This window comes from Mesorhizobium sp. M0904 (genome assembly GCF_040319475.1).
In the GTDB taxonomy this organism is placed as follows: Bacteria; Pseudomonadota; Alphaproteobacteria; order Rhizobiales; family Rhizobiaceae; genus Mesorhizobium.
On the sequence record NZ_JAMYOC010000005.1, the window covers coordinates 113,802 to 229,144 of the forward strand.

103 protein-coding genes, 1 tRNA gene and 4 pseudogenes (2 of these 108 cut by a window edge) are annotated in these 115,343 nt (G+C 60.5%); 56 read left to right on the top strand and 52 right to left on the bottom strand.

Translation table 11 applies throughout. The features are described from left to right. The 4 genes from NKH80_RS07525 to NKH80_RS07540 form a co-directional block, all read right to left on the bottom strand. A protein-coding gene (locus tag NKH80_RS07525; protein ID WP_352990644.1) for a CHASE2 domain-containing protein crosses the window boundary here: on the bottom strand, positions 1 to 1,398 show its 5' portion. 627 nt of this gene lie to the left of the window's left edge; 1,398 of the gene's 2,025 nt are visible here — the first part of the coding sequence; it begins with the start codon at positions 1,396 to 1,398; the stop codon falls past the left edge of the window. A 15-nt stretch (positions 1,399 to 1,413) separates the two neighbouring features. Continuing rightward, the gene (locus NKH80_RS07530; protein WP_352990647.1) at positions 1,414 to 2,241 is read right to left on the bottom strand and encodes a FecR family protein; all 828 of its coding nucleotides are present in this window, start codon (positions 2,239 to 2,241) and stop codon (positions 1,414 to 1,416) included. Further along, positions 2,238 to 3,512: a tetratricopeptide repeat protein gene (locus tag NKH80_RS07535; RefSeq protein WP_352990650.1), complete on the bottom strand. Its 1,275-nt coding sequence runs from the start codon at positions 3,510 to 3,512 to the stop codon at positions 2,238 to 2,240. Before NKH80_RS07535 ends, NKH80_RS07530 begins: the two co-directional genes overlap by 4 nt. A gap of 471 nt (positions 3,513 to 3,983) precedes the next feature. Continuing rightward, on the bottom strand, positions 3,984 to 5,171 hold the full coding sequence (locus NKH80_RS07540; protein ID WP_352990652.1) for a magnesium transporter: 1,188 nt from the start codon (positions 5,169 to 5,171) through the stop codon (positions 3,984 to 3,986). 421 nt (positions 5,172 to 5,592) lie between these two features. Between NKH80_RS07540 and NKH80_RS07545 the strand changes: the two genes are divergently transcribed. Further along, the gene (locus tag NKH80_RS07545; RefSeq protein ID WP_352990655.1) at positions 5,593 to 5,967 is read left to right on the top strand and encodes a hypothetical protein; all 375 of its coding nucleotides are present in this window, start codon (positions 5,593 to 5,595) and stop codon (positions 5,965 to 5,967) included. A gap of 875 nt (positions 5,968 to 6,842) precedes the next feature. Here the strand turns inward: NKH80_RS07545 and NKH80_RS07550 are convergent. Then, positions 6,843 to 6,917, bottom strand: a tRNA-Gln gene (locus NKH80_RS07550). 122 nt (positions 6,918 to 7,039) lie between these two features. Beyond that, positions 7,040 to 7,384 carry a VOC family protein gene (locus tag NKH80_RS07555; RefSeq protein ID WP_352990657.1) on the bottom strand — a complete coding sequence of 115 codons (345 nt, stop codon included), beginning with the start codon at positions 7,382 to 7,384 and terminating at the stop codon, positions 7,040 to 7,042. Positions 7,385 to 7,571: 187 nt separating this feature from the next. Here NKH80_RS07555 and ppdK point away from each other — a divergent pair, with 187 nt between their 5' ends. The 3 genes from ppdK (at position 7,572) to NKH80_RS07570 (ending at position 12,366) form a co-directional block, all read left to right on the top strand. Beyond that, complete coding sequence (ppdK, locus tag NKH80_RS07560) at positions 7,572 to 10,250, top strand: pyruvate, phosphate dikinase (protein WP_352990660.1); 2,679 nt, start codon at positions 7,572 to 7,574, stop codon at positions 10,248 to 10,250. A 135-nt stretch (positions 10,251 to 10,385) separates the two neighbouring features. After that, positions 10,386 to 11,489, top strand: a complete 1,104-nt coding sequence (locus NKH80_RS07565; RefSeq protein WP_352990663.1) for a glycosyltransferase family 9 protein — start codon at positions 10,386 to 10,388, stop codon at positions 11,487 to 11,489. Positions 11,490 to 11,628: 139 nt separating this feature from the next. Then, positions 11,629 to 12,366, top strand: a complete 738-nt coding sequence (locus NKH80_RS07570) for a polysaccharide deacetylase family protein (protein ID WP_352990666.1) — start codon at positions 11,629 to 11,631, stop codon at positions 12,364 to 12,366. On the opposite strand, the gene NKH80_RS07575 is transcribed toward NKH80_RS07570, so the two are convergent. Then, positions 12,367 to 12,756, bottom strand: a complete 390-nt coding sequence (locus NKH80_RS07575; protein ID WP_352990669.1) for a DUF427 domain-containing protein — start codon at positions 12,754 to 12,756, stop codon at positions 12,367 to 12,369. Positions 12,757 to 12,883: 127 nt separating this feature from the next. Continuing rightward, a complete protein-coding gene (locus NKH80_RS07580) occupies positions 12,884 to 13,270 on the bottom strand; it encodes a hypothetical protein (RefSeq protein ID WP_352478457.1) in 387 nt (128 codons plus the stop codon). A gap of 178 nt (positions 13,271 to 13,448) precedes the next feature. Between NKH80_RS07580 and NKH80_RS07585 the strand changes: the two genes are divergently transcribed. Both NKH80_RS07585 and NKH80_RS07590 read left to right on the top strand, forming a co-directional pair. Further along, positions 13,449 to 15,077, top strand: a complete 1,629-nt coding sequence (locus NKH80_RS07585; protein ID WP_352990674.1) for a fatty-acid--CoA ligase — start codon at positions 13,449 to 13,451, stop codon at positions 15,075 to 15,077. Positions 15,078 to 15,160: 83 nt separating this feature from the next. After that, entirely contained in the window at positions 15,161 to 15,946 is a 786-nt protein-coding gene (locus tag NKH80_RS07590; protein ID WP_352990676.1) for a DUF1499 domain-containing protein, read from the top strand. Between the two features lie 13 nt (positions 15,947 to 15,959). Here the strand turns inward: NKH80_RS07590 and NKH80_RS07595 are convergent, their stop codons facing one another. Continuing rightward, positions 15,960 to 16,868, bottom strand: coding sequence for an MBL fold metallo-hydrolase (locus tag NKH80_RS07595; protein WP_352990679.1), 909 nt, complete (start codon positions 16,866 to 16,868; stop codon positions 15,960 to 15,962). A gap of 114 nt (positions 16,869 to 16,982) precedes the next feature. Here NKH80_RS07595 and NKH80_RS07600 point away from each other — a divergent pair, with 114 nt between their 5' ends. From NKH80_RS07600 to NKH80_RS07650, 11 genes are all read left to right on the top strand, one after another. Next, on the top strand, positions 16,983 to 17,573 hold the full coding sequence (locus NKH80_RS07600; protein WP_352990682.1) for a biotin transporter BioY: 591 nt from the start codon (positions 16,983 to 16,985) through the stop codon (positions 17,571 to 17,573). A gap of 476 nt (positions 17,574 to 18,049) precedes the next feature. Continuing rightward, positions 18,050 to 18,610 carry a transcription termination/antitermination protein NusG gene (gene nusG, locus NKH80_RS07605; protein WP_352990685.1) on the top strand — a complete coding sequence of 187 codons (561 nt, stop codon included), beginning with the start codon at positions 18,050 to 18,052 and terminating at the stop codon, positions 18,608 to 18,610. Positions 18,611 to 18,757: 147 nt separating this feature from the next. Next, entirely contained in the window at positions 18,758 to 20,077 is a 1,320-nt protein-coding gene (locus NKH80_RS07610; RefSeq protein WP_352990688.1) for a UDP-glucose dehydrogenase family protein, read from the top strand. A 188-nt stretch (positions 20,078 to 20,265) separates the two neighbouring features. Further along, positions 20,266 to 21,471, top strand: a complete 1,206-nt coding sequence (locus tag NKH80_RS07615; RefSeq protein ID WP_352990690.1) for a sugar transferase — start codon at positions 20,266 to 20,268, stop codon at positions 21,469 to 21,471. 100 nt (positions 21,472 to 21,571) lie between these two features. Next, positions 21,572 to 22,666: a GDP-mannose 4,6-dehydratase gene (gene gmd, locus NKH80_RS07620; protein ID WP_352990826.1), complete on the top strand. Its 1,095-nt coding sequence runs from the start codon at positions 21,572 to 21,574 to the stop codon at positions 22,664 to 22,666. A gap of 22 nt (positions 22,667 to 22,688) precedes the next feature. Further along, positions 22,689 to 23,444: a glycosyltransferase family 2 protein gene (locus NKH80_RS07625; protein WP_352990693.1), complete on the top strand. Its 756-nt coding sequence runs from the start codon at positions 22,689 to 22,691 to the stop codon at positions 23,442 to 23,444. A 130-nt stretch (positions 23,445 to 23,574) separates the two neighbouring features. Then, complete coding sequence (locus NKH80_RS07630; protein ID WP_352990696.1) at positions 23,575 to 24,831, top strand: lipopolysaccharide biosynthesis protein; 1,257 nt, start codon at positions 23,575 to 23,577, stop codon at positions 24,829 to 24,831. A 20-nt stretch (positions 24,832 to 24,851) separates the two neighbouring features. Beyond that, positions 24,852 to 25,634 carry a methyltransferase domain-containing protein gene (locus NKH80_RS07635; RefSeq protein WP_352777340.1) on the top strand — a complete coding sequence of 261 codons (783 nt, stop codon included), beginning with the start codon at positions 24,852 to 24,854 and terminating at the stop codon, positions 25,632 to 25,634. 20 nt (positions 25,635 to 25,654) lie between these two features. Next, on the top strand, positions 25,655 to 26,731 hold the full coding sequence (locus tag NKH80_RS07640; RefSeq protein WP_352990699.1) for a glycosyltransferase family protein: 1,077 nt from the start codon (positions 25,655 to 25,657) through the stop codon (positions 26,729 to 26,731). A gap of 185 nt (positions 26,732 to 26,916) precedes the next feature. Beyond that, on the top strand, positions 26,917 to 27,582 hold the full coding sequence (locus NKH80_RS07645) for a class I SAM-dependent methyltransferase (protein WP_352777344.1): 666 nt from the start codon (positions 26,917 to 26,919) through the stop codon (positions 27,580 to 27,582). A 134-nt stretch (positions 27,583 to 27,716) separates the two neighbouring features. Then, the gene (locus NKH80_RS07650) at positions 27,717 to 28,976 is read left to right on the top strand and encodes an O-antigen ligase family protein (protein WP_352777345.1); all 1,260 of its coding nucleotides are present in this window, start codon (positions 27,717 to 27,719) and stop codon (positions 28,974 to 28,976) included. A gap of 35 nt (positions 28,977 to 29,011) precedes the next feature. On the opposite strand, the gene NKH80_RS07655 is transcribed toward NKH80_RS07650, so the two are convergent. Continuing rightward, the gene (locus NKH80_RS07655) at positions 29,012 to 29,830 is read right to left on the bottom strand and encodes a hypothetical protein (protein WP_352777347.1); all 819 of its coding nucleotides are present in this window, start codon (positions 29,828 to 29,830) and stop codon (positions 29,012 to 29,014) included. A gap of 405 nt (positions 29,831 to 30,235) precedes the next feature. On the opposite strand from NKH80_RS07655, the gene NKH80_RS07660 reads away from it, so the two are divergent. From NKH80_RS07660 to cysQ, 13 genes are all read left to right on the top strand, one after another. Beyond that, positions 30,236 to 31,048 (top strand): class I SAM-dependent methyltransferase, encoded by an 813-nt coding sequence (locus tag NKH80_RS07660; protein ID WP_352990702.1) that lies wholly within the window; start codon positions 30,236 to 30,238, stop codon positions 31,046 to 31,048. 16 nt (positions 31,049 to 31,064) lie between these two features. Further along, positions 31,065 to 32,039: an NAD-dependent epimerase/dehydratase family protein gene (locus NKH80_RS07665; RefSeq protein ID WP_352990705.1), complete on the top strand. Its 975-nt coding sequence runs from the start codon at positions 31,065 to 31,067 to the stop codon at positions 32,037 to 32,039. Then, a complete protein-coding gene (locus NKH80_RS07670; RefSeq protein WP_352990708.1) occupies positions 32,036 to 33,211 on the top strand; it encodes a glycosyltransferase family 4 protein in 1,176 nt (391 codons plus the stop codon). Before NKH80_RS07665 ends, NKH80_RS07670 begins: the two co-directional genes overlap by 4 nt. A 22-nt stretch (positions 33,212 to 33,233) precedes the next feature. Then, positions 33,234 to 33,707, top strand: coding sequence for a hypothetical protein (locus tag NKH80_RS07675; protein WP_352820414.1), 474 nt, complete (start codon positions 33,234 to 33,236; stop codon positions 33,705 to 33,707). A gap of 272 nt (positions 33,708 to 33,979) precedes the next feature. After that, on the top strand, positions 33,980 to 34,471 hold the full coding sequence (locus NKH80_RS07680) for a hypothetical protein (RefSeq protein WP_352990829.1): 492 nt from the start codon (positions 33,980 to 33,982) through the stop codon (positions 34,469 to 34,471). A 513-nt stretch (positions 34,472 to 34,984) separates the two neighbouring features. Beyond that, on the top strand, positions 34,985 to 35,791 hold the full coding sequence (locus tag NKH80_RS07685) for a tyrosine-protein phosphatase (protein WP_352990711.1): 807 nt from the start codon (positions 34,985 to 34,987) through the stop codon (positions 35,789 to 35,791). Continuing rightward, positions 35,791 to 36,579: a polysaccharide biosynthesis/export family protein gene (locus tag NKH80_RS07690; protein ID WP_352990714.1), complete on the top strand. Its 789-nt coding sequence runs from the start codon at positions 35,791 to 35,793 to the stop codon at positions 36,577 to 36,579. The genes NKH80_RS07685 and NKH80_RS07690 overlap by 1 nt, the downstream gene beginning before the upstream one ends. Positions 36,580 to 36,616: 37 nt before the next feature. Beyond that, positions 36,617 to 39,001 (top strand): GumC family protein, encoded by a 2,385-nt coding sequence (locus NKH80_RS07695; RefSeq protein ID WP_352777360.1) that lies wholly within the window; start codon positions 36,617 to 36,619, stop codon positions 38,999 to 39,001. Next, positions 38,961 to 40,148 (top strand): tetratricopeptide repeat protein, encoded by a 1,188-nt coding sequence (locus tag NKH80_RS07700; RefSeq protein ID WP_352990717.1) that lies wholly within the window; start codon positions 38,961 to 38,963, stop codon positions 40,146 to 40,148. Before NKH80_RS07695 ends, NKH80_RS07700 begins: the two co-directional genes overlap by 41 nt. Further along, positions 40,145 to 41,461, top strand: coding sequence for an O-antigen ligase family protein (locus NKH80_RS07705; RefSeq protein ID WP_352701492.1), 1,317 nt, complete (start codon positions 40,145 to 40,147; stop codon positions 41,459 to 41,461). The genes NKH80_RS07700 and NKH80_RS07705 overlap by 4 nt, the downstream gene beginning before the upstream one ends. A 306-nt stretch (positions 41,462 to 41,767) precedes the next feature. Beyond that, on the top strand, positions 41,768 to 42,673 hold the full coding sequence (cysD, locus tag NKH80_RS07710; protein ID WP_352701491.1) for a sulfate adenylyltransferase subunit CysD: 906 nt from the start codon (positions 41,768 to 41,770) through the stop codon (positions 42,671 to 42,673). 2 nt (positions 42,674 to 42,675) lie between these two features. Beyond that, positions 42,676 to 44,613: a sulfate adenylyltransferase subunit CysN gene (cysN, locus tag NKH80_RS07715; protein ID WP_352701490.1), complete on the top strand. Its 1,938-nt coding sequence runs from the start codon at positions 42,676 to 42,678 to the stop codon at positions 44,611 to 44,613. Between the two features lie 10 nt (positions 44,614 to 44,623). After that, entirely contained in the window at positions 44,624 to 45,412 is a 789-nt protein-coding gene (cysQ, locus tag NKH80_RS07720) for a 3'(2'),5'-bisphosphate nucleotidase CysQ (RefSeq protein ID WP_352702058.1), read from the top strand. 380 nt (positions 45,413 to 45,792) lie between these two features. On the opposite strand, the gene NKH80_RS07725 is transcribed toward cysQ, so the two are convergent. Continuing rightward, a complete protein-coding gene (locus NKH80_RS07725) occupies positions 45,793 to 47,379 on the bottom strand; it encodes an adenylate/guanylate cyclase domain-containing protein (protein ID WP_352701489.1) in 1,587 nt (528 codons plus the stop codon). Between the two features lie 670 nt (positions 47,380 to 48,049). Here NKH80_RS07725 and NKH80_RS07730 point away from each other — a divergent pair. Both NKH80_RS07730 and NKH80_RS07735 read left to right on the top strand, forming a co-directional pair. Then, positions 48,050 to 48,283: a DUF6429 family protein gene (locus tag NKH80_RS07730; protein ID WP_352701488.1), complete on the top strand. Its 234-nt coding sequence runs from the start codon at positions 48,050 to 48,052 to the stop codon at positions 48,281 to 48,283. 96 nt (positions 48,284 to 48,379) lie between these two features. Beyond that, complete coding sequence (locus tag NKH80_RS07735) at positions 48,380 to 48,583, top strand: hypothetical protein (protein WP_352701487.1); 204 nt, start codon at positions 48,380 to 48,382, stop codon at positions 48,581 to 48,583. Positions 48,584 to 48,614: 31 nt separating this feature from the next. On the opposite strand, the gene NKH80_RS07740 is transcribed toward NKH80_RS07735, so the two are convergent. The 15 genes and pseudogenes from NKH80_RS07740 to NKH80_RS07810 form a co-directional block, all read right to left on the bottom strand. Continuing rightward, positions 48,615 to 49,163 carry a class I SAM-dependent methyltransferase gene (locus NKH80_RS07740; protein ID WP_156948240.1) on the bottom strand — a complete coding sequence of 183 codons (549 nt, stop codon included), beginning with the start codon at positions 49,161 to 49,163 and terminating at the stop codon, positions 48,615 to 48,617. 125 nt (positions 49,164 to 49,288) lie between these two features. Further along, positions 49,289 to 50,113, bottom strand: a complete 825-nt coding sequence (locus NKH80_RS07745; RefSeq protein WP_352701486.1) for a PA3715 family protein — start codon at positions 50,111 to 50,113, stop codon at positions 49,289 to 49,291. Between the two features lie 115 nt (positions 50,114 to 50,228). Beyond that, positions 50,229 to 50,344 (bottom strand): annotated as a pseudogene (locus tag NKH80_RS07750) (IS3 family transposase); the annotation flags it as partial. 331 nt (positions 50,345 to 50,675) lie between these two features. Next, entirely contained in the window at positions 50,676 to 51,677 is a 1,002-nt protein-coding gene (locus NKH80_RS07755) for a Tim44 domain-containing protein (RefSeq protein WP_352990722.1), read from the bottom strand. A 242-nt stretch (positions 51,678 to 51,919) separates the two neighbouring features. After that, positions 51,920 to 52,918, bottom strand: a complete 999-nt coding sequence (locus tag NKH80_RS07760) for a sugar-binding transcriptional regulator (protein ID WP_352990725.1) — start codon at positions 52,916 to 52,918, stop codon at positions 51,920 to 51,922. Positions 52,919 to 53,017: 99 nt separating this feature from the next. Beyond that, a complete protein-coding gene (locus NKH80_RS07765) occupies positions 53,018 to 54,073 on the bottom strand; it encodes a hypothetical protein (protein WP_352990728.1) in 1,056 nt (351 codons plus the stop codon). Next, positions 54,074 to 55,156: an ABC transporter ATP-binding protein gene (locus tag NKH80_RS07770; protein WP_352990731.1), complete on the bottom strand. Its 1,083-nt coding sequence runs from the start codon at positions 55,154 to 55,156 to the stop codon at positions 54,074 to 54,076. 77 nt (positions 55,157 to 55,233) lie between these two features. Further along, on the bottom strand, positions 55,234 to 56,559 hold the full coding sequence (locus tag NKH80_RS07775; protein WP_352820398.1) for an iron-containing alcohol dehydrogenase: 1,326 nt from the start codon (positions 56,557 to 56,559) through the stop codon (positions 55,234 to 55,236). Then, on the bottom strand, positions 56,552 to 58,078 hold the full coding sequence (locus NKH80_RS07780; RefSeq protein ID WP_352990734.1) for an FGGY-family carbohydrate kinase: 1,527 nt from the start codon (positions 58,076 to 58,078) through the stop codon (positions 56,552 to 56,554). The genes NKH80_RS07775 and NKH80_RS07780 overlap by 8 nt, the downstream gene beginning before the upstream one ends. A 65-nt stretch (positions 58,079 to 58,143) precedes the next feature. Next, positions 58,144 to 59,673, bottom strand: a complete 1,530-nt coding sequence (locus NKH80_RS07785) for an ABC transporter substrate-binding protein (protein ID WP_352990737.1) — start codon at positions 59,671 to 59,673, stop codon at positions 58,144 to 58,146. Positions 59,674 to 59,720: 47 nt separating this feature from the next. After that, the gene (locus NKH80_RS07790; protein WP_352990740.1) at positions 59,721 to 60,620 is read right to left on the bottom strand and encodes a carbohydrate ABC transporter permease; all 900 of its coding nucleotides are present in this window, start codon (positions 60,618 to 60,620) and stop codon (positions 59,721 to 59,723) included. After that, positions 60,620 to 61,531: a carbohydrate ABC transporter permease gene (locus NKH80_RS07795; RefSeq protein WP_352752807.1), complete on the bottom strand. Its 912-nt coding sequence runs from the start codon at positions 61,529 to 61,531 to the stop codon at positions 60,620 to 60,622. Before NKH80_RS07795 ends, NKH80_RS07790 begins: the two co-directional genes overlap by 1 nt. Positions 61,532 to 61,877: 346 nt before the next feature. Continuing rightward, complete coding sequence (locus tag NKH80_RS07800) at positions 61,878 to 62,924, bottom strand: NAD(P)-dependent alcohol dehydrogenase (RefSeq protein WP_352990743.1); 1,047 nt, start codon at positions 62,922 to 62,924, stop codon at positions 61,878 to 61,880. Between the two features lie 131 nt (positions 62,925 to 63,055). Next, positions 63,056 to 63,895, bottom strand: a complete 840-nt coding sequence (locus NKH80_RS07805) for a succinate dehydrogenase/fumarate reductase transmembrane subunit (protein WP_352990746.1) — start codon at positions 63,893 to 63,895, stop codon at positions 63,056 to 63,058. Positions 63,896 to 64,317: 422 nt separating this feature from the next. Further along, a complete protein-coding gene (locus NKH80_RS07810) occupies positions 64,318 to 65,109 on the bottom strand; it encodes a class I SAM-dependent methyltransferase (protein ID WP_352990749.1) in 792 nt (263 codons plus the stop codon). A 143-nt stretch (positions 65,110 to 65,252) separates the two neighbouring features. Between NKH80_RS07810 and NKH80_RS07815 the strand changes: the two are divergent. From NKH80_RS07815 to NKH80_RS07825, 3 genes and pseudogenes are all read left to right on the top strand, one after another. Further along, positions 65,253 to 66,362 (top strand): annotated as a pseudogene (locus NKH80_RS07815) (ABC transporter substrate-binding protein). Next, the gene (locus NKH80_RS07820) at positions 66,352 to 67,431 is read left to right on the top strand and encodes a FecCD family ABC transporter permease (RefSeq protein WP_352990752.1); all 1,080 of its coding nucleotides are present in this window, start codon (positions 66,352 to 66,354) and stop codon (positions 67,429 to 67,431) included. Before NKH80_RS07815 ends, NKH80_RS07820 begins: the two are co-directional and overlap by 11 nt. Then, positions 67,425 to 68,261: an ABC transporter ATP-binding protein gene (locus NKH80_RS07825; protein ID WP_352990755.1), complete on the top strand. Its 837-nt coding sequence runs from the start codon at positions 67,425 to 67,427 to the stop codon at positions 68,259 to 68,261. Before NKH80_RS07820 ends, NKH80_RS07825 begins: the two co-directional genes overlap by 7 nt. Before the next feature lie 88 nt (positions 68,262 to 68,349). Here NKH80_RS07825 and NKH80_RS07830 read toward each other — a convergent pair whose 3' ends face one another. Further along, positions 68,350 to 69,228: a GNAT family N-acetyltransferase gene (locus NKH80_RS07830; RefSeq protein ID WP_352990833.1), complete on the bottom strand. Its 879-nt coding sequence runs from the start codon at positions 69,226 to 69,228 to the stop codon at positions 68,350 to 68,352. 236 nt (positions 69,229 to 69,464) lie between these two features. Between NKH80_RS07830 and argE the strand changes: the two genes are divergently transcribed. From argE to NKH80_RS07855, 5 genes and pseudogenes are all read left to right on the top strand, one after another. Further along, a complete protein-coding gene (gene argE, locus NKH80_RS07835) occupies positions 69,465 to 70,589 on the top strand; it encodes an acetylornithine deacetylase (protein WP_352990758.1) in 1,125 nt (374 codons plus the stop codon). Positions 70,590 to 70,601: 12 nt separating this feature from the next. Beyond that, the gene (locus tag NKH80_RS07840) at positions 70,602 to 71,525 is read left to right on the top strand and encodes a 2-hydroxyacid dehydrogenase (RefSeq protein WP_352752794.1); all 924 of its coding nucleotides are present in this window, start codon (positions 70,602 to 70,604) and stop codon (positions 71,523 to 71,525) included. A 14-nt stretch (positions 71,526 to 71,539) separates the two neighbouring features. Further along, on the top strand, positions 71,540 to 71,896 hold the full coding sequence (locus tag NKH80_RS07845) for a cupin domain-containing protein (protein ID WP_023678793.1): 357 nt from the start codon (positions 71,540 to 71,542) through the stop codon (positions 71,894 to 71,896). Between the two features lie 171 nt (positions 71,897 to 72,067). Next, a pseudogene (locus NKH80_RS07850) lies at positions 72,068 to 73,112 on the top strand (tartrate dehydrogenase). Between the two features lie 19 nt (positions 73,113 to 73,131). Next, the gene (locus tag NKH80_RS07855) at positions 73,132 to 74,607 is read left to right on the top strand and encodes an NAD-dependent succinate-semialdehyde dehydrogenase (protein ID WP_352777390.1); all 1,476 of its coding nucleotides are present in this window, start codon (positions 73,132 to 73,134) and stop codon (positions 74,605 to 74,607) included. Between the two features lie 151 nt (positions 74,608 to 74,758). Here NKH80_RS07855 and NKH80_RS07860 read toward each other — a convergent pair whose 3' ends face one another. Beyond that, on the bottom strand, positions 74,759 to 75,448 hold the full coding sequence (locus tag NKH80_RS07860) for a haloacid dehalogenase type II (RefSeq protein WP_352752789.1): 690 nt from the start codon (positions 75,446 to 75,448) through the stop codon (positions 74,759 to 74,761). A 429-nt stretch (positions 75,449 to 75,877) separates the two neighbouring features. Between NKH80_RS07860 and NKH80_RS07865 the strand changes: the two genes are divergently transcribed. Beyond that, a complete protein-coding gene (locus NKH80_RS07865; protein WP_352990836.1) occupies positions 75,878 to 77,254 on the top strand; it encodes an aspartate aminotransferase family protein in 1,377 nt (458 codons plus the stop codon). 193 nt (positions 77,255 to 77,447) lie between these two features. On the opposite strand, the gene NKH80_RS07870 is transcribed toward NKH80_RS07865, so the two are convergent. The 6 genes from NKH80_RS07870 to NKH80_RS07895 form a co-directional block, all read right to left on the bottom strand. After that, entirely contained in the window at positions 77,448 to 77,825 is a 378-nt protein-coding gene (locus NKH80_RS07870; RefSeq protein ID WP_352990839.1) for an HVO_A0114 family putative DNA-binding protein, read from the bottom strand. After that, entirely contained in the window at positions 77,825 to 78,193 is a 369-nt protein-coding gene (locus NKH80_RS07875) for a ribonuclease toxin HepT-like protein (RefSeq protein ID WP_352990762.1), read from the bottom strand. Before NKH80_RS07875 ends, NKH80_RS07870 begins: the two co-directional genes overlap by 1 nt. Before the next feature lie 104 nt (positions 78,194 to 78,297). Continuing rightward, positions 78,298 to 78,618 carry a nucleotidyltransferase domain-containing protein gene (locus NKH80_RS07880; protein ID WP_352990765.1) on the bottom strand — a complete coding sequence of 107 codons (321 nt, stop codon included), beginning with the start codon at positions 78,616 to 78,618 and terminating at the stop codon, positions 78,298 to 78,300. A gap of 231 nt (positions 78,619 to 78,849) precedes the next feature. Next, a complete protein-coding gene (locus NKH80_RS07885; RefSeq protein ID WP_023718597.1) occupies positions 78,850 to 79,326 on the bottom strand; it encodes an Lrp/AsnC family transcriptional regulator in 477 nt (158 codons plus the stop codon). A 10-nt stretch (positions 79,327 to 79,336) separates the two neighbouring features. Then, positions 79,337 to 80,410 (bottom strand): tartrate dehydrogenase, encoded by a 1,074-nt coding sequence (locus NKH80_RS07890; RefSeq protein WP_352507721.1) that lies wholly within the window; start codon positions 80,408 to 80,410, stop codon positions 79,337 to 79,339. Positions 80,411 to 80,492: 82 nt separating this feature from the next. Next, positions 80,493 to 81,818: an NAD(P)/FAD-dependent oxidoreductase gene (locus NKH80_RS07895; protein ID WP_352507722.1), complete on the bottom strand. Its 1,326-nt coding sequence runs from the start codon at positions 81,816 to 81,818 to the stop codon at positions 80,493 to 80,495. A gap of 157 nt (positions 81,819 to 81,975) precedes the next feature. On the opposite strand from NKH80_RS07895, the gene NKH80_RS07900 reads away from it, so the two are divergent. From NKH80_RS07900 to NKH80_RS07925, 6 genes are all read left to right on the top strand, one after another. After that, positions 81,976 to 82,164 carry a hypothetical protein gene (locus NKH80_RS07900; protein WP_352507723.1) on the top strand — a complete coding sequence of 63 codons (189 nt, stop codon included), beginning with the start codon at positions 81,976 to 81,978 and terminating at the stop codon, positions 82,162 to 82,164. Between the two features lie 432 nt (positions 82,165 to 82,596). Further along, positions 82,597 to 84,261, top strand: coding sequence for an ABC transporter ATP-binding protein (locus tag NKH80_RS07905; protein WP_352990770.1), 1,665 nt, complete (start codon positions 82,597 to 82,599; stop codon positions 84,259 to 84,261). Positions 84,262 to 84,284: 23 nt separating this feature from the next. Beyond that, entirely contained in the window at positions 84,285 to 85,955 is a 1,671-nt protein-coding gene (locus tag NKH80_RS07910) for a peptide ABC transporter substrate-binding protein (RefSeq protein WP_352478671.1), read from the top strand. Positions 85,956 to 86,037: 82 nt separating this feature from the next. Beyond that, complete coding sequence (locus tag NKH80_RS07915; protein ID WP_352777392.1) at positions 86,038 to 86,988, top strand: ABC transporter permease; 951 nt, start codon at positions 86,038 to 86,040, stop codon at positions 86,986 to 86,988. A 31-nt stretch (positions 86,989 to 87,019) separates the two neighbouring features. After that, on the top strand, positions 87,020 to 87,898 hold the full coding sequence (locus tag NKH80_RS07920) for an ABC transporter permease (RefSeq protein ID WP_352777394.1): 879 nt from the start codon (positions 87,020 to 87,022) through the stop codon (positions 87,896 to 87,898). A gap of 102 nt (positions 87,899 to 88,000) precedes the next feature. Continuing rightward, on the top strand, positions 88,001 to 89,251 hold the full coding sequence (locus NKH80_RS07925; RefSeq protein ID WP_502900928.1) for an NAD(P)/FAD-dependent oxidoreductase: 1,251 nt from the start codon (positions 88,001 to 88,003) through the stop codon (positions 89,249 to 89,251). A gap of 145 nt (positions 89,252 to 89,396) precedes the next feature. Here NKH80_RS07925 and NKH80_RS07930 read toward each other — a convergent pair whose 3' ends face one another. Beyond that, complete coding sequence (locus NKH80_RS07930) at positions 89,397 to 90,335, bottom strand: ornithine cyclodeaminase family protein (RefSeq protein WP_352752778.1); 939 nt, start codon at positions 90,333 to 90,335, stop codon at positions 89,397 to 89,399. Positions 90,336 to 90,389: 54 nt separating this feature from the next. Between NKH80_RS07930 and NKH80_RS07935 the strand changes: the two genes are divergently transcribed. The 6 genes and pseudogenes from NKH80_RS07935 to NKH80_RS07960 form a co-directional block, all read left to right on the top strand. Next, positions 90,390 to 91,427, top strand: a complete 1,038-nt coding sequence (locus tag NKH80_RS07935) for a GNAT family N-acetyltransferase (RefSeq protein ID WP_352990778.1) — start codon at positions 90,390 to 90,392, stop codon at positions 91,425 to 91,427. 11 nt (positions 91,428 to 91,438) lie between these two features. Continuing rightward, positions 91,439 to 92,617, top strand: coding sequence for an alanine racemase (locus NKH80_RS07940; protein ID WP_352507730.1), 1,179 nt, complete (start codon positions 91,439 to 91,441; stop codon positions 92,615 to 92,617). A 56-nt stretch (positions 92,618 to 92,673) separates the two neighbouring features. Further along, positions 92,674 to 93,948, top strand: a complete 1,275-nt coding sequence (locus NKH80_RS07945; RefSeq protein WP_352507731.1) for an NAD(P)/FAD-dependent oxidoreductase — start codon at positions 92,674 to 92,676, stop codon at positions 93,946 to 93,948. After that, positions 93,945 to 95,399, top strand: a complete 1,455-nt coding sequence (locus NKH80_RS07950; protein WP_352990781.1) for an aldehyde dehydrogenase family protein — start codon at positions 93,945 to 93,947, stop codon at positions 95,397 to 95,399. Before NKH80_RS07945 ends, NKH80_RS07950 begins: the two co-directional genes overlap by 4 nt. Positions 95,400 to 95,678: 279 nt before the next feature. Beyond that, positions 95,679 to 95,897, top strand: coding sequence for a hypothetical protein (locus tag NKH80_RS07955; RefSeq protein ID WP_352507733.1), 219 nt, complete (start codon positions 95,679 to 95,681; stop codon positions 95,895 to 95,897). Positions 95,898 to 96,327: 430 nt separating this feature from the next. Beyond that, a pseudogene (locus tag NKH80_RS07960) lies at positions 96,328 to 96,636 on the top strand (alpha/beta hydrolase family protein); the annotation flags it as partial. A gap of 22 nt (positions 96,637 to 96,658) precedes the next feature. Here the strand turns inward: NKH80_RS07960 and pqqE are convergent. From pqqE to pqqB, 4 genes are read right to left on the bottom strand one after another with little or no spacing between them, the layout of a single operon-like run. Continuing rightward, entirely contained in the window at positions 96,659 to 97,780 is a 1,122-nt protein-coding gene (gene pqqE, locus NKH80_RS07965) for a pyrroloquinoline quinone biosynthesis protein PqqE (protein WP_352507735.1), read from the bottom strand. Beyond that, a complete protein-coding gene (pqqD, locus tag NKH80_RS07970; RefSeq protein ID WP_352990785.1) occupies positions 97,777 to 98,073 on the bottom strand; it encodes a pyrroloquinoline quinone biosynthesis peptide chaperone PqqD in 297 nt (98 codons plus the stop codon). Before pqqD ends, pqqE begins: the two co-directional genes overlap by 4 nt. Beyond that, entirely contained in the window at positions 98,070 to 98,825 is a 756-nt protein-coding gene (pqqC, locus tag NKH80_RS07975; protein ID WP_352990788.1) for a pyrroloquinoline-quinone synthase PqqC, read from the bottom strand. Before pqqC ends, pqqD begins: the two co-directional genes overlap by 4 nt. Beyond that, positions 98,822 to 99,760: a pyrroloquinoline quinone biosynthesis protein PqqB gene (pqqB, locus tag NKH80_RS07980; RefSeq protein WP_352990791.1), complete on the bottom strand. Its 939-nt coding sequence runs from the start codon at positions 99,758 to 99,760 to the stop codon at positions 98,822 to 98,824. The genes pqqC and pqqB overlap by 4 nt, the downstream gene beginning before the upstream one ends. Here pqqB and NKH80_RS07985 point away from each other — a divergent pair. Next, complete coding sequence (locus NKH80_RS07985; RefSeq protein WP_352990844.1) at positions 99,656 to 100,168, top strand: hypothetical protein; 513 nt, start codon at positions 99,656 to 99,658, stop codon at positions 100,166 to 100,168. The genes pqqB and NKH80_RS07985 overlap by 105 nt on opposite strands. Before the next feature lie 55 nt (positions 100,169 to 100,223). Here NKH80_RS07985 and NKH80_RS07990 read toward each other — a convergent pair whose 3' ends face one another. The 3 genes from NKH80_RS07990 to NKH80_RS08000 form a co-directional block, all read right to left on the bottom strand. Beyond that, the gene (locus NKH80_RS07990; RefSeq protein ID WP_352990794.1) at positions 100,224 to 101,084 is read right to left on the bottom strand and encodes a substrate-binding domain-containing protein; all 861 of its coding nucleotides are present in this window, start codon (positions 101,082 to 101,084) and stop codon (positions 100,224 to 100,226) included. Position 101,085: 1 nt separating this feature from the next. Next, positions 101,086 to 101,610, bottom strand: coding sequence for a c-type cytochrome, methanol metabolism-related (locus NKH80_RS07995; protein ID WP_352990797.1), 525 nt, complete (start codon positions 101,608 to 101,610; stop codon positions 101,086 to 101,088). A 154-nt stretch (positions 101,611 to 101,764) separates the two neighbouring features. Beyond that, on the bottom strand, positions 101,765 to 103,666 hold the full coding sequence (locus NKH80_RS08000; RefSeq protein WP_254819801.1) for a methanol/ethanol family PQQ-dependent dehydrogenase: 1,902 nt from the start codon (positions 103,664 to 103,666) through the stop codon (positions 101,765 to 101,767). 671 nt (positions 103,667 to 104,337) lie between these two features. On the opposite strand from NKH80_RS08000, the gene NKH80_RS08005 reads away from it, so the two are divergent. Both NKH80_RS08005 and NKH80_RS08010 read left to right on the top strand, forming a co-directional pair. Then, a complete protein-coding gene (locus NKH80_RS08005; RefSeq protein WP_352690117.1) occupies positions 104,338 to 104,691 on the top strand; it encodes a hypothetical protein in 354 nt (117 codons plus the stop codon). A gap of 842 nt (positions 104,692 to 105,533) precedes the next feature. Continuing rightward, on the top strand, positions 105,534 to 105,914 hold the full coding sequence (locus tag NKH80_RS08010) for a c-type cytochrome (protein WP_352690120.1): 381 nt from the start codon (positions 105,534 to 105,536) through the stop codon (positions 105,912 to 105,914). A gap of 64 nt (positions 105,915 to 105,978) precedes the next feature. On the opposite strand, the gene gph is transcribed toward NKH80_RS08010, so the two are convergent. From gph to NKH80_RS08060, 10 genes are all read right to left on the bottom strand, one after another. Then, a complete protein-coding gene (gene gph / locus NKH80_RS08015) occupies positions 105,979 to 106,680 on the bottom strand; it encodes a phosphoglycolate phosphatase (protein ID WP_352701446.1) in 702 nt (233 codons plus the stop codon). Next, entirely contained in the window at positions 106,677 to 107,234 is a 558-nt protein-coding gene (locus NKH80_RS08020) for a thioredoxin family protein (protein WP_352701445.1), read from the bottom strand. The genes gph and NKH80_RS08020 overlap by 4 nt, the downstream gene beginning before the upstream one ends. A gap of 22 nt (positions 107,235 to 107,256) precedes the next feature. Continuing rightward, complete coding sequence (gene rpe, locus NKH80_RS08025) at positions 107,257 to 107,943, bottom strand: ribulose-phosphate 3-epimerase (RefSeq protein WP_352701444.1); 687 nt, start codon at positions 107,941 to 107,943, stop codon at positions 107,257 to 107,259. A gap of 62 nt (positions 107,944 to 108,005) precedes the next feature. Then, positions 108,006 to 108,944 carry a CbbX protein gene (gene cbbX / locus NKH80_RS08030; RefSeq protein ID WP_352701443.1) on the bottom strand — a complete coding sequence of 313 codons (939 nt, stop codon included), beginning with the start codon at positions 108,942 to 108,944 and terminating at the stop codon, positions 108,006 to 108,008. Between the two features lie 8 nt (positions 108,945 to 108,952). Then, positions 108,953 to 109,387, bottom strand: a complete 435-nt coding sequence (locus tag NKH80_RS08035; RefSeq protein WP_023678835.1) for a ribulose bisphosphate carboxylase small subunit — start codon at positions 109,385 to 109,387, stop codon at positions 108,953 to 108,955. Positions 109,388 to 109,405: 18 nt separating this feature from the next. Continuing rightward, on the bottom strand, positions 109,406 to 110,899 hold the full coding sequence (locus NKH80_RS08040; protein ID WP_502900440.1) for a ribulose-bisphosphate carboxylase large subunit: 1,494 nt from the start codon (positions 110,897 to 110,899) through the stop codon (positions 109,406 to 109,408). 21 nt (positions 110,900 to 110,920) lie between these two features. After that, positions 110,921 to 112,000, bottom strand: coding sequence for a class II fructose-bisphosphate aldolase (gene fba, locus NKH80_RS08045; RefSeq protein ID WP_352701442.1), 1,080 nt, complete (start codon positions 111,998 to 112,000; stop codon positions 110,921 to 110,923). A gap of 11 nt (positions 112,001 to 112,011) precedes the next feature. After that, on the bottom strand, positions 112,012 to 114,018 hold the full coding sequence (gene tkt / locus NKH80_RS08050; protein WP_352701441.1) for a transketolase: 2,007 nt from the start codon (positions 114,016 to 114,018) through the stop codon (positions 112,012 to 112,014). Positions 114,019 to 114,028: 10 nt separating this feature from the next. After that, on the bottom strand, positions 114,029 to 114,901 hold the full coding sequence (locus tag NKH80_RS08055) for a phosphoribulokinase (RefSeq protein ID WP_254819812.1): 873 nt from the start codon (positions 114,899 to 114,901) through the stop codon (positions 114,029 to 114,031). Positions 114,902 to 114,906: 5 nt separating this feature from the next. After that, on the bottom strand, positions 114,907 to 115,343 hold the end of the coding sequence (locus tag NKH80_RS08060; protein WP_352701440.1) for a class 1 fructose-bisphosphatase. 610 nt of this gene lie beyond the right edge of the window; only the last 437 of its 1,047 coding nucleotides appear in the window; its start codon lies off the right edge, out of view — the gene reads right to left on this strand; it ends in the stop codon at positions 114,907 to 114,909.

Sequence of the window (115,343 nt, forward strand, 5' to 3'; positions counted from 1 at the left end):
CGTCGTGAAGCCGCGTATGTCGCTGAGCAGGATTGTGATCTCGCGCTTCTCGCCGGACAGGATGGCTTCGGTGTCCGAGCTTGCGAGGCGCTGCACCACGGAAGGCGACAGATACTGGGAGAACTGCCGTGCCAGGGTGGACCGGCGCTGCTCGCTGCGCCTGTAGAGGACATAGCCTTCGAAGCCGGCTACCAGGATCGTCGCAAGCGCCGGCTGCAGCGGGTCATAGAGTGTACCCTGCATATTATATTCGAGAGCACCGAACACGAACGGCGTGACGGCCAGCAGCGCGAGAGCCAGGGCACCAAGCACGACACGTTCGGCGAGCATTCCGGAAAGCCCGATGAACATGATGGCAGTGAGGACAAACCAGAGCCGCTCCACCGTGCGCGCGTGCATTGGCTCCGCCAGGTAGCGCCCGGCAAGCAACTGGCCGATTGCATCGGCGTGGATGTCCGCGCCTGGTCGCGCTGGACGTGTCGGGGTGGGCAGGTACTGCGTCAGTCCCACGGCCGACAGATCGACAATGACAATGGCATCCCGCAGCCGCTGATCACTGTCGCGCGAAAGGATAGTGCTAGCAGATATGCGTGGCGTATCGGTGCTGGTTTCCCAGAGGCGGATGCTCCCCTCCGGCTCGAGCGGCACGATGGCGCCGGCCATCCTGAGTGCATCGAACCCGGCGGCATTCAGGCGGGCTATGTAGCCGTCCTGCCCGGCATAAAGGCGCAGGAGCTCGAGTGCGAAGGACGGCCACAGCTGCACGCCTTGAGCGGTGTTGCGAAGCCACAGAAGCGGCACATGGCGCAGTACGCCGTCGGGATCGGGCAAGGTGCGAATGACGCCGAGGCCCGCGGCGGCGTTCGAGAATTGGGCAAGCGAGCCGGTCAGGCCGGTGAAGCCGGGAAGTGTGTCGGGTACCTGCCCGACGATCGACCAGCCGGCCTTGGGCTCTGCTTCTGAAACTGTCGCCTCGTTGCCCAGGCTGACGGCAAGCGCCGTTCGGTTTTTGGCCAGCGCCGCTGCCAGGCGCTTGTCTCCGGCGATGCCCTCAGGCGAGGTGTCGGCCTCGGGCAGCACCAGCGCAAGCCCGATCACCGAGGCGCCGGATGCGGTGATGCCATCGACCAGATCGGCCAGGAGGCCACGGTTCCAGGGCCATCGCCCATGTGCCTTGAGGCTGGCGTCGTCTATCGAGACGATCACGACAGGATTGCTGGTCGCCTGGCGCGGGGCGAGAAACTGGTAGAAGTCGTACGTGCGCTCACGCAGGCGCGACAGCGGCCCGTCGAAAGCCAAATGGCAAGCGAGCAGCAGGAGCACGACCACGAGACCGGATATTTTGCGCCTGCCAGCTTGCCGCCAATCAGCCCAGCGCCAACCGACCAAGAGGCTCATGTCGTGCGGCCAGGCCTAATTGCAGTAGTAGCAGCAACCTTCACCCTCACACTCGCCATCATCCTTCGCCCCGCCGCCCACAGGTGGCGTTAGGCTGTCGGGGAACTCCATGACCACTCCCGGCAATGCGCCGTCGGTGGACTCGCAGACTTTGAGCGAGCCGCCGAGTGCCGACGCACAAATCGCGCTTACATCCAATCCAGGACCCGGTGCGCCTGGCAGGCCGGTGCCGGCTATCCGGTCGATGCTGTCCAATATCGGGAAGGTGTCGATGCCGCCGTAGCCGGTCAGCAGCTTGCCATCGTCCGATGTGCACGCGTAGCCCGGGTTTGTGATGACCAGCCGTTTGCCATTGATCGTGCAGGTCATGCGGCCGGCGCGCAGTATGCCGACGGTCTGGCCGGCTGCCACCAGCACTTCGATGATGCCGCCTCTGGCCCCGAGCACCATATGCGGCGTCGCAACCTGCATGACGCCGCCTTTCGAAACCTGGCCGCCATAAAAACGGGCCAGGCCGCTGTTCATCCCGATGTCGATTTTTCCAGATCCGGAGCCCGGATTGTAGACGAATTCATCGATCGTCAGGCTGGTGTTCGGACCAATCTTGGCGCTCGATTCGTCCCGGAACACCAGCATTCCAAGACCAGTGGGATCGCTGCGCAACTGATCGCCGAGTTCGACGCCGGCACCGACGTTCATTGTCCCGCCGTTGTTGCGGACGATGTTGGTCTGGTAGGCCGTCATCGACCCGATCGTTTCAGCGGCGGATGGTGCCGCGAAGGCAAGGCAGGCGACAAAAATGGCGATCTGACGGTACGGGGTCCTCATCGCGGCCTCTTTCAATTGAGCGTCAACGTGTAGCTCATGAGCATTTCGAACGATTTCCGGTCGCGGTTGGCGATGTCGAAGTTGGTTTCGCGATAGGCGAGATCGACGCTGATCTTCTGCGCCTCCGTCAGCTGAAAATCGCTTTCCGAGGCAATGCGCCAGAAGTCGCTCTTGATATTTGTGCCGATGCCAACGGACAGATCGGGAGTGTTGCTGTGGCCGGCCGAGAACGCGACCTGGTGCGACCATGCGAAAAGATCCGGTACGGTCATCAACAGGCCGCCATAGCGGACCTCGCCCGTGTAGCTGTGGCCGATTTCGCCAGATCCGGAGGCGAAGTCATTCGACCCGACAAAGCGCAGTCCGAGCGCCTGGCCATTGCGGAAGCGGTAGCTGCCGCCTGCCTCATAGAAAACCCTGCTATCGGCGAAAATGCCTTGCGAGGCGCTTAGATCGATGTAGCCGCCGCCTGCAAAAAGCGTCGTCTCGACCGTCGGGCGCACAAGAAAGCGTCCACTGAGGCCGATGCCGGTTTCTTGGATATCGCTGTCGAAACGATCTGTAACGGTAAACGCCGAAAGCAGCAGGCGCAGCGAATCGATCCCACTATTGGGCAGCCCCTTGTCCCAGGTGATAGCGGCGTTGCCGTGGACGAAAGTCTCCTTGCTGCCCGGAACCGACAGGTCTTCCGTGAAAAAGCGCTGTGTCGCAGTCAACGACCCCGAAAGAACGAGAGCGTCGGCGCTTGGCGTGCCGAGGTCCCACCGGACAAAGCCTTCCGCCCGCCCATAGGGCGAGACGAAGCTGTCGTCGTCCTGCGCCCCGCCGGGCTCAAAATCGGTGAATGCGCTGAACACGCCGCCGGTCAGGGCGAGTTCCCAGGTGACGCCACGCAAGGCGCGCTCGATGCGGGCGAGCAGGCGAACAGCTTCCTGCTGCTCACTTGCGGTCAGGCCGCCGACTTCGATGCCGTACTGCACCTGCCGTCGGGCCAATTCATAGGAGCCGACATGATAGTACAACCGGCTGGCCGCCAGCCGGGCGCGCGCATCGCGGGGATATTTGATCAGATACTGCTCGATTGAGGAGATCGCCTGATCGTATTGTCCTGCATTGACGGCAACCGTGACGAACTGGGCGAGCGTTCCGTTGTCGGCCGGACTGGCGATGCGGGCTGAAAACGCATCGTCATAGGCCGAAAAAAGACCCTGCGCGCCAGCCGGCAATGCGCCGCTACAAAGCAGCGCCGCGGCGCAGCCGACGATTGTTCGAAACGAAGATTGCATGCCGAGAACCACCCCAAACCCGACCAGTGCGAAGGACTTAGCACGACCACAAGAAAAAAGGCGACTGAACTTTGGCGAAATCGTCCGAGTTTTCAACAGCTGTTGCAGCCGCGCAACAAACTATCGGGTCCATTCGTATTTCGGCTGCGCTGGTTGCAAAAACATCTTCTCGGCGTTGCTGTAACAGTGGAAGTATTCGTCACCAGCGGCAACTAATTCAATCATCACCAATCGTGGATCGCACACCCGACAAGATTAATATTCTCTGCGCGTATCTGGTCACCGCCTGACACATATAGCTCATCCAAAGGTCTTCCTTGGGCGTTGCGCAAGCGGTCGGAAGCTGCAGGGCCGATGCTTGTCGCAACGGCCTGTGCGATTGCGGGCTGGTCTTCGCAATTTCGTTCGCCGCCGACGAGGTCAGCTTATAGAACCCATCGCCCAGGGAACGCGTCACCGGACACGCCCTTGCTACAGCACGAGCATAGTGGCCAGCCCCAGCATCAGGCCCATGCCTACGATATCGGTGACGGTGGTAAGAAAGATCGCTGAAGCTACGGCCGGATCGGCGCCGACCCGGCGCAGGCCCAACGGGATCAGCACGCCGGAGATTCCGGACATGAGGCACGATCCGGACATGGCGAGCAGGATCACAAGTGCCAACATGGGCGCCTGGGCGGCCGACTCAGGTTGCCGCGATGCGTAGAACCACATCGCCGCAGCCGCAACAAGGCCGACGAGCACGCCGTTGGCAATCCCGAGCGCGCCCTCCCGCATCACCAGGTGCAGCTTCGGTCGTTTGTCCACATCGCCCAGGGCAAGGCCACGCAGCGTCATAGCCAATGCCTGGCAGCCGGTGTTTCCGCTCTGCCCGGCCAAGACCGGGAGGAATGCCGCCAGGGCGACGATCTTCTCGATCGTGCCTGTGAACGAGCTGACCACGAAAGCGGCCATGAAGGCCGTCAGCAGGTTGAGCTGCAGCCACGGATGCCGCTTCAAGAAGGCTGAAAACAGGGGCGTAAAAGAACGCTCCTCCTTCTGGACACCCACCATCTGGCCCGACTGGGCAGAAATCTCGATGATTTGCTGCTCGAACAGCCGCCAGCCGCGGACCTGCCCGAGCAGCCGGTTCTCCGCGTCCACCACCGGATAGACAGGGTAGTGACGGCGTACCGCCGCCTTGCATGCGTCGCTCAAAGAGAGATCGGCGGGGAGGGCGAACGGCTTCGGCAGCATGATCTGATCCACCGTGGCGTCCGCTTCGCTCAGCATCAGATCGCGCAGGACCACGAGGCCAACCAGTTTATCGCCCTGGTCGGTGATGTAGAGATAAGTGAGCTCGGTCGGCACCGGGGTGCGTCTGACGGCCTGCACTGCGGCGGCTACTGTCGTGCCGACGGGAACGCTGGCGGGAATCGGGTCCGTCAGTTCGATGAGCGACTCGGGGACCGCGACGTCCTTGCCATCGCCATGAGGCTTGACGGGCCGCATATGCGGCGGCAAATGCTCCGCCACCTTGCGGGCGTGCCGGTCTGGCAACAACTTTAGTGTGTCCCGGATGAACTCGGGAGACTCTCGGGCCAGCAATACCGCCGCGTCATCAGGTGCTCGAGCACACAGCGTGCGTACCAGCTTCTCAACGTCGTTCTCTTCCTTCATCTGTTCCCCCAATTGCGAGTGTCTTGCCTCTGACGGTATGACACGGATCGGATCGCTCTGTCCTGGCGCAGTGGCCCATGCGCCTCGATCCGGAAATTTCGCCTCTTTGGGCGCCGAGTGGACCGAACCGAGACAGATCTGAGCCATTGCGGGGTGCATACAGGCGGGCTGTAACGTCAGAGTGTCGCCGAGAATTTGACGTGTTGCGAACTTCACCGGTCTTCCGGGCTTTGCGATCACGCCGCAGCAATACGACTTAAACCTGGAAATTCTGCAGAGGCAGGATCTCGGGCGTTCGAACCTGATTGCCTCATCCGGCGCATCTTGCCAGGTTCACCAGCTATTGACGCCACGGCCGGTTGAGATCTGCGACTGCTTGCACAGAAGGATGTGGAGCACGAGTTCCTTCGAGGACGATTTCATGACGGTCTTGCACCAAGGCAAAAACTTCGGCAGGTTCGTTGCGTCTTGGGAGAGGGCAACAACAATGAAATTGTCTTGCGTACGCATGATGCCGGTCGCGGCAATGGTGATTTGCGCAAACTCGTTCGTTCCAACCGCCGCCCGCGCCAACTCGGTTGCCTTCGATCATGGATATCAGATGGCGGCTTATTTGTTTTGCTCTCAATCGATCTATAACGACAGACGTTTTGGCGACTTTCTTGTTGAGGATGGGAAGTATGACAAAACGAAAGAGTACAATCGTGGCGTTGCCGCTCTAAAAGCCGCGCTCAAAGGCGCCCAGCCTAGGAAAGTGTGCTTCGATGCCGCCAGCGGTTGGTGGACCGACCGCTGACGGCTTTACCATATAACTCCAGCCTCATCGAACTCGGCCTTGGTTGCTTATCTGCACGCTTGATTCTGCGTCTCCCAACGGCACGGGGAAATTACGGTGACAGCGCATTAGTTCTTCGCCGCCTACCTCATTTGTGGTTTGACGGGCTTTGCCGATCTGTCGGCGAAGCCTTCAGCCAGGAGGCATCGAAAGTCAGGACGTCGGTGACACGGCAATGCTCGACGAGGAACTGGGTCTTGGAAGAGTGCACTGTCACCTAATTCACGTAATTCACCGTATTTCTTGCGCGCCTGCACACGGTAAATCCAAGCGAAGGTTAGGCGCTCCTGGCCCTTTCTTGGCCCCAAGGCAGACATTTACCGGTAACTATCTGGGTCCTTGGCCTTCGCGGCCTGGCAAGCAACCTTACTCAGAGCAGCCTTACGGTAAGCGCCTTCAAACACGCGGATAGCCCTCTCGAATTTAGCCGGATTAGGCGCCAAGTGTTTATCTAGCCCGTCGTACAAAAGGATGGAGACGGCCATCATGGCTTTTCCACTTTCGCTCGGTCTCAGCACCGGGCACCTTTTCAATACGCCATAGATGTTACCTGAAATTGCTGCAGCCCGATGCAATTTGCTATCTGCCATACGGGCCAAGTAATTGATGTTTGCTGCTCTCCCTGCCCGGCTGAAGCAGTCGATATTGTGAAGCAGATTGCTGCGATGACCGTTACCAAAATGCGGCTCAAACGTTCCCCCTCTTCTTGCAGTCAACTCGCCCTACTAATCACCCCCTATCATAGCTTAGCCTGAGCCTCAAAAGCTCGCCAGCCGACGCCAGCGGGCGCAAACGCCATTTCTGCTCGATGTCTCCGGGTCGTACCTGCGTACGCTTGGCTGGGGCGCCAGGATTCGAACCTGGGAATGTCGGTACCAAAAACCGATGCCTTACCACTTGGCGACGCCCCAACAGCCGGAGCGTGCCCGCTGTGCGCGCGGCCTTATAGGACGAGCCGCGAGAAAGCTCAATGCCGACATATCGACTATGCGCGACCGACCCGCCAGTTTTGCAATCGTCACTTTGAACGGACCTATTCACCCCAAACCGCCATTTCATTGCCGGCCGGATCGACGAAATGGAACCGCCTGCCGCCGGGGAAGGAAAAGATCGTCTTGACGACGGTGCCGCCGGCATTCTCGACGGCGCTTAATGTTTCCTCCAGCCTTTCGGAATAGATCACGGGCAGCGGCTTGGCCGGCGCATCTTGGCCATCCGCCTGAAAACCGCCGTCCAGCCCTTCGGCAAAAGCTGAATAGGTTGGCCCGTAATCGGTGAACGACCATGAGAAGGCTGCACTGTAGAAGGCCTTCACGCTGTCCAGCGTTCCGCCTGTCGCTGGCATTTCCAGATAATCGAGCTTTCCGGCCATTCTCATCGTTCTGCCCTTTTGTTCTCGTTATGTTCTACAACAAAGCTTTCCAAAAAGCAAGTCTTTTCTGTGCCGCTTTTCCTTAATCGATTGTAGAGGCCGGCCGGCTTGGCCGATGCCTTGCCTTTCGCACTGCAGCATCATATCGCTCGATTTGCCAAACCTTCCAATCTCCTGCAACCGGGGAGCAAGCATGACCAAATGGGTATACACCTTTGGCGACGGCGCCGCGGAAGGCCGTGCCGGCGACCGCAATCTGCTCGGTGGCAAGGGCGCCAACCTTGCCGAAATGTGCAGCCTGGGTCTGCCGGTGCCGCCGGGCTTCACCATCACCACCGAGGTCTGCAACGCCTATTACGCCAACGGCCACACGTACCCGGCTTCGCTGGAGGCGGACGTTGCGGTCGCGCTCGACCATATCGGTCGGCTGACCGGACGCCGTTTCGGCGATCCCTCGAAACTGCTTTTGGTGTCGGTTCGCTCAGGGGCGCGCGCCTCGATGCCCGGCATGATGGACACCGTGCTCAATCTTGGCCTCAATGACGAGACGGTGGAAGCACTGGCCGCCGATTCAGGCGATGCGCGCTTCGCCTATGACAGTTACCGCCGTTTCATCCAGATGTATTCCGATGTCGTCATGGGCCTCGACCATGAAGTGTTCGAGGAAATCCTCGAAGACCAGAAGGGTGGCCTCGGCCATGAACTCGACACCGAGCTGACAGCCATCGAATGGCAAGGCGTGATCGCGCTCTACAAGGCCAAGGTCGAGGAGGAGCTTGGCAAGCCCTTTCCGCAGGATCCGCACGAGCAGCTCTGGGGCGCCATCGGCGCGGTGTTTTCCAGCTGGATGAACAACCGCGCGATCACCTACCGGCGCCTGCACGATATCCCCGAAAGCTGGGGCACGGCAGTCAACGTTCAGGCCATGGTCTTCGGCAATATGGGCGACACCTCGGCCACCGGCGTTGCCTTCACCCGCAATCCGTCGACCGGCGAAAAGCAGCTCTATGGCGAGTTCCTGGTCAATGCCCAGGGCGAGGATGTCGTCGCCGGTATCCGGACGCCGCAGAACATCACCGAGGCGGCACGCATCGCCGCCGGCTCCGACAAGCCGTCGCTGCAAAAGCTGATGCCGGAAGCCTTCCAGGCTTTCGTCAGCATCTCCGACCGTCTGGAAAAACATTACCGCGACATGCAGGATCTCGAATTCACCATCGAGCGCGGCAAATTGTGGATGCTGCAGACCAGGTCAGGCAAGCGCACCGCCAAGGCGGCACTGAAGATTGCCGTGGACATGGCCAGGGACGGACTGATTTCGAAGGAGGAGGCCGTCGCCCGCATCGACCCGGCCTCGCTCGACCAGTTGCTGCATCCGACGATCGATCCGAAGGCGGCGCGCGATGTGATCGGCGTCGGCCTGCCGGCCTCCCCGGGCGCTGCGACCGGCGAGATCGTGTTTTCCTCGAACGACGCCGAGGAGGCCAAGACGCAAGGCCGCAAGGCGATCCTGGTCCGCATCGAGACCAGCCCCGAAGACATCCACGGCATGCATGCGGCCGAAGGCATCCTGACGACGCGCGGCGGCATGACCAGCCACGCCGCCGTGGTGGCGCGCGGCATGGGCAAGCCTTGCGTTTCGGGCGCCGGCTCGCTGCGCGTCGACTACAAGGCCGGCACGCTGATGGCGATGGGCGCAACCTTCCGCAAGGGCGACATCATCACAATCGACGGCGGCAACGGCCAGGTGCTGAAGGGCGCCGTGCCGATGCTGCAGCCGGAACTCTCGGGCGATTTCGCCGCCATCATGGAATGGGCCGACGGCGCGCGCCGCATGAAGGTGCGCACCAATGCCGAGACGCCGCTGGATGCGCGCATGGCGCGGTCCTTCGGCGCCGAAGGCATCGGGCTTTGCCGCACCGAACACATGTTCTTCGACGGCGACCGCATCGTTGCCATGCGCGAGATGATCCTGGCCGATACGGAAAAGGACCGGCGGACGGCGCTGGCCAAGCTGTTGCCGATGCAACGCTCGGATTTCCTCGAACTGTTCGAGATTATGGCCGGCCTGCCGGTGACGATCCGCCTGCTCGATCCGCCGTTGCACGAATTCCTGCCGAAGACCGAGGAGGAGGTGGCCGAGGTCGCCGCTGCCATGAACGTATCGCCGGACAAGCTCAGGCGGCGCACCGAAGCGCTGCACGAGTTCAATCCGATGCTCGGCCATCGCGGCTGCCGGCTTGCGGTCTCTTATCCCGAAATCGCCGAGATGCAGGCGCGCGCCATTTTCGAGGCAGCCGTCGAGGCCGGCAGGAAGGCCGGCGCGTTGGTGGTCCCGGAGATCATGGTGCCGCTGGTCGGGCTGGCGAAGGAGCTCGAATTCGTCAAGGCGCGCATCGATGCCGTCGCCAAGAGCGTGATGGAGGAAACCGGCGTCAAGATCACCTATCTTACCGGCACGATGATCGAACTGCCGCGCGCCGCGATCCGCGCTCATGTCATTGCCGAGGCGGCCGAATTCTTCTCCTTCGGCACCAACGATCTGACCCAGACCACCTTCGGCATCTCGCGCGACGACGCGGCCTCGTTCCTCGAGACCTACCGGCAAAAAGGCATCATCGAGCAGGATCCGTTCGTGTCGCTCGATATCGAGGGCGTCGGCGAACTGGTGCGTATGGCGGCCGAAAAAGGCAGGGCAACGCGGCCGGAGATCAAGCTCGGCATTTGCGGCGAACATGGCGGCGATCCAGCGTCGATCCATTTCTGCGAGGAGGTCGGCCTCGACTATGTCTCGTGCTCGCCCTACCGGGTGCCGATCGCCAGGCTGGCCGCCGCGCAGGCGGCAGTGAAGGTTGCAAAGAACGGCCGCGGATAGGAGTTGGAGTCCACCGGCATCTGACCTTACCGATTTGTAACCAAATTCACGCGAACGTGCGCGTGACGGCTCCAAATCCCGACATCGTTTCTGCCCAGTTTCCGGCCCCCGAACCCGCCCCGGTGCCAGAAACAGATGTTGCAGAACCCGCCCGCGCACGTCCGCTCGATTCTCATCCTCCAGACGAAATTCATCGGCGATCTTGTCCTCGCCTCGGCGCTCGCCAGAAACCTGCGCCTCGAATATCCAAAGGCCAGGATCGTGTTCCTTTGCGAGGCGAGCTTTGCCAGTTTTCTGACGGCTCATGGCATCGCCTCGGACGTGGTGGCGTTCCGGCGCGCCCGGATGCGTGGCACCCCACTGGAGCGTGGCCGCGAGCTTTACGCGATGGTGCGCGCTCTGCGCCGGTTCCGATTTGACCTGACCATCGACCTGGCCGATTCCAGAACCTCACGTATCATCGTGAGATTCGTCAACGCCAAGACCCGCGTCGGATATGATCCTCCCGAAAAACCGTTGCGCTGGCTGGAACGCCAGCCCGCCAACGTCCTGGCCAAGCCGTTTGGCTTTGGTGGCCGGCATTATCTCCACCGCTATCTATCGCCGCTTGAGGCGCTTGGCGTAGAGTTGCGTGCGCCGGTCCCAACGATTGAGCCGCTGCCGCAGGAGACCGCCAAGGCATTGGCGCTTCTCGACCGGCATCATCTGCGGCGTAACGCCTTCATAGCCGTTCATGCGGGAGCGAGCTTCCGGGGCCGGCAATGGCAACCGGAACGTTTTGCGCTGGCGATCGACGAGCTCTCGCGACGGACCGGGTTGGACTTCCTGCTTGTCGGCGGCCCCGGTGAACAGGCATCTGCCGAGCGCATCGTCGCCAAGGCCGTTTCGCCGGTCGTCAACGTGGTCGGGGCGCTGTCGCTGGCAACGCTGCTGGCGGTCCTCGGCCAGGCACGCCTGTTTCTGGGGAACGAGAGTGGCCCGATGCACATGGCCGCTGCCGCCGGAACACCGGTTGTCGGCCTGTTCGGCCTGACCGACCCCGCCGTCTGGGGTCCTGTCGGCGTGGCCAGTGTTACGCCGCGGCCCTCCATGCCTTGCGAGTGCATAGCCAGGGACCTGTGCCGCCGCCCCGATCCGAGCAAGGCTTGCTGCGTCTGGCGACTAGAGGTCAAAGCGGTTGTCGACGCGGTGCGCGCGATCCTTTCACGTACGGTTAAGGACGTCGAGCACGCATTGTGACCTCGTGCTTGCCAAAGGTCAGGCTGGCGGTCAAATTGCCGCTGCCGACGCTTTGCAGGGGCATCGTCCCGATTTCCGCCTTGATGCCGGTCTCGGGGTCGCCGCTTCAACTTTGATCCGGCCGACCTGGAAATAATCGATGCGCCTGTTCCAAAAGCATTTTTGCGCCATTGCGATATCGCTGTGGGCTGCCTCTCCCGGCAACGCCCAGTTGCTCGTCGAACCGACGCTGCACATCAAGGCCGAGGCGGGCAGCGGCCACGTCGCGCTGACGCTCGATGCCTGCGGCGGGCGGACCGATACAAGGATTCTCTCGGCGCTGGTGGAAAACAAGATTCCCGCCACCATTTTCGTCACCGGCATCTGGCTGAAACACAACGCCGCCGCCGTCGAGATCATGCGGGCGCATCCCGAACTGTTTGAATTGGAAAACCATGGCGGCCGCCACGTCCCGGCCGTCGACACGCCGCAAAAGATCTATGGCATTCGCAGTGCCGGTAGCCCGCAGGCCGTGCTGGCCGAAGTCGAATCGGGTGCTGCCGCTCTTGCCGCGACCGGCGAACCGGCGCCGAAATGGTTTCGCGGCGCAACCGCCGAATACAGCCCGTCGGCAATCGCGATGATACGCAAGCTTGGCTTCAAGATCGCCGGATTCTCGATCAACGGCGACGGCGGCTCATTGCTCGGCGCAAAAGAGACCGCCCGGCGCATCGCGGCGGCAAAGGACGGCGACGTCATCATCGCTCATATCAACCAGCCGACCCATGCGGCCGGCGAAGGCGTTGTGCAGGGACTTCTGGCGCTGAAGGCCAAGGGCCTCACCTTCGTGCGTCTCGACGATGCCGACGGCGTCGGCGATGAAGGCACCACCGACTGATCAGTCAGGCGTGGCCTCGATGGTCACCTTGTTCGGATAGAATGCGCCGTGATCGCGAATGTCTGACATCTCGTCGAAGGGCCGTTCATAGGCCCACATCGCATCCTTGCCGGCATCGCCGGCGGGCAGCACGCTCCAATAGCTGGCATCGCCCTTGTAGGGGCAATGGGTCGAGTGTTCGGTCTTGCCAAGCTGTCTGAAGTCGATGTCGTCGAACGGAATGTAGAAAACCGGAGGGTAGGGCGATTCGGTCAGCACTTTGACCTTGCTGGACGAGGCGACGACGGTATCGCCGGCGCGCACCATCACGGTGCCCTTATAAGGCTTGACGGTAATGACCTTGTCCGGATTGCGTTGAAAGCCGGGTGCCGGGTTTGCGATCTGGTCCATGTCGGATCTCCTTGCCTCAACCCAAGATGTGTCTGGCAAGAGCCTCGCGCAAGAGCTGCTTGCCACCAGGCAGGTGTCGCCCGCAGTTAGCAAGTCTTGCGCTCGCCTCCGGTAGCCCGCCTGGAAATCAGGCCGCGGCCTGGAATGCGTCCATCAGCCCTGCGTAGGCGGCTGCAATGCCGGCCACCGGATTGGTGCTTTTCGAGGTGGTCTCGACCTTCAGCGCACCACCGCTGGTCGGCAAGGTGAGCAGCAGGAACTGGCGATTGCCGCCATCGCCGACGCAGGCGGCAGCTACGTGCTGACTTTCGCCCTCGTTCTCGACGCACATCTTGAACAAGAGCGTGCCGCCGACCGCCTCGAGGGCGCCACCGACGACCTCGACGAATTCATCTTCGGAAACGGTTTTGGCGTCGGGCACCAGATCGGCCTGCGCGACGTCGGCCGCCACCAGATCGGCCAGACTTTCAGCAAGCGTATTTTCGAGGGCTTCGTCGTCGAGCTGCGCGTCCATGCGACACCTCTTTCATTAGCCAATCGCGCCCCGCCCGTTAATGAACGTTAACGCCGAGCATGGCCGGATTGTGGCGAATTCGGCCTCATTTCGCCCTATGCACCGCTCCAGCCCGGTCACCGCTGGACAATTCGCCGGTTCGTCCCACAATGGCGCAAAAAATAACGGGAGGAACAAGATGCTCGGGTTGATGCAGGAATGGCCGCTGCTTTGCCATAAGCTGATCGACAACGCCGAGAGGCAGCACGGCAGACGCGAGATCGTGTCGCGCTCGATCGAGGGGCCGATCGTGCGCAGCACATATGCCGAAATCCATCATCGCGCCCTGAAGGTCGCCGAGCGGCTCGAGCGTGACGGCTTCGGACTTGGCGACCGCATCGCAACACTGGCCTGGAACACCGCGCGCCACATCGAGGCCTGGTACGGCATCATGGGTGTCGGCGCGATCTATCACACGCTCAACCCGCGGCTCTTTCCCGAGCAGATCACCTGGATCATGAACAATGCGGAGGACAAGGCGATCTTCGTCGACCTGACCTTCCTGCCGCTGCTCGAAAAGATCGCCGGCGCGGTCAAGTCGCTGAAGCAGGTTATTGTGCTGACCGACACGGCGCATATGCCGGAGACTGCGCTGCCCAATGTGGTTGCCTATGAAGAATGGCTTGCTGAAGCCGACGGCAACTTCGCCTGGAAGACATTCGATGAAAACACCGCGGCCGGCATGTGCTACACCTCGGGTACGACGGGCGACCCGAAAGGCGTCCTCTACAGCCATCGTTCGAACGTGCTGCACGCCATGATCGAGGCGATGCCCGACGCCATGGGCCTGTCGTCGCGCGATACCATACTGCCGGTCGTGCCGATGTTTCACGCCAATGCCTGGGGCCTTGCCCAGAGCGCGCCGATGATTGGCGCCAAGCTGGTCATGCCCGGCTGCAAGATGGATGGCGCCTCGCTGTACGAGCTGCTCGACACCGAGAAGGTGACCTTCAGCGCCGCTGTGCCGACGGTGTGGATGATGCTCCTCCAGCATCTGGAAGAGACCGGCAAGAAACTTCCCTATCTCCAGAAAGTCGTCATCGGCGGCGCGTCCTGTCCACGCGCGCTCACGACGAAGTTCCAGGACAATTACGATGTCGAGGTCGTCCACGCCTGGGGCATGACCGAGATGTCGCCGCTCGGCACGCTGTGCACCCTGAAGCCGGACTACGCCGGGCTGAAGGGCGAGGCCCGCCTCGGCGTCCAGCAGAAACAAGGCTTTACACCGTTCGGCATCGAAATGAAGGTGACGGACGACGCCGGCAACGAACTGCCATGGGACGGCAAGACCTTCGGCCGGCTCAAGGTCCGCGGGCCGGCCGTCGCGCGCGCCTATTATGGCGGCATCGGATCCGAACAGTTCGATCAAGACGGCTGGTTCGATACCGGTGACGTCGCGCACATCGATCCCTGCGGCTATATGCAGATTACCGACCGCGCCAAGGATGTGATCAAGTCGGGCGGCGAATGGATCTCGACCATCGAGCTCGAGAACGTCGCGGTCGGCCATCCCGATGTGGCAGAGGCCGCCGCCATCGGCATTCCGCATTCCAAATGGGGCGAGCGGCCTTTGCTCGTGGTCGTCCGCAAGCCGGGCAGGGAGCCGACCAAGACGGACATTCTCGCCTTCATGGACGGCAAGGTGGCGAAGTGGTGGATGCCGGACGACGTCGCCTTTGTCGGCGAAATCCCGCATACCGCTGCCGGCAAGATCCAGAAGATTACCTTGCGCCAGCAGTTCCGGGATTATCGCCTGCCGACGGATTGACCGGAGATGCGGCGTCTTTGCGCCTTCAAGCCGCCGCTGAAAGGCACTATGCCTTTGTTCGGGTTGGGGCAGCGCGGAACACAATGACGGGAATTCCCGAGCGACAAACGTCGAGGGCTGCCGGTTGGTCGCGGCGCGCCGGCGCGTTTTCGGCAGTGCTGCTGCTGACCGCTCTCATCGGCCATCGCTATGACCTCGTCGAGACCCCGGCTTTCCTGTGGGTGCTTGGCATCGTCGCGTTGCTGGCAGCATTTGCGCTTCTGTTCGCCGGATTTGCCTTCGCGCGATTGTGGAATTTCGGCGATCGCGGCGGCCAGGACCTGACCGCCGGCGCCTTGCTGGCGCTTCTGGTGCTCGTCCCATACGCTGTCGCGGCCTATTGGGCGGCGACCTATCCGCCGCTGCGCGACATCTCGACGGATCTGGACAACCCGCCGGCGCTCGATATTTCTACCCGGTCAAAGGACATGAACGAGCTTTTGCCGCCGACGCCCGGCGAGCAGCGCCTGCAAATCGAAGCTTATCCGCTCGTTACCGGACGCAGCTACACCTTGCCATTCGATCGCGTTCTGGAGGCGGTCAAAACCGTGCTCGATCGGCGTGGCTGGCAGCTCACGGCGCCATTTCCCGACGCAGCAGGGCAAAGCGACGTGACGGTCGATGCGCTGGCCAAGAGCTTGCTGCTTGGCCTTCCAGCTGATGTCGCCATCCGCGTGACCGACGACGACGACGTGGTCATCGTCGATATGCGCTCGGCCTCGCGTTACGGCCGCCACGATCTTGGCGACAATGCAGCGCGCATCACCGACTTTCTTGCCGAACTGGACCAGGAAGTCGCCGGCCAGGTGGGCGTGGCGCCGGCGGAATGATGTCGGGAGGGTACTACTTTGCCGGCGAATAGATGCCGTCGATAGCCGGCGCGCCATCGGTGTGGACCAGGCCGCGCGCCACCAGGTCTTCCAGATGGGCAAGCACCGACAGGCCGGCCGCCCCATGCAGGCGCGGGTCGGTGTCTCGATAGATCACCTCCACCATGTCTTTGATTGCCCGGTCGCCGCTGTTGATCCGCTCCAGAATTGCCCGTTCGCGCATTTTGCGATGCGTTTTCAATCCGCGCGTGAAGTTGCGCGGCTCGGTCACCGGCCCGCCATGGCCGGGCAGCAGCAGCCGGTCGTCACGTTCGATCAGCCGATCGAGCGATGTCATGTAGTCGGCCATCGCGCCGTCCGGCGGCGCGACGATCGTGGTTGCCCACGCCATGACGTGGTCGGCCGAGAAAAGGATGCCGGTTCCCTCCAGCGCGAAGGCTGCATGATTGGCGGTATGGCCGGGCGTCAGCACCGTCCGGATCGCCCAGCCGTCGCCGTCGATCACCATATCGTCCGGCAGCGCGATGTCAGGAGCAAAGTCGGTGTCGGCGCTGGCATCGAGCGGACTGACCTCGCCGGTACGCAACGGCCGCGCCGGACGATGTCGGCCTTCCGCCAGAACCGCCGCACCCGTATGCTGCTTCAGCCGCGCCGTCAGCGGCGAATGGTCGCGATGCGTGTGGCTGACGAAGATATGGCTGACCGGCCTGGTCCCGATCACTTCGAGCAGTGTTCTAAGATGTGCCTCGTCATCCGGCCCGGGATCGATCACCGCCAGCGTCTCGCGTCCGACGATATAGCTGTTGGTTCCGTAAAAGGTGAACGGGCTTGGGTTCCTGGCGGTGATCCGAAGGACGTCGGGCGCAACGGCTACGCCCTGGCCGTAGGCAGGGTCGAAGCGTGTGTCGAATTTCAGCGCCATGCGAACGTCGCGACCTTTTTTGGGGCGAGGGCAAAACCGATTGCCGCATAGCACGGAAGCCAATATAGGAAAACGCAAGGCCGCGTTCGGCGGCAATCCGGAACGGGGAAGACCATGGCAATTGCAACGACGATGCGTCCGCTCATTTCTCTCGCTTTGCCCGAAAAGGGCGCGGCCCGCCTGGCGGGACAGCTTCTGCTGGCGTTCGCCGGAACGCTGCTGCTGGTCTTGTCGGCCAAGACCAAGGTCATGCTCGGTCCGGTCGACATCTCGATGCAGACGCTCGCCGTCTTCCTGATCGCTGCCTCCTTCGGCATGCGCCTCGGCGTCGCAACGCTGCTTCTCTACATGGCTGAGGGCGCGATGGGCTTTCCGGTCTTCCAGAGCACGCCGGAAAAAGGCATCGGCATCGCTTACATGCTCGGTTCGACCGGCGGTTATCTTGCAGGCTTCGTCGTCATGGCGGCTATCGTCGGCTGGGCTGCCGACCGTGGCTGGGATCGCCATCCTATCAAGCTCTTCAATGCCATGCTGGTGGCCGAGATCGTCATGATGGCAATGGGCTTTGCCTGGCTGGCGCTGTTGATCGGCCCGGAAAAATCCTGGCAGTTCGGGGTGGTGCCCTTTATCGTCGGTGATCTAATCAAGGTTGGGTTGGCCGCGAGCCTGGTGCCGGCTGTCTGGTCGCTGCTGAAGCGTTCGTGAAGCCGGTCGAGCGGAACTTAAGTCAAAAATGGACCTGCACATCGCTGTCGCCATGTTATTGCCTGAACCCCCATGACTCGATGGTGACCCGTTCTGCGCGAAAACCTGCCGAATGGTTTTCGCCGTACTTGGTGTGACCGTGCAGGATCTTTGTCGCTGGCGGCAGGCTTGTGCGCGGCACCATCCGTCACATTAGCTTCAAGTCGACGGACTAAGTACCAGAACCAACGGGCGATTCGTCACGACCAACGTAACCAAGCACCTACGTATGGAAATAAATTGCTCGACATAGCATCTCAGCCAGCTGAAAAAGAAAGCGGCTCGGTGATTATTTAGGCACGGCTAAATTTCTGGACAGTGTGTAGGAAATTCTTAACCCAACCGCCTTGACTCTAGTGGCTTGGTTGCTTGCTGATATCCACACACTGTCGTAACCGGTGACCTGAGATCATGCCGCCGACCGCCGAGGGAAACACGTGAGTAGCCCGGAAAAAACAACGAGCAACGCGACCACCCTGTCGCCTGAGCCGACCGCCGCGCCGGCAACGCGCTGGTATGCGGCCAGCGTCTTTCCCGGAAAGGAGCATGTCGCCGAACGGCATCTCCGGACCCAGGGATTCCAGCCGTTTGTGCCTCGCTGCGAGAAAACCGTGCGCCATGCCAGGCGGCTCGAAACACGAGTTGCGGCTTATTTCCCCGGTTACATGTTCATCGCCCTTGACGTCGCGTTGCAACGTTGGCGCTCGATCAATGGAACGTTCGGTGTGCGCTCCCTCGTCATGCAGGGGGACCGGCCTTTGCCTGTCCCCTCCGGTCTGGTAGAGCGCTTCATTGCATTGACCGGCAGGCATGGCCTGCTCGATTTCAGCGGCGGCCTCGCAGCCGGCGCTTCGGTTCGGATCCTTTCCGGCCCTTTCGCCGAAATGATCGGTCGCCTTGACCGGCTCGATCCAGCCGGAAGAGCTCGGGTTCTGGTTGCCATCATGAATGGCGAGATACCTGTCGATCTGGATACCAGGGATCTCGCCATCGCATAGCCGTAAGCATCAAGGTGCGGCGAGGCGATGCAAATGTTGTAGGATCGGCTCTCGGGTTTTCACCCGGGAGTGCGGTAGCCGTTCTTCGGTGGGACTAGGCGCTGTCTGGCGAGATCGTCTCGTCGGCGCTGATTGAGGGTACGCGGTATGCGAATAACAATGATTGGTGCCGGCTATGTTGGGCTCGTCTCGGGCGCCTGCTTCGCCGACTTTGGCCATCAGGTCTGCTGCGTCGACCGGGATGCGGAAAAGCTTGCCATGCTCAAACTCGGCAAGATACCGATCTACGAGCCAGGGCTTGACGACCTCGTCACCACCAACACTGCGCAAGGCCGCTTGCGTTTCGACGACAATCTGGCGGATGCTGTTTCTCAATCGGATGTCGTCTTCATTGCCGTGGGCACGCCATCACGGCGTGGCGATGGCCATGCCGACCTGTCCTTCGTCTATGACGCGGCCGCCGAAGTTGGTCGCGCGCTCAAGGGGTTTACGGTCGTGGTGACGAAATCGACCGTTCCCGTCGGGACCGGCGATGAGGTGGAACGCATCATCCGCGAGCAAAATCCCACCGCCGATTTTGCGGTGGTCTCCAATCCGGAATTTCTTCGCGAAGGATCGGCGATCGAGGACTTCAAGCGGCCCGACCGCATCATTGTCGGCACCGATGCCGAACGGGCCAAAGCCGTCATGGGCGAGATCTACCGCCCGCTCTCGCTGAATGTCGCGCCGATATTCTACACGAGCCGGCGTACGGCAGAGCTTACCAAATATGCCGGTAATGCGTTTCTGGCCATGAAGATCACTTTCATCAACGAAATTGCCGATCTTTGCGAGCGGTTGGGAGCCGATGTGCAGGACGTCGCGCGCGGCATCGGCATGGACAACCGCATCGGCGCAAAGTTTCTTCACGCCGGGCCGGGCTATGGCGGTTCCTGTTTTCCGAAAGATACGCTGGCGCTGGTCAAGACCGCGCAGGACGCGGCAAGCCCGGTGCGGCTGATTGAAACGACTGTCTCGATAAACGACCAGCGCAAACGGGCCATGGCGCGCAAGGTGGTCGAGGCCTGCGGCGGCTCGGTTCGCGGCAAGACCATCGGTATCCTGGGCCTTACGTTCAAGCCGAACACCGACGATATGCGCGATGCGCCCTCATTGGCCATCATCCAGGCCCTCAAGGACGCCGGCGCCTCGATCAAGGCCTATGATCCGGTCGGCATGGAGCAGGCGCGCAAAATGATCGAGGGCATTGAATTCGGGGAAAGCGCCTACGCGGTGGCCGACGGCGCGCACGCGATCGTCATCGTCACCGAGTGGAATGCGTTTCGGTCATTGGATCTGAAGCGGCTCCGCGCACTCATGGCGACGCCGATAATGGTGGACCTGCGAAACGTCTATCGCGGGGAGGACGTCGTGAAGGAAGGCATAGCCTATTCGAGCGTCGGCCGGGAGCGGCTTGTTGTCAGGTGAACGTCCAGCAACTTGGAGTTCGAGTTGCCCGGGTTGTGCAGAGAACAATGAAAGCAGCCAAAACGCATTTGGAAGAAACTTAGATCCAGTAGCCCGCAAGAGAGCGTTTTAACTTGAACATAGTCATGATGAATCGGCCGAGACAGCGGCACCTTGTGCACAGGGTCAGGTTTCAACTCCTGGGCGGTTTGGCGTTCGCAATCCTGCTTCCCGCGCTGATCCGGATTCTGGTTGACCCATCCCTTGCGTATTATACAAACCTGCAGATTACGATCTTTGCGGGTATCGTTGCTCATACAATAGGTTACTTCTCTTTTCGGCGCATAGGTAATTTTCCGGGTATTGCAGCTTCTGGTTATATCTTTCCGACATTTGCATTGTCGTATGGGTTTGTTTATTTGGTCATTTTCTTAGCGCGAATTGAATATAGTGGCTTCCAGGCGGCCAGCAGCTTGACGTTGTCAATTCTCTGGTACTTTGTGCTGACCATCATAAGCCGGCGTCTTGACCCTTACAGTCTTGCTGTGGTTCCAGGCGGCGCCGTTGGTCGCCTAGAGGAGATAGGTGGGGTAAACTGGCATTGGCTTGTTTCCCCTGACATGATCATTGAACGCGTCAACGGCGTCGTTGCCGATCTGCGGGCGGATCTGTCCGACGATTGGGAGCGCTACATAGCCGATCGGGCACTTGCGGGAGTTCCGGTCTACCATGTCAAGCAAATCACCGAATCGCTGACTGGCCGCGTCGAAATCGAGCATTTATCCGAAAACACGCTAGGCTCGATTAATCCCAACCAGGCCTATATCAAGATCAAACAGGCGATCGACTGGGTCTGTGCGCTGTCGGCGCTGGTCGTGCTGGCGCCTTTGCTATTGTTGATCGCGCTGATGATCAGGCTGGAATCTCCCGGACCCGCCATATTTCGCCAGGAGCGCCTGGGCTTCGGCGGAAAATCATTTACGGTCTACAAGTTCCGGACGATGACCGTCAGTGAACCTGAGGCGGCAAACGTTCGCAGTCTCGCCGTCACCAAGCCAGGTGACAGCAGGGTTACCCGGCTCGGTCGCTTCCTTCGCAGAAGCAGAATTGACGAACTGCCGCAGTTGATAAATATCGTTCGTTCGGAAATGAGCTGGATCGGGCCTCGCCCCGAGGCGACAGTGTTGTCATCCCATTATTCGGTAGCGTTGCCATTCTACCGCTACCGAAATATCGTCCGTCCCGGAATTTCCGGGTGGGCTCAGGTGAATCAAGGATATGTCTCGGAGGACGACGACGAGACCGAGAAGCTGCACTATGATTTCTACTACATCAAGAATTTCTCGCCGTGGCTTGATTTCGTCATCGTGTTGAGAACGTTGAAAACTCTGCTAAGTGGGTTCGGATCTCGATAGAGACCGTGCTGAATTTTGCCTCCATCAAAATTTATCTGTCGAACACAGCGCCAGGACAATGCTTGGCCATCATGTGTTTAAAGCTGCCGAAGGGTATGAAATGAGCCGAAAAACCGCGCTAATTACGGGCATCACCGGCCAGGATGGTGCCTATCTCGCCGACCTCCTGCTCGCCAAGGGATATGCAGTCCACGGCATCAAACGGCGTTCGTCGTCTTTCAATACGGGTCGTATCGATCATCTCTATCAAGACCCGCACGAAACCAGCGTCAATTTTTCACTTCACTATGGCGATATGACCGATGCGACGAATCTGATCCGCATAATCCAGGAAGTGCAGCCTGACGAGATTTATAACCTCGCGGCACAATCGCATGTCCAGGTGAGTTTCGAGACCGCGGAATATACGGCGAATGCCGACGCGATCGGTACATTACGGCTTCTGGAAGCCATCCGGCTGCTTGGTTTGACGAAAAAGACGCGGTTCTATCAGGCATCGACTTCCGAGCTCTATGGCAAGGTGCAGGAGGTTCCACAGAAGGAGACGACGCCCTTTTATCCTCGCTCGCCCTATGCTGCCGCAAAGATATATGGCTACTGGATCACGGTGAACTACCGCGAAGCCTATGGCATGCACGCCTCCAACGGAATTCTGTTCAACCACGAGAGCCCAATGCGGGGCGAAACATTCGTGACCCGCAAGATCACCCGAGCCGCCGCGGCTATCAGCCTCGGCCTCCAGGACAAGCTTTATCTCGGCAACCTGTCTGCCGAGCGCGATTGGGGACATGCGCGCAACTATGTCGAAGGCATGTGGAGGATCCTTCAGCAGGAAACCCCGGATGACTATGTGCTGGCCACAGGGATCAAGAACTCCGTTCGGAAATTTGTCGAACTCGCCTTCGCCGAAGTTGGGGTCCGCATTCAGTGGAACGGTTCCGGGGTTGACGAAAAGGGTGTCGACACGAAAACCGGCCGAATATTGGTCGAGGTCGATCCGCGCTATTTCCGCCCGACCGAGGTCGACCTGCTGCTCGGTGACCCTTCGAAGGCCGAGCGGATCCTTGGCTGGAAGGCCACGACGTCGCTAGATGAGATGGTGCGCGAGATGGTTCAATCCGACCTCAAGGTGGTGGCGCGCGAATTCGAGCATCGCCGGCTTGACGAAGAGCACAATCGCAAAGCGGCCCGGTAGCCGCGACGAGCCCCCCGCGAAGATGAAGATTTCCGTTCTAACGGTCTGCTGGAATTCGGCGGCGACGATTCGTCATACGCTCGACAGTTTCTTTGCCCAGGATCACGAGGACAAGGAACTGATCGTCGTCGACGGTGCCTCGACCGACGAGACGCTCGCGATTGTCCGCTCCTATGCTGGGCAAGGATTGCAGGTCATCAGCGAGCCCGACCGCGGCATGTATGACGCGTTGAACAAGGGGCTGGCGCTTTGCACGGGGGAGGCGATCGGGGCCCTTAACGCGGACGACGCATTTCACGATGCTTCCGTGCTCGGCAAGATCAGCGAGGCGCTTGCTGAAAGCGATATTGTCCACGGCCACCTCGACTTCGTTGAAAACCATGAAAGCAAGCGAGTGGTCCGCCGCTGGCGAGCAGAGCCAAGACCCAGTGACGGGTTCCGCTCCGGCTGGATGCCTGCCCACCCGACCTTCTATGTCCGACGCGCCGTTGCCGAAAAGAACGGGCCGTTCGATCTGACGCTCAAAGTCTCCTCCGACTACGACTGGATGCTGAGAGCCGTCGAGCTCCACGGATTCAGGATAGCGACAATCGATCAGGTCCTCGTCGACATGATGATCGGGGGAGCCAGCACAAGGAGCTTCCGTTCGCATATCGGGCACAACCTCGAAGCGTTGCGTGCCAGGCGCCGTTGGCTCGGCTCCGGCGCTGTCGACTATGCGCTCATCGCCAAACCGGCGCGGAAAATCCGGCAGTTCGTTTTCGCGCGGCGACGCTAGGCGAGGTGTGCTGTCTTCTGCCGCGAGGAAGCTAATCACGCGACTTGTCGTCACTTGCTGCGGGGCGGACCGGCCTAGTGCAATCAGTCGCTTTCTCTAAACCTGGCAAGGCCGAATGTTTCGAAGCATCTTGACGGTCCTGTCGGGGTCGGTAATTGCACAGATCATTGCAGTTGCCGTTCTGCCCGCGCTTACACGACTCTACGATGCGGAAGCATTCGGTCGCTATCAGATCTATGTTTCCATACTGAACGTAGCGGTCATCTTTGTCGCTTTCCGTTACGAATTGGCGATCCTAAGCGCGAGACCGGGGCCGATTTTGGAGAACCTGCTGAAATTAACATTTCGGCTCTGCGTGTTGACCAGCATCATTGCACTTTTTGTCGCCGGCATCGTCGATTTGTGGATGCCAGGCGTGGCATCATCTTTGAAGGGCATCCTCTTCTTTTTGCCAGCCGCGATGGCAATCGCGGGGATCTATCAGATGCTCAGCTACTTGCCGATTCGCGAACGTGACTACCGGCTCAGTGCACGTTCGAAGATCTCTCAATCGGTGGGTTTCTCGGTCGGTGCACTTGGATGTGCCGTTCTGTCTTTCGTAGGAGTAGGCCTGGTTCTGGCCGACACGTTCGGACGAGTAGTCGGAAGTATTTCCATCCTCCTCGGTAGCGGCAAGCTCTGGCGAACGTTGATCTCTCCCGCCTCTTTTCCTGTAATGAAAATTACGGCAATTCGCTTCCAAAAGTTCGGGTTCCTCACGTTCCCGGGAGCCCTTCTATCTGCGCTCAGCGCGGCCATCGTACCGTTTGCCTTTTTTGCCCTATTCGACCTCACAGTTGCGGGACAGTACGCACTTGTAGAGCGGTTCATTTTGATGCCCGTCGGGATCATCGCGATGGCGATCTCGCAAGTCTTTACAGGGGAATTCTCTACGCTCTATCGCTCTGACAAAAGGAGCTTGAATCGCGCATTTCGACGTTCGCTCCTCTACTTGCTCGCCGTCGGCCTTTTGCCAACGATTTTAGGAATGCTGCTCTCGGCGAAGGTGGTTCCCCTTATCTTTGGAACGGACTGGGCACTAGCCGGAAAACTGTGTGCCATCGGATTTCCGATCGCATACATGCGTTTCGTAGCAATCGCGGTTACCATGACTCTTGTCGTTGTCGATCGCCAATCGCTTCAGTTCACCTGGGAACTGAGCCGGTTTGTCTTTACGCTGTGTGTCTTCGGCTGGGTCTGGTGGGTGGATCCCGGCAGTCCAGCAATCGTCATGGTCTGGTATGGTCTGGCAACTGCCGTCAGCTATGCTCTTCACTTGGCATTTTGCGACCGGGCGACGAGAGCGGTAAGTCTGCAGGCAGAGATGAGCGAACGGGTAAAGGCATGAATCTAAGGATAGCAATGTAGATGCTGTCTCCCAATCAAACTGTTGGCACGAAGGGTGGCGCGGTGGTTCTCAAGAGGTTTATCGGTTGGAACAGGAGCGCCGCCGCCTGGCTCGAACGCCGCTTGCCCAGGGTTTTCGGCGCCCCATCCTACAAAGCGGAGCTCGAGCGCCGTATCGCCGACGACATTGCGCGGCTCAGGCCTTCCGCGATCCTGGAGGTCGGCGGGATCGACCGGCCACTTCTGCAGCGCGGTTACGGCTTTAGCTATATTGGCCTCGATATCGAGGAAAGGCCTGACTGCTATACCGTCTACGATCAATTTATCGTCCAGTCGATCGAGCAGCCGGTCAATGTCGAGGCAGATATGCTTATTTCCATCACGTTGATGGAGCATGTGCCGGACAACAAAGCCGCATCGGGCTCGATGTTTTCCGCATTGCGGCCAGGCGGTGCGATGCACCACTACATGCCCTCGAAATGGCATCCTTATTCGATCGCGCTGCGGCTCGTCGGGCCAGTCATGCAAAAATGGCTGATTCCGTACCTCCGACCGTCGGCGGTGGGCGTTACTGGGTATCCGGCCTTTTTCGACCATTGCTCGCCCTCAGGTATGGCAAAGGTGTTTCGGCAGCAAGGATTCGAGAAGATCGACGTCATGCCATTCTACCGTGCCAGCGATTACTTCGCTTTCTTTCTGCCTGCCTATGTTTCCGTCGCTCTATTCGAGAACCTTTGTGCGGCCTTGAACTGGCGCATCTTCTGTTCAGGTTTCGTCATCAGCGCCATAAGACCCGCAGACTAGCTGCGAGCAAGAACGAGGCCATGCGACTTTTTCAAAATTCCGGGATCAATCCTGTCTATCAACCGCGGCTGGCCGATCTCGTCGGCGGCACCAGCGGATTCGAGCAGCAGAAGGACGTATTTCTGAACGATCGCTACGGCGCCGCGCACATCCTTTTGCCGGTGCTCGACCGTCATCCGAAGGCGTTCTTTACGAATGGCGATGACGAATCGCTGCAGCGGGCGTGGGCACGCGAAAACGGGCTTGGCGAAGACACGCCATTGGAAGACATCCTTCTTGCCCAGATCGAGCATCATAAGACAGAGGTCTTCTACAATCTCGACCCATTTCGTTACGGCGCCGCTTTTGTGCGCCGCTTGCCTGGGCACGTGAGACGAAAGATTGCCTGGCGCGCCGCACCAGGCAAGATCGACTTTTCTGGTTATGACCTCGTGCTTTGCAACTTTCCATCCATGCGACAGATCTGGGAAGAGCAGGGCGCCAGGACGGCGGACTTCTTTCCGGCTCACGACCCGGAGCTCGATAGAGTGGCTGCGAATCGGAACAGAGACATCGATGTCCTGTTCTTCGGCGGTTATAGTCGCCACCACCAGCGTCGGCGAGAGATTCTGGAAACGGTGGCGTGTCTTGCCGGCCGCCGCCAAGTTGTCTTTCATTTGCATTTGTCACGCTATACGCCGCTCGCAGAGACGCCGCTTGGCTGGTTCGGTCCGCTGAGTGCGGTGCGCCGCCCGCCTGCGATCCGCAAAGTCAGCGCGCCTCCCGTATTCGGTCGCGCCATGTATGCAGAGCTTGGGAGGGCCAAGGTCGTGATCAATGCCTCGATCGATATGGCAGGCCCGGATCGTGGCAACATGCGCTGTTTCGAAACGATGGGAGCTGGAGCTCTGCTGGTTTCCGACTCCGGTAACTACCCCGGGCCGATGCGCGATGGCGAAACCATGATTGTCTACGAGCAGCCGCAAGACGTCTTGAAAAGAATCGAGCAGCGGCTGGACGATGGGAGCTGGGACAGGATCGGCTGGGCCGGCAACCGTGCGATTCGTGAAGAATACAGCAAGCAGCGCCAATTCGAGCGGTTTGTCGAACTGGCGTAGCCCGTTAGCCCCGTTGACTGCCAATGGCGACGTTGTGTTTTGATGGCTGGGAATCCTCTGTGTGCCAACGAATTTTGGTATGCTTGCTCTGAAGACCTGCAGGAATTTCTTGTCATAGCCGACCCTTGAGGCTCCTTCGTGGGAGGCGAGCCTTTGTCAGACGATTAGTTTTTGGAGATACGCACATGTATGGAAAAATTGCCGACGAGGTCGAACGGCGCCTGGCAACCTTCGGGTTTCGTATCGCCACCTGGGACGATGCGCGATCGTGCGGCAAGCTCTACGCGGGGCGGCTGACACGCAATCTCCCTCAGTTCGATACGCATATCGGACTGACGCCCTACAGCCCGTCACCTCGCAACATCAATCACGATGTGACGCAGCCGATGCCGCTAAAGGAATGCATCGATATTTATCAATCTGAGGATGTCTTTGAACACGTAGCGTACGAGAAACTGCCGCAGATTTTTGTGTACATCCATACAGTGCTGAAGCCGGGCGGCTTGTTCCGGATGAGCGTGCCCGATTATCGTTTCGATGTTTACCGGGATCGGTCCGTCAGGGATGGCGACCGGTTCATATTCGACCCTGTCGGCGGCGGCAAATATGAAAATGGCGCCGTCACCGGCGGCGGGCATTTGTGGTTTCCGACGTACGAAAGCGTCACTGCACTTGCTGCCGCAAGTCCATTCTCGAAATGGGAGGTGCTTGAAGGTTACGATCCGGACGGCAACGCGATCATCAAGCCCGTCGATGAATCATATGGACGGGTGCTGCGCACTTCCTATAGAGACCCCCGTGTCGCGAGCCGTCCACGCCCATTGTCCATGATCATGGACCTTTGGAAGTAGCTCGACCGCTACGGTGCGGAATCAAGCTAACGGCAACTTTAGCCAACATGCCTGACGAGCCGGTGCCAACCGTTGTCTCAGCTCGACAAGGCATGGTATCGCTGTTGCCGTTTAACTAGTGAACCTCCACCATCATGTACATCAGCAAACACGTTCCGATCTACAAGGACTTATGGGCCTGGAGTTTCGCCCTGGCGGTTGCCGGTTATCCACTAATAGGAGTTTTCTCGTCTGCTACGGGGCGGGAGGACGCAAAATTATCGATCGCCTTCCGCATCCTGGTAATTGCTCTAAGCGGCATCGCATTTTTTTGGTCGGACCGGCACAAGGCATGGCGATTCGGAGATGTGTGGCTATTTGCCTTTGCCGCGCTCTACCTAACAAAACTCGGCATCGATGCCGATTACAACGTCGATGGAGCGTCGGACGCGCTCGTATTTGCCCTGATCACTTCGATTGTGCCAGCTGCTCTTCTGGCGTTGTCGACAAATACGTGGTCGGAGATCAACGTGGCGTGGGCACTTTTCACCGTTGGCGCATTGAGTGTGGCGGGTATCGTTTGGCTCCAATACAGTGGTTCAGATGCGGTGCTGGTCGATACGACGGATCGTGTCTATTTCGAAAGATTGAATCCCATATCCGTAGGTCATGCCGGCCTGACTACACTTATAGCATCATACACCCTGCTTAGGTTTGATCAAAGCAAGATCATAAAGATTGTTATCCTGAGTGTAGTGTCTGCCTCGGCAGTCGCTATCTATCTAGCGGCGGCCCGCGGTCCGCTTGTCGCTCTGGGGTGTTGTATCGTTTTATTTCCCTTACTCCGGCCGAATTTTACAACCATGCTCGTGTGCTTAGTGGTTGTTGCCGGAGCGGTATTGGCGTTGGCCATCACGGACATAACGCCGTTGCTCGACAAATTCCATCTGACGGTGATAGGAAAGGACAATTCGACCACCGAACGGCTCGGATCGATCTCGCTGTCGTGGGGACTGTTTCAGCAAAGCCCTTTGTTTGGCTGGGGCACGCAATTGCCTCTGTTCGTATACCCCCACAATATGTTCATGGAGATCCTCCAATCGGTTGGCCTTCTCGGTATGGCAATATTTATCCCCGTTTTCGTCAAACTGGGAATGGCGATAAAATTCCTAGCCGACAAACGCCTGGTGCTTTTGCCGCTTCTGGCAACGCAAGCCATCGTCGGCGCGCAGTTCTCCGGGTCCCTTTGGGGGTCAGCATTCCTCTGGATCGTCGTTACGGTCTTGATTTTCCGTGTCAATGCCATGAGGTCATTTGACCAATGGTCGCAGCGGCACATGGCGTGGCGCACCCCTGCTCGATTCGGTGTGCCCGGAGAGGGTTGGGCAGCGAGTAATGTTGCCGTTCGGAAGTGAGATGCACGTTCGCCTGCGATACCGTTTGTTCGGCACTATTGCGCTTCGTCAATCTCGCTCAGGAATTTCAAGGTAGCCTGCCACCATTCGGCTTTTTCGTCCCATTTCACTGGCCCGTCGCTTAGACCGCCACGCATCGTACCCCAGATGACGATCCCGTCTGCCAACCTTCTGCAAGTATCTAGTTGAGCATACCAGAAGTCGCCGGGCAGGAAAGCGAGCGTCTTTTGAAACTGCGGCCATAGGAAGCAGTAAACCGGCTTTCCTTGTGCGACCCGTCGGGCTTCACCGATGTTGGCTTGCGCATAGGCTATCCAGGCATCCTGATCCCCATAAAACGTGTAGAGGGATGGAAACAGCGCGTCGACGTAGGGGACAAGGGCGGAGGCGATCCTGGTGTTTTGCTGCTTCCAGTCCTCCTGAGCCGCAGCACCATCATGGCCGATCGCCCTCCAATGATCCCTGATCGGCATGACGCCGTAGAAGCCGAGCTTGACGTTCGGGTCTGCCCTTCTGAAAACGCTCAAAGTTTGTTGATATTTAGCAATTGAAGATGCTTGATCCGGGCCTTCCAACGGCCAGTTTTCGATGTCGATCACCAGGAAATGGTTGCTTCTTGGCAGCTCTAGAGCTTGCCGCACCTGGTTGGCATTCGGCACGTCCAATCCCAGGACGTGTGGATCCGCAATCGTGAGATGGTCCAGGCCGAACGAGCGGAAATCTTTTGGCCCGTTCTCAAACAGCAAAGTCTCGAAGACCTTGAACGGTTCGCGCGTCTGCGACGTCGCGGGCCACGTGCCGGCCAAAAGGCACATCACACAGGACATCGTCTTGAAAAACGAGACGTTGCGCATCCGGCCTCGCCAATTCGCGAACGTTTGCGCTGGTGAAAATCGCATGGATTGAATTCCTCATGACCTGAGCTTGACGAGTCAAGAAACGGTAGCGTAGCTGGAAAATTCGAACAACGTCCTGGTGAAAGAGGGATGCATTGTCGCAGGGTGACAGGGCAGGCCGTGCTTCTTAGCAGCCGGAAATTATCCGCGGTGGAACAGTGGACGAGCGAAGCACGCAAGCCTATGACCGAGCCGCTACTGCACGCGCCACCTGGGCCTCGCGGCGGCTGTCGTGGACGCATCTGACAAATCTGACGAGGAGATCGAGATCGCTGTGACAAAGAACGTGCCGCCTTACGCAGTTGCCGAACATCCGGCGCGGAATCATTCAGCACGTGGTTTCTCTCGATGCCTGAAATGGCCATGACTTGGGAAGATGCCGTCCGCTGGTGCATGAGTGAGCCTTCGATGAAGGATCTCGCCCGCGCGGCCTATTTCGATGATCCGGTCGCCGCGGCGCAGCGTTACCACGAAAGTGCGGAGTTTCAGGCGGTTCGCGGCATGATCCCGCGCAAGCCGGGACGTGCTCTCGATCTCGGCGCCGGCAATGGCATCCTCTCTTATGCCATGGCGCGCGAGGGCTGGTCGGTAACCGCTGTCGAGCCCGATCCCAGCGCGCTCGTCGGTGCCGCTGCAATCCGGACACTTGCCGAAAAGACCGGCACGCGCATCGATGTGATCGAAGCGTTCGGTGAAGCGATCCCATTGAGCGCTGCAGGCTATGATCTCGTCGTCGCCCGGCAGGTGCTGCATCATGCGCATGACCTGCCGGCGTTCTGCCGCGAAGTTGCGCGTCTGTCCCGCGATGGCGCGATGTTCCTGTCGTTGCGCGACCATGTGATTTCCGGACCGAAACAACTGGAACCGTTTCTGCGCGCTCATCCGTTGCATCATCTCTACGGCGGGGAGAATGCCTTCACACTGGCAAACTACCGCGCTGCTCTCGAAGGGGCAGGGCTGACGATCGATCGTGAAATGAACTCTTTCCAATCGGTTGTGAATTATGATCCGATGACAGCATCCGAAATTCGCGAGAGGCTCGCTGTGGCCTTCGGTCCCCTGTCGGGGCTCGCGCGCCTGACTTTGTCCCCACTGCCCTTCGGTGCCGTTGTCGCGGCAGCGGCATTGCTTGACCGCCGGCCCGGGCGGCTGGTCTCTTTCCTTTGTCACAAGTAGGGGAAGGGCCGATTTGGTGGCGAAGTTGAACGAGGCGAAGCCTGTCTGGGTGACTGGAGCCGGTGGCTTCATTGGCCTGCACCTGTCGCGATTTCTTGCCCAGCAGGGCCAGGTTGTCCTTGGCTTCGGCCGAAGCGAAGCGCCTGGGTTCGCCATCGCAACTGGCGGCGCTTTTTTTTCCGGCGGCGTGACCGCGGAAACGATGGGCGCTGCTCTGGCCGCATATGGTCGCCCGGCGGCCGTATATCATCTGGCAGGCGGCTCTACGGTAGGCCGGTCGATTGCCGAGCCGCTGAAGGACTTTGAACAAAGCGTCGGTTCCACGGCTTGTGTCCTCGATTTCCTGCGTCGCCACGCACCCGGGGTCTCCGTCGTCCTCGCATCGTCCGCCGCCGTCTATGGCGGTGGCCATTTCGGCCCGATCGGTGTCGATGCAGCGCTCGATCCCTATTCCCCTTACGGCTATCACAAACGCATGGTGGAGGAGTTGGGCCGGGCATATTGCACGACATATGGGCAACCGGTCTCGGTTGCACGGCTTTTCTCCGTCTACGGCGAGGGGCTGCGCAAGCAACTTCTCTGGGACCTCTGCGGCAGGCTCGCGGCCGGCGAAACCGACATTGTGCTTGGTGGCACCGGAGCGGAAATGCGGGATTGGCACCATGTCTCGGATGTCGTGCGATTGATTTATCGCGTCTTGCCCGCCAATGCAGCAAGCTTCGCTGTCTATAATGGCGGTGCGGGCTCCGCAGCGTCCGTCAGCACGATTGCCGGGATGGTCCTGGAAGCCTGGGGCGGGAAGCATCGGCTCTCCTTTTCAGGAGAATCCCGGCGGGGCGACCCTGTCAACCTGATCTCGGATCCGTCGGGTGTCCCGGAGGGGCTTCGGCTGCAGGTGCCGCTCGGCCAGGGCATTGCGGGATATGTCGATTGGTACCGCGCCGAGGTTCTCGGCGAGCCGGTCGGCGATTTGCGACGCTTCGCGCCTTGATCACCGTCGGCTTCACACTCATCGGCCGCGGAACCTGGTCAGGCGGCGAGTCCTATCTACGCAATATGCTGAGCGTCATCGCTTCCGAGTTGGGCGGTAAGGTTCAGGCGAAGCTGTTTTTGACGCCCGAGCAGCACGCCAGCGTTGGCTCATCCTTTGATCACATGTTGGCCGCGCCGGCTATCGTCGACGACCGGGTCACGGGCGCCGGGCTTGGCAAGCGAGGGCTGATCGCTTTCGCTGGCGGAACTGACCGCGCTTTTGCCGATCTTATGGTCGCACACGCCGTCGATCTCGTATTTGAAGTCGCTCAGTGGTTCGGCAACCGATTTCCACTGCCGGTCATTTCCTGGATTCCGGATTTTCAGCACCGTCGCCTGCCCCACCTCTTTCCGCGTCGCGCCTGGTGGCGCAGAGATCTCGGCTTCCGTCTGCAGACGTCCGGCAATCGCACGATAATGCTCTCCAGCGAGGATGCGCTTGCCGATTGCGGAACATTCTACCCGGCCTCGCGCGGCAAGACTGCCGTGGTGCGCTTCGCCATCGATGTCGATCCAGGCGCCGTCATGGCGCGCACCGAAGCCGCACGCCGGGCGCACGATCTGCCCGAGCGCTTCTTTTTCCTGCCCAACCAGTTTTGGATGCACAAGAATCACGGGCTGGTCGTCGAGGCGTTAAGGCATATAGACCGGCTTGGGGCGTTGGATTCAGTGCCGCCGATAGTCCTCACGGGGCGCACGACCGACCCACGCGATCCGACCTTGTTCAAGCGTCTGATGGGCCTGGCGCAAACGTATCGGGTTGAGAGCCATTTTCGACACCTCGGATTGATCCCTTATGACGACGTCGTCGCCCTGATAGGTGCAACGGACTGTTTGATAAACCCGTCCCATTTCGAGGGGTGGTCAACCACCGTTGAAGAGGCGAAATCGCTGGGCGCGCCCATGTTGCTGTCCGACATCCGGCTGCATCGCGAGCAGGCTCCGGACGCGCTCTTCTTCCCGCCCGATAACGCAGAAATCCTGGCGCAGCGGCTCCTTGAAATCGGGCGGCAGCCGACTGTTGTCCGCGACAGTGTCACTGTGCTGCAAGGCCGGCAACAGGTCCGCCGACGGGGTTATGCAGCAGCACTGCTTGCCTTGTTTGAAAAGACCAAAACCGCCGCGCGTTGATTGTTGAATCGGGAGTGAGGAATTGTCGATCGGGAAGATGGTCGTCCTTGCATTCATAGCGTTGGCGTTTGCGGGCGGCTTTCTTTTCATCGCTATCAACAAGGGAACGAATATTCGCGCACAGGCGTCGAAGCCGGTGGACGTCCCCACATCGTTCGATGGCAAGCTTGACGTCCAGTCAATCGACGATCTGCGGGTCGGTGGCCGCAAGATCGTGCTGTGCGGCGTCGCATTTGCTAAGCCCCAGTCAATGCGGGTCATGGTCACCGAAGCCATGCGCCGGGGCTATCAAGGACTCGCTTTGACATGCAAACCCGTAGGCTTGGGGACACCGTGCGACGGCAATGTCGCGCCAAAATTTCGTGACGCCGTCGTCGTGCAGTGCCTCGCCTCCGACGGCGCGGATCTGGCTGCGAAGCTCGTCGAGGCAGGCATTCTGTGCGGGCAGCCCGCGCAGGCGGGCTCGACCTATAAACCTTGCGCGCCGGGCTCGTAGCTCCTGCGGACCCGTGGCGTAGCCGTCGAAACGAAGGTGACGCCAGCGCCCCAAGGAACGCCGGATTGGCTCGCTGGCAAACGCGCTCTATTGTGGCCGACAGTAAAGATGATACATTTCGATATTCTAATGGTGTGTTCAATCAACCACACCGAAACCAAAAATTATCTCGCATTTGCGAAATGGGTTGGAATTGGCGCAGAAAGCTGTTACGCGCTTTTGAGTACCTTAGCGGTTGGGTGGGCCTCAGGTAACGTGGGACAGAAGGATTGATGCGGATGAACCTAGTTTTGAAAACTGCGTTGGCCGGAGTTGTTGTGTTGGCCGGCTTCGCCCCGGTGTCGTCTTTCGCGCAGGATGGGTCGTGCACCTGTGCAACCGCCTATAACGGCGTAAATCCGATTGGATCGCTCGGCAGCGTCAATGGCGACGTGATGATCTCGCAGGTGGCTGGCTATGGCCCGGCGCAAGCGGGCGGCGCGCTTGATTTCGGCAGCCGTGTCGTGGTTGGCGCCAAGGGCTCGGCTTCGGTTCAGGTCGGTGGCTGCAATGTGAACGTCCCGGCGAATTCGACGCTCGATATTTCGCGTGTCGAGAACAAGATTTGCCTCAATGTCCTAGGCTCGGAGAAGACCGCCCAGACGGGCAATCCTAACACAAACACCAACAACACGCCGCTCTTCATTTTTGGCGGCATGGCTCTTGGGGCTGGTGTTCTGGCTGCAACGGCGGACAAAGATCACGGCCACGCCGTTAGCGACTAAGTTGACCGCGTAGTAATAACGCAACGGCAGCAGCGGCGTGTGGCGCTTCTGCTGTGTCTGTGTTGGCGACAGAGCGAGCTTGGCGTGTATGCTGGTATCGCGCTGCCGCATCGGTCGGATCGCCTAGCCAAGGCGACATGCGGATGTCTGAGGCTGGCGAACATGCCAGGATGAGGGGCGAAGCCAGTCTATCCAGGCAAATTTTGTTGAATCGCAATCTTTTGCCGCTGCAAGTTGGTACAAGTTTCGGATACGAACGCGACGGTCAAGATCAATCCTGCGGAGGGCGGCATGTGTGTAGCGCTCGAAACATCAGGCGCAGCTTTTGCTTCTGGTGTGGCGCTGATCATCGGCCTGCATGATGACGACGACTCTGTCCGCCAGTAACCGGGACCTAGCATCTATCGTATCGCATGAACTTGACAAATGCGTCATTCGCTGTCTTGCGGATGACGCATTTATACTTTTTGGGGATGACGTCGCCACGTTGCTTCGCTGCGGTCACAAACGCCCATGATCGATCTACATTCCCATATCTTGCCCGGCCTCGACGACGGCTCGCCCAGTCTTGTAGAATCACTGGAAATGGCTCGACTGGCGGTGGCCGACGGAACGACCCATATGGCGTGCACGCCACACGTGACGCCCGGCGTATACGAAAACGGAACATCGAACATCGTTCGGGCGGTACAAGAGTTGCACCAGGCGCTGCGTAGCGCCGCAATACCACTTGCTCTCTACGTCGGTGCAGACGTTCACATAACGCCGGATCTTCCGGACCAATTGGCGGCGGGCAGCGTGCCAACCTTAAATAGGTCGCGTTATTTTCTGTTCGAACCGCCGCATCATGTTCTACCTCCACGAATGGAGGATCTTGCCCTACGCCTGATAAATGCCGGCTTTATCCCGATTCTTACTCATCCGGAGCGTTTGACCTGGATCAAAACGAATTACGACGTTATCGAGAGGTTGAATGCGGTCGGCTGCCTCATCCAGCTTACCGCGGACTCGATTGTTGGTGCTTTTGGACGCACGGCGCTTTATTATTCGGAAAAGCTGATTGACGAGGGCAGGGTGGATATTATCGCATCGGATACTCATAGCGCAACGCGCCGCCGTCCTGGGCTTTCCAAGGCGGTTGCTGCTGCTGCCAAGCGATGTGGGGAAGACGAGGCCCGCAACATGGTGTTGAAACGTCCAGGCGAAATATTGGCGAACCGGCCCATTGAGCCGATCGGAAAAGCACGTCCGAAAAACCCAACCGGTAACGCCGGCCGTTTTGGAGGATTGGGCCGCCTATTCAAGGGCGGGACCGCGTGATGGGCATTTTTCATTTGGTAAAAAGCCACATAGGCATGGCACTCGTCTTGCTGGCTTCGCTTGCAACGTCGGCATGCACGAGCACCTCGTCGACGACACCTACTTCCTCGAGTGCTGTGGACGCGCTGCAATTGACGTCGTCATCGACGCCACTTTCAGGCGGCGGCGCGCTGAAAGTGGTGAAGGACCTGCCTCCGCCGCAGAACACCCAGAACGGCAACGAGCAGCCTTTGTCTCCGAACGATGTGCTCGAAGTGAATGTATTCCAGGTCGACAATTTGAGCCGAACAGTTCAAGTCGACTCCAGCGGCCAGATATCGCTTCCGCTTATCGGAACCATTACCGCGGCAGGCAAAACCGTTCGTCAGCTGGAGCAACAGATCGAGACGGCCTACGGTGCCAACTACCTGCAGTCACCCGATGTGACGATCTTCGTAAAGGAGTCAATTGGGCAGCGCATAACAGTCGATGGCGAAGTCAACAGGGCCGGCATCTTTCCGGTAACGAGTAATTCCTCGCTTCTGGACGCGATCGCTCTGGCAGGAAATTTCAGCCCGGTTGGGGACGCAAGCAAGGTCTTCGTCTATCGCAATATCGGCCAGAATACCTTGGTCGCAAATTACAACGTGGAGGAAATTCGTGCCGGCAAGGCCCGTAACCCGCGGATCTACGGTGGGGACAAGGTCGTCGTCTTTGCTTCAAAATCGAAGATTGCCGTGAACAATCTCAAGGACGCGCTAGGCATAGCCTCCAGTGCCGCGCGAATTGCCGTCATCCCTGGGATATAGTTCGTAGCCGGTCAGTCGAATAGGATCACTCCGCACCATGCTCGATCGAAACAGGCAGCATCAAATTGCAGGTCCAGGACATGGCCAAGCCTTGTCCGCCGACCTCTATTATGACGGCGGGCAAAACTACAGCCCTTACGGTCGGGATTATTCGGAGCAGGAACAGGGCTTCAATCCACTCAAGCTGCTCTTCTACGTCGTCCAGTATCGGTGGCTGTTCGTCATTATGGCGGCAGCCGGGCTTGTCGCCGGTGTCATCATCACGATGATGCAGACGCCGAAATACCAGGCAACGACGCAATTGGAAGTGCTGGTCCCTTCGGCCAAGGTCTTCCAGGACATCGAGGTAGTTTCTGAAAATGCGGACGTGCGGGCTTTCCTGACCGCACGTGAAAAACTCAAGAGCCGCGCATTGGCGCAACGTGTTGTGTTTCAACTGGGTCTCAGCGAAAAGCCGGATTTCCTTTTTCCCACGCCAGCCTTTTCCCTCAGCAATATTTTCTATCGCGCGTTCGGTATCTCCAAATCGCCTTCCTTTGAGGAGAAGACCCCAGAGGAGCGCGAGGAAATTGCCATCAAGCGTGTTTTGGACGACCTCACGGTCAACCTGGTCACCAACACGAGCCTGCTATCGATCACCTTCGTCGATCAGAAGCCGAAATATGCAAGCGATATCGCAAACCAGGTCGCGCAAAGCTTTATTGACCAACGCCTCGACCAGACCAGCGAGACATCCGACCTTGCACGACAGTTCATCCAGGAACAGGTTCTGCAGGTGAAGCAGAAGCTCCAGAAATCGGAAGAGGATCTGGTCGCTTACGCGAAGGATGCCGGCATCACGATAACCGGCGACGACAAGTCGCTGATAGGATCGAACATCGAGGCGCTGAATACCGCCCTTGCGACAGCGATCCAGGACCGTCTCGACGCAGGACGTGTGGTGGACCAGATCGATAAAGGCCGCGGTTCGAGCTTGGCCCCCGTCCTGGAAAGCGAAGGTTTGCAAAAGCTGAGTGAAAAGCTGGCGGATTTGACCAGCCAGTACCAGCAGAAGCTGGGCATTCTCAAGCCCGGTTTTCCCGAAATGCAGCAGCTTCAGTCCCAGATCAAGGAGTTGCAGCGGCTCTATAACAACGGCGTGCTTGCTATAACGGATTCACTGCGGCTGAAATATCAGGAGGCGCAGAACAAGGAGGCCGATCTCAAGTCTAAACTTGCTGAGATGGAAAAGCAGCAGGTCATCTTCAACGACAAGAACATTAAATACACAATTCTCAAACGCGAGGTCGATTCGAACCGATCGCAATATGACAACCTTATCGCCAAACTGAACGAAGTTGGTGTCAGCTCCGAGCTCAAGACGCAAAGTGCCGCAATCGTCGATTTCGCGTCGTTGCCGGATCGGCCATATTCCCCGCGCTTGAGCATCAATCTTGCAATCGCGCTGGCCCTTTTCATGGCTCTGAGCGCGTCTGTCATTTATGTTATCGAACTGCTGAACAACACCTTCACCAATCCCGAACAGGTTGAAAAGGAGCTCGGCTTGGCAATGCTCGGCATCTTACCGCTCGTCGATGACCGGGAACTCATGGCCAGTATTGCCGATCAGAAGTCCGGCCTGTCGGAAGCCTATCGTTCGCTTCGAACATCGCTACAGTTTTCCGGTGCGGAAGGTGCCCCACGATCGCTGGTCGTCACGAGTTCGGAGCCTTCGGAAGGCAAATCGACCACATCGTTTAAACTCGGACAAGATTTTGCAGCACTCGGCGCAAGGGTTCTCATTGTCGACGGCGATCTCCGTAAACCAAATCTTCATCGCTTGTTTGGTCTCGACAATACGATCGGGCTAAGCAATCTGCTGACAAATACCGTGCGCAAGGAGGATCTGGCGAGCATCTTCAGGGCGACGAAATATCCCAACGTGACCGTTCTGACTTCGGGAACAATCCCTCCAAATCCTGCGGATCTGCTCTCCTCACCGAAGATGGCTCTGATAGTAACCAATCTCGGCAAGCGCTTCGATCTTGTCATTATCGATGCGCCGCCGATTGTCGGTCTTTCTGATGCTCCTATTCTCAGCCGACTCGCTGAGGGCACATTGATGGTCATCTCTACAAATCAGGTGACGCGCAAGTCGGCCAAGACCGCGTTGAAGCGCCTGCGAGCTGCTGGCGCGAACGTGGTCGGAGCCGCGATGTCAAAGTTTGCGGTGAACAAGTTCGACTACAATTACGCCTACAAATATATGAACTATCAGTATTATAACTACGGGACGGACACGAATACTCCCAAGATTGAGGGCAAAGTCGATGATGGAGCAAGCCAGCCCGCTTATGCCAAGTCTCCGACATTCAGTCGTTTGGTTCGTCGCATCCGTTCTAGTGTTGGTGGCTTCCTCGATCGGGCTAAGTCGATTTCTTGAAACAGAAACACCGGCTGTTTCTCTTGTGCTGGACCCGCTCAACACCGACGCATTGACAGCTGAAATCAGCAGTGACCTGAACGATACGAATAATGTTACCGATCTTGATGCCTTGCTTGCCAAGGCCAAGCGCGCGCTCACCTTCGATTTGGCCGATGCACGTCTCTATAGCCTGATTGGTGAGATCAAATACCGGCAAGGCGAAAAAGACGAGGCCTACCAGCTCTTCGATCAAGCCCGAAAATTGTCCAAGACAGAGATCCATGCGCTACAGAGGTCAATTGGCCGCAACATCGAAGCAGGTGATCTGCCCAAGGCCGTTGGCGAGATCGACATATTGCTGCGCCGCTGGCCGGACCAATTTCCGGCGATCGCCGAGGGCATGCCGCCAATTCTCTCGAACCCCGATGGCTATCAAGCCGTGCTGACGGCCATCAGGGCGCAAGCGCCCTGGAGAGCCAGTCTGATCTACGCTCTTATCAAAACTCCTGAGCAGATCAATTTCGCAAATCGGCTGCTGCTCGATTTGACCGGATCAAGCGCACCACCGAATTCGAGTGAACTCACAGCCGCGATCAGCGGCTATATTCGTCAGAAGCAATATGAACCAGCCTATCGGCTGTTTCTTTTCACCCTGTCCGAGCAAGAGCGAAAATTAGGCGGATACATTTTTAACAGCACGTTCGAGCCGGTCCCCAGCGGCAAGCCCTTCGATTGGCAGGTTCCTGGTCAATCGGGCTTGGAAGTGACATTTGCAGCATCCCAGGATGCTGTGGAGGGCGAGGGTGGGGCAACGGTCCGGTTCTTGAACACCCCGGTCAAGAACACTGCCCTCCAGCAATATGTTCAATTGCCTCCAGGCTCGTATAAGATTTCCCTCGTTGCCTCTGCGCGAAACCTGAAGCTTCCAAAGGAATTGTTCTGGTCGATCAAATGTTTGGGGCCGGCTGGCGAAATAGCACGGTTCAACATCCCCGAGGGCACATATAACCGACAAAAGCTGAGCCAGGACTTCTCGGTTGTACCGACTGGCTGCCCCATGCAACTATTGACGCTGCAGACCGCCGCCATTGCCGAGAGCTGGCGATTTCGATATGTCGGCACCTTGATAATGCACAAATTGAGCGTTGAGAGACTTCCATCTTGAACGACCGGCCGTCGGAATGGGATAAATATCTCCTCGGCACGGTCTTGTTTGTATCGCTGCTGATCGGTGGTGGTACTGCGAGCGGCCTTTACACAGACACTCTGATCGAGGTCGCGGCGATAGTTTCGGCCGCGGCCGTCTTTTCGCAAACCGCCGACCAGAGAATCCCCCGGCCTGTTCTGTTGCTGCCGGTCTTCACCGTGGCGCTGGCGGTTTTGCAAATCGTCCCATTGCCGGCAGCCATATTCAATGGGTTGCGGCCGGAACTGCTGCTCGGACATCCCTGGGTTGGAGAAAGCCGTTTTCGCTTCATCAGCGTTGGGGTTGGCCGCACGGTCGAATGCCTGCTTTATCTGCTGGCCGCCGCAGCGTTTTTTTTGGCCGTATTGCGTTTGCGTGCCGAGCAGGTCAGCGCGCTCCTTCCGTTTTTCTTCATGGGTGTTATCTGCAATGGTTTGGCGGGAGCGATTCAATATTCGCTCTCCGACGACGTCGCTATTGTCGGGCTGTTGCCTTTTACGATCAATGCCGGGCTTTTTGCGAACCGGAATCATTTTGCGGCCTTGCTCTTTGTCTCGATTCCCTTCGTCGTTTATCATGGTCTCTTCCGTGGGCGACTTTTGTCCGGGTCGCTTGGACTGGTCACACTTTTGCTGCTGCTTTTAGCAGCCGGTTCGCGTGCCGGTGTTCTGATCGGGCTGGCGATCACCGTATTGTCTGTGGTCTTCCTCTCAGCTCGTTCAAGGGCGAGCGGGTTCAGCGTTCTGCTTATTTTTGTTGGGCTTTCGATCTACACAATAGGCGCGTGGACGAAGATCGACGTGGAGGCAATCGATCCGACGTTCGGGCGCGGAGAATTTGCCCGAACGACGATAGAGGGGATCAAGGACAATTGGGCGACGGGCGTCGGATTTGGGAATTTTCAAAAGGCCTATCAGATATACGAAAGGGAGGGCATGATTTTCAGGCAATACGTCAATCATGCCCATAATGAATATCTTGAAATAGCCTTCGAAGGTGGAGTTCTGGCTATCCTGCTGATGGCAGGTTATTTCGTACTGCTTTTCGCTGCATTGGCTAGGGTTCGCCGTGACCCACTGCAGAAAGCGGCATTCCTCTCGGTATCTTTTCTTCTCATTCACTCGCTGGTTGACTATCCGTTGCGAACCGGTGCGCTGGCGATGACCTTTGCCTATATGAACGCCATCATCTTCCACAAAGGATTTGCGGAACGCTTGAGCCGCAAGAGCGAGATGATGGAGATCGATCACAACGGTGACAAGTTGCTTGTCCCCATCGGCACTTCGTCTTAACGACATCGTTGCCACGGCTGGTGTCGCCAGAACGTGGCGGACCGCTGTGAGGGGAGCCGGTTCCTGGCTCTCGGGTTCCGAGGCTCAGGCAACATTTTCCTTCCTCTACCAAGTGCAATCGCTCGCTGAGCAGAAATTTCCCGAATTTATCGGCTGTATGGAAAATTCATTCCCGAACCATCCGCCGCCGGCTTGTCTTGCATTGTTCTGGACAGGAACGATCTGCTAGAACGCCCGCACGAATAGATTGTCCGGAAGTGCAGTCTGCCCCTTCCGTGGATCGGTACGAAAGAACGCTCGCAGTCCATGAACATCGCACTTACGCACCTTCAGCGGCTTGAGGCCGAATCCGTCCATATTTTTCGCGAGGTGGCCGCAGCCTTTGCCAAGCCGGTAATGCTGTATTCGGTCGGCAAGGATTCGTCCGTGCTCATGCACCTGGCTATGAAGGCGTTCTATCCGGCCAAGCCGCCCTTTCCCTTTCTCCATGTCGACACGACCTGGAAATTCCGCGAGATGATCGCCTTTCGCGACCAGATGCAGCAAAAGCTCGGCTTCGACCTCCTGGTCCATGTCAATGAAGACGGCGTGCGCGACAACATCAACCCGTTCGACCATGGCTCCAACACGCATACGCATGTGATGAAGACGGTGGCGCTGCGGCAGGCGCTCGACAAATACGGGTTTGACGCTGCCTTCGGCGGCGCGCGACGCGATGAGGAGAAGTCGCGCGCCAAGGAGCGCATCTTCTCGTTCCGCAACGCCCAGCATGCCTGGGATCCGAAGAACCAGCGGCCGGAGATGTGGAAGATTTTCAACACCCGCATCGCTGCCGGTGAATCGATCCGGGTGTTCCCGTTGTCGAACTGGACCGAGCTCGACATCTGGCAATACATTCTCCAGGAAGACATCCCGATCGTGCCGCTGTATCTGGCCAAGGAGCGGCCGGTGGTCGAGCGCGATGGCATGCTTATCCTGAGGGACGATGAGCGCATGCAGCTGCGGCCCGGCGAAACAGTGGAGAACCGGATGGTGCGGTTCCGCACGCTCGGCTGCTATCCGCTGACCGGCGCGATCGACTCGGACGCCGACACTCTGGAGGCGATAGTCGGCGAAATGCTCACCGCGCGCACGTCCGAGCGGCAAGGTCGCCTGATCGACCGCGACGAAGCCGGCTCGATGGAAAAGAAGAAGCGCGAGGGGTATTTCTGAGTATGCGCCACATCATGGCCAAGAGCCTCGCCCCGACCGACGGCGTCCGCGACTATCTGGCGGCGCAGGAACGAAAGTCGCTGCTGCGCTTCCTGACCTGCGGCTCGGTCGACGACGGCAAGTCGACGCTGATCGGGCGCCTGCTTTCCGATACCAAGCAGATTTTCGAGGATCAGTTAGCCACACTCGAGCGCGATTCGCGCAAGCACGGCACCACCGGCGACGACGTCGACTTCGCGCTGCTGGTCGACGGCCTCGAGGCCGAGCGCGAGCAAGGCATTACCATCGACGTCGCCTATCGCTTCTTCGCCACGCCGATGCGCAAGTTCATCGTCGCCGACACGCCCGGCCACGAACAGTACACGCGTAACATGGCGACAGGTGCATCGACGGCGGATCTCGCCATCGTGCTGATCGATGCCCGCCAGGGCGTACTGCGCCAGACCAGGCGGCATTCGATCATTGCCTCGCTGCTTGGCATCCGCCACATTGTGCTCGCCGTCAACAAGATCGATCTTGTCGGCTTCGACGAAGCAGTTTTTGAACGGATCGTCGCTGATTACGGGCAGTTCTCACGTGAGCTCGGTTTCCGGACGATCGTGCCCATCCCGATGTCGGCCCGCTACGGCGACAACGTTACGGGCCGTTCCGTTAGGACAGACTGGTATTCCGGCCCGACGCTGATCGAACATCTCGAAATCGTCTCGGTCGACGAGGCCGCGGTCGAATTGCCGTTCCGGTTTCCTGTCCAATATGTGAACCGTCCCAACCTCGATTTCCGCGGCTTCGCCGGCACCATAGCGTCCGGATCGGTTGCGCCGGGCGACGAGGTGGTCGTCGCGAAATCCGGCAAGTCCTCCCGTGTCAGGCGCATCGTCTCGCATGGCGGCGATCTTCAGCAGGCTATTGCCGGCCAGGCCATCACCCTTGTCCTCGACGACGAGGTCGAGGTCTCGCGCGGCAATATGCTAGTATCGCCGGCGGCGCGGCCGCAGGTCGCCGACCAGTTCGCCGCAAACATCGTCTGGTTCGACGAACATGCGCTGCTGCCCGGCCGCTCTTACATTCTGCGCACCGAAACCGACCAGACCAGTGCCACCATCACCGACCTGAAGTACCGGGTCAACGTCAACGACTTTGCCCATGAGGCGGCCAAGTCGCTTGAAATGAACGAAGTCGGCATCTGCAACATCTCGACGCGGTCGCCGATCGCCTTCGATCCGTTTGCCGAAAACCGCACCACCGGCGCCTTCATTCTGATCGACCGTATCACCAATGCCACGGTCGGTGCCGGCATGATCCTGCATTCGCTGCGCCGCGCCGAAAACATCCACTGGCAGTCGCTCGATGTCGGCAAGCGCGCGCGTGCCGATATGAAGAACCAGCGGCCGGCCGTGTTCTGGTTCACCGGGCTTTCGGGCTCGGGCAAGTCGACCATCGCCAATCTGTTTGAAAAGAAACTGTTCGCCACCGGCCGTCATACCTACATTCTGGATGGCGACAACGTCCGTCACGGACTCAACCGCGATCTCGGCTTCACGGACGCCGATCGTGTCGAGAACATTCGCCGCGTTGCCGAAGTCGCGCGCCTGATGGCCGACGCCGGGCTGATCGTCATCGTGTCATTCATTTCGCCGTTCAGCGCGGAGCGGCGCATGGCGCGCGAATTGATGGCCGATGGCGAATTCATCGAGGTGTTTGTCGACACACCTTTCGAGGAATGTGCCAGGCGCGATCCGAAGGGCCTCTATGCGCGGGCGTTGAACGGCGAGATCAAGAATTTCACCGGCGTCGATTCACCCTATGAGGTGCCGGAAAAGCCCGAAATCCATCTCAAGACACTCGGCAGATCGGCCGAGGAGATGGTGGACGCCCTGGAACACTGGCTGAACGAGCGGGACATTGCCGAAGACCAATATGACAGCGGCGGCGGTATCTGACGACGAAGCAATGCTCGCCGTCTTCGAGCACCTTGCCTTGGCGGCGGGACGCGAGGTGATGCGCGTCTTTCGTGCCGGCTGTGCGGTCGACAGCAAGTTGGACAGTTCGCCGGTGACGGAGGCTGACCGCGAGAGCGAGAAGATTATTCTTGCCGGGCTGCGCGCCGCATTTCCCGAGATTCCGTGCGTGGCCGAGGAAGAAGCTTCGGCCGGCATCATGGCACCGGATCTCGGTGACGCCTTCTTCCTGATCGATCCTCTCGACGGCACCAAGGAGTTCGTCAACCGCAGGACCGATTTCACTGTCAACATAGCGCTGGTTCGCGATGGCGTGCCGGAGATCGGCGTTGTCTTCGCGCCTTGCACCGGCCGCTTCTTTTCCGGCCGGCCGGGCAAAGCGGAAACGATCAAGATTGATGACAACTATGTGATCGTCGATCGCCAACCGATTTCGGCAAGGGCCGGTATGATGCCGCTGACCGTCGTTGCCAGCCGCTCCCACAACACGCCGGAGACCGACGCCTATATCCGCGCGCTTGGCGCGGCCGAGATCGTCTCGGTCGGCTCGTCGCTGAAATTCTGCCTTGTCGCCGGCGCCGAGGCGGACGTCTATCCGCGCTTCGGCCGCACTATGGAGTGGGATACGGCCGCGGGTGACGCGGTGCTACGCGCTGCCGGCGGAATGACGCGCACGCTGGATGGTGCGCCGCTCGCCTACGGCAAGCGTAACCAGAGCGACGACGAGGATTTCGCCAACCCGCATTTTATCGCCAGCGGCAAGGCGGCTGGATCTGGCTAGACGATGACTGCGCAACCAAAGGAACGCGTCAGACCTGTCAGCGTTCCTCTCGCACGACTTGTCGCGACGTAAGCGCAGTTCCAGCCCCATGTGTGAAAGCGAATGTGTTACAGTGACTTATGACCGCGATCTCAGGTGCTGACCGAGGCGTGTAAACACCACGATAACGCTCCCCATCCGGCCTGGGGGCGACGTCAGCGACCACATCAAGCTAAAGGCGTCTGCAGCATGGCACGACCAGTCATGATCAAGTCCTTGCGGGCCTCGTCGTATTTTTCGTGATACCAGCCGGGTGCGTCAATACCGGCGGCGCATGAGGGCGGCTTCGAACCCGACTTATGTGGCTGGCCACGGTCCCAGATTGGATCACGCTCAAGAACCTAAAATGCGGCGGGCTTGCTTCGGATGGATAAGGCCAGGAGCGCCTCCGAAAGTCGTTTCTTCGCCCGCTCGACCGCATTCTCGTCGATTGCCTCAACATCGAGGAACAAGTCGAGGCCAGTCGTGTGCTCGCTGATGACCTGAGGGCGCTGTGCGAGTTCACCCAGGAGGCCCTCGACCTCGTAGGGTACAACCTCCCGGCTGATCCCCTTCATGGCAATCGGTGCTAATGGACGCGCCCGGACAAGGTCGCGCACGAGCGCGTAAGTCTCATAGCTGAGGCAGATGCCGCCGGGCTCGGCAATCGACTGCAGACGGGCCGCCAAGTTCGCCTCGGCTCCAATGATCGTGTAGTCCATCCGATCATCGGAACCGAAGTTCCCGACATTGCAATAGCCTGTGTTGATGCCCATGCGAGCTCGGAAGGGCCGTTCAACTCCGCGGTCATGCCACACCCTGTTCAACTGCTCCAGCCGACGCTGCATGTCGACAGCCATGCGCAAGCAGGCCCTTGCGTCTTCCTCGATGCCTTGCGTCTCGGGGTCTCCGAAGAACACAAGAAGCGCGTCGCCGATGAACTTGTCGACGGTGCCGCCGTGTTTGAGCGCGATCGTCGACATCTCGGTGAAGTACTCGTTGAGGAGAAGCGTCAGGTCCTCGGGCTGGAGCCGTTCCACGATCGCGGTGAAATCCTTGACGTCGGAGAAAAAGATCGTGAGCTTCTTGCGCTCGGTCGCGATGGTGACGTCCTTCTGGCCGCTGAAGATGCTTTTGTAAATTTGAGGCGAAAGGTATTTGGCGATCTTCAATGAGATCGCGGCGAGGAAGTCGTTTGCCTCCGAAAGCTCCTTGTTGATGCCCTGAATCAACGCGGACTGCCGACGCTGCAGGAGAATGAACGTCAGGCCCGCCGCCGCCGCGAAGGCGAAATATACGAGCAGATACTTGAAAGTGAGGATGTTCGCAGCGATAGGCTGATTGACTGATATCTCCTGGATCCCTCGGACATCCCCTACCTTCCAGTCCGTCTTGGGGCTATCCGGGTGTGAGTTATGGCAGGTCACGCACACTTGTCCCATTATGACAGGGGCCGCGGCGCGGACCTGCCGGTCAAACAGTGAGCCCGAGACTTCGATGATCGGCTCCTTCGGGTTAGCGCGCAAAGCCAAGATTGCATTCCGCTCGAAAACATCGAGCTGGTGGGGCGCGCGACCTTTGAAAGGCAGATCCGAGACGAACCGATATTTGACCGACCCGTCATGAGCGCTGATGCGCTTGCCGAGTTCGATCGAGAGGGTTGCTGGAATAGGGATCGCACCTGGCACGTCCCGGTAGTTGTGCGTCGCAGTCACAGCGCCGTTAGCTTGCAGCACGCGTCCCACGACGTCGCTGCCGTAGAATCCGCGCATTTCGTCGATGATCCGGCTGATTTCGCTGGCTTGCCTGCGCAGCATCCGTTCCGACAGGTCTCGGAGGTCGAGCCAGGCTGCGACGGGCAGACCGATAAGGCCGATGACCACTGCCGCCACCAGGAGCGGTCCCATGGTGCGCTGCTGACGCGCAATCTGTTCGCCCAGTCCAGCCATTGTGCAAGCGCCCGGCCGTCTTAGTATGTGAACTATAGCTCATTCCCGGCACGGTACCAGAGTCAGTCTTGGCTCGATGAAAACACGTCAGCCCTGCAACGTCGGACCGACCTTGAGCGGTTGCTGCTGAGCCCCGACCCTCACAGCAGATTTCGCATTCTGGCGCAGACGGACAGTGAATCAGTGAAGGGATGTCGCAACGTCGGTTGTGGCCGGAATGCGCTCCGAGATAACCGCTCAGGGATCAAAAATTCACCTCTAGCAAGGTCGAGACTTCGGTCGGAGAGCACGTCGGAAAAGAAAGCGTCCCGCGAAACGTGTCCGCGCTTCGGTCGCATTATGGAATGGGACACCGCGGCGGGGTGACGCGGTACTGCGCGCTGCCGGCAGCATGACGCGCACGCTGGACGGTCAGCCGCTCGCCTGCAGCGCAACCAGAGCGACGGCGAGGATTTCGCCAATCCGCATTTCATTTGCCAGTGGCAAGGGCTGCCACGGCCGCTTAGTCACCATGATGAACTCGGATCTCATTCCGGCTCGTCCCCCCAAATGACACCGTCGCGCATGCGACGCCTCGGTGAAACATTTATTCTCGGTCGAACCGTTGCGCGAGGAATAACCCTACGGTGTGGATCGTGGCAGCGGCGCTTTCGCGTGTTAGACCGCTTGCATGGAGATCGACACCGACAAGATCGACGATGCCGTTATGGGCCTGCTTTGGCTGACGCTGCATGAAGAGAGGCGCGCCTGGAAGGGGTTGGATTGGAATGCTCTGGATCGCTTGCACCAGAAGGGGCTGATCGCGAATCCGGCAAACAAGGCGAAGTCAGTGATTCTGACAGATGAAGGACTGCGGCGTGCTGAGGAGCTATTCCGAACCCTGTTCACTCGCCCGGCGCCCTGAGCCAGAGCGCTGGACGGGCGCCTGCGAGCTGATAGCGCACATGGCTGAATTTCGACACCGGCGGTGCGCTGGCCGCAGGCTGGCGATGCTCTCGCCATGGCGGCCAAATTCGTCACCTACGCCAACGGGGGCATCCTGTCTGTCAAGGCAGTGGCAGAGAACACCGCAGCCGCGACCTCAAACGTCAACGGCATTGGCGCGAAGTCCAGCCGCGAGATGCTCTCCCGGCGAATCGGCGCCCAACGAGCTGAGTTGCAGCCAGCAGCGGGTCTGTGCCGCCGCTGGCACATGGGATGTTAGTGGGGCAGATTGCCACGGCGATGCGAAATCTCTATGGCTGCGGATTTCCGAAGGCAGGTTTCTCAAGCACGAGCACATGACTACCAAGGGGCGATGTGTGAGTGCTCTTGACCTGGAATCCCTCGTCAGAAAGCGTTTCGATGAATTCGCCATCCGTTCCAGGCGGAACGCGGGCAACGACGTTTGAGGTGCGCCTCACAATATTGGAAAGCACCCTTCGCGCCTTGCCTGGGCCGATGTTGCGCTGCATGTGCTGATAGACGGCCAGCAGCAGGACGATATCGTATTTCGGTAGAAGGATATTGCCGAGGCGCCGGCTGCCAAGATTCAGGCGATCGAACCGGGCATGCACCGGGGAGCCGCTCAATAACATTTTTGCAGTCTCGATGTGCGGCTTGGCAATGTCGATCCCGTGGATCGAGCTGGGTTTCAGCTTGGATATCTCATAGGCGACAACACCCATATTGCAGCCAACATCGAGAATGGATTTTCCGGCGTAGTCGACCTTTGCGGAGAATAGCCCGTCAAGTCTGTCGTCCCACGTTCCTGCAAAACCCCTTTTGAATCTTGACCACCACAAATCATCAGCTCCTTTGGGAAGAGCCCCCCTTGAGCGCCTCCTATCACGAGAGAATTAATGGTCGATACCCTTTCAACTGGAATTGATCACATTGACGAACCAAGGCAGGGACGTATGCGGCGGCGTCACAACCCCATCACCTTGAGTGCCGCGGGAACCGCGTAGCGGCTGCCGTCATAGCGCAGCCGGTAGGTCCGCTTCACAGGCTTGCCGGGATGGGACTGGCATTCGCCATTCTGGTCGGGGGAGGGATTGTCGGTATTCGACCGCTCGACCGCAATGATGTCTCGATAGCCGTGGTGGCGCGCCGGACTCATCGCCAGGCTGACCTGGCTGGAATGAAAGGATCCGGCGCAACTGGCATCGCTATCGCCGCCAGAGGCGGCCACCACGAGGCCGTCGAGCACCAAGCGCAGCGCATCGCTGGCGACGGCATAGAGCCGCAGGTCGGTTTCACTGAAGGGAGTAGCCTGCGAATGGTTTGCCATTTCGATGCGCAGGCCGAAGGCGGTGACCTCGGGGGCCAGTGCAAAGCGGCCGGTGTCGAATTCCACCTTACGGATCGCGATGGCATCATCGGTCATCAGTCCAGGCTGGAGCAGGCGCTGGCGCACCCGCAGGCTCTTTCTATCGACCACCAGCAGCTCGATGTCGCCGACATGCAGGTGGTCGCCGTTAGCACTGTCGATCAGCGGTACCGCGACCAAAAGCAGGTCGTCATGAGCCGGCCAGATCTTGCAGGCCAGGCCGAATGGCGCATCGCTCTCCGGGAGCGTTGAGGCGATGCTCGTATGGGGTACAAGCGTGAACGACGCGCCGTCGGCGCTCTTTTGGGCCTTGGGATAGGCCTGCTGCACCAGGGCGGCGGCATCGCCGCAATCGCCCGACGCGGCTCGGGCGGGCGACAGGCTGGTCAGGCAGAGGAAGAACACAGGCAACAGGATTCGCATGAGGTTCTCACGTCGCAGCGCCGGATGCCGGCAGGCATGTCTACGCGAGATTGGTGGCGGCGCACAGGGGTGCGCGGAAAGTGCGGCTAACGACGCCTCGATGGCCGCCAGAGGAACAGGCCCGCCGCTCCGACACTCCCATTGTGGCCTGCAGATGCACGATGGCTTCGCGCTTGGCGGCGGGCCCTACCATTTTTTTGAAAGAAGCTCGCGCAGTGCCGACGCTTCCAAACCTCGAACATGAGGCAGGGTGGGCTCTAACCGAACGCCGCGACGAAGGTGGTAGAGCGCACATCGACATTGCCGACGATCGCGTTGGCAACGGTTCCGTAAGACGCGGCCAGAAAGCCGCTGCATCCAGCCCAATAGAGCATGAAGCGCTCGCGTCGCGCATCATTGCAAATTACATGGCCGGAGTGATAGATGAGGCCGAACTGCTTTCGACTTCGAAGCTGCCGCTGGGCCGATAGAGCCCGCCGCTTCACCTCGGCTGACCGACCTTCAAGTGCGCAGCTGGCAAAACTGGACAGTCTCCTGGCAGCCATTCGATCAGGCCAGCACATCAGCCAGGCTGCTGGATCGCGGCGAGCTTCCACTCAGCGCCGTTCTGGCGCGCAAAGGTCCACAGTTCGATTGTCTCCGTCGGCTGATCGGCCTGGCCCTCAACGATCTTGCCGCTGATGCGATCGCGGGTTACGTCGCGAGACTCATAGCGCAAAGCAGCCGTCGCGTAGTCGAGGTCACCCTCCCGCCAACTTTCCGCAATATCGGCCTCCAATAGGTTGACGTCCGACACGTCGTTCCTGACGCCCTTTTTGGCATTGTCGGCAAGTTCCTCGGACAGATAGGACACCATCTCGGGCGTCGCCAACCGGCGCAAAGCAGCATGATCTTCGCGCGCGAATGCCTCCTGAACTTCCGTCAGCCGTTGCTGGAACGTGTCGAGGTCGGCTTGCGTGAGTGCGATCTCATCGGCACTGGCTTGGGAAGGATTGCCTTGGCTCGTTCCGCCAAATCCTGACCCGATGCCTGGAATGGGGAAAGCTGTAGCGTTGCTCGGCTCGCGCCCAGCTGCTGCGTTTCGCCCAAGGGTCCCGGTGCCCCGCGAGGCACCGGCCGTAGCGGGCGCTGTGTTGTATGCCGATTGCGAGCGGAAAAAGCGGATCGCCAGCATGATCACGCCGCCGATCAGCAGTACTTGGAGCAAAAGGCCCAACATGCCGGCCAAGCCGCCGAACCCATGGCCCAGAAGAACGCCGATCAAACCGCCGAGGAGCAGCCCCCGCATCATCGATCCGCCGAGGCCGTTGAAGAAGCCTGGGCGCTGGAATGCCTGCGGCTGACGGGCCGCATTGTTCGTTGCCGCATTAGGCGTCATCGAGCGCTCGACCGGTGCGGCCGGTTGCGGCGCGACTCTGGTCGGCGGGACCGGCTGGAAAGTGCGCATGCCGCGACTGCCGAAGCTGCCGCCACGGCGCGCATCGGCGTGATCCACAGCGACCATGGAAAATGCCAGGAACAATCCGGCGAACAAAACTGCAAACCGTCCCCAACGCGAAATCATAGGCCAATCCTTACGACGCTCTTTCCGCTCATATGGGGTGCGCCGATTGAAATATCACTGACCGGCACCTCCACTTCAACGGGCGACACGCTGTTTTGCTCAGCCGCGTCTTCGCGCAGCGATGACGCGATGCGCACCAGCGCCAAAAGGCATGAGCGTTATCCGTTTTGCGCAGGCACGGCAGATATCGCGCGGTCCAGCTTGGCGCCATTCAGATGCGAGACAATTCCCCGCCGTCTGCGCTACGGCTTTTGCGCAAGGATCGCCTCAGCGGTTTTCTCGTCGGTGATCAGCACATCGACGACTCCCAGACGCAACACGGCGCGCAGCACCGGAACCTTGTCGAGGCCGCCGGAGGGGAGGATCACAGTGTCGATGTCGCGCAGATGTTCGGGCGCGAGACCGATTACGCGATTGTTTAGCGGGTGATCGACGAGTTGTCCGTCGGCGCTGATCCAGTGGCCGCAAATATCGCCGACGGCTCCCGCTTCGCGGAGCGATCTGAGATCATCGTCGCCTACCAGTCCGATCCGAAAGATGGTGGCGTCCTTGTGCACCGCGCCCACCGAAACGAAAGCGGCGTCAACGTCGCGGGCATGGGTGAAGGCGTCTTCCAGAATGGACTGGCGCATAAGCAGATCGCGCGTGGCCTCCGTGTCCGTGAACACCGGTGCTGCGATGTAGAAGCATTCCGCATCGAAAAGCGCTGCGAGCCGCGAAGCGATCTCATAGATGTTGATCGCCGATCCGCGCGTGAGCCCACCAAGCAGGGAAACGACCGACATTCCTTTGACCGGGCGTACGGTCACTGACCGCAGACTAAGCTGGAGCGTCCGTCCCCATCCCACGCCCACCGATATCCCGTCGCGGATTCTGAGCGACAGGGCCTCACCGGCGGCGGCTGCGATGACCTGTGGCACCAGCGCGGGATCGGGTGGTGTCGGAACCACGATTGGATCCGAGACACCATAGGCGTCCCGCAGCCGGTGCTCCAGCGCGATGCAGTTCGCCACCTTCGAATTGATGCGAATCTGAACGATCCCCCGCTGGCGCGCATGCGCCAGCATCCGGTTGACGCGAAGGCGGGTCAGGCCAAGAGATTTGGCAATTTGCGCCTGCGTGAGGTCACCGACGTAAGCAAGCCAGGCGGCGCGCACGAGCAGCCCTTCCTCACGATCAGCCGTGACCGAACTCGTTACAGCTTGGCGGCCGTCGCGTTTCTTTCGTGCGGGTTTCTCCATCAGATCATCCTGTCCACTCCGCGGCAGCGGGTCCAGAGCGGGCTCGGCCGAGCCATGTGCTCATCGATATGAGGCATCAATCGAGTTTCCCCGGCTCCGCTAGCCTCGATGATAGCGGTCGAAGGACAAAACCAGCGGAGCATCGTGACAAACCGCGTCGATGATGGCCCTCGTCAGCGGCAGGCGATCGTGGGGAAGTACACCCCGGGCCATCATATTCTTCAAAGTCGGACCAAGGTCCAGCGCCAGTTGCGCTCCCTCGACCGTGTCCGAACTCATATGTTCGCGCTTCGCCACGGAATAGGGCAGGCCGCGGCCAAGCAGGCGCCCCATGCGACCGTTACGGCCCGCCTGGCAGGTCACATAAAGATCGCCGGAGCCTGCCAGCCCCAGCACTGTTTCGATTTTTCCGCCCAGAGCATCGACCAGAATCGCCATCTCCGCGAGGGACTGCGAGAAAAGTGACGAGGCAAGATTGTGCATGAGCGCACCATTGGGCGCCTTGCCGTCGCGCTCCAGCAGTCCGACAGGAGCCCCAACGGCGAGTGTGTAGAAATTCTTGAAAGCAGCGCAGATCTCGACGCCGACGAGATCGGGTGACGATCGCGCATGATAGAAAGGCGCGCGCAGAAGGCGGGACGCCGCGGCCACCTGGTCGGGATCGTGCCCGGCCACGATCACGGAGGTGTCGCGCTGTGCCGCCAGTTCGCCGGCAATGCACGGTCCGCCGACGGCCATCACCGGGACAGACAAGCCGGTGCGTTGCTCGATCTCGCGGGCAAGCAGATGTGGCAGGATTTCCACGCCTTCGTCGCTTGCTGCAAGTCCTTTCGTAATCATCAGTATCGGCACCGGCAACTTGATGCTTTCTGCAATGCGCTCGACCGCCCAAGGAATGCCGGCCGACGAGACGCCGAGTACAAGCAGATCGGGTACATCGTTCATCGCTGCCCCGAATTCGGTCCAGGACTTGGCGGCCACCACATCAGGCAGTGTGGTGTTGAGGCGCGGATGACGACCGGTGCTGGCCACCGAGTCGACGATCTCCTCGTCGAGATGGGTGCCGACAAGAGTGATGCGGTTACCCGCGTGAGCGGCCGGAAGCGTCATGGCAGAGCCCATGACGCCGGCGCCGAGGATAACGACCTGGGCCATTCAGCTTCTTCCCTTGTCCAGTCGCTCGCCGCTGCCTTGGTCGAACAGGTGGATTCGCTCAGGCGTCGGTTCCAGATGGATTAAAGCTCCAGGAGAGAGCTCCATGCGGTCATGCAGCACCGAGCAGATCGCGGTGTTGCCCATGCTGGCAAAGATGTGGATTTCGGGACCGGTCGGCTCGACAACCGTAATCCTGGCCGGGATGCCGCGCCCGTCGGCCACGGGTCGAAGATGTTCGGGGCGAATGCCGTAGATCACCTTTTGGCCGGGCCGGACCGCAGCCCCTGGCGGCAGCGGGAGGGATAGCTCGTCGGTCCGCACCACCCAGGCGTCGCGCTCGGAAGCCACCTCGCCATGCAACATGTTCATTGCGGGCGAGCCGATGAAGGAAGCGACGAAGAGGTTTGCCGGGTGATCGTAGACATCGAGCGGGCGCCCGATCTGCTCGATACGGCCGTCGCGCATGATGACGATGACATCGGCCATGGTCATGGCCTCGATCTGGTCATGCGTGACATAGACCGTGGTGGTCTTCAGTCGCTGGTGGAGTTCCTTGATTTCGGTGCGCATCTGCACCCGCAGCTTGGCATCGAGGTTGGACAGCGGCTCGTCGAACAGGAACACAGTTGGGTCCCGCACGATGGCGCGGCCCATGGCGACGCGCTGCCGCTGGCCGCCCGAAAGCTGGCGAGGGTACCGTTCCAGATAGGGAGTCAGGTTGAGGATCGATGCCGCCCACCCGACCTTCTGTTTGATTTCTTCGTTGGGGCGCTTCTTCAACTGCATGGAAAAGGCCATGTTGTCGAAGACGGTCATGTGCGCATAAAGCGCGTAATTCTGGAAGACCATCGCGATGTTGCGGTCTTTGGGGTGAAGCGTGTTGACGACCCTGTCGCCTATGGCGATCTCACCGGACGTGATGGGCTCGAGACCGGCTATCATGCGCAACAACGTGGACTTGCCGCAGCCGGACGGCCCCAACAGAACGACGAACTGGCCATCCTCGATCGAGAGATCTAGTCCATCGATAATCGAGAGGGCGCCATAGTCCTTCTTTATGTTGCTGATGGTGACAGACGCCATAAATTCCTACCCTTCGATTGCCCTTGCCGGTTGGATCTCATTTTCGCCATGCGAGCCATTGGCGATCGGATGCGCTCTCACCATTGGCTGTCCAGAAATTCTTCCAGGAGTCCTGCATCGGCGGCCAGATTGACAAAGGACCAGCGGCCGCGGATTTCTCGCGAATAGCGAATGGCATCGTGCCAAAGCGCGCGCGGCAGGCCTAGTTCCGCGCCGGTGACCGGCCCCCCCGCAGCCTTCAGGGCTGCCTCCATGCGGGCAACCGGCATTGCCATTGGCCGAACCTCCTGGCGCAGGGCCGGCCAGATTTCCGCGAGTTTCCGGTTGAAGATTTCCGTCTGGCTGGCGTCGAGTGCTGTCTTCCGCATCTCGGCAATGCAAAGTGGTCCAAGCTGCGCTCCATAGCGGGCCAGCATCGCCGCCTCGTCGATGACGGTTGGCTTTGCCTGCGGCGGCTCTTCCATGTCCAGCAGCCGCGCTTGCAGACGCGCCATGACCAGCGAGGCAACCCCGACCTGCTGGCCGTGCGTGGTGCCTGGATGATGCGCTTGCGCGAACATGTCGACCCAATGGGAGATCTGGTGCTCCCCCATGGACCCGGGATGGGAAACGCCGGCAAAGCACACGCCCATCGAGCACAACGTCAGGACGCGCTGGAGATGCCCGACGGCGGTGATGTCGTGCCTGGCAAGGCGAGGCGCATGGGCCAGCATCGGTTCCTCATCGCCCGCCTGAAGCAGATAAGGCACCTCGGAATAGTAAGTGCCGAACAGCCGATGCGAAGCCCACCAGTCGATCTGGGCGGTGGAGCGGCAGAGGCTGTCGCCAAGCCCGGCGGCGCTGAGCCAGCTGGGTGCAGCAGCCGACACGCCAAGGTCCAGGAAGATGCCTCGCGGAGCATGCGAGGGCAGCGAGATCTTGAGCCCTGAAGCCAACGTCACCGACGCTGTCGAGGCGCCATAGCCATTCATCGAGGCCGCTGTGCCGAAGACGGCATAGGGCCGCTGGTCGAGGAAGGTTGCATGCTTGCAGCTGTCGTTGAGGACGCCGGACCCGACGGCCACGACGCCTTCGGCGTGACGCGTCTTCTCCCTGACCATCTGGATCGTTGCCTCATCGCAGTCGAGGCCGTCAGGCAGCACGATTTCGTCGATTTCGGCGATGGCACGCAGCGCCTTCGCGACGCGCCTGCCCATCACATCGACGGTGTTGATGTCGGAGACCACGGCGATGCGGCTGCCTAGCGCCAGGGGCGCAACGAGATCCCCTTCGCGGCCCTCCGTCGTCTCCAGCAATTCGATTGTCTGGAACGGCAGGACCGCGGCTGCGCCTGTCTTGGGATCTGTCCAGCGTCCTGCGACAACGTCCTCGATCAAGGCGTTCCAGTTGCTCGCTTCAGCCATGATCGGTCTCCATGAAGGCCGCGAGACGCTGGTTCCAGGTTGAAAGCGTTGGCCAAAGATCGGCATGGATCGCAAGAAGGTCGGCGTAGAGCGCGGCCCGTTTCGCGTCCGGTTCGAAGGTTTTGGCCGGCTCGCTGGCCATTGCGAGCGACGCTTCGGCGATGGTGGAAAACCAGCCCACGCCCTTTGCCGCCGCCATCGCAGCGCCAAGCGAGGAGGCTTCCACCGTCGTCGAACGCTTTACGGGACGATCAAGTGCATCCGCCAGAATCTGCATCCACAGGTCGGACTTGGCCCCTCCGCCGATGGCTATGAATTGGCCGATGGTCTGGGCGGCAGCTGCAGCGGCCCGCTGACTTGTCGCGGCCTGATGCAGCGCTATGCCTTCCAGCACGGCACGATAGATGTCGCCGCGGCTGCTCGAGCCGGACAGCCCGGCAATCACACCACGGGCCGTACTGTCCCAGTGCGGGTCCATGACGCCCTGCCAGTAGGGAAGAAGCATTATGCCGCCTGCGCCAATCGGGCTGGCAGCGGCTTCGGCCTCGAGCGCTGCCAGGCCGCTTGCGCCATGCAGATCGACGCCAAGCATTTCGCGCGCCATCCAGTCGACGAGAAAAGTGCCGGCGCGAAGGCACGTCTCGTAGATATAGCCATCATCAGCGACCGCCGTCTCGGTGCGGAAGGCCTGGTCATGGACGTAGTCCGTGCCAAAGCTGCCGGAGACGACCGCCGTGCCGAGATTGATGTAAGCGCATCGCGGCTGCAACACGCCAGCGCCCGTTCCGGCGCATTGACCGTCGCCGCCGCCGGCGACGATCGGCGTGCCCTCCCGCAGGCCCGTCAGTATGGCGGCTTCCGAAGTCAGTTGGCCCAGAACCGTGCCGGGCCGCGCCAGGTCCGGCATCATGTGCCGCGCGACGCCCGCAGCGTCCAATATTTCGTTAGACCAGTCCATAACTCGCATATCGAGTATGCCCATCGGGTCGGCGGATGCGGTGGACGTCACCCACTGGCCGCTCAAACGAAAGACCAGATAGCCATGGACTTCGGCCATTCGCTCCACGCGGGCAAAAATCTCGGGCTCTTCCTCGCGAAACCAGATCATGCGGTAAAGGCAAGGAATGACGTCGAGCGGCTTGCCCGATATTGCGTGGACGCGTGCCGCGCCGAAACTCTCGCCGAAGCGCCGTGCTTTCCCACGGGCGCGCTCATCGAGCCAGAGCGTCGCCGGCCCGACCGCCTGGCCCTGCTCGTCGAAAAGGCCGAAGCTCTCGCGCTGGTTGGCAATCGCAAGGGCGGCAATGCGTGCCGGCGAAACTGTTGCCGCGACAGCACGAAGCGCCGTCACCGTCGAGGCCCACCACTCGGCCGGATCCTGCTCGAAATAGCCCGGACGCGGGTTGGACATTGCAAGCGGTGCACGACCTTCAGCCACGGCCAGCCCATTGCGGTCCCAGGCGATCGCCTTGGTTGCCGAGGTCGAGGAATCGATGCCGATGACGAGATCCGGAACCATTGCCGCCACATTGCCAAAGGGCGAGGGCGGTGGAAGCCGCCTTCGCCCAAATCACCGACGAGTCGCTAAAGACCGGCGTCCTTGACTTTGCCGTCGACAATGCCGGCGATGGCATCGAGGCACGCCTTGGCATTGCCGCCATAGTCTTGGCCAGTAAGCAATTTGCCGAGCTCAACAGGAATGTCGTTGTTCGACAGATCCGCCCAGATCGGCATATCCGGCTCCGATCCCATCTGGTTGTCGATCGTGTATTTGATGGCGTCGAAGTGGCGTGTCGTTCCAGGCCCGACAACGGCCTTCGCCTTCACGCGAGGATCGGTGAAGGAAGAATTGCGCATCGGCGAGGCGCCGCCGCCGAGCGTCGATACCCGCGCCATCACATCCTTCGAGCAGACCCACTGCATGAACAGCCATGCCGCTTCCTTGTTCTTGGAATATTGCGACAGCGAAATCGTCGAGCCGCCCTGGTGACCAACGGCCGGGATTTCGTTGAAGCCGCAATCGGCGGCGGCGCGACGACCGGGAACCTCCTTGGGCGCGGGCAGGGCCTCGAACAAGCCTTTGACCTTGGAATCGTTGGCGTCGAAGCCGGGGAAATCTTCGCCCCAGGTGATTGCCATCGCGGCCTGACCCTGTGTCAGTGCCTGTCCCTGACCGTCCCAAGTCCATGTCGTCGCAGAGGGCGGCGAGTTCTTGACCAGCTCCTGATAGAATTGCAGCCCGGCCACGCCGCGCTCGTCATTGCCGACAAACTTCTTGTCTTTGTTGAAGATCGAACCGCCATGGCCCCACAAGGCGAAGGTCCAGTCGCATTCGAGCGAATAGTGGCCGGACTTCGCCTGGCACGCGGTGCCGAAGATGCCGTTGCTTTTTTCTGCCTCAGTGAGCGCCTGCACGGCCTTGAGGTAGGCGTCGAGGTCTGTCGGCAACGCAATGTTGTGTTTGTCGAAAAGATCCTTGCGGTACATCAAGATGAAGATCGGAATATCGAACGGGATTCCGCACTGCTTGCCGTTGTACATGGCGATGCCGTCGACCAGCGGCTTGGAGAAATCGTCCCAGTCGAAGTTGGGCATCGCCAGGTTCTTGTTCTGGTCATAATACTCGCGCGGATCGACGACATCCTGTGCAAACGTCGCCATCCAGGACTGATCGAGATAGTAGACGTCATAGGTGCCAAGCTGGCCCTGCACATCTTGCGTCGCCTTGGCGAGAACCTGCTCCAGCGGCACGATCTCGACTTCCACCTCAATGCCGGTGGCCTTGGTGAATTCACCCGCGACAAGCTGGTTGGCGACGATCGTTGGCGGCGTCGCTTCCGAAGTGTAGCGGATTTTGGTGCCGGCATACGGTTTGCCGACATCGGCCAGCCACTTCAACATATCGGCGTCCTGGGCGCGGGCTTCTTCAACCCCGAGGCCCAGGATCCCCCGATTGGTGCGGCCGCCACCTAGCATGGCTGATCCGAAGGCAGAAAAGCCGACACCGGCGAGCGCCATCTTCCTCATGAAGTCGCGTTTGCTTATTCGGCGCGCCGTAAAGTCGTTGCAGGTATCGGCGACGAATGTCTTCTTGTCGTGTTCTCTGAAGCTCATGATCGTTCCTCCGTTGCGTTTTTGTCGTCGTTCTTCTCGCCTGCGCCTCACTCCTTCAGGGACCCGAGGGTGAGGCCGCGGACCAGATGCCGTTGAACCAGCAGGATAAAGATGAAGCTGGGTATGATCGCGGACGTGCCGAGCGCTGTGATGTAGCCCCACTCGGTTGCGGTCGAGGTGACAAAGGTCGAAATCTTCACCGGCACGGTGCGGATCGACGTTGTCAGGAACAGTGAGAGCAGGAACTCGGTCCACGAAAAGATGAAACACAGCACAGCCGTCGCAGCGATGCCGCCCTTGACCATGGGAAGGACCACGCGCCGGAACGTCTGCCAGCGCGTTGCGCCGTCGATCAGCGCCGCCTCATCGACCTCGCGCGGGACGTCGTCGAAGAACGACTTCAAAAGCAAAACCGCCAGCGGCAGATTGATCAAACTGTGAACGAGGATGAGCCCCGTATAGGTATCGCGCAAGCCGAGATCGCGGAACATGAAAACGATCGGAATGACGATCGCGATTGGCGGCATGAAGCGCTGCGAGAGAATCCAGAACAGGAAGGACTGCTGGCCGCTGAACTGCATTCGCGACAGGCAATAGGCGGCCAGAGTTGCGAGCAGCAGTGTCAGCGCCGTCGATCCGACGGCTATGATGGCGCTGTCGAGCAACGACTGGCGGGAATCATAGGAACTGGCGCCACCCTTGATGACCCCGGCCGCCTCGCCGCCCTGTTCCATGCCGATGTCGACGCGCGAAACGCCAAGCAACGTCACACGGTAATTGTCCGGCGTCGGCGTGAAACCGGTGTAGACCGGTCCGCTGCGGTCGAAGATCGCCGAATAGGGTTTGATGGATGACAGGGCCCACCACGCGATCGGGAACGTGAAGATCGCCACCACCAGGACGGCGAGCACGTCACGGGCGATCGTTTGGGCGCGCGACGATTCCATCAGAACCTCACCTTGAACAGCCTGACGAAGACGTTCGACACGACAATCAAGACGACGAGCACAATCAGCGACAGGGTCGCGGCATAGGGGAAGTCTCCGGTGAAGTAGATTCGCCCCGCGTAGAATGAAAGCGTCTCGGTGGCCGTGCCTGGCCCGCCAGCGGTGATGATGTAGACGTAGTCGTAAATGCGAAAGAGATCGACGCCGCGGATCAGCACCGCGACCGCTATCACCTTGCGCAGCATCGGCAATGTGAGCCGCCAGAACGTCTGGATGCCGGTGGCGCCGTCGATCGCCGCTGCCTCGAAAGGTTCCTTCGGCAGTGCCCTGAGCCCTGCCAGGATGATGAGCACCATGAACGGCGTCCACTGCCATATGTCTGCCAGCAGGATCGCCGCCAATGCGGTTCCGGGCTGCGTCAGGATCGGCTGTGCCGGCGAGATCAGGTCGAGGGCATAGAGGTAAAACGACAGGACGCCGAAAGAGCCGTCCTGCATCAGCAGGAACATCATTCCGGTCACCGCAGGCGGCACCACCAGCGGCAGTGTCATCAGCGCCCGAAGCACCCCGTAACCTTTGCGATCGGTGTCAAGCAGAAGCGCGATGAGGATGCCGAGCGCAAGCTGAACCGCAAGGGCGACGAAGGTGTAGATCAGCGTGGTTTCCAGCGAATGCCACATACGCGCATCCGAGAAGGCGCGCGTCCATTGGTGGAGCCCGGCGAAGTCAAGTTGCCGGGAGACGACATTGCGTTTGTGAAACGACAGCCAGACTGAATAGGCGAGGGGGTAGATGCCGAAAACGAGAAGCATCACCGTGATCGGCGCGAGCCAGGGGAAAGGATGCTCGGCCGTCATGAACCTGGGCAGGGCCCATCTGGGCGTTTCACGGGTCACGGTCACCGTGCTCACGCGCAAATCTCCGCTCGGTCACAGAGACGCATCGGCCTTCTCCCTATCGGCCAGATTGTGCCAACTTGAACTTTTGTAAGTTTGTTGTGCCTTTTGTTAAGAACGTGTCGGACGGCCGCCGATTTGTCAAGTGTCGGTTCCCTCAGCACTCAAGGGATTTGCTCGTGGTCCCAGAGGATCCCGTCATCGCCGGGTATGGAGTTGTTCTTGGAGGGAGCGCCGCCGGTAAATGCCGTGCATCAGCACCAAAAGCGCTCAGGGCTGCCGTCAGCCAGCCTTGGCGACCCAAGAAGCTACGCAACGCATCGAGGAGATCGGGAGGACAGCCCGGAGCTTTGGAACTCGCCTAATCCGGCAATCGGATCTGAAGCTTTACGTCCGCCGGCCGGGCTTCGACCGCGCGATCAAATGCGGTGATGGAGTCTTCGAAGGGGAAGGTCGCCGAAATCAATGGTTTGAGATCGACCCGGCCCGATCCCATCAGTGCGATCGCCCGGTCATATTGGTGGGCATAGCGGAATACCGTCTCGATGCGGATTTCCTTGGTAGAGGCCGTAGCGATGTCGAACGCCACCGGCGCGACCGGCAGGCCGACCACCACCACGGTACCACCGGGCCGCGGCAGATCGAGCAGGGTCTCCCATGCCTTGGACGAGCCCGAGCATTCAAACACCACGTCGGCGCCCCAGCCATCGGTCAGGCGCTTGACCTCCGCCGCCAGGTTCTTGTCGCGGACGTTGATCGGGATCACACCCTGGTAGCCGGCGGCAATGTCGAGCTTGGGTTGGGCGAGATCGGCGACGATGGCGCGGGCGCAGCCGCCGGCCAGCGCGGCGATCGCCACCATCGTGCCGATCGGCCCGGCGCCAATCACCACCGCGGTGTCACCCGGCGCAATCTTCGCTTTGGCCGCCGCCTGCATTCCGACAGCGAAGGGCTCCACCATGGCGCCTTCGGCGAAGCTGACATTGTCGGGCAGTTTGAAAGTGTAGTTGGCGGGGTGGACGACATAGGGCGTCAGCACGCCGTGGATCGGCGGCGTTGCCCAGAACCTGACCGCCGGATCGATGTTGTAGAGGCCGAGCCGGCTCGCCCGCGAATTGGGATCGGGGATACCCGGCTCCATGCAGACGCGGTCGCCGACCTTCAGATGCTCGACGCCTTCACCCGTTCCGACGACGGTGCCGGCGGCTTCATGGCCCAAGACCATCGGCGCTTCGACGACGAACGGGCCGATGCGGCCATGCGTGTAGTAGTGCACGTCGGAGCCGCAGATGCCGACAGTGTGGATTTTGATGCGAACTTCGCCCGGGCCGACGGTCTGTGGCAGATCGATATCACGCAGCTTGAGTTCGTGTTGGCGTTCGAGGACAAGGGCGCGCACGTTCGTCATCGACGTAGTCTCCTCTAAAGCCGATCGTATGGGCCTTTAACCCTCTACGGGTATACACACCGTCCATCTATGCATCATTGTTCTCCGGGCTGGCGCTGTGGCCCCGATAGACGCGATCGAGCGCAGGCGGTTCAGTTGGTGCTGGTTGTGGGGGTGAACCCGCACTGCTTCTGTTCCATATCGATCTGCTTCGTGATGCGGACGGCGTTCTGTGCGTAGGCCTCCGTCACGGAGCCACTATTCACGGTCTTGCCCTTCAGCGGACTCACGCCTGCGCAGAGGTGGAAAACATGCGGCTCGGCGGACTTCGCGGCTCCGTTTTCGGGCGCGATCCAGTAGACGACATCCTGACCGGCGGGGTGGCTGGCGTCCCGCGTCGCCGCCGTTACCGCGGCGGTGTCCGTCGCGATCGCCTGCGCCTGAGCGGCGACATCGGGCGAACAGGCGGTGGTGGGCTGCCCCGACCTGATCTGGGCTGCGCATGCGTTCATATCCTGGGTGTACTGTTCGACCGACGGGGGGTTGAAACTGATCCCCATGACCGTCGCGAGCACGGCCAGCGCAGCGCCGACGCCGCCGGCAACCTTCTTGGTCCGCGGATCCATGTTTTTGTCGGTGAGGATCAGGAAAACCAGCGGGAGGAAGGCAATCAGCGTGATGATTGCGCCGAGCTGGTTTTGGAAGAAGAACCTGGCCGCGTCGGATGCACGGGCCGGATCGTGCCTGTTGGCCGCCTTCCACAGCAAGTTGCCGGCGATTGCGAAAATCGCGATGCCGACCAGAAGGCCGATGACCAGCGGCAGGTGTGCCTGGTCGAACTTGTTCTGGCGAAGCAGCATGATTCCGTAGATCTCGCCGCCAATGGCGACGATCCACGAGAGTGCGGCGAAAAGGCGAAGACGCGTGGCGGAGGACTTCTGGCCCTGCGTCGCTTGCCAATCCTTGGTAACGTCTGGCTTGTTGTCGGTCATTGACCAGATCCCCTGATATCGACACTTCCGCGGGCGGCGTTAGACCAGAAGGCCAACCGCCCGGCGCAGCAGCATTGAACGAGCGTTACCTGCCTTAGCGACAAGGCGAAACTGTGAGCGCCACGGCAGGCCTCATCTCCATTCATAATTCATATTGCGCATGAGTGAATCCGTCCAGACCCACGCAGGCAGACGCCTATGCGGCGATGGCTCCGTTCTTCTTAATCTCTGGCTTGAACTTGACGTAGCGGACTGACAACTTAGGGCCACATAAGCGCGACGTAGGGTATCTGCTCGGCAAAGATCGCTCCTGTGCAACTACGACGTCGCATATCTGCGGTAGGGATGTCAGATCAGAATGGCGGGGTGAGAGCCGACGATCGCCGATAGATGGTTGTGGAAGTCGTTAGAATTTTGCCCAACTACCAGGCCGACTTGGTCGCGCAGATCGCATAGCGATGCTGCGTCGAGCGTTCCAGCGCCCTGAGGAAGTTCATGTGCCGCGCCTGCGCACGATGAATTGCGCCGAGCCGGGTGTCGACCACAGGCATCTCAAAGGCAGCCTCCACCAGAAGCGCGCAGACCTCGTCCGCTTTGGCGCCATGCGAAAAGTGCAACCGTGACAGGATGCTGCCATGGCGGTCCGCCATCACCTGATCCAGTTCGTGGACCGGCCCGACTGTCCGGCCAACGGCCCTTTCCAGGACTTGTCGCAGAGAGGTTACCCAGGTCTTACTGACGAAATCACCATCAATGATCAGCAGCCGTCCGCCAGGCTTGAGCAGCGAGAACCATTCGGCGAATGCCGCTCGCGGATCCACCAACGTCCAGACGAGATGACGGGTGACGAGGACGTCGTAGCTTTCTGCTTTTTCAAGGGTTCGCTCGGCGTCGCCGATCAGAAACCGGATGCCGCTTTCCCTCTGCGTCGCCTTTGCACGCGCGCGGGCAAGCATGGCCTCTGACCAATCGAGCCCGGTCACGGCATAACCCAGGTCGTGCATGAGATTGGATATGATCCCGGTGCCGCAAGCGAGGTCGAGCGCGCGACGCCCATCCCCGCGCCCCAAGTGCTTGAGTATCAGCCTGTGCCACGCCAGGCGTTCCCGCTGTGAGAAGATTTCATGCCCCACCGAAAGGTCGAATGTTCCGGCGCGCGTCGACCAATAGTCGCGTATCTCGTCCCGCAGCGAATAATTGGGCTCGCCCGCCATTCCAGACCCCTTGTCGTCGTACCAGTCTGGAATGGCTCTAAAAGATATTTCTTGAGAATTGAAGTCATCTTTTATAAGCCACCTCCGGCTGATCCATTTCAAGAGAGGGCGCGATGAATTTCGGAAAGATCCCAGCAGCGACGATGGCGGCCGCTATCGTCGCTCTGTCGATGACGCTGGCCGCCAGGGCCGAAATGGTTGCAGTGACTGACATCACGGGCCGCCAGGTCAAGGTGAACGTGCCTGTCGAGAGGGTAATCCTGGGTGAGGGCCGGCAGGTCTATGTCGTCGCGGCGCTCGACACCGAGGATCCGTTCAAGCGCATCGCTGGCTGGCGCGAGGATTTCAGCCAAGCGGATCCGGACAACTACGCCGCCTATCTGGAAAAATTCCCAAGGATGGCGAATATCCCCACATTCGGCGGTTTCAAGGACGGCACTTTCGACGTCGAGCAGGCGATATCGCTCAAGCCCGACGTCATCGTGATGAACATCGAGTCGAAGCAGGCCACGGAAGACGCCAAGTAGATCGAGAAGCTCACCGCTGCCGGCATTCCGTTGGTTTATGTCGATTTCCGCGAGCGTCCCTTTACCAACACCGAACCCAGCATGCGCCTGTTTGGCAGGCTGTTCGGCAAGGAGGAGCGCGCCGAGGAATTCATCACCTGGCGCGCCGCCGAGATCGCGCGCGTTACCGACGTAATCGAGAAGGCCAAGCCGGAAAGGCCCAAGGTCTTCATCGAACGCGCCGGCGGCTATTCAGACGATTGCTGCATGAGCTTCGGCGACGACAATTTCGGCAAATTCGTTGAGATGGCAGGCGGTGACAACATCGCCAAGGACATCATCCCCGGCACCTTCGGCACACTCAATCCCGAACAGATCATCGCCTCCGACCCGGATCAGATCATCGTCACCGGCGGCTCGTGGGACGCCTATGTACCGGGCGGTGCCTGGGTGGGCGTCGGCCCCGGCCGTGATGAGGCGGAGGCGGTGCGCAAGCTGAAGGCGCTGACCGAGCGGCCGGCTCTGACCGGCGTGAAGGCCGTCGAGGACGGCGCGGTGCATGCCATCTGGCATCAGTTCTACAACAGTCCTTATCAGTTCGTGGCCGTCCAGCAGATGGCGAAGTGGCTGCATCCCGATCTTTTCGCCGACCTTGATCCTGAGGTGACCTTCAGCGAGTTGCACAAGAAATTCCTGCCCATCGCATACAGGCCCGGCCACTGGGTCTCGCTGACCGATGTCGATTGAATCGGCGGCCGTCAGCACCGCGCTCGACAGCACCGATGGACGAGGGCGTTACCGCGCTCTCGTCTGGCGGCGGCAGTTGATCCTTGCCGGCCTCGGCGCTGCTCTGCTCTTCAGCCTGTGCGTCGACCTTGCGGTCGGTCCCGCCCGCTACGACCTCGGTGAGGTCGTGCGGGCCCTTGTGTTCCCCGACACCGTGCCGCAGCAGGTGCGCGTGGTGCTCTGGGACATCCGCATGCCGGTGGCCCTGATGGCGATTGTCGTAGGGGCGGCGCTCGCCGTGGCCGGCGCGCAGATGCAGACCATCCTCAATAACCCGCTGGCGAGCCCCTTCACGCTCGGCATATCCGCCGCCGCGAGCTTCGGCGCCGCGCTTGCGCTTGCCTTCGGAGTGAGGCTTGTCCCCGCCGCAGTCGAGTATGTAGTGCCGATCAACGCCTTCGTGATGGCGATGCTGGCGGCCTTCCTCATTCACGTGCTGAGCGTCAAGCGCGGCGTCAGCGCGGAGACCATCGTGCTGCTCGGCATCGCGCTGGTTTTCACCTTCAACGCGCTGCTCGCGCTCGTCCAGTTTTTCGCGTCGGCGGAAGCGCTGGCGGCGGTCGTCTTCTGGACAATGGGCAGCCTCACCAAGGCCACCTGGCCTAAGGTTGCGGTCACCACATTCATTCTCCTCGCAGTCTTACCCATTTTCGCCCGGCGCGTCTGGGCGCTGACGGCGTTGAGGCTCGGTGAGGACAAGGCGGCCAGCTTCGGCGTCAAAGTCGGTCGCCTGCGGCTCGAGACGCTCATCCCGGTGAGCCTCCTCGCCGCCATTCCGGTCGCCTTCGTCGGCACCATAGGTTTTATCGGCCTCGTGGGCCCGCACATCGCGCGCATGATCATCGGCGAGGACCAACGCTTCTTCCTGCCCGCCTCGGCCCTTGCGGGCGCGCTCATCCTGTCGGCCAGCTCGGTCGTCAGCAAGTCGCTTATCCCGGGGACGGTTTTCCCGATCGGCATCGTCACCTCGCTGATCGGCATCCCCTTCTTCATCTCGCTCATCCTGTCCAGCACGAGGCGCTCATGGTGACGATCCGGCTTGAGGCGCTCGGCGCGCGCTACGGCACGAGCCTCCGGCTTCGGGATGTGACGACCCCAGCGTTCGAGGGCGGAGACATTGTGGCCGTGATCGGTCCGAATGCCGCCGGGAAGTCGACGCTCTTCAGGCGCATCGCCGGCCTCCTGCACGGACCGGGAGCAATGCATGTCGAGGGGGCCATTCGCAGGACGAGCGGCATCTGCTACATGCCACAGGAAACGTCCGCCAACGCGGTGCTCACCGTCTATGAGTCAGTGTTGCTCGCCCGCAAGCAGGGTATGGGCTGGTCCGTGGGCGACGATGATCTGGCTCGCATCGACGAGACCCTTGCGGCGCTCGGCATCGCCGACATCGCTTTCCGCAACATTGGCGAGCTTTCCGGCGGCCAGCGGCAACTCGCCAGCCTGGCACAGACGCTGGTGCGCGAGCCGGAGGTCCTGCTGATGGACGAACCGACATCAGCACTCGATCTGTCGCGGCAGGTGGAAGTGCTCGGTCTCATGCGGGAACTTGCCAGGGCGCGAGGCATGGTCGTGCTGATCGCCCTGCACGACCTCAATCAGGCCCTGCGCTTCAGCGATCAGACAATGGTCATCGCGGACGGCCGGCTTGTCGCATGCGGGCCAACGCGGGACATCATCACCTCACATCTGCTGCGGGACATTTATCATCTCAACGCGCGCATCGAGCCGTGCTCGCGCGGCATCGGCCATGTCATCGTGGATGGCGTGGCGGATGGGCGTCGGACGCTCATAATGCCGGCAGCGGAGACCGAATCCGGGCGGAGCAGATTCGAGGCGGCAGCCGTTCCGGCCGCGTGACGGCAACCGCATTAAGCCGGTTGATCGACGCCCGCACTGATCGACCTGGTCGTCTGACCGCTGGTTGAAGGCGACAGCGTGCTTGCATTCAACTCAAGGCGTGGCCGGCCAATCCATAGACCCAAGGCCCATTGTCTTCCCGGTTCAGAAAGCGGCGCCCCTTGGACATGGTCGTAACGGTCTCGGCAATGCCGAGGCCGCACTGCTGGAGAAACGCGGCAAACACGCCATCCTTCTCGCGTGTGTCGACGCGGGCAAATCGTCCTGCCAGTCCCTTCAGATGCACGGCTGTAAGATGGACCGCGTCGAGATCGTTTCGCGCGACCATCGGGCCGATCACGTGACCACGCCCGAACTCGCGACACATGGAATAGCCGACGATCTCGCTACCGCGGCTCAAAGTGCAGATTGAGGCATCGGCCGCGAGCAACGTGAGCAGCCTCTCGCGGTTTGTCCCAAACGCGCGGGTGTCCAGCGCCGTGATCTCCTTCAGCCTGTCGCTCGACAGCGCCTGCAATTGACCGTCCAGGGACGGCACTGTTGGGAGGATCGGTGGGACTTCCCCCTGGCGCATGTATACAGTCGCCTCGGTCGTGAAACCGAGTGAGACATAAAGAGGATAGGCAGCATGGGTAGCATTGAGTGCCAAGTTGCGATCGCCGCACTGCTCGAGGACTAGGTCCATGAGCCACCGGCCGCCTCCTTGCGCTTGCGTGCGGGGCGTTGTGATCACTACGCCGATGGTGGCGAAATCGTCCCCGTGAGGAAACCACATCGCGCTGCCGAAAACGCGCCCAATACCATCAACGGCAACGATGCCCTGGCCGGCGCGACGCAGTAGGTTCCAATCCTTCGGCCGATGAGGCCAGCGGACTGAGATCGACAGCGCGTGCAGCAGCTCAACGTCGACATCATTGATGTCCCGCGCGACCAGTTCGAAGGATTTCAGGCGTACTGATCTGTGCATCTCAGTCGATCCTTCAACAAATGCGCAAGGCACGCGGTGTGACGTTGTGATCGATCGCCATGTCGCGACATGCCTCTTTTGCCGTAGCATTATACGGGAAAGCCAGCAGGTTTCGCTGGTTCGAGGTGCTTTTTCGCAATCTTCGGCCAAAGCATGACGCAATTCGGCAGCGAACTCTGCTGCCTGCGGATACGCTGGTTGCACCCGGTGATAATGTGCGATTAGAGCGGACCGCCATGAACGTGGAAGAAATCCTCGCGACGCTGATTGGATTTCCCTCTGTTGTGGGCACACCAAACCGCGCGATCGTCGATTGGATCCGCGACTACTGTCAGGCAGCCGGAGCCGAGGTGACGGTTCTGCCCGGTCCCGAGGGCGACCGGTCCAACCTCTTCGTGACGATCGGCCCGCGCCAGGGTCGGGGCTACATCATCTCTGGACATATGGATGTCGTGCCGGCCGGCGAGCCGGAATGGAGCTCGGATCCGTTCGTCCTGCGCCGCGAGGGCGGCAGGCTATACGGCCGCGGCACCACCGACATGAAGGGCTTCCTCGCCTGCGCATTCGCGGCGCTCCCAGCACTTGCGGCGATGAACCTGCGGCAGCCAATTCATCTCGCATTCTCCTATGACGAAGAGGCGGGGTGCCGTGGTGTGCCGCATCTCCTGGCCGCGTTGCCGAGCTTATGCGAGAGGCCGCTTGGCGCGATTGTCGGCGAGCCGAGCCGGATGCAGCCTGTGCGCGCGCATAAGGGGAAGGCCGCCGCGCGGCTCGAGGTGACCGGGCGATCCGGCCATTCCTCACGCCCCGATCTCGGACTCAACGCTGTGCACGCCATGGTCGGCGTCATCGCGAACGCCGTGGCCTACGGCCAATCCCTCGCCGACGGGCCGCTCGATGAAAATTTCGAGCCCCCATATTCTTCCTTGCAGGTGGGCGTCATCGCCGGTGGACAGGCGGTCAACATCATCCCTGGCCAATGCACAGCCGATATCGAGGTGCGCGCCGTGCCCGGCGTTTCTCCAGCCTCCCTGCTTGAGCCTGTCAAGACCCGGCTTTTCGCCCTGCGAGACAGCGGCTTCGATGTGGTGTGGCACGAGTTGAGCACCTATCCCGCCCTCGCGCCCGCGAACGGGAGCGCGCTAGCGGCCGTTCTGACCGAGCTGACGGGGCAGGAGCCGCTCACAGCCGTCAGCTTCGGCACGGAGGCCGGGCTTTACCAGCAGGCCGGCATCGACGCGATCATTTGCGGTCCTGGCGACATCGGCCGTGCCCACCGTCCCGACGAATATATCGAGATTGGTGAACTCGCCGCTTGCCGGAAGATGATCGAGGGACTCGGCGCGCGTCTTGCGGCCTGAAGGAAGGTCGCCATGGCGTTTCTTTTCAATTCCGATGCGGCGCGTGCTGCGGTCTTCCGCGAGATATTCGCGCGCGAGCTCCCGGATCTGGATTTCTTCCATTCCGGAGATGAGATGGAGCCGGAGAAGGTGCGCTATCTCATCACCTGGACGGTGCCGGACGAGATCTCGCGCTACCGCAATCTGGAAGTGCTGTTTTCCATCGGCGCGGGCGTCGACCAGTTCAAGCAGGACGTGGTGCCAAGCCATGTGAAGCTTGTGCGCATGGTCGAGGACGGCATCATACGCATGATGCAGGAATACGTTGCGCTCGGCGTGTTGGCGCTCCACCGCGAGATGCCCGCTTATCTTGAGCAGCAGAAAAGATGCCTCTGGAAACCGATTGCCGCTCGACAGGCGGCCGAACGCCGGGTTGGCTTTCTCGGCCTTGGCATGCTGGCCCGCGCGGCTATCGAGCGTTTGAAGCCGTTCCAGTTTCAGCTTGCCGGGTGGAGCCGCAGCGAAAAGCGGATCGAGGACGTCGCCTGCTTTCACGGCACGGACCAACTCGCGGGCTTTCTGAAGCAAACGGATATTCTCGTCTGCCTGCTCCCGCTCACGGAACAAACGCACGGCATGCTCGACGCGGAGTTCTTCCACTTACTGCCCGCCGGGGCTCAACTGCTGCATGTCGGCAGGGGTCCGCAACTGGACCAGGCCGCGCTGATCGACGCGCTCGACACCGGTCACGTATCTGCGGCGATGCTTGATGTCACCGATCCAGAACCGCTCCCGGAAGACCATCCGCTGTGGTCGCATCCGAAGGTGATGATAACGCCGCACATCGCCTCGGTGACGCAACCGCATACGGCGGCACAATCCGTCGTCGACAACATTCGGCGCCACCGCGCCGGAGAAGAACTGATCGGCCTCGTCGATCGGACACTCGGCTACTAACCAGGAATCATCACATGTCACTTCTGATCACGATCGACACAGTTCCAGACTTTGCGCCGAAGGAGGCATTACCGGCTCCGGAGCGGCTCATTTCCGGCAATCCATCCTTCAAGACTTGGGCGCAGGATGCCTCGAAAGGTGAGAAGGTTCTGACCGGCGTCTGGGAGGCGACGCCCGGCGAGACGCATTCGATCAAGGGCACTATCTACGAGTTCTGCCACATCGTCTCGGGTCTCGTAGAAATCGAGGAGAAGGGCGGTGAGACCAAGACCTACCGCGCCGGCGACAGTTTCGTGATGAAACCCGGTTTCGTCGGCGTCTGGCGCACGATCGAGACCGTACGCAAGATCTACGTCTGCGTTTATGATTGAGTTCAGTGCTCAAGGTCCGGCCGAATAGCGCGCGGCGGTTCCAGAACAATCGGCTTTTCAGGTTCCGCCTGACGCGATTCGACGCCGTCGGAGGCATAAACCTCGACGGAAAATGCGGCGGGCGGTCGACTACTGTTCGGGCGACGCCAGTGCGAATGAGGACCTCCATCCATGAAGACCTACAAGATAGCGCTGATCCCCGGCGACGGCATCGGCAAGGACGTGACGCAGGCGGCATGGCAGGTGCTGCAAGTGGCGGCTAAGCAGGGCGGTTTCGTCCTTGATGACATAAGATTCCCGTGGTCGTGCGCCTACTACCTGGAGACCGGTGCAATGATGCCGTCAGACGGCATCGATACACTCCGAAAATTCGATGCGATCTATCTCGGCGCTGTGGGCTGGTCCGCGGAAGTGCCCGACTCAGTATCGCTTCACGGACTGCTCCTGCCGATCCGGAAAGGCTTCACGCAGTACGCCAACATACGACCGCACCGGCTGTTGCCGGGCGTTCAGGGGCCCCTCCGCTCCGATGGTTTCGATATCCTGTGCATCCGTGAGAATACGGAAGGCGAATATTCCGGCGCCGGTGGGCGCGTTCATTCCGGCACGGCCGATGAGGTCGCGGTTGAGACTGCGATCTTCACGCGTACGGGTGTCGAACGGATCATCCGTTTCGGTTTCGAACAGGCGCGGGCGCGTCGCAAGAAGCTCGCATCTGTCACCAAATCCAACGCGCAGAAGCACTCCATGGTTTTCTGGGATGAGGTCACGCGCGAGGTGGCGAAAGACTATGCCGATGTGGAGGTCTCGCACTACCACATCGACGCCATTGCCGCCCGTATGGTCCTGGCGCCGGAAAGCCTCGACGTAATCGTCGCATCGAACCTTTTCGGCGACATCCTCACCGATATTGGAGCGGCCATTCAGGGAGGGCTGGGTTACGCCGCCTCCGCCAATATCAATCCCGATCGCAGCGTGCCTTCCATGTTCGAGCCGGTCCATGGTTCGGCGCCCGACATCGCGCATCTCGGCGTCGCCAATCCGATCGCCGCGATCTGGTCCGGTGCCATGATGCTCGAGCACTCTGGGCGAGGGGCACGCTGCGGCGGAAGTGATGTCGGCAATCGAGTCCGCAACCGCGCGGGGGATTGGCACGATCGCAGGCAAGGACAGGACTGAAACGATCGCGCAGGCCGTGCTGGCAGGATTAAGTTGAAAGGGAAGAGGAAAAGACCATGAATGCGATGACGAAGGTTGGCATGTTCAACGATTCCGACCTTTTTCGCCAGCAGGCGCTGATTGGCGGTGTCTGGCGGGATGCGGAAACGAAGGGCGCGGTCGATGTCATTGACCCTGCCAGCCAAATTGTTCTCGGCACCGTTCCCGCAATGGGGGAGAACGAGACGAGAGCGGCAATCGATGCCGCGGCCGAGGCCTTCAAAGGCTGGAAGAAAAGGACGCATGCCGAGCGTGCAGGATTTCTGGAACGCTGGCACGACCTCATCCGCCAGCACGAACAGGATCTCGCGCTCCTGCTGACGCTGGAACAGGGCAAGCCGCTTGCCGAGGCATTGGCGGAAATCCATTACGGCGCCTCCTTCGTGAAATGGTTCGCCGAAGAAGCTCGCCGGATCGGTGGCTCGACCATTCCGTCACCCACGGCCGATCGCCGCATTCTGGTGCTGAAAGAACCCGTCGGCGTCTGCGCCATCATCACGCCGTGGAATTTCCCCAACGCGATGATCGCACGCAAAGTAGCACCGGCGCTGGCCGCAGGTTGTACGGTTGTCATCAAGCCGTCGGAATTTACGCCATTCTCGGCGCTGGCGCTCGGCGTTCTGGCGGAACGGGCAGGTATCCCTGCAGGCGTGATCAACATTGTGACCGGCATGCCCGTCGAAATCGGCAACGAACTGATGGCCAATCAGACGGTGCGCAAGATCTCGTTCACCGGTTCGACCCGCGTCGGTGCGCTGCTCATGCGCGGCGCGTCCGATACCATCAAGCGGCTGAGCCTGGAGCTTGGCGGCAACGCACCCTTTATCGTCTTTGACGACGCCGATCTGGATAAGGCAGTTGAAGGGGTGATCGCATCCAAGTTCCGCAATGGCGGTCAAACCTGCGTCTGCGCGAACCGGATTCTTGTGCAGGAAGGCGTTTACGACGCTTTCGCCGAAAAGCTGAGCCGGCGCGTCACGCGGATGAAGGTTGGCGCAGGGACCGATGAGGGCACTGAGATCGGCCCGATGATCAACGCAGCCGCGATCGACAAGATCGAGCGTCACATCGCCGATGCTCAGGCGAAAGGCGCGCAGATCATCGCCCAAAGCGAGACGATGCCGGAGGGTAAGCAATATGCACGGCCCGTCGTGCTGGGAGAAGCTACTGCGGGGATGCTCCTGGCATCGGAAGAGACGTTCGGTCCAGTGGCGCCGCTTTTTCGCTTCGAGACGGAGGAAGAGGCCATCGCCATTGCGAACGGTACGCCGTTCGGCCTTGCCGCCTACTTCTACACCGACAACCTCAAGCGCTCATGGCGTGTTGCCGAGGCGCTGGAGTTCGGTATGGTCGGGCTCAACACAGGCATGATCTCTACCGAGGTTGCGCCTTTCGGCGGTGTCAAGCAATCGGGAGTGGGGCGCGAAGGATCGCAGCTCGGCATCGAGGAATATCTCGAGGTCAAGGCGCTTCATGTTGGCGGGCTTAACTAGTTATCTTGCACGCAGGTGGAAACACTTGCAGCCCTAAAGCGTTGGAACCACAAGAAAGGGGCGGTGAAAACCGCCCCTTTCTCTATCGCGACCAGTGATTATTAACGTCTGGGAGTGCCTCAGCCTGGTGCGACTGCGCCAGCAAACAAAGTTAGGCGAATTCCCGAACAGGCTCCAGCCCGACGGCGCCGGCCAAACCGCCGATATCCTTGATTTCGGTATATTCGTAGAAGGGGTTCGCAGGTTCATGGCCGCGGTTCACCCAGACCTTGCTCTTGATGCCAAGATCATAGGCGGTCATGAGATCGTAGCGGAATGAAGACGACACATGTGTGATGTCCTCCGGGCCGCAGCCTAGCTTCTCGAGCATATATTCGAAGCCCTTCATCTGCGGCTTGTAGGCGCCGGTCTCCTCGGCCGTGATGACCATGTGAAAGGGTGCGCCGAGTTTCTCCACATTCGACATGATCAGGCTCTTCATGGAGTTCGACAGGATCACCAGCGGAATCTCCTTGGCGACCTTGGCCAGGCCCGCCGGGACATCCGGGTGCGGACCCCATGTCGGCACTTCCGCATAGATGCGTTGGGCATCTTCGGGCCGGAATGCGACGCCGTTGCGCTTGCAGGTCCGTTCCACGGAATTGTGCACGACCTCGCTGTACGGCTTCCAGGCGCCAAGAACCTCGTCGAGGCGATAGGCCGAGAAATCCTTGATGAACTGCGCCATCCCAGCTGGGGAGAGCTGCGCGCCGTATACGCGTCTCGCCGCACCGGCCATGTCGAAGTTGGTCAGCGTACCATAGCAGTCGAAGGTGATGTATTTCGGTCTGAACTGGGTCATGGGCGTCGATCCTTCCAATCCTGTCGGCACCGCGTGCCTTTAACAGCAAGGATCATAATGAGGACCGCAGAAGACTAGTCGCCGCATTCGATGCGCCCTGAAGCAGATTGTTTTGTATTGCGTGAGAGCTTTGGCAGAGAGTTGCGCCTGAGTTCGTTTCGAGCTTCGGCGGAGCGCGATCCTTCAGCCGCGCGTCGGCATAAGATGCGGCGCCGGCGACAAAGGAAAGTCAAAACGCCCATCGCTCAGGTTCTGGTCGGGAGGAACTGCTGTCCGCGGCGGGCTATCTTCGGCCTAGGCGAATTCAGGCCCGAAATGAACCGTGACCGCGCAGCAGATCACGCTGGAAAACGAGCTGAAGGACGAAACCGCACCACACCGGACTTACGCTCTCGTAAGTCAGGCACTACGCTGAATCGGAGGAAGCAAATGCTGGCAAACTCACTGATCGAACTCGATCGCGCACATCTGGTTCACCCGTTTTCATGCTATCGGAGCCACGAGGAGACGGGCGTGCGGGTGCTCAAATCCGCCAAAGGCGCAACCGTGACCGATGCAAGCGGGAAAACCCTGCTGGACGGATTCGCCGGTCTATGGTGTGTAAATATCGGATATGGCCAGGAAAGCGTCATTGAAGCAGCGACAAAGCAGCTAAGAGAGCTTCCCTATGCGACGGGATATTTCGGGTTGGGATCCGAGCCTGCCATTCGCCTTGCTGCCAGGCTTGCCGAGCTGGCGCCCGGCGATTTGAACCATGTCTATTTCACGCTTGGCGGCTCCGACGCAGTCGACAGTACGATCCGCTTCATTCGCTATTACTACCATGCCAAGGGTACGCCGCAAAAGGACCAGTTCATCTCCGTGGAGCACGGCTACCATGGATCCTCGACGGCAGGGTCAGGTCTGACCGCGATCCCGGCTTTTCACGCGGGTTTCGGCGTGCCTTACGACTGGCAGCACAAGATTCCCTCGCACTACGCCTATCGCAATCCAGTCGGTTCCGATCCGCAGGCGATCATCGGCGCATCGGTCGCGGCCCTGCGGGCCAAAATTGCAGAACTCGGCGCGGGCCGCGTTGCGGCCTTCTACGCCGAACCAATCCAGGGTTCGGGCGGTGTCCTCGTTCCACCGACAGGTTGGCTGAAGGCTCTGCACGCCGTGTGCAAGGAAAACGACATTCTGTTCATTGCCGACGAAGTTATCACTGCGTTTGGCCGCACAGGCCCTCTCTTCGCCTGTGAGGAAGACGAGGTCGTGCCGGATTTCATGACCACGGCGAAGGGACTGACCTCGGGCTACGTGCCGATGGGCGCCGTCTTCATGTCGGACCATGTGTACAATACGATCGCGGACGGAGCCGGCAAAGCGGCTGTCGGCCATGGCTATACCTATTCGGCCCATCCCGTGAGCGCGGCGGTCGGGCTCGAATGTCTGCGTCTCTATGAAGATGGCCTGCTCGAGAATGGGCGGAAGGTGGGGAAGCGGTTGATGGAAGGCCTTCGCTCGCTCGCCGACCACCCGCTGGTTGGCGACATTCGCGGTCGCGGCATGCTGGCAGCAATCGAGTTGGTCACCGACAAGGCACGCAAGACACCGCTGCCGGCGGCGGCCGATCCGGGGCGCCGCATCTTCGAGCGCGCGTGGGCAAACGGCCTGGTCATCCGTGCCTTCAACAGCGGCATCCTCGGCTTTGCGCCGCCGCTCTGCTGCACGGACGACGATATTGATGGAATCCTCGAACGCACGCGGATGACGCTGGACCAAACCCTCGAAGATAAGGATGTGCGGGCAGCGATGAAGGCATGATCAGCGGGCGGATTGCATTGACCAGGGCTAAACTCACGCCGCCCGGGTCTTTCGCATGTGTCCCGGCCTAAGTATCAGCCCAGACGCTTCTTTCTCCGCTGTACGAACGCTTGGCTCGGCGTCACCGAGGCTTCACGTCCGCCACTTGCCAAACCTGCTCAGCGGCGCACCCACTGATCGACTTTTGCCCCTGTCACCCATCGCGCAGCAAAGATGATGGTCGGGCGATTTGTCTCCACGAATCGTCGACCTCGCATCGGCCATTCTGAAGTTCAGCGAGGTCGATCGTGACTCGTTGCACGACGAGTTCGGGTCTCTTCGGCCTGGAGCCCGCCATTGAGACAATTCCCGCCCGCTCAAGGGCCGCCAAGGAGCGGGATACGTTCGGCTGCGGACGCGCCGCCAACCTGCACAGTTCCGTGATGCTTTGCGGTCGATACCGATGGATCAGCGCCACCAGCCGACAATTCTCAGGGGTCAACGCCGGCAGAATCTCTTCCGGCGCACACGACTGAGCCATTGATTCAGGGACCACCAGATGCCCGGCCCCCTGAGCCGTCGCCGCCGCCATCACTGTCGTGCGTGTTTTCCTAAGGAAGAGTGCTTTCCAAGTGAACAATGGCCGAGGAAAGACGGAAATGCCTCTTTTACCCTGTCGAGGCTTTCCTGCACCTTGTCGGTTTTCAGGTCAAAACCGTACCGATGCCTCACCAGGTGACGGAATCCGTTTAACTCACTCAAGGACTGATAAAGCTCGGGGTCGAGCACAGCCGGCCGGATGCCTGCAATTTCCGCCGACATCTGATCGAGCACGTCCTGGTGCATCGTAGGCCCTTGGGGAACGAGGCCGTCTATGTCGTTGGAGAGGCTGAGCAGGATGTCCTCGATGCTGTTGTAGACATTGTGGACTCCCAGCGAACTGCTGCGATCGCGCCCCATTCGCCGAGTGACAGCTCACTCCGATTCGCCAGATATTCCTCGCTTGCTGCAGTTCCTTCGCAGCGCGGTCGATTTTTGGCGACAGTTTTGCGAACGCCGGATGCTTAAACGCTGCCATTAAGCAATTCCTGCACTCGTTCGGACGAAACGTCTGAGGCAAAGATCAGGTCATAAGGAATGTTCGTTCCCCGAAGCTGGTCTGCGACCAAGCGCTCCACCATGGCCCGGCGCGCGGGATCAGTGCGTCCGTGCACCAGCAGATCTACGTCAGAGTGGACGCGGAAACGGTTTTTCGCGAGGGATCCGACAACAGAGATATCGACGCTGCGGGCTTTGGCGTTCCGGAGAATACGCGATACACAGGCTTGCGCAGTCATCCGGCGATCGTCAGCTCTTCGGTGGATCAAAGTGTCAATCTTGTTCATCTTTTCGCCTGTTGCCTTTGCTCCAACTGTGACCCGAGGGGAGATTGTCGCAACTCCGCAAGCTGTGCGCGCTACCTGCCTATACATGATTCATATTCACGCCATTTGACGACAGGGTGGCAATGACGGCCTCCCCCGAAACGGACATCGTCATTCGACAAATGCCGCGCGCAACAAGATGGAGCTTGGCACGAGCGCCCGCTGCTTGAGGACCGAGCCGGAGCTGCATTCTCATTTGTCGAAAATGATGTCGAGAGGCAAATGGGATTTCACGATCGGTGACTTCAGCACGACGAAGCTGAAATATTTGTCGATTCCGATATCCAATTCGATCATGCGCTCCATAATCGTCTGGTACTCGCTGATGCCTGCTGTGACAAACTTCACAAGATAGTCGTATCCGCCTGAAACCAGATGGCATTCGATGACAGAATCGACTTTCTGAATTGCGGTGAGAAATCTCGCGAAGTCGTTCTGTTGATGGTGCTTGAGCGTGACTTCGGTGAAGATGGTTAGAGTCTGTCCGAGCTTGGACACATCGATCTGGGCGGAATAGCCGGTGATGAAGCCTTCCGCCTGAAGCTTCTTCACCCGCATCAGGCAAGGGCTCGGCGAAAGGTTGACAAGGTCGGCAAGCTCGACATTCGTGACTCGCCCGTTCTTTTGCAGTTGGGATAAGATCTTGATGTCGATCTTGTCGAGCTTCATTGGAAACCTGTCACATGTTCGAACCGCGGATCGCTCGGCAGACGGCGTCCGTCACTTCCTGCGTGGTCGCTGTCCCTCCCACGTCCGGCGTCAGCACGCCTTCACTCGTCACCGTTTCCACAGCGCTCATCAACCGCACGGCCGCTGCGCTCTCGCCCAGATGTTCGAGCATCTGGGCAGCGGTCCAGAAGGTGGCGACCGGGTTGGCAATACCCTTGCCGGCGATGTCGAATGCCGAGCCGTGAATTGGCTCGAACATCGAGGGATAGCGACGCTCGGGATCAATGTTGGCGGTCGGTGCAACGCCGAGACTGCCCGCGAGCGCGCCTGCAAGGTCCGACAATATGTCGGCGTGAAGATTGGTGGCGACGATCGTATCGAGGCTCCGAGGTTTCAACGTCATACGCACTGTCATAGCATCGACTAGCATCTTGTCCCACGCGACGTCAGGGAACTCTTGCGCCACCTCGGCTGCGATTTCGTCCCACATTACCATCCCGTGACGCTGAGCGTTGGATTTCGTAACCACGGTCAGGAGCTTTCGCGGCCGTGACTGCGCCAGCCGGAATGCATAGCGCATGATGCGGGTGACGCCGACGCGCGTGAAGATCGCGACCTCGGTTCCGACCTCCTCGGGGAGGCCGCGATGGGCGCGGCCGCCGTGGCCCGAATACTCGCCCTCGGAATTCTCCCGCACGATCACCCAATCCAGATCGCCAGGGCCAACACCCGCCAGAGGCGAAACAATCCCGGGCAATATTCTTGTTGGCCGCACGTTCGCGTATTGATCAAAGCCTTGGCAAATCGGCAGCCGGAGGCCCCAGAGCGTGATATTGTCGGGCAAGTCGGGAGCGCCTACCGCGCCAAAGAAGATGGCGTCGAAGCGCTTCAGTTGCGCCACGCCATCTTCGGGCATCATCCGACCATGGGCCTTGTAGTAATCCGAGCCCCAGTCGAAGTGCTGGACGCGCAGCTTGAAGTCGCCGCAGCGTTGCTGCAGCGCCTCAAGCGCCTGGAGACCTGCGGCAATGACCTCTGGCCCGATCCCGTCGGCAGGAATGGCGGCAATCTCATATTCGCGCATCGTCAGTTCCCTGTTTTTGGTGCTGGCCGCATCGTGCCTCAATCTCGTGTGCGACCGATTGTACCTTGGCAAGACGGTCTTCTCAGAATTCAGCGACCTTGCCCCACGCAGCGGTCTTCAGACGCTCGGGCCTATAAGGACGCGGATCGACAATAGGCTCGCTGCCTGCGATGATGTCGGCGATCATATGCCCCGCACCGGGGCCAATCCCGAAGCCGTGACCGCTGAATCCCGCCGCCAGGATGAAGCCCGGAATCCCCTCCACTTCGCCGACTGCGGGAATGCCGTCGGGTGTACTGTCGATATAACCCGCCCACACATCGGAGATCGCCACCCGTTGGAGTTCGGGGATCAATTCGCAGGCTCTCCGATATGTCAGCCGAATCTGCCCCATGTCGGGCTTCGGGTCGAGAATCCGGTTCCGTTCCATTGGCGTGATGTCGTCGAGGGTCCATTTGCGCAGGCTTTCGTGGCCCTGACGCCAGCCCTCGAAGGCGCCCGGGGCGAGATTGCGCCAGCGGCGGGCGAACATAGGTACAAACTCGCGGCTGAACCTGAACTGTTGCGGCGTTGGATCGACACGCGCCCGCCCGCTGATCGCCAGCGTGTATCCACCGTTGCTGCGCCGCGTCAGAGAGATGCGAGCGGTATGCAGGGCATCTGGCAGACCGTTTGCGCCTGGCGCCACGGCCAGAATGGACTGACGCACGGCAGCTTGCGGAAAACGCACACCGAGCTGGTTGCAGAAGGAAGACGCCCACGCGCCCCCGGCCATGACCACGGTCTTTGTCCGGATGCTACCCGCTTCGGTCACGACAGCGCTCACCCGGCCGGCGCTCAATTCCAGCCCGCGCGCCGCGCAGTGCTGATGTACGGTGCCTCCCGCCGCCATGATGCCGCGCGCTGCAACCGGCACTGCCTTGGAAGGGTCCGCCGTTCCGTCGGTTGGCGAGAACACGCCACCTTTCCATTTGCGGCGCGTCGCTCTGCCCCGTTCGGTGGCTTCTTCCGCGCTCAGCATGTGCGTGGTGACGCCGACCGTTCTCGCAAAATCGCGCCACTTCGCCCAGCCTGCCAGCTCATTTTCGTCTTGTGAGAGATAGAGGAGCCCGCAGCGGCGAAAGCCGGTGTCTTGGCCGGTCTCCTGTGCTACCTTCTCCCAGAGGTCGAGGCTCTTGGTCGCCATCGGCAGCTCACGCGCATCGCGGTTCTGCTGGCGGCACCAACCCCAGTTGCGGCTGGACTGCTCGGCCGCGATACGCCCCTTCTCGACCAGGGCGACCTTGAGGCCGCGGCGCGCCAGATAGTAAGCGCTGAACACGCCCACCACCCCGCCGCCGATGACGACGACGTCCGCCTCGCGAGGGAGGGAAGGGCTGCAGTCGATGTGCATGAGCGGCGCGGGCATGGATGGGACTCCGGTAATTTGAACCATCCTAACCTGCCGCCCGCAGAGGCAGACTGCGGAGTTTGTGCCTGGACGGAATTTCCTGCGTTTAGCAGCCCCCAGGACAGGCAATTATTGCGCTAAGAGCTCGCTGCGTGGGCAAGCTGGAGTACATTTCATGCAGTCGCGTCATCTGCGGCATGGGCGGCATACGGCGCAGTCGTCGACCTTGATCGGCAGCGCCTTGGCCGACATTGCGATGGGCCGCACGGTCACCAATCCGTTTGGGCGCCATGGCCCGCAAATGGTGTCGATGTACACCGGAAATCTTTGGTCCTATCCCTCATGGCCACGTATTGCCGAATAAAGGATATGGTTGCCTGATCCCGGTTTCCGCGCCGAAACGGGAACAGAGTGAAATGCCGAACTGGATGTTCTTTTCAGAAGTTCCTGCCGCGCGAGGGCCAAGTTTCGAAGACTCTGCGGAAACAGAACAGTCAGACTGGCTGCAAGAACGGAGCAACCCTTCCTTTTGGCAGGCAGGCTCCAGAGGACATTCGACAGGCAAGGCTTGCTCCTTCGGAGAGTTCTCCAAGAAAAAGGGAACAGAGTCCGGTACACGGATCGGATTTCATAAGGGAGCCGCTAGGATGAGCAGAACCCGTCTCTCGCAGCCTCAGCGCGCGAAGCGTCGAGAAGGCGGGAGTACGGCCGCTAGGGTGAGGCGCTTCTGCTCAAAGGGCGATGATGCGGTCCGCAACAGGGTGGACGCGCTCGGTTGAAAGGGGAGGTGATCTCGATGATCGCAAGCATCCAGGCTGTAGCCCCCCACGATGTGGCGCTTTCGGTGCGCGACCTCACAGTGAATTTGCCGCAAGGCATGGAACGGACCCATGCTGTCAAGGACATTTCCTTCGATCTGAAACGCGGCCAGATCCTTTGCATCATAGGCGAGTCCGGATCGGGTAAGTCGGTGACGGCGAACGCGATCATGGGGCTTCTGCCGAAGGTGATCCGCCTCTCATCGGGTGTCATCCAGCTGGAAGGGATGAACATCGTTGGCATGTCGCCAGACAAGCTGCGCAACCTGCGTGGACGGGTCGTGTCGATGATCTTTCAGGACCCGCTCTCGGCGCTCAATCCCCTGATGACGGTGGGCGCGCAGATTGACGAGGTCATGGCCGCGCACGGCTTCGGCACGCCACAAACCTGTCGCAACCGCGCAATCGAACTGCTCACTGAAGTAGGCCTGCCAGATCCCGAACTCATGTATTATCAGTACCCGTTCCGGCTTTCGGGCGGGCAGCGGCAGCGCGTCATGATCGCCATGGCCTTGGCGCTCGAGCCGACGGTGCTGATTGCGGATGAGCCGACCACCGCGCTCGACGTCACCACCCAGGCTCAGATCCTGCAACTGATCCGTGACATTCAGCGGCGCAAGGGCATGAGCGTGATGTTCATCACCCATGATTTCGGCGTGGTGGCCGAGATCGCCGACAGCGTCGTGGTGATGGAAAAGGGTCATGTCGTCGAACAAGGCAGCGCCGAGCAGGTGTTGAAGTCGCCCAAGCACCCTTATACCCAGCGCCTGATTGCAGCCGTACCGCATTTGACCGGCGAAGATCGCCCCCGTCCGGACGCTGCCAGCAAGGAGCCGATCCTGAAGGTTGAGGGTCTGGTGAAGACCTATCGCGGTGGCAGCGCGCTGTTCGGCGCGCAACGGACTGTGACAGCGGTCAACGAGGTTTCGTTCGAACTGGCGCCCGGCCGCACGCTTGGGGTCGTAGGCGAGAGCGGTTCGGGGAAATCGTCGCTGGGCCGGCTGCTGATCAAGCTGCTGGACAGTGACGGCGGCGGGATCTTGTTTGAGGGCTGTGACATAGCCAAGCTTTCCGAAGCGAAGTTCCGCCCGCTTCGACCGCGGATCCAGATGATCTTCCAGGATCCCTTCGCTTCTCTGAACCCACGCTCGACGGTCGGTCACATCATGACGGTAGGCCCGCTGGCGCACGGGATGCCTTATGTCCAAGCGCGCGATGAAGCGCGTGCGCTTCTGGCCCATGTCGGTCTCAATGCCGGCGCTTTTGGCCGCTACCCGCACGAGTTCTCGGGTGGGCAACGCCAGCGCATCGGCATCGCTCGTGCGCTGATGTTCAAGCCGAAGCTGTTGATTGCCGACGAGGCGGTCTCCGCACTCGACGTGTCGATCCAGGCGCAGATCCTGCAGCTTCTGGACAAGATCCAGCGCGAGACGGGCGTGTCGATGGTCTTCATCACGCACGACCTGCGCGTCGCCAGCCAGATCTGCGACGAAATCGCAGTGATGCAGACGGGCCGGATCGTCGAGCGCGGACCGCCCTCACAAATATTCCTGAACCCGCAAGCAGCCTACACGCGCCAACTGGTAGCGGCGATTCCAGGAGAGCGGCCGGGCAATGCCGGTCCAGTAGCAGCAAACGCATAAGAAATAACAAGAGAGGAACTACCATGACCAAAAATTCATCGACTACGTCCAACTACTCGAGGCGCGAAGCGCTGCGACTGATGGCGATAGGTGGGGCTGCAGGCCTCATCGCGCCCAATCTGTTGGGCAAGCCCGCCTTCGCCAAGACCCCTCCTGCAGGGCCGGCCGGGCGCGTCGTCGTCGGCCTCTCCCAAGAGCCGACCGTGTTCAATCCGCTGATGGCGCATATCGAGGTCGATGACGCGATCCATTTCTCGGTTTTCGACGCGCTGGTCCGCATGGATCCCCAAGGCGGCCTACATCCAAACCTCGCGGCCGAGGTGCCAAGCCAAAAGAACGGCGGCATTTCGGAGGACGGTCTCAACTGGCGCGTCCGGTTGCGTGACAATGCCCGCTGGCACGACGGTGAGCCCTTCACGGCCGAAGACGTGAAATTCACCCTTGAGCTCATCACGAACCCGAAGTTTCGGGCTTGGCGCACGAGCGGCCATTCGCTCGTGCAGGACATCACAGTGGTTTCGCCCACCGAGATCACATGGCGGATGAAGGAGGCCTTCGCGCCCTATCTTTCGTTCTTGGCCGAAACCTTCATCGTGCCGAAGCACATTCTGGGGAAAGAAGCCGATCCGAACACAGCCGCGTTCAATCAGGCGCCGGTCGGCACCGGAGCATTCAAATGGGGCCAGCGTGTTGCGGGCGATCATATCGAGCTCGTCGCCAATCCTGAGTACGCCGGCGAAGGTCCCTATGTCGAGCAGCTCATCTTCAAATACATCCCCGACATGACCGTGCTCTACACTCAGTTCAAGAGCGGCGACGTGGACCTGGTCGATCAGTCGTTCATCACCGCCGACCATTATACTGAAGCCCGCGAACTACCGGACCGCGTGGTGACACTGGAGACAGGGGCATCCCTGGAGTCGATCTACCTCAATTTGGGCCGCCCGCAGTTCAAGGACCTGGCAGTGCGCCAGGCGCTCTACGCCGCGTTGGACAGGAAGGCGATTGTCGACACGATCTATTACGGCGTGGGTACCCTCACCGAGACCTTCATGCCGAAGGAGTCCTACTACTATGACCCGAACCTGCCGGTTCAGGAGTTCAATCTGGACCGGGCGCGCCAAATCCTCGATGAGGCCGGGTGGGTGCCGGGACCGGATGGAATCCGCGCCAAGGATGGGGTGCGACTGTCCTTCTCCAACTCGACAACTTCCGGCAACAACCTGCGGGAGCAGACGCAGCAGTTCCTGCAGCAGACGTTTGCCGAGATCGGCGTCGAGATGACGATCTCGAATTTGCCGGCTGCAGTCATGTGGGGCGAGTTCTGGCTGAAATCGCAATTCGACACCGCCATGGTGGGCGTCACCTATCTGATTGCCGCGGACCCCGACGCCACAAACCGGCTCCATACGAAGGCAATCGCCGCTCAAGGCGGACACGGTTCGAACACCGGGCAATATTCCAATCCTGAGGTCGATGCCCTGCTCGAAAAGGGTGCTCGCAGCTTCGATCCGGAAGAACGGCGCGCGATCTATAATCGTGTGCAGGAAGTCGTGCGCCACGATCTGCCCTTCCTGCCGCTGTTCGCGTACACAATCGTCCTCGGGCGCAAGAAGGGGCTGGACGGCTTCGAGCCCAACGCCAACACCCGCACCGCGTCGTGGAATGCCGCCGCCTGGAAGTGGAAGGCCTAGACGCAGTTGCCGCCGCCCAGCCCGATTCCGCCGCGGCGGCGGCAACAGACTAAAATCATCAACCCACAATGGAGGGACTCGAATGCGCGGCTTCCTGCTCAATCGCCTCTTGCAGAGCCTGGTGCTGCTTGTGATCGTTTCGATCATCGGCTTCGGCATTCTGAACCTCCTTCCCGGCGGCCCGCTGGCCCAATTCGGGCTTGATCCCGGAATGACCCAGCAGGATATCGAGCGTCTCAAGGGGCTGCTGGGCCTCGATCGCCCTATATGGATCCAATATCTGGACTGGGCATGGCGGCTGCTGCGGGGCGACTGGGGTCACTCCTTCCGCGACGGAGCGCCGGTCTTGGAGGTCATCGGCAGCCATCTCTTTGCCACGCTGCTGCTGATGGGTTCCTCAACCGTGATTGCAATCTCCATTGGCGCCTGGATTGGAATCCGAGGCGCCACGCGCCGCTACTCGCTGTTCGACTATGTCGCAACCGTCGGGGCCATGGTCGCATTGTCGGTCCCCACCTTCTGGTTCGGACTCGTCGGCATCTACGTCTTTTCCCTGAAGCTGGGCTGGCTGCCCGCGGGCAATATGTCCGAGATCGGCGATGCCTCGATCCTGGGCTATCTCCACCATCTGATCCTGCCAAGTATCGTGCTGTCGCTGGTCCATGTCGCGATCTGGAGCCGCTACATGCGGACGGCGACTCTCGACGCCATTAGCCAGGACTTCGTCAAGACGGCCCGGGCCAAAGGGTTGAGTGAACGCCGGATTCTGATGAAGCATGTCGTCGGCAACGCACTTTTGCCGATGATTACCTTGGCCGGGGTGCAGCTTCCCAGCGTCCTCACCGGCGCGCTCGTGACCGAAACCGTCTTTACCTGGCCAGGAATGGGACGGTTGTTCCTCGATAGCCTTGGTTACAGCGACTATCCGGTTGTGATGGGGCTGCTGATGTTCTCCGCCATCCTCGTTCTGCTTGGAAACCTGATCGCCGACATTGTCGTCGCTATTGTCGATCCGCGCATTCGCCTGGCGTGAGCGCGCAACTTCCCGACAGGAGACAGCCGATATGACCGCTCTCACCGCAAATGCAGCTCCAAGCCGATGGAGTAACAAGCGCGCGGCACGTCGTTTCATGCGTCATCGCTTGGCCCTGCTTGGGTTGGCGATGATCATCTTCCTGAGCCTCGCTTGCGTCCTCGGCCCCCATCTCCTGCCTTATGACTCACTGTATATCGATCTGCGGGCCCGCTTTGCCCCTCCGCTGACGGGCTACCACTTTCTAGGTACCGATCCGCTTGGCCGCGACGTGGCGGCAAGGCTTTTGATGGCGGGACGAATCTCGCTGCTGGTGGGTTTCTTTGCCATGGTTTTGTCGACGCTCATCGGCACGCTGGTCGGCGTAATTGCCGGCTATCGCGGGGGCTGGGTCGGGGCCACGCTGATGCGCACGGTCGATGGTTTCCTGTCATTCCCATCGATCTTTCTGCTGCTGGCGCTGGCTGCCGCACTGAAGCCCAGTCCTGTGATGATCACCGTCATTATCGCCCTCACCAGTTGGATGGAGGTTGCCCGCATAGTCGAAGCGGAAGTCCGCTCCTTACGCGAACGCGAGTTCGTCCTGGCCGGGCGAATGCTGGGATTGAGTGGCACCCACATCATGTTTCGCGAGATACTGCCCAACGCCATGGGGCCGATTATCGTTGCTTCCACCTTGACGGTCGCGCGCGCCATTCTCATGGAAGCCTACATCAGTTTCCTCGGCTACGGGATCCAGCCGCCACTGCCCAGCTGGGGCAACATGCTCAATGGCGCCCAGCAATATCTGGGCAGCGCACCCTGGCTGGCAATCATTCCCGGAGCTGCAATCACGATCGCGGTAACCAGTTTCAACTTCATCGGTGACGGGCTGCGTGATGCGCTCGACGTCCGAGACGACCACATCTGAAGTTTCACCGACCGTAGATCACCCCAGCGAGAAGTCAGCCCCGTGCAAGAGCCTCATATCGCCGACAAGAACACGCCCTACTGGTGGGAAGCAGCGCCCGTCATGCCGCTGCCGCGGCAGCCCCTCGCAAAGAAGCTTGACGTGGCAATCGTCGGCGCCGGTTATGCCGGTCTTTCGGCCGGGCTTTTGCTGGCGCGCGAAGGACGCTCGGTCGCAGCTTTTGATGCAATGAATCCGGGCGAGGGTGCTTCCACCCGCAACGGCGGGATTACGAGCGCGAGCATCCGGCCCGACTATGCCACGATCACCCGGCGCTTCGGGGAAGAGAAAGCCATGGCGATCGAGGCCGAGGGAAAGGTCGCACGCGAATTCCTCTACGACTTCATCAAGACCGAAGGGCTCGACTGCGACTTCCGACTGGTTGGCCAATTCAAGGGCGCTTTCGGATATGAACAGTATGAGAAGATGGCGCGCGGCGCCGAGACGCTGGCGAAGAAACTGGGGATCGAGTCCTACGCGGTTCCGCATGCCGAGCAGCGAAATTATATCGGCACCGACTTCTACCGCGGCGGAACCGTTCGGATGGACATTGGCGGGCTGCACCCCGCAAAATTCCATGCTGAGCTCCTGCGGGTGGCGCTCGCATCCGGGTTGACGGTCCATTCGCATACAGTGGTCAAGTCGATCGAGAGGAACGGTTCGGGGTTCCGCGTCGCGACTTCGGCGGGGACGGTGGACGCACGGCAGGTTCTGGTCTGTACCAACGGCTATACCGACGGCGCTGCTCCCTTCCTGCGCCGCCGCCTGGTTCCGGTCCGCAGCCGGATCATCGTCACCGAGGAACTTGCGCCCGATGTCATGGCGCAACTGATGCCGAAGCTGATGACGATCACCGAGAACCGGCAACTCGGCTTCTATTATCGTCCCTCTCCCGACGGAAAACGTATCCTGCTGGGGGGCCGTGACAGTTCCCGCGTCGGCGATCCGGCGGCGCCGAAACTTCTCCTTCGCAAGGGCCTGGTGAACCTTTTCCCGGAGTTGGGGAACGTGCGCCTTTCGCATTGCTGGTTCGGCAATGTGGCGATGAACCGAGACATGCTGCCCCGCATCTTCGAGAAGGACGGCGTGGTCTATGCAACTGGCTTCTGCGGTTCGGGCGTGGTCTGGGCGCCATGGATCGGCATGCGTGCGGCCCACAAGTTGATCGGGCATGGCGAGCAGTCGCGCACTGCGTTCGACTTTCGACCGCCTTCGGCCGTCCCGCTCTATCGTGGCAATCCGTGGTTCATGCCGGCGATTATCCAGGGCTATCGGTTGCAGGACCGTCTCGCCTTCTGGCGCGCCAGACGCTAGTCTCGCCGACATCGGGGGCGATCCGTGGTTCATGCGGGCACCCCTTTGGCGCGCCCGCCGCTGATACGACTGCAGGATCGCGCGCGGCCACCTTGTTGCCGTGTCGAAAAATCTGTCGGGACTGGGGCCTCGGTGCGAAAACTGATCAGCGGTGGGACGCCTTTGCGCGGATCAGCGCGTCGGCCATGTAGAGGTCCTGCAGGGAGATGCCGGAACTGTCGAAGACCGTGATCTCATTGTCGAAGTGGCGTCCGAGCGCACGCCTTTCAATAACGTCGCCGATTGGTGTTACCGCAAGCACGCCGGCGTCGATTTCGTCGCGCACGTGTTGGAACTCGCCGATCTGGACGGACTGGGAAAGCAGATCACAAAACAGACGTGCCTTGCGAAACAATTCGCTCGGCAATTCGCGTTTGCCCGGAGCATCCGACCCGATGCTGACGATGTGGGTTCCGGGTCCCACCCAAGCGGCATCGAACAGCGGTTCGCGTGCGGGTGTCGCCGTCACCACGATGTCGGCCGTGCGCACGGCTTCTTCCGGCAAGGCAGCGCGCGCCTTCAGTCCCCTTTCGCCGATCTGATCGACAAAAGCGTCGCGCCGCGGCGAAGGCCGGGCCACGACCAGCACTGTTTCGATTGGGCGGATGCGTGCCAGCGCCATCACTTCGAAGCTCGCCTGGTTGCCGGCCCCGAAGATCGCCAGCACCTTGGCTTGCTTGCGCGCAAGAAGATCGGCCGCAACCGCGTCGGCGGCGGCCGTCCTGTAGGCGTTGACCTTCCCGGCCTCGACTACGGCACCGAGCCGACCTGTATGCTGATCGAGCAGCACGATGGTCGAGTTGTGGCGGGGAAGGCCACGTGCCGGGTTGCCCGACCAGAAGGAGCCAATTTTCACGCCGGTCAGCTCGCCCGACGAACCGGATTTGATTGAGAAGGTATTGGTCACCTCCTGTGTGCGCCCGAGAACAGCCGGAAAGACCCAGCTCTGCCGCGATGCTGCCGCCACGAGAGCCTCGCGCGCCGCCTCGAAAGCAAGTTCATGTGTGACGAGGGCGGCTGACTCCTCTTCGCTGATGTAGATCATCCAAAATTCCTCCTGGGCATCGCCGATCGGGCAACCACGAAGCTGCGATTCAAGGTGCCAGGTATTCCTCGCCCGATTTGCACGATTTGGCATGCCGAGGAACTGCATAAAACGAATAATACCGCTGATTTGAAGGGGCAAAACAGCAGCGAAATCTGTCCGCCGGGCGCGACCCTAAGATCCGACGTCAATCCGACTCTGGATCAACTGACAGCGTTGCACCTTATGGCCTTTGAGCATGACAGAGATATCGTCAGCGCCCCGATCGAGCTGATGGAATTGGAAACCCGCCATTTGCCGGGCGCACTGAAGCTGTCGCAGGAGATGGCCTGGCCCTACCGTCAGGAGGATTGGGAATTTGCCCTGATGGTCGGCAATGGCCTGGTCCTTGAGCGGGCAGGACAGGTGATTGGCACGGCCATGTCCTGGAATTACGGACAGTCCTATGCCTCGGTCGGGATGATCATAGTTACTGGCTCCGCGCAAGGCGGTGGCAACGGCGCCCGGCTCTTTGATGGATTGCTTGAGGCGACACTCGGTCGCAACCTGCTGCTCAACTCAACCGAAGAGGGGCTGGCGCTCTACAAGCGACGCGGCTTCACTGCCTGGGGCACGGTGCTTCAGCACCAGGGCTCGCTGGCTGTCACCGTGACGCGGAGTACCCGCGACGACGTCCGTCAAGCGACAGCCTCTGACCTAGCGGCGATCCAGGCCTTCGACGAACGGGCCACAGGCATGCCCCGGCTGGCGATGGTGGCTGCGCTCGCCGATGTGGGCAACGCATTGGTCATCGAGCGTAGGGGACGGATTGCAGGCTACGCTGTCGCGAGGAGGTTTGGCCGCGGCTATGTCGTCGGCCCTTGTGCAGCCGAGAGCGACCACGACGCGCGGCTTCTGATCCTGGCCCAGCTTTCGAACCTTCACAATCAATTCGTTCGCATCGACGTCTATGCCGAGGATGGATTGGGCGACTGGCTTGCGAGCCTTGGCCTGCAGCGGTCCGGCACTGCGACCGCCATGGTCAAAGGACAACGACCCGTCGCCGAGGGGCCAGCCCATATGTATGCGTTGGCAAACCAGTCGTTCACTTAGGAAACGAGATTATGAACAAGGTGGCCGCAAACCTGGCAGTGAGCGAGACGGCTAGGACGATCGACGCCTTGGTCACGCCGGCGCTGCTTCTCGACCGTGGGCGGCTCGGACGCAACATTCAGCGCTTGGCTGAGCGCGCCAGGAAGCTTGGCGTGGTGCTGCGCCCGCATATGAAGACGGCCAAGAGCATCGATGTCGCCCGATACCCGCTTCACCGCGAACCCGGACCGATCACGGTCTCGACCATCGCCGAGGCGGAGTATTTCGCGGGCCATGGCTTTCGAGACATGACCTATGCGGTCGGCATCTCGCCGGCCTCGGCCAAGCGGGCCATGGAGCTTTGTCGCCGCACCGGCGCTGGTGTGAAGCTGTTGCTCGATTCGGTCGAGCAGGCCGATGCCCTAGCCAGCGTCCGCGAAGCCACCGGTATGACCCCATCTGTTTTCATCGAACTGGACTGCGATGACCATCGCGGTGGCTTGAGGCCGGACGACCCGAAGTTGCTCGACGTGGCCGGCAGTGTCGTCGCGGCCAGTGCCAAACTCGTCGGCGTTCTCGCCCATGCAGGCGAATCCTATGGCTTGAACACGCCCGATGCGCTGGTCAAGGCAGGCGAGAACGAGCGTTCAGCCACGGTGCGCGCCGCTGAAATCCTGCGCGCCCATGGCCATGCCTGCCCGATCGTCAGCGTCGGCTCGACGCCGACAGCGCATTTCGCCAGCAATCTTGAGGGGGTCACGGAGCTGCGCGCCGGGGTCTACATGTTCTTCGACCTGGTCCAGCACGGCGTTGGGGTGTGCGAACTCGACGACATCGCGATTTCCGTATTGGCCACGGTGATCGGGTCCAAGCCGGAAAAGGGATGGGTGCTGGTCGACGCTGGATGGATGGCGCTTTCGCGCGACCGGGGAACCGCAAACCAGCAGATCGACCAGGGTTACGGCGTGGTCTGCGACGAAAAGGGGCGGGTGCTTGAAGATGTGATCGTGGCCCAGGCCAGCCAGGAACACGGTATCCTCGCCATTCGTGCCGGTTCTGGAAAGTCCATGCCCGAGCTGCCGCTCGGGACTCGGGTCCGGATTCTGCCCAACCATGCGTGTGCGACGGCCGCCCAGCATGATTTCTACAGCGTCGTCAACGGGGCCAGCCCCAAGATTGAAGCACGTTGGGAGCGGATGCGCGGCTGGTAGGCGCGCGACTAGGCTCGGATGTCGCCCCACTCAAATCAACACCGGTGGTCAAGAAAATGAAGTTTACCTCTTACTGGCTGGATACGTCTCAGCCGTTCAATGAAGGGTCGTCCAAACCGCTCGAAGGCCACTACGACGTGGCCATTGTGGGCGGCGGCTTGACCGGCTCCTCCGCCGCGCTGGCCCTTGCCAAAAAGGGCGCCCGGGTTGCCCTGTTGGAGGCCGAAACGATCGGCAATGCCGCGTCCGGCCGCAATGGCGGCATGTGCAACAACGGCTTTGCGCAGAACTATGCAATCATGGCTGGCAAGCACGGCAAGCCTGCCGCAAATGCGCTCTACAAGGCTTTCGACGCCGGCGTCGATATGGTCGAGCGGTTGGTGCAGGAAGAGAAGATCGACTGCAGCTTCTCCCGCGTCGGCAAGCTCAAGCTTGCCGCCAAGCCCGAGCACTACGACATGCTGGCGCGCAGCCAGGAACTACTGGCTGCCAATGTCGATCCCGACACCAGGATGATCGCGCGCGAGGACCTGCGAACCGAAGTCAGCACCAACCGCTACCATGGCGGGCTGCTCTTTCCCAAGAGCGCGGCCATGCATGTCGGCCGGTTCGTCCGGGGCCTCGCGACCGCCGCTGCCCGGCGTGGCGCAGAGGTCCATGAACGCTCGCCCGTCACTGCGATGCGAAAGGTTTCAGGCGGGCATGAGGTAACGACGCCAAAGGGCAAGATCGTCGCGCGGCAGGTCCTGTTGGCAAGCGGCATTTCCCAGGTTGGCCCGCTCGGCTGGATCCGCCGGCGCATGATCCCGGTCGGCGCATTTCTGATCGTGACCGAGCCGCTGTCGCCTTCGCAACTCGAGCGCCTCATGCCGACCCGTCGCAATGTCGTCGACACGCGCAATCTCGTTGTCTACTGGCGGCTCACGCCGGACAATCGCCTTCTGTTCGGCGGGAGGGCGCGCTTTGCCGTGTCCAACCCTCAATCCGACGAAAAAAGCGGCCGGATACTCAAGGCGGCGATGGTCGAGGTCTTTCCGGAACTGGCCGGCACCCGCATCGACTACTGCTGGGGCGGCATGGTCGATATGACCCGCGATCGTCTGCCGCGCGCCGGAGAGCGCGATGGCATCTATTACTCGATGGGCTATAGCGGACACGGGACCCAGATGTCGACGTTGATGGGCACCATCATGGCCGACGTCATGGACGGGCGCCCCGAGCTCAATCCCTGGAAGGATTTCGACTGGCCAGCGATCCCCGGTTATTTCGGGCGCCCCTGGTTCCTGCCGATTGTTGGCGCCTATTACCGCATGAAGGACCTTGTAGGGTGATGACGCCTCTCGAACACCTGGCCCGCAACGGCCACCTGGAGAAGTTCTTCATCGACGGTCAATGGGTTGAGCCGAGCGGCACCGCGACGGGCGTCGTCGTCAATCCCGCCACAGAAGAGGTTGTGAGCCAGTTTCCGCTTGGAAATGGCAAGGACGTTGACGCGGCCGTTGCAGCGGCCCGCCGGGCATTCGCCACCTGGAGTCGGACCACGCCAGAAGACCGCGCGGGTCTGCTCGGTCGCCTGCAAGCGCTGCTCGAGGCGCGCGGCGAACTGCTGGCTCAATGCCTGAGCCTCGAAATGGGCGCGGCGATCGGCTATGCGCGCAGCGCCCAGGTGCCGCTGGCGATCACGCATGTTAAGGTCGCTCGCGATGTGCTGACAGACTTTTGCTTCGTCAAGCAACGGGGGCAAACCGCCGTCACCCACGAACCGATCGGTGTCTGCGCCCTGATCACTCCGTGGAACTGGCCACTTTACCAGATCACCGCCAAGGTTTCGCCGGCGCTCGCTGCAGGCTGCACGATCGTGCTGAAGCCGAGTGAGCTTTCTCCCTTGGACGCCCTGCTATTCGCCGAGGCAATCGAGGAAGCCGGCTTCCCTGCCGGGGTTTTCAACCTCGTGCAAGGTGATGGTCCAGGCGTGGGTATGGGTCTCGCCTCCCATCCGGATGTCGACATGATCTCCATTACCGGGTCCACCCAAGCGGGCATTGCGGTGGCCCAGGCGGCAGCGACGACTGTCAAGCGCGTCGCGCAGGAGCTGGGCGGCAAGTCGCCCAACGTGATCCTGCCGGACGCAGATCTCGATCGCGCCGTTTCTCTGGGCGTATCCGCCGCCTTCCGCAATCTCGGCCAGTCATGCAGCGCCCCGACGCGCATGATCGTGCCACGCCCGCGGCTCTCCGAGATCGAGGCAATCGCCAAAAGGGCCGCAGCCCAGATTGTCATTGGCGATCCTCTTTGCGAAGCCACTACTCATGGTGCAATCGCAAACCGTGCCCAATTCGACCGCATCCAAACCATGATCGGCGTCGGCATTTCTGAGGGCGCCAGGCTCCTCACCGGTGGACCGGGCCGTGCGCACGATCTGAACGTCGGGTTCTATGTGAGGCCGACCATCTTTTCCGACGTGCGCACGACCATGCGCATTGCCCAGGACGAGGTCTTCGGGCCAGTTCTCTGCATCATCCCTTACGACACAATCGAGGAAGCCGTCACCATCGCCAACGACACGGTCTACGGTCTGGGGGCTCATGTGCAGGGCCAGGATGTGGACGCCGTCAGGGACGTGGCCTCGCGGATCCGCTCCGGCCAGGTACATCTCAACTACCCGGCCTGGGATCCGCACGCCCCGTTTGGCGGTTTCAAGCGGTCCGGAAACGGACGTGAATATGGGATCGAGGGCATGTTGGAGTATCTCGAGGTAAAATCCATCCTCGGCTATTTCTAGGCGACATCTTCGCCCAACGCAGGGGCGCCCGTGGGCCGAGCCGAGCTCCTGGACCGGCTCGCGTACGTACCTGGCAATTTGACATGGCTCTGCAGCGCTAGCCATCTGAGAAACCGGTCGAGGCCGCTAGCCAGGCTTGGTCGATCCCAAATGCCGTCGAAATTAGAGATGTCTGGCCGTAGCGGTTCAGCCGATCGAGTGTGTACGTTTTCGTACATCGAATTGGAACACAACCATGGATAGAGTACCATCACTATGGGCAGCTATGGGGAGGGTTGGATGAGTAAGGTGCAGAGGGTCAGTCCGGTAGTAGAGCAGGCAATCGCCGCAGTCCTCAATAGGGAGGATCGTGGTGACACCATCTCGGTCACGGCGACATTAAACGCAGCACGGCAAGCCGCCCCTTATCTGGTCGCATCCGACGAAGAGCTGACCGAGGCGATCGTCGAGGCAGCAACTGCCCTGGGCCTGTCCGTGGCTTTCGACGGTCGGAAATAGCGTCGGCTCACAGGGTGGCTAAGAGTCGGAAAGTTGGTGTCGTGCTTAGGAGCCCTCCTATGAGGAGGTAACTATCACCCGCAACACTTTCTTGCTCGGTCCCTGGTCACGCATGCTGCGAACCCACGCGATGACCCGTGCGTGCTCGTCCGCCATAGCCGCGTCGAACCTGCTGTCGCCGCTGAAAAGGCACGGTGCATTTGCGCAGAGCTCGTCGTCCCGGAATCATTGCTGAGGTACTGGGCAGTGTTGGCCATCCCGGCTCCGATCAAGAGCCCTGCGCGCCAGCCAGCCCACCAAGGTTGCCGCGACCGCCCACGACGTCGTAGAGGCTATGGTCGGCGGTCAAAAATTGGTGGAGAAGAATATATGCCAGAGCACCTGAAACTCGTCTCGACTGCCAAGTCGCATGGCGGTGCCCAGCACGTTTACAGCCGGCTGGTCGAAGCCGGCTTTCCAAAAATATCTCGGCCTGGATGAGGCCTCGTGGCGGCGCTACGATGCCACTTCGCTCATCGAGGACGGATACCGTTTCCCGGAATTCCTCGTCGATCAGGGGACGTCAGACGGTTTCCTCAAGGAGGGCCTCAGGCCTTGGCTGCTCGAAGACGCGTGCTCCAAAGCAGGCATTCCGTTGAAATTGCGGATGCAGGATGACTACGATCACTCCTATTTTTTCATTTCGACATTCATGCAGGACCATATGACGTGGCATGCCGAACGGCTTTCACGAGGCTAAGTCCGTAGGAATAGGTCGGCAGTCAGGCCGGCTCGGTGACGACGCCGATACGCCGGTAGACGAACAGTTCGTCCTTCGAAGGAACCGTCGCAGCGCGCTGGGCTTCGTCGATCAGCATTGCCATGCGCGCATGGATCGGCGATTTCGCGCAAGCCGGGTCCGTCACGGCGGCGTCGCCGGCGATTGCCATCGCCTGGCAGCGGCAGCCGCCCCAGTCGATCTCGCGCCGCTCACAGTTGCGGCAGGGCTCCTGCATCCAGTCCGTGCCTCGAAAGGCATTAAATGCCGGGGAATCGGTCCAGATCGCGGCCAGGCTGCGAGGTCCAAAACGCTCGAAGCTGAGCGACGGGATGGTCTGGGCGGCATGGCATGGCAGTACGGTGCCGTCTGGCGTCACCATGAAGGCGTCGCGCGCCCAGCCGCCCATGCATGGCTTGGGATAGATGGCGAAATAATCCGGCGTGACGAAATCGATGTTCATGATGCCGGTGAGCCGTTCGCGCGCCTCCGCGACGATCTCCGCCTGCCGATCGACGGCAGCACGCTCGGGCATCAGTTGATCGCGATTGGTCAGCGCCCAGCCGGCGTACTGCACGTTGGCTATCTCGAGACGCTCCGCATCCAGCGAAAGGGCCAGATCGATGAATTCCGGTACCTCCTCGATATTGTGGCGATGGATCGGCGCGTTGATGGTAAGCGGCAAGCCGGCCGCGCGGGCGCGGCGTGCCGTTTCCAGCTTCTTTTCGTGGCTGCCCCTGTGATTGCCGATGCGCTCGGTGGTCGCCGGCCGTGCGCCTTGAAAGCTCAGTTGCAGATGGTCGAGCCCGGCTTCGGCAAATGCCTCGATACGGCCATCCGCAATGCCGACGCCGGCGGTGATCAGGTTGGTGTAGACGCCACGCGCCGAAAGCCCGGCGATCAATTGCTCAAGATCGCGACGCAGCGTCGGTTCACCGCCAGACAGATGCACCTGGAGAACGCCAAGATCGGCCGCCTGCGAGAACAAGTCGAGCCAGCTCTGCGTGTCGAGTTCGCGATTGGCCTTCAGCAATTCGAGCGGGTTGGAGCAATAGGGGCATTGCAGCGGGCAGCGATGCGTCAGTTCCGCCAGCATGCCGATCGGGGGGAGAGGGGGCTCGCTCATAGCTTCACCAGCAGCTTGTCCGACCATTCCTGCAGGAAGGCAATGACATCGGCCGCCACAGCCTCCTGTTTGGCATCATAATCTGCGGCAAGGCCGGCAATGATGTGGCCGACCGTGGACCGCCCATCGCAGCGGCGCAATATGTCGAGGCTGATGTCGTTTGGCCAGAACACCTTTTCAGGCGAAAGCACGGCGAACGCCTGACGCACGGGGTCATACTGTATGCGCACGTGCTTCGGCGGCGATGGAACCGACTGCGGCGACACCATGGCTCTTTCGCGCAGTGCCATCATGGGGCCTCCGCACGGAAGGCGCCGGGCGGGATATTGCCCGGCTCGCCATAGGCGTGTTGAAGCGCGTCGAGCATGGCCCAGAGTATATCGCATTTGAACACCAGTGCATCGATCGCCCGCTGCTGGCGTTCCGCCGTGTCGGCATGTTCGAGCACATAGGCAAGAGCGAAGTCGGCGTCGCGTGAGGCCTGTTCGGGCCGTCGGCTGAAATAGGCCAGCGTGTCCTCGGTGATATAATCGTACCTGGCCAGCATCGCGGGTACCCGCTCGGCGATGATGAGCGGCGAGAACATCTCGGTCAGCGACGACGCGACCGCCTCCAGCAGGGTCCGGTTCGTGCAAAAAGAGAGGTAAGCGCTAACCGCAAAACGTGTCGCCGGCAGGGCCAGCCTCTCGCTCTTCACCGCTTCGGCATCCAGACCGAGCGAGGTCGCCAGGTGCAACCAGCGCGCAATACCGCCGCTCCAGCCGTCCTTGCCGTCATGATCCTCGATGCGTTTGCGCCAGGCGGCGCGAAACGCCGGATCCTCGGCATGCGCGAGGATCATGGCATCCTTGCGCGGAATGACAGCCTGATAGCAGTAGCGGTTCAGCGCCCACGCCTGCATCTCGGTCCTCGACAACGCACCGCTGGTCATCCTGTGATGGAAAGGATGGCGGTTGTGATAGCGCTCGACACCGACCTGCCGCAGCACGGCTTCGAGCTCTCTGGAGGACAGGCCGTTGCTGGCTGCGTCGTGGAAATCACTCAAAGTTCCATCTCCATCCCGTCGCGGGCCACTTCCCAGCCGGCCGCTGCGACTGCTGCATGCTCGGGAGAATTCTCGTCCAGAACAGGATTGGTGTTGTTGATGTGGACGAAGAAACGACGGCCGATCCTCACGTCGGCCAAGCCGGCGATCGACCCTGCGTCTCCCGACATTGCCAGATGCCCCATGCGCGCACCGGTCTTTTGGCCGACGCCGGCAGCAATCATCTCGTCGTCGGTGAAGACCGTGCCGTCGAACAGAAGGCATGCGGCATCGGCTAGACGCGTGCGCAGGGTCGCATCAATGCGGGCGCAGCCGGGGATGTAGAAGACGGAGCGGCGACTGCCGGCACCGGCGATACGGACGCCGATTGTGTCGCCGGCGTCAGAGCTGAAGTTTGCATCCGGCTGACTTCTTTCTTCGAGATAGAGGGCTATCTTCCCGGGCACGGGAAAGCTCTCGACAGCCACGCCGGTGTCGTGGCCGTCTGCGTCGCAGATCGCCAGTTCTTGCGCCGGCGGCAAGATGCGCCGCGGCACGAGCGCCGGATCGAGGACATTGAAAATCGAATTCGCCTCCAGCGTCGCCAGAACCTGTGTCGTTGCATAGATAGCGAAAGGCTGCCGCTCACGCAGGCTGAGCAGGCCGGCGATATGATCGACATCGGCATTGGTCAGTACCACCGCGCGAATGGGCGTCGAGCGCAGCGGCGCATCGTGCGCGGGGTGCAATTCAGGCGTTGCCGCGATCTGCTGGCGAATGTCGGGTGACGCGTTGAACAGAACCCAGCCGAGCCCATTCGCCGACGCGGCGACACTTGATTGGGTTCGTGAATGCACGCCAGCCATCCCGGTGCGAGCCGCACGGCTCAGACGATAATTGCAGTTCCACTGCGGAAAGCCACCGCCGGCCGCCGATCCGATGATTCTCAAGCGCATGAAAACGCCCGCCCCGCGGCTTCTCTGACCACCAGCAGCCAATTTGCAGCCGCAAAAAACGTCCCGCTCGCTTTGCCTGCCTCAAGATCTTTCACGAAAAACCATGCGGCAAGGGGATGCGTGCCCCTGTTGCCAGGAACACGCACCTCTACGGCCTACTTCTTGGGAGTAATCTCAGCAGGCAGATACCGCGAAATTTCAAAGCCCGCAGCAACCTGGCACATGGTCGGTTTTGTCCAGCTCTTCTTCATAACATTTCTCCTCTTCTACCAGCCCGAAGGGGCCGATCCGGTGGTTAGCCAACCATTGCAGCGCACCGAAGCAATGGCTCGTCCATCACGTCTCAAATGGACAAATGAAACACAAGGTTTTGAAAGGCCGAAAACAAAACTATCGAAAGTAGCCTAGTCTTTCTCTTCAATTTTTCATCGCGCAGGTTTGTCCTCCTCCTCACACATCCCGACTATTGCGTAATCGGATTATCATGCTCGTCGATCAGCGGCACATTATAACCCAGCAGGAGCTTGGTGATCTCCGCCTGGTTCTCCCTGATCACCCGGTTGAGCGTCCGCTTCCATTCCTGGTCGGACGGACGTACGCCCATGGTGATGCGGTAGGACATGCGCGAGCCTTTCTTTTCCTTCAGCAGCGGAACAATGGTGATATCGGCTCCGAGTTCCCTGGCATAGTAACCTGCAATCGGCCCCCACAGGACCGCCGCGTCAATCTTGCCGGCCAGCATGTCCTTGATCATGACCTCCCCCATCGAAGGAGTGACGCGCGTATCCACCGCGAGTGGATAGATCTTGGCGGTCCGCAGAAGCTTGTTGGCGGCCATGTTGGCGGTTGGCGGCGTGCTTTCGACGACGCCGATTCTCTTGCCGGAAAGTTTCGGGTCTTCGATCGTCTCGATGCCTTCCATGCCGTTGCCTTTGGGGTATACGAGCACATAGGCGGAGCGATAGTAGGCGTTGGTGTTCTGCACCAGTTCGTCGCCTTGGGCGTAGCCCATGATGATGTCGCATCGGTTGGCCCCCAGCGTGTTGCGCACAAAGCCGACGACAGTCGGAAACCATGTGTAGGCGACTGATTTCCGCCCCGTCTTCTTGGCAACCAGTTCAGCCAGCTTGTTTTCGAAGCCTTGGCCGTTCTTGTCGGTAAAAGGCATGTTCGAGGGATCGGCGCAGACGCGCAGAATGTTGGGATCCACCAGTTCGCCCGCAGCGCCAAGCCCGGCATTTTGCGCCAGAACGTTCGACGCCAGCAAGGCGAGCGCGCCGAGGATCGGCAGAACGACGCGCAGCTTCGATGCAGTACTGGTCATATCATCCACCCATGCAGGACGCTTCGGCATCCTTGGCTGCCTGAGCCTTGTTTTCGTGCTTGGGCGGCCTGCCGCGGGGTGCCGCGCCATCAGCGCGCGCGCGCAGATAGACGTAGAGATCGTCCAGGTAACAATAGACGTTCTTGTTGTCGCCAAAGGCAGGCATGACGTTTTCCTTGCCGCCGCCGACATTCTTGCGGCCCTCGGCGACGATCGAGAGGAACGTGGCGTAGTCCATGGTTTTCAGACTATTGGCCAGGGCAGGCGCATAGCTCGAACCTGTTGCGTCCTGCCCGTGACAGACATGGCAATCGGAGTGATACCGGCGGTACCCGCTGAAGGTGTACCAATCGACGGTTCCGTTTTCGATCTTGTAGGTAGGATTTCCGTCCGCATCTAAATATTTGCCTCCTTCTTGCTTCACCGCCTTGGCTTTTTCCATACTGTCTTCGGCCCGTGCCAGAGTTGGGCTGGCCACAGGCAGCAGGACCAGGGCGAGAGCGGAAACTGCAATGCGAACGATCATTCAGACTCTTCCTTCATTTGCCAGGGACACTGGCTGCCGTCGTGCAGCGGCATTGATCGGTGCTGGGTGCGCGGCGCAATCGAGAGCCCGGTTCCCGGCTTCGGGTGACCCGGGCTCTCGTTTTCGAACCTAGTCGTAAGGCTCTTCCCGGTTATCAGTCCGGGAGGCCGAAGACGGTGAGCTGGCCGCCCAGCGTCGTATAGTCGGCAAGTGCCGCGTAACCGCCGACGGCACCCAGACCGGCGGTTCCAACCACCGCGGCCTGGTCGCCCTGCTCACGGCCCTGATCAACGGCGCCGTGCCAGGCGGCGGCGTTATCGGGCGAAAGCAGGCCACCTGCCAGACCGATACCGGCCCATCCACCGACGCCGGACAGAACGGCGATGTACTGCTTGCCGTCATGCTCGTAGGTCGTGATGTTGCCGATGATGCCGGACGGGGTCTTGAACTTGTAGAGTTCCTTGCCGTCCTTATCGACCGCCTTGATGTAGCCTTCGAGGGTACCATAGAAGACGACGTCGCCATCTGTCGCCAATGCGCCCGACCACACCGAGAACTGCTCGGGCTTCGACCAGACGATCTCACCCTTGGCTGCATCCCAGGCAATGAAGTTGCCCATGTTGCCGTCACCGCCCGGCGCCGCATACATCGACACGGTGGCGCCCACATAGGGCTGACCGGCGGTATAGCTCACTTTGTAAGGCTCATAGTCCATGCAGACATGGTTGGTCGGCACGTAGAACAACCCGGTCTTCGGCGAGTAGGCGGCCGGCTGCTGGTCCTTGGTTCCAAGCGCGGCCGGGCAGATACCGGTCGAGTTGGTGTCTTCGCCGTTCTGCTGGGTCGAATACTTGGCGACGACCTGCGGGCGGCCGTACTGGTCGCTCTTGGGATCCATGTTGACTTCCGTCGCCCAGTTCACTGCCGGATCGTATTTTTTGGCGACGAGAAGTTCGCCGGTGGCGCGATCCATCGTGTAGGCAAAGCCGTTGCGGTCGAAATGCACCAGCACGTCGTGCTTGGCGCCGTTGACCTCCATGCCATCGACGAGAATCATCTCGTTGATGCCGTCATAGTCCCACTCGTCATGCGGGGTCATCTGGTAGAGCCATTTGGCAACACCGGTATCGGCGTCGCGAGCCATGATTGTCATGGACCAGCGATTGTCGCCTGGGCGCTGGACCGGGTTCCACGTCGAGGGATTGCCGGTGCCGTAATAGACCAGGTTCAGCTTGGGATCATAGGAATACCATCCCCATGTCGTGCCGCCGCCCGTCTTCCACTGTTCGCCTTCCCAGGTGTTGGTGCCGGAATCCTTTCCGACGGGCTTGCCGAGATGGGTCGTCTTCTCGGGATCGAGAAGGGTGTCTGCATCAGGACCTTCCGAATAGGCTTTCCAGGCAAGCTTGCCGTCTTTCAGATTGTAGGCGGCCAGCCAGCCGCGAACACCGAATTCAGCACCGGAGACGCCCACGAGCACCTTGTCCTTGATGACTACGGGTGCCGACGTGCCGGATTCGCCCTTTCCGCCGTCGGTCTGGTCGCCGTTCTTGACAGACCATACGACCTTGCCGGTCTTGGCGTCGAGCGCGACGACGGTGGTGTCGGCCTGGTTGAGAATGATCTTGCCGTCGCCATAGGCGACACCGCGATTGACCGTGTCGCAGCACATGATCGGAATGACGTTCGAGTCCTGCTTGGGCTCGTATTTCCACAGGATCTTGCCGTCGTTCTTGAGGTCGAGAGCATACACGTTGTTTGGGAAAGGCGTGTGGACATACATCACATCGCCGATGATCAGCGGCCCGCCTTCGTGACCGCGCAGCACGCCGGTGGAAAAGCTCCATTTGACCTGCAGGTTCTTTACATTGTCGGCAGTGATCTGGTTGAGTTTGGAATAGCGGGTGTTGGCGTAGTCGCCCGTCTGCATCGCCCAGTTCTTCGCATCCGATGCGAGCTTTGCAAGGTCTTCATTGGCCGAAGCCGTATAGGCAGCGCCTAGCGACAAAAAAGCCGCGGTCGTCAGTATGTAGGTAGTTTTCGCAAGTACACGCATCCGACATCCTCCCGAGGTTCACAGTGACGAATCGACCGTCAAGCCCACAAGGGGCCTGCCCAAGCGATTCATGTGGGGAAGTAATTTCCGGCAGCTGTCACGACCTACCCCGACAAGCAGAGGGCACGTTATTGCCCGCCCCACTTGGCCTTCGAAAGACTGCCACCGCTCCCTGACAATGGCGCTCTTGAAGCCGGGAACAGGGAAAAAGCTATGTCATCGCTAAAGGCCAAGCAAGGAAAAACCCTGAGGTGATATTGCGGTGCAATATCTATTATGGTGCGTCGCAGTATAAAGACACAAACAAGAGAAGTATCCTGCGCGGAACTATTGAGAGAATGGCTGGCAGCGACGACATATATAATATCCATATCGTTGTTGTATTGTTGATGTAATTCGTTTTGGAATTTATTTCCATGTAATTTACAAGATCGCTTCGAGGTAAGTATGCGTGCGTCTGGTTGGTTGCCGATAGTGGGCGAGGCATGAAATGACCGCTGGAAGCGGGGTGCGCAGCGGGCCGTGAATCCAACTTTTGCCGGTCGACAGGGCATTCCTCCTTTGGTCCTATAAGCAGGCCATGGGAGCTTGACTGGCTTTGCGGTACGTCACCAATTGGGGCGATAATCCTGTCCGGATACATCGTGTCCAGGCCAACTGGAGGTTCCCTCATGATCAGATCTGTTGGGTCTTTTATCCTACCGCTGGTCTTTTCGGCGACACTGGCCTTTGCGAACCCGGCCAGCGCCGCGGGAGACTACCCGACGGCAACGATTGCCGATTACGTGCTCGGCTGCATGCAAACAAATGGCCAGACACGTCAGGCGCTTGAAAGCTGTTCCTGCTCGATCGATGTTATCGCCTCGATCCTTCCCTACGATCACTATGAGAGGGCGGAGACCTTCAAAAGCATGTCGCTGACGACAGGGGAGGCGGCAGGGTTGTTTCGCGAAAGCGCGCCAGCGAAGGCGGCGCGCACGGAACTGAAACGCGCGCAGGCTGAAGCCGACGTACGTTGCTTTTAGTCAGGCGGAACAGGCACGCGTGGCGGTGCCTCACAGTCTCGCCGTTTCTATTGGCCATTGGCTGCGAAATAACTTGCAATCCGCATTCGAGCCGTAAAGCGATCAGGTCACGCCCGGAAGGTTTTGGTGGAACGACAGCAAAAGGTCGCTCTCACAACCGGCTTTGAGGCGAGGATGGCGGCTGCCCCCACAGCCGCCAAGCGCAGTGTCGCGCGCCGCGAAATCATCATGGCGTCTCCCCTTTCAGGGCCGTCGACGAACCAGGAATGCCTATCAAATCGCTCGTTCCTTGCTCGGAAAGGCACATTTCCAGCGCACGACCCTGAGCCTCGGATTTTCCTGCGACCATTTTGCGATCTCGGCGGGCGCCAGGAACATGCATTGGAACAGAGAGCCGCGGCTCTCGAAATAGAGATGCTCATCTCGGCAATTGCCCGGATTGGCGCTAAGGCACACCGTTAATATGAGATCGACCATGTCCATTTGGCACTTATCGTCGCCTGCGCGGCGAACTCTCCAGAGTTCGTGCTTTGGAGTTGCGCGGATTCCTGAAGGTGCCCAAACAGCAAACCGGTTGGAGTGAGGCTACGCGTTCGGCCAATAGGCGTCAATGATGTGGACCGCCTGTCGCTACACCCTTCGCGCAGTCGGGAAACGAAGCAGGACCTTTGTACGATTGACTTCCTTCATCGGCAGTCTAGCTTTTCGAGGCGTGTAGGTGCTGCCGGTCCCGGGGGAAAGGACGAATAGTTCGCTCTCCCGCACAAAAACGGATGCCGGCGGTCTAGGCATCGACACGCGTAAATTATCCAGGGCACTCACACGATCAATGAGGAAATGCCATGCGCGCAGTCGCATTTTTCGCCGCCGTGTCCGTCGCTACCTTTGTCACCACCCAGTCCCAGGCACAGGATGCGGCGGCGGGTGAGAAGGTGTTTGCCAAATGCAAGGTCTGCCACGTCGCAGACAAGGACCAGAACAAGGTCGGTCCGTCGTTGAACGGCGTCATCGGCCGAACGGCCGGGACGCATCCGGGGTTCAGCTATTCCAAGGCCATGACCGAGGCCGGCAAGTCGGGTGTCAAATGGGACGAAGCCACGCTGACGAACTATCTTCGCGATCCCAAGGCGATGGTCAAAGGAACGAAGATGGCGTTTCCCGGCCTCAAGAAGGACGAGGACATCGCCAATGTCATTGCCTATCTGAAGCAATTCTCCAAATAACGCGGTACCGCCGGCCATTTGGAGTGCGCCCGGCCGGCGTTGGCTTGGGCTTTGCGCTTGGGGGTCACGCAGCGTCTTGCAGCGTCTGCATCGCGGACGGCAGATCGAACAGGCTGTCGCAAACGAGGTCGGCGCCAAGCTCTTCAACGGGAATTTGGCTGTATCCGCCACGCAGCAGAACGACTGCCATGCTGGCCGCGCGGGCGGCGGCCACGTCGGCGCTGCTATCTCCGACCATCAGCGTATCACGAGGTTCGACCTGAAGCTGGTCGAGCGCCAGCAATAGCGCGTCTGGCGCGGGCTTCAAGTATGTCACCGCGTCTCCGCCGACGATCGCGCCGAGATAGTCCGTCAGCCCAAAATGCAGCAGGATTTCGCGTGCCGCCAACTGCGGCTTGTTGGTTACCACGCCCATGGCTATTCCGCTCAAATGCAAGTGCGTGAGAACCTCCCTGACGCCAGGCATCAGCCTTGTGCGGCCGGTCAGATGCCTGCGATAGATCGGCGCCATGACGCGGTTGGCCTCATCGAGCGCGCTGCCGAGGAGCGGCGTGCCTGAAGCCGCGAAAGCTCGCTCGACCAGTTTCCTGATGCCGCCGCCGATCATGGCCTTGACCTGATCCAGGCGCAGCGGCGGCAGATCGCGGCCGGCCAGCAATTCGTTGACGGCCGCCGTTATATCAGGCGCCGAATCGACCAGCGTACCGTCGAGATCGAACAGGATCGCCCTAGGCGATCGAAACGGCCTGCCTGCGCCGACGTTCATGCAGCATCCTTCCATTTGATCGAACAGCCGATCGAAGCGATCTGGTCCAGCGGTCCGTCGCCGGTTCGGGCAACCTGCTTCATCGCCTCGAACAGATCGCGCCTGAGGCCGGGCAATTCGGCGTCGCGTCGCGACGCGTCAAGCCGGCCGCGATATTGCAGCGTCAACTCGTTGTTGAGCCCGAAAAAATCCGGAGTGCAAACGGCGCCGTAGGCACGCGCCACCGTCTGGTGCTCGTCGTGGAGGTAGGGGAAAGTGAAGCCGTTCGTCCTGGCGAAAAGTTTCATGTTGTCGAAGGAATCATCAGGGTAGGCGTTGGCATCGTTTGGGTTGATGGCGACAAAGCCGACGCCTTCTGCCTTGAGGTCGTTGGCATCGCGCACCATGCGCGGAATCACCGCCTTCACATAGGGGCAGTGGTTGCAGATGAAAGCCACCACCAAGCCGTTCGGGCCGGCGTGGCTGAAGATCGAATGCGATTTGCCGTCGACGCCGGGCAAAACGAAATCGACGGCTTGCCAGCCGAAATCACAGACAGGTGGGATTGCCCCCATGTTGCCCTCCGATGAGATGGTTTTACGCGGCTTTCTGGAGCGCCCCGTCGGCCGCCTGCCTGATGGCGCCGATATTGGCCCGATAGGCAGCCTCGGTGCCACCCTTGAAAATGGCCGAGCCGGCGACCAGCACATTGGCGCCGGCCGCGGTGACCAGCGGAGCGGTCTCGGGCGTGACGCCGCCGTCGATCTCGATGTCGATCGGACGTTGGCCAACCAGCGCCTTGACCCGCCTGACCTTGTCGACGACAGCCGAAATGAATGCCTGGCCGCCGAAGCCCGGATTGACCGTCATCAGAAGCACAAGATCGAGCCGGTCAAGCACATATTCGATCACGCTTTCCGGCGTTGACGGGTTCAGCGACACGCCGGCCTTCCTGCCGAGATTCCTGATTGCCTGCAGCGAACGGTCGAGATGCGGCCCGGCCTCGGCGTGCACCGTGATGACGTCGCAGCCGGCATCGGCGAAGGCGGCGAGATAGGCGTCGGCCGGCGCGATCATCAGATGGCAATCGAAGACCTTGTCCGTCCGATCACGGATCGCCTTGACCACCGCCGGACCGAAGGTGATGTTGGGCACGAAATGGCCGTCCATCACGTCGAGATGGATCCAGTCGGCACCCGCCCGGACGACTGCTTCGACCTGGTCGCCGAGCCGCGAGAAGTCCGCAGAAAGCACCGAGGGCGCGATGATTGTCTTGGTATCCATGATCGTCGACTCCCATTCTGTCGTCCGTTTCCGGTCGCTGCGCACCAACCGCCGTCATCTTGTCAGCGCGCCTTCGTCTCTGGTTCGCCTTCGAGCTTACCTTCCGCGAACACGCGGCTGCCGCGAATATCGGATTCCTCGATGGTGATAAGATCGGTTTTCGTCAACGCCCGGTCGCGCGACGTGAAAAGCCGGTTGGCCTGGCGAAGCCGCGCACGGTCGAGCCCATTGCGGACCGAGCGGGCGTTGGAGAAATGCGGCAGCCGCATGCGGATCGGGAGATACTCTTCGAGCGCCTTGGCCGCCGCTTCGCTGAGACGGTAATTCTGTTCCGCCAGCATGATCTCGGCGATCGATTTAAGTTCGCTGACGCCGTAGTCGGGAAAGTCGAGGTGGTGGGCGATGCGCGAGCGCATGCCGGGATTGCTGTCGAAGAAGCGGTCCATTTTGTCCTTATAGCCGGCAAGAATCACAACCAGATCGTCACGGTTGTTTTCCATGCACTGCAGCAGGATTTCGATCGATTCCTGACCGTAGTCGCGTTCGTTCTCGGGCTTGTAGAGATAATAAGCCTCGTCGATGAAAAGCACCCCGCCCATGGCGCGCTTGATCACTTCGCGGGTTTTGGGCGCGGTGTGGCCCACATATTGGCCGACGAGATCGTCGCGCGTCACCGCGACCATGTGCCCTTCGCGGACATAGCCGAGACGATGCAGGATTTCTGCCATTCTGAGCGCCAAGGTGGTCTTTCCGGTCCCGGGATTGCCCGTAAAGTTCATGTGCAGCGTCGGCGCGCCCGAGGTCAGGCCGAACTTGCGGCGAAGCCGGTCGACCAGAAGCAGCGCCGCGATCTCGCGGATACGGGTCTTGATGGGTTTTAGACCAACGAGTTCGCGGTCGAGCTTATCCATCACCTCGTCGATGTTGGATGCCTCGAACTCGGCCTGCAGATCAACCGATTCGCCCTGCGCGGCAGCGCGCTCTGCTATCGCGTCCAGCATGGTTTCGCCTAGCTCCGCTCGCCTTCGGGCCTGTCGGTCGCATAAGGGACGATCGAATAGCCCTGGCTGCGGCCATCGCGCTCCTGGCGCAGCAGCCGGAAGCCGGGTTCATTGGGTGGCCGGTTGACGATGAATGACATGCGCGGCGCTTCCCAGCCCTTGGTCGAATCGAAGGCAGTGACCCTGACATACATGTTGGGCATGGCTTTCCGGCAATTGTTGACTTCAAGCAGGATGCCCGCCGGGTCCCTCAGGTCGAACATCGGGTTGCCGTACATTTCCCAATAGGTGTTTCGCGGATGCGGATCGTCCGTGTATTCGACGCTGACCGCCCAGTGGTTTTTCAGCGCGTATTTGATCTGCGCCGAAATCTGCTCATCGGTTAGCTCGGGCAGGAACGAAAACTGTCCCTGCGTGACCTTGTTTCCCGGATTGGTCATCATGGCGACGGTTCCTTTCGTCTAGAAGCTCGGCGTTGCGGTTGGCACAAAATCGGCCGTGTCGGTCGATTCGTAGTTGAAGGTGACGTCCTTCCACGTCTCCAGGGCCGCCTTGAGCGGCGTGCACCATCTGGCCGCCTGTTCGAGGATCTTGGTGCCTTCGCGCAGATAGTCGCGGCCCTCGTTGCGGGCGAGGATCATCGCCTCCAGCGCGACGCGATTGGCCGTCGCGCCGGCCTGGATGCCGTCCGGATGGCCGATCGTGCCGCCGCCGAACTGCAGGATGACGTCCTCGCCGAGATAGTGGATCAACTGGTGCATCTGGCCGGCATGGATGCCGCCCGAGGCGACGGGCATCACCTTGTTGAGCGAGGCCCAGTCCTGATCGAAGAACAGCCCGGTTTCGAGGTTCTGCGGCGTGCGCTCCTCGCGCAGCGTGTCATAAAACCCCTTGATCATCAGCGGGTCGCCTTCCAGCTTGCCGACTACCGTGCCGGCATGGATGTGATCGACGCCGGCCATGCGCATCCATTTGCAGATGACGCGAAAATTCATGCCGTGGTTCTTCTGGCGCGAATAGGTCGAGTTGCCGGCCCGGTGCAGGTGCAGGATCATGTCGTTGCGGCGTGCCCACTTGGCCATCGACTGGATCGCCGTGTAGCCAATGACGAGGTCGATCATGACGATGCAGGAGCCAAGCTGTTTTGCGAATTCGGCGCGCTCGTACATCTCCTCCATCGTGCCGGCGGTGACGTTGAGATAATGGCCCTTGACTTCGCCGGTGGCGGCCGACGCCTTGTTCACAGCCTCGATGCAGTAGAGGAAACGGTCGCGCCAATGCATGAAGGGCTGCGAGTTGATGTTCTCGTCGTCCTTGACGAAGTCGAGGCCACCCTTCAGCGCCTCGTAGACGACGCGGCCGTAGTTGCGGCCTGACAGGCCAAGCTTCGGCTTCGTCGTCGCGCCGAGCAGCGGCCGGCCGAACTTGTCGAGCCGCTCGCGTTCCACCACGATGCCGGTCGCCGGGCCCTGGAAGGTCTTGAGGTAAGCCACCGGAATGCGCATGTCTTCGAGCCGCAGGGCCTTGACGGCCTTGAAGCCGAACACGTTGCCGATGATCGATGCAGTCAGGTTGGCGATGGAGCCGGGCTCGAACAGGTCGAGGTCGTAAGCGATATAGGCGAAGTACTGTTGCTCGATCCTGGTGCCTGGACCTGTGTTCGGCACCGGCTCGGATTTGAATGCCTTGGCGCGGTAGAGCTCGCAGGCGGTCAGCCTGTCGGTCCACACCACGGTCCATGTCGCGGTAGAGGATTCACCGGCGATAGCGGCGGCCGCCTCCTCGTGGTCGACGCCGGGCTGCGGCGTGATCCGAAACATGGCAATCAGGTCGGTCTCCTTGGGTCGGTAGTCGGCCTCCCAGTAGCCCATCTTCTTGTAGGGGATGACGCCCGACCTGTAGCGTTCCTTGCCTTCCTTGAGCGTGCCTGCTGAAGGCATGTCGATCTTGTTCATGGCAGGTCTCCTGTTTGCCGCTCAGGCGGCTTTCGCGGTTGCGATATGCGGGTCGAGCTTTCCTGCGGCGTAACGTTTCGCCATCTCATCCATGGCGATCACCCTGATCTTCGACGCGTGGCCTGCGGTGCCGAAGCGTTCGAAGCGATCGCGGCAAAGGTCGCGCAGCGCGTCCATGGCGGGTTTCAGGAATTTACGCGGATCGAATTCGCGCGGGTCCTGCGTCGCGACGCGGCGGAACTGCCCGGCCATGGCCATTCGGCAATCGGTGTCGATGTTGACCTTGCGCACGCCGGAGCGGATGCCGCGCTCGATTTCCTCGACCGGGACGCCAAAGGTCTGGGGCATCTCGCCGCCATAGTTGTTGATGATGTCCTGCAGTTCCTGCGGCACGGAGGAAGACCCATGCATGACCAGATGCGTGTTGGGCAGCTTTTCGTGGATCGCCTCGATCACCTGCATGGCCAGGATGCCGCCGTCAGGCTTGCGGCTGAATTTATAGGCACCGTGCGAGGTACCGCAGGCGATCGCCAGCGCGTCGACCCGGGTGGCGGTCACGAAGTCGACCGCCTGATCGGGATCGGTCAAAAGCTGGTCATGGGAAAGCGCACCTTCGGCGCCGTGCCCGTCCTCGGCCTCGCCCTGGCCGGTTTCCAGCGAGCCGAGCACGCCGAGCTCGCCTTCGACTGAAGCGCCGACCCAATGCGCCATGCGTGCGACACGTTCGGTGATGGCGACGTTGTACTCGTAGCTCGCCGGCGTCTTGGCGTCCGCCATCAATGACCCGTCCATCATCACCGAGGTGAAGCCGTGGCGGATCGCCGACAGGCAGGTGGCTTCGTTGTTGCCGTGATCCTGATGGATGCAGAGCGGAATGGCCGGATGGATTTCGGTCAAAGCCTCCATCATCTTGGCCAGCATGATGTCATTGGCATAGGAGCGGGCGCCGCGCGAGGCCTGGATGATGACCGGCGCGTCGCAGGCCCTGGCCGCCTCCATGATGGCGAGGCCCTGTTCCATGTTGTTGATATTGAATGCCGGCACCCCGTAGCCGTGCTCGGCGGCATGGTCGAGAAGCTGGCGAAGGGTGATGCGGGCCATGGGTCGTCCTCCTAGATGATGAGCTTCAGCGCCGCTGCCGCGACGGCTTCGGGCGTGATGTCGAAATGCCGGTAGAGATCCGGGGCAGGGGCGCTGGCGCCGAAACCAGCCATGCCGACGAAAGCGCCGGTGTCGCCGATCCAGCGGTCCCAGCCGAGCCGTGCTGCGGCTTCGATGGCGATGCGCGGCGCCGAGCCGAGGACGGCCTTGCGGTAGTCCGCGTCCTGTTCCTCAAAGAGCTCCCAGCACGGCATCGAGACGACCGCGGCGGCGATGCCGTGCTCGGTCTCCAGCCGTTCGGCGGCGGCAATAGCAATCTCGACCTCCGAGCCGGTGGCGATCAGCGTCACGGCGCGGTGCCGGGCTGGCTCGCGCAGGATGTAGCCGCCACGGCTCGACCGGTTCTCGTCGCCGTGCCCCTGGCGCAGCATCGGCAGGTTCTGGCGCGAGAGCACCAGCACGCTTGGCCGGTTCTCGCTTCTCAGTGCCAGTTCCCAGCATTCCGCCGTTTCGATGATGTCGGCCGGACGGAAGACGTTGAGGTTTGGCGTCGCCCGCAGCATCGCCAGGTGCTCGACCGGCTGGTGGGTCGGGCCGTCCTCGCCGAGACCAATGGAATCGTGCGTCATCACATAGATGACGCGCTGGCCCATGAGCGCCGAGAGCCGCATCGCGCCGCGCGCATAGTCGGCAAAGCACAGGAACGTGCCGCCATAAGGCACGAAGCCGCCATGCAGCGCGATGCCGTTCATGGCCGCGGCCATGCCGTGCTCACGGATGCCGTAGTGAATGTAGCGGCCGGCATAGTCATTAGGCGCTATGCGATCCATCCCCTTGGTGATCGTCAGGTTCGAATGCGTCAGATCGGCGGAGCCGCCGACGGTCAGTTCCGTTGCGGAGTTGATTGCAGCGAGCGCCATTTCCGAGGCTTTTCGCGTCGCAACCTTGGTCGCCTTTTCGACATGCTCCTTGCGGAAAACACCGAGCGCTTCGAAGACCGCCTCGGGCAGGGCGCCGGCGACCGCGATCTCGAAGGCCCCACGCTGCGGCGAGGCGGCAAGCCGCTGCTCCCAGGCGCGCCGCACCGCTTGACCGCGGCTGGCGATCTCGCGCCAGGCGAAAAGGATATCGTCCGGCACCTCGAACGGCGCGTAGGCCCAGCCGATGTTCTCGCGCGTCGCGGCGATCTCCGCATCGCCAAGCGGCGCGCCATGCGTCTTTTCCGAACCGCCCAGGTGGGGCGCCCCCTTGCCGATCACCGTGCGGCAGGCGATCAGAGACGGTTGGTCCGATTGCTGCGCCGCTTCGATTGCCGCCGCAACGGTTTCGATGTCGTGGCCGTTCACCGACTGGACATGCCATCCAGCGGCTTTGAACCGTACCGGCTGGTCCATCGATGTCGACAGCGAAGTCGGTCCGTCGATCGAGATCGCATTGTCGTCCCAGAAGACGATCAGCCGCGAAAGCTTCAGGTGACCGGCAAGATCGATCGCCTCGTGGCTGATGCCTTCCTGCAGGCAGCCGTCGCCGGCGATCACGTAGGTGAAATGGTCGACGAGATCGGCGCCGTGGCGGGCAGCAAGCATGCGCTCCGCCAGCGCCATGCCGACCGCGGTCGAAATGCCTTGTCCAAGCGGACCGGTCGTCGTCTCGATGCCGAGCGCATGGCCATATTCCGGATGTCCGGCGGTGCGGCTGCCCAGCTGGCGAAACCGCTGCAGCTCCTCGATCGGCATGTCCTCGTAGCCGAGCAGGTAATGCAGCGCATATTGCAGCATCGAGCCGTGCCCGGCCGACAGCACGAAGCGGTCGCGATCGGGCCAGTTGGGCGCCGACGGATCGATGTTGATGAAGCGGCTGAACAGCACCGTTGCGACATCGGCCATGCCCATCGGCATGCCCGGATGACCGGAATTGGCCTTTTGGACGCTGTCCATCGCCAATGCGCGAATGGCGTTCGCCATGTTGCGCTCCGAGACGGCGGCGACGGGCTTCAATGCTGCTGCCTGGCTGTTCATGGCGTCCTCCTCACGACACACGGTTCTTGCGTTCGATCAATTGCAGGATGAGCGGCGTCAGGATCAGCTGCATGGCAAGGTCGAGCTTGTTGCCGGGCACCACTATGGAATTCGGCCGCGACATGAACGAGTCGTGGATCATCGAAAGCAGGTAGGGGAAATCGATGCCGCGGGGATTGGCGAAGCGGATGACCAGCATCGATTCGTCGGGCGTCGGAATCCAGCGTGCGATGAACGGATTAGACGTGTCGACGATCGGCACGCGCTGGAAGTTGATGGCGGTCTGCGAAAACTGCGGGACGATGTAGCGGACATAGTCCGGCATGCGCCGCAAGATCACGTCCATCACCGCCTCTGTGGAATAGCCGCGCGTTGCGCGGTCGCGGTGGATCTTCTGGATCCATTCCAGATTTATGACTGGCACCACGCCGATCCTAAGGTCAGCGTGCCTGGCCAGGTTGATCTTGTCGGTGACGACGCAGCCATGCAGGCCCTCGTAGAAGAGCAGGTCGCTCGGCGGAAATTCGCGCCATTCGGTGAAATGTCCCGGCGGCGTGCCGTACTGCTTCTCCTCATCCTCGTCATGGATGTAGGTGCGGGTCTTTCCGGTTCCCCGGCGGCCATATTCCTCGAACACCTCTTCTAGGATTGCCAATTCATTGGCCTCGGCATGGAAGTGGGTGAAGTTCGGATTGCCCGCCTTTTCCTCCTCGGCCACCTTCGCCTTCATCGTGGCGCGGTCGTAGCGATGGAAAGCATCGCCTTCGATGAAGGCGGCCCCGATGTTCTCGCGCCGGAAGATCAGTTCGAAGATGCGCTTGACAGAGGTGGTGCCTGCGCCCGACGACCCGGTGATGGTAATGATGGGGTGCTTTGCCGACATGGTGTTCAGGCCCTGAAAAGGCCGCGGCGGCTGAACAGCGGCGCGCGTTCGCCGATGGCGCTCGGTTCGGTGTGGTAGCGGGTGACGCGCGCGACTTCGCGCGCCGATCCGAAAACCATGGGCACGCGCTGGTGAAGGTTCTCTGGTTCGATTTCGAGGATGCGGGTGATCGTATCGGTGGCGGCACCGCCCGCCTGTTCGACGAGATAGGCGATCGGGTTTGCCTCATAGACGAGGCGCAGTCGCCCCTGGCGGTAAGTCTTGCGCTTGTCGCCCGGATACAGGAATACGCCGCCGCGCATCAATATGCGGTAGCAGTCCGCGACCAGGGAGGCGATCCAGCGCATGTTGAAGTCCTTCTCGCGTGGGCCTTCGGTGCCTTCAAGGCAGTCGTCGATGTAGAGCCGCACCGCCTCGTCCCAATGCCGGTAGTTGGCGGCAT

Coding starts and splice junctions, on each gene's coding strand:
- NKH80_RS07655 (WP_352777347.1), bottom strand. CDS start 29,830: ATGCGCAACGTCTCGTTTTTCAAGACGATGTCCTGTGTGATGTGCCTT.
- NKH80_RS07595 (WP_352990679.1), bottom strand. CDS start 16,868: ATGGCGCTGAAATTCGACACACGCTTCGACCCTGCCTACGGCCAGGGC.
- NKH80_RS07650 (WP_352777345.1), top strand. CDS start 27,717: ATGTACATCAGCAAACACGTTCCGATCTACAAGGACTTATGGGCCTGG.
- NKH80_RS07855 (WP_352777390.1), top strand. CDS start 73,132: ATGAATGCGATGACGAAGGTTGGCATGTTCAACGATTCCGACCTTTTT.
- NKH80_RS07925 (WP_502900928.1), top strand. CDS start 88,001: ATGCCGCTGCCGCGGCAGCCCCTCGCAAAGAAGCTTGACGTGGCAATC.
- NKH80_RS07905 (WP_352990770.1), top strand. CDS start 82,597: ATGATCGCAAGCATCCAGGCTGTAGCCCCCCACGATGTGGCGCTTTCG.
- NKH80_RS07695 (WP_352777360.1), top strand. CDS start 36,617: ATGCTCGATCGAAACAGGCAGCATCAAATTGCAGGTCCAGGACATGGC.
- NKH80_RS07590 (WP_352990676.1), top strand. CDS start 15,161: ATGACGGGAATTCCCGAGCGACAAACGTCGAGGGCTGCCGGTTGGTCG.
- NKH80_RS07610 (WP_352990688.1), top strand. CDS start 18,758: ATGCGAATAACAATGATTGGTGCCGGCTATGTTGGGCTCGTCTCGGGC.
- NKH80_RS07840 (WP_352752794.1), top strand. CDS start 70,602: ATGGCGTTTCTTTTCAATTCCGATGCGGCGCGTGCTGCGGTCTTCCGC.
- NKH80_RS07570 (WP_352990666.1), top strand. CDS start 11,629: ATGCGCCTGTTCCAAAAGCATTTTTGCGCCATTGCGATATCGCTGTGG.
- NKH80_RS07985 (WP_352990844.1), top strand. CDS start 99,656: ATGCACGCCAGCCATCCCGGTGCGAGCCGCACGGCTCAGACGATAATT.
- NKH80_RS07555 (WP_352990657.1), bottom strand. CDS start 7,384: ATGAGAATGGCCGGAAAGCTCGATTATCTGGAAATGCCAGCGACAGGC.
- NKH80_RS07755 (WP_352990722.1), bottom strand. CDS start 51,677: ATGATTTCGCGTTGGGGACGGTTTGCAGTTTTGTTCGCCGGATTGTTC.
- NKH80_RS07790 (WP_352990740.1), bottom strand. CDS start 60,620: ATGGAATCGTCGCGCGCCCAAACGATCGCCCGTGACGTGCTCGCCGTC.
- NKH80_RS07640 (WP_352990699.1), top strand. CDS start 25,655: ATGCGACTTTTTCAAAATTCCGGGATCAATCCTGTCTATCAACCGCGG.
- NKH80_RS07920 (WP_352777394.1), top strand. CDS start 87,020: ATGACCGCTCTCACCGCAAATGCAGCTCCAAGCCGATGGAGTAACAAG.
- NKH80_RS07565 (WP_352990663.1), top strand. CDS start 10,386: ATGTTGCAGAACCCGCCCGCGCACGTCCGCTCGATTCTCATCCTCCAG.
- NKH80_RS07785 (WP_352990737.1), bottom strand. CDS start 59,673: ATGAGCTTCAGAGAACACGACAAGAAGACATTCGTCGCCGATACCTGC.
- NKH80_RS07625 (WP_352990693.1), top strand. CDS start 22,689: ATGAAGATTTCCGTTCTAACGGTCTGCTGGAATTCGGCGGCGACGATT.
- NKH80_RS07770 (WP_352990731.1), bottom strand. CDS start 55,156: ATGGCGTCTGTCACCATCAGCAACATAAAGAAGGACTATGGCGCCCTC.
- NKH80_RS07995 (WP_352990797.1), bottom strand. CDS start 101,610: ATGATCGTTCGCATTGCAGTTTCCGCTCTCGCCCTGGTCCTGCTGCCT.
- NKH80_RS07735 (WP_352701487.1), top strand. CDS start 48,380: ATGGCGGCCAAATTCGTCACCTACGCCAACGGGGGCATCCTGTCTGTC.
- NKH80_RS07845 (WP_023678793.1), top strand. CDS start 71,540: ATGTCACTTCTGATCACGATCGACACAGTTCCAGACTTTGCGCCGAAG.
- NKH80_RS07545 (WP_352990655.1), top strand. CDS start 5,593: ATGACGGTCTTGCACCAAGGCAAAAACTTCGGCAGGTTCGTTGCGTCT.
- NKH80_RS07730 (WP_352701488.1), top strand. CDS start 48,050: ATGGAGATCGACACCGACAAGATCGACGATGCCGTTATGGGCCTGCTT.
- ppdK (WP_352990660.1), top strand. CDS start 7,572: ATGACCAAATGGGTATACACCTTTGGCGACGGCGCCGCGGAAGGCCGT.
- NKH80_RS07885 (WP_023718597.1), bottom strand. CDS start 79,326: ATGAAGCTCGACAAGATCGACATCAAGATCTTATCCCAACTGCAAAAG.
- NKH80_RS07910 (WP_352478671.1), top strand. CDS start 84,285: ATGACCAAAAATTCATCGACTACGTCCAACTACTCGAGGCGCGAAGCG.
- NKH80_RS07585 (WP_352990674.1), top strand. CDS start 13,449: ATGCTCGGGTTGATGCAGGAATGGCCGCTGCTTTGCCATAAGCTGATC.
- NKH80_RS07760 (WP_352990725.1), bottom strand. CDS start 52,918: ATGGAGAAACCCGCACGAAAGAAACGCGACGGCCGCCAAGCTGTAACG.
- NKH80_RS08040 (WP_502900440.1), bottom strand. CDS start 110,899: ATGAACAAGATCGACATGCCTTCAGCAGGCACGCTCAAGGAAGGCAAG.
- gph (WP_352701446.1), bottom strand. CDS start 106,680: ATGAACGTCGGCGCAGGCAGGCCGTTTCGATCGCCTAGGGCGATCCTG.
- NKH80_RS07990 (WP_352990794.1), bottom strand. CDS start 101,084: ATGACCAGTACTGCATCGAAGCTGCGCGTCGTTCTGCCGATCCTCGGC.
- pqqD (WP_352990785.1), bottom strand. CDS start 98,073: ATGATGGCACTGCGCGAAAGAGCCATGGTGTCGCCGCAGTCGGTTCCA.
- NKH80_RS07800 (WP_352990743.1), bottom strand. CDS start 62,924: ATGACGAACGTGCGCGCCCTTGTCCTCGAACGCCAACACGAACTCAAG.
- NKH80_RS08020 (WP_352701445.1), bottom strand. CDS start 107,234: ATGGGGGCAATCCCACCTGTCTGTGATTTCGGCTGGCAAGCCGTCGAT.
- NKH80_RS07880 (WP_352990765.1), bottom strand. CDS start 78,618: ATGAACAAGATTGACACTTTGATCCACCGAAGAGCTGACGATCGCCGG.
- NKH80_RS07600 (WP_352990682.1), top strand. CDS start 16,983: ATGGCAATTGCAACGACGATGCGTCCGCTCATTTCTCTCGCTTTGCCC.
- NKH80_RS07765 (WP_352990728.1), bottom strand. CDS start 54,073: ATGGCCCAGGTCGTTATCCTCGGCGCCGGCGTCATGGGCTCTGCCATG.
- NKH80_RS07805 (WP_352990746.1), bottom strand. CDS start 63,895: ATGACCGACAACAAGCCAGACGTTACCAAGGATTGGCAAGCGACGCAG.
- NKH80_RS07535 (WP_352990650.1), bottom strand. CDS start 3,512: ATGCAATCTTCGTTTCGAACAATCGTCGGCTGCGCCGCGGCGCTGCTT.
- cysQ (WP_352702058.1), top strand. CDS start 44,624: ATGCTCGCCGTCTTCGAGCACCTTGCCTTGGCGGCGGGACGCGAGGTG.
- fba (WP_352701442.1), bottom strand. CDS start 112,000: ATGGCCCGCATCACCCTTCGCCAGCTTCTCGACCATGCCGCCGAGCAC.
- NKH80_RS07780 (WP_352990734.1), bottom strand. CDS start 58,078: ATGGTTCCGGATCTCGTCATCGGCATCGATTCCTCGACCTCGGCAACC.
- NKH80_RS07680 (WP_352990829.1), top strand. CDS start 33,980: ATGCGGATGAACCTAGTTTTGAAAACTGCGTTGGCCGGAGTTGTTGTG.
- NKH80_RS08010 (WP_352690120.1), top strand. CDS start 105,534: ATGCGCGCAGTCGCATTTTTCGCCGCCGTGTCCGTCGCTACCTTTGTC.
- argE (WP_352990758.1), top strand. CDS start 69,465: ATGAACGTGGAAGAAATCCTCGCGACGCTGATTGGATTTCCCTCTGTT.
- cysN (WP_352701490.1), top strand. CDS start 42,676: ATGCGCCACATCATGGCCAAGAGCCTCGCCCCGACCGACGGCGTCCGC.
- gmd (WP_352990826.1), top strand. CDS start 21,572: ATGAGCCGAAAAACCGCGCTAATTACGGGCATCACCGGCCAGGATGGT.
- NKH80_RS07945 (WP_352507731.1), top strand. CDS start 92,674: ATGAAGTTTACCTCTTACTGGCTGGATACGTCTCAGCCGTTCAATGAA.
- NKH80_RS07635 (WP_352777340.1), top strand. CDS start 24,852: ATGCTGTCTCCCAATCAAACTGTTGGCACGAAGGGTGGCGCGGTGGTT.
- cysD (WP_352701491.1), top strand. CDS start 41,768: ATGAACATCGCACTTACGCACCTTCAGCGGCTTGAGGCCGAATCCGTC.
- NKH80_RS07955 (WP_352507733.1), top strand. CDS start 95,679: ATGAGTAAGGTGCAGAGGGTCAGTCCGGTAGTAGAGCAGGCAATCGCC.
- NKH80_RS07890 (WP_352507721.1), bottom strand. CDS start 80,410: ATGCGCGAATATGAGATTGCCGCCATTCCTGCCGACGGGATCGGGCCA.
- tkt (WP_352701441.1), bottom strand. CDS start 114,018: ATGAACAGCCAGGCAGCAGCATTGAAGCCCGTCGCCGCCGTCTCGGAG.
- NKH80_RS08000 (WP_254819801.1), bottom strand. CDS start 103,666: ATGCGTGTACTTGCGAAAACTACCTACATACTGACGACCGCGGCTTTT.
- NKH80_RS07875 (WP_352990762.1), bottom strand. CDS start 78,193: ATGGGGCGCGATCGCAGCAGTTCGCTGGGAGTCCACAATGTCTACAAC.
- NKH80_RS07825 (WP_352990755.1), top strand. CDS start 67,425: ATGGTGACGATCCGGCTTGAGGCGCTCGGCGCGCGCTACGGCACGAGC.
- pqqB (WP_352990791.1), bottom strand. CDS start 99,760: ATGCGCTTGAGAATCATCGGATCGGCGGCCGGCGGTGGCTTTCCGCAG.
- NKH80_RS07745 (WP_352701486.1), bottom strand. CDS start 50,113: ATGCGAATCCTGTTGCCTGTGTTCTTCCTCTGCCTGACCAGCCTGTCG.
- cbbX (WP_352701443.1), bottom strand. CDS start 108,944: ATGCTGGACGCGATAGCAGAGCGCGCTGCCGCGCAGGGCGAATCGGTT.
- NKH80_RS07685 (WP_352990711.1), top strand. CDS start 34,985: ATGATCGATCTACATTCCCATATCTTGCCCGGCCTCGACGACGGCTCG.
- NKH80_RS08005 (WP_352690117.1), top strand. CDS start 104,338: ATGATCAGATCTGTTGGGTCTTTTATCCTACCGCTGGTCTTTTCGGCG.
- NKH80_RS07690 (WP_352990714.1), top strand. CDS start 35,791: ATGGGCATTTTTCATTTGGTAAAAAGCCACATAGGCATGGCACTCGTC.
- NKH80_RS07810 (WP_352990749.1), bottom strand. CDS start 65,109: ATGGCGGGCGAGCCCAATTATTCGCTGCGGGACGAGATACGCGACTAT.
- NKH80_RS07580 (WP_352478457.1), bottom strand. CDS start 13,270: ATGGACGCGCAGCTCGACGACGAAGCCCTCGAAAATACGCTTGCTGAA.
- NKH80_RS07860 (WP_352752789.1), bottom strand. CDS start 75,448: ATGACCCAGTTCAGACCGAAATACATCACCTTCGACTGCTATGGTACG.
- NKH80_RS08055 (WP_254819812.1), bottom strand. CDS start 114,901: ATGTCGGCAAAGCACCCCATCATTACCATCACCGGGTCGTCGGGCGCA.
- NKH80_RS07775 (WP_352820398.1), bottom strand. CDS start 56,559: ATGGCTGAAGCGAGCAACTGGAACGCCTTGATCGAGGACGTTGTCGCA.
- NKH80_RS07900 (WP_352507723.1), top strand. CDS start 81,976: ATGCAGTCGCGTCATCTGCGGCATGGGCGGCATACGGCGCAGTCGTCG.
- pqqE (WP_352507735.1), bottom strand. CDS start 97,780: ATGAGCGAGCCCCCTCTCCCCCCGATCGGCATGCTGGCGGAACTGACG.
- NKH80_RS07895 (WP_352507722.1), bottom strand. CDS start 81,818: ATGCCCGCGCCGCTCATGCACATCGACTGCAGCCCTTCCCTCCCTCGC.
- NKH80_RS07865 (WP_352990836.1), top strand. CDS start 75,878: ATGCTGGCAAACTCACTGATCGAACTCGATCGCGCACATCTGGTTCAC.
- NKH80_RS08035 (WP_023678835.1), bottom strand. CDS start 109,387: ATGATGACCAATCCGGGAAACAAGGTCACGCAGGGACAGTTTTCGTTC.
- NKH80_RS07575 (WP_352990669.1), bottom strand. CDS start 12,756: ATGGACCAGATCGCAAACCCGGCACCCGGCTTTCAACGCAATCCGGAC.
- NKH80_RS07930 (WP_352752778.1), bottom strand. CDS start 90,335: ATGATCTACATCAGCGAAGAGGAGTCAGCCGCCCTCGTCACACATGAA.
- NKH80_RS07645 (WP_352777344.1), top strand. CDS start 26,917: ATGTATGGAAAAATTGCCGACGAGGTCGAACGGCGCCTGGCAACCTTC.
- NKH80_RS07820 (WP_352990752.1), top strand. CDS start 66,352: ATGTCGATTGAATCGGCGGCCGTCAGCACCGCGCTCGACAGCACCGAT.
- NKH80_RS07725 (WP_352701489.1), bottom strand. CDS start 47,379: ATGGCTGGACTGGGCGAACAGATTGCGCGTCAGCAGCGCACCATGGGA.
- NKH80_RS07830 (WP_352990833.1), bottom strand. CDS start 69,228: ATGCACAGATCAGTACGCCTGAAATCCTTCGAACTGGTCGCGCGGGAC.
- NKH80_RS07660 (WP_352990702.1), top strand. CDS start 30,236: ATGACTTGGGAAGATGCCGTCCGCTGGTGCATGAGTGAGCCTTCGATG.
- NKH80_RS07540 (WP_352990652.1), bottom strand. CDS start 5,171: ATGAAGGAAGAGAACGACGTTGAGAAGCTGGTACGCACGCTGTGTGCT.
- rpe (WP_352701444.1), bottom strand. CDS start 107,943: ATGGATACCAAGACAATCATCGCGCCCTCGGTGCTTTCTGCGGACTTC.
- NKH80_RS07940 (WP_352507730.1), top strand. CDS start 91,439: ATGAACAAGGTGGCCGCAAACCTGGCAGTGAGCGAGACGGCTAGGACG.
- NKH80_RS07870 (WP_352990839.1), bottom strand. CDS start 77,825: ATGGCGGCGGCGACGGCTCAGGGGGCCGGGCATCTGGTGGTCCCTGAA.
- NKH80_RS07915 (WP_352777392.1), top strand. CDS start 86,038: ATGCGCGGCTTCCTGCTCAATCGCCTCTTGCAGAGCCTGGTGCTGCTT.